The following is a 115,343-nucleotide window of genomic DNA, read 5'->3' as shown; positions in this document are numbered from 1 at the left end:
CAGGGCATTAACCAAAATAACGATAAATATGGCGATTGCTTCCAACGGGTTTTTAAAATATAGCGATGCAAATGCAGCCACAAACAGCAGGTAAACGATAGGACTGTTAAACTGTTCAAAAAACATCTGCCAGATACTTTTGACCTTTTGGCTGATGTTAATGTTGAGCCCAAATTGGACTGAACGTAACGAAGCCTCATTATCACTGATCCCCTGTTGGCCATCTGTTCCAAAGGCATTGAAAAGTTCACCAAGGCTTAAAGCCGGGACCGATGTGTTATTGGCGGCCAGGTTGTTGTTCATATTTATTGTATAATTTTCAATACCAGAATTGGTATGCGATACCATGTTCAGCAAAAATACCCTAACTATTGTGGTTAGAAATGATCGTCCCGACCTTGATTGATGATGCTCATCACTAGCGGTTGACCATTTTCCATTTTGAATGACGACCTTCCGGGTGTTGATATTCTTTGATAGAAGAAAAACAAAACAATCCCCTTTGGCGATCGTTCTACTAATGCAGCTAAAATATTTAGCTGTTAATCAATAAATTATGGAAAATTCCGTATTGCTAAGGGCAATTATTGACAATGCAATAGACGGACTGATCACTATTGATGACCGGGGCATTGTAGAATCGATAAACCCCTCTGCATGCCGTCTTTTCAATTATGATCCTGAAGAAGTAATCGGACGGAATATATCCATGCTGATGCCTGAGCCAGATAGATCTTATCATGACCATTATCTTTTTAATTATAAAAAAACGGGCGAAGCAAATATCATTGGGATTGGCCGAGAACTGATAGGCATGAAGAAAAACGGAAGTTACTTTCCATTTCGGCTGGGCGTAAGTGAGGTTAAGTATTCAGGCAGGATAATTTATGCTGGTTTCATTCATGATCTGACCAGAGAAAAAGAGGCAGAAGGAAAATTGCAAGACTATGCGGCACAACTTGAGGTTCAAGTGGAAGAGCGAACGCATTCGCTAAGAATGACTGTAGATGCATTGAAACGTACTCAGGTAGACCTGAACCTGTCGCTTAACAAGGAAAAAGAACTTGGACAGTTGAAGAGCAGATTTGTATCCATCGCTTCTCATGAGTTCAGGACGCCACTGAGCCTCGTTCAGCTATCTGCTTCCTTAATCGAACGTTATACCGAAATACTTGATCAAAAGAACATCGGAAAGCATGTGGGTAAAATCAAGGATGCTGTACTTAATATTACTGCGATTTTAAATGATTTTTTATCTCTGGAAAAATTAGACAGCGGTATGGTCAAGCCATCCCTGAATCACTTTAACTTATCAGAGATGGCAGAAGAAATTACCGGCGAGATGCAGGTTGTTTTACAGGGAAAGCAAAAGATTATCTTTAAACACAGGGGTACTATCCAAAAGATAACACTCGATCAAAATCTATTAAAAAATTGTATCATCATATTAATAGACAACGCCATTAAATATTCAGGAGCTGATAGTCAGATTCAGTTTTATACCAAGATTAATGAGCATAATTGTACCATCAGAATCTGTGATGATGGGATTGGTATTCCTGAAAGCGATCACAAACACCTCTTCGATGCTTTTTTTCGTGCCCACAATACCGGCAATATATCGGGCACCGGGCTTGGATTGAGTATACTTTCCAGATATACAGGATTGATGAATGGGCATGTCAGTTTTAAAAGCAGAGTTAACAAGGGAACCTTATTTACATTGACCTTCCCACAAAAAAATAACCATGAGCAAAAAAGTATTGATTATTGAAGATCATGGTGAGATCCGTACAAACCTGGTTGAAATTCTAGAAATGGCCCGTTATACGGTATATCAGGCTGAGAACGGTAAACTTGGTGTTGAACTGGCCATCAGCCATGTTCCAGATATCATCCTTTGTGATATCATGATGCCAGAGCTCGATGGATATGGTGTGTTGTACATGCTCAACAGGCATGAGCAGACAGCAGGAATTCCATTTATTTTTCTGACTGCAAAGGCCGAACATACAGATCTTCGGAAAGGAATGGAACTGGGCGCAGATGATTATTTGGTCAAACCCTTTGATGATATGGAATTACTAAATGCCATTGATATCCGTTTAAGAAAGAAAGCTGCAAACGATCTTTCCCACCGGAGCAAAGCTGAGGCATTCAAAGTATTGGTTGAGAAAACAGACGGTCTTGCAGAATTCAATAAAATAATTGAAGAAAAAAAAAGCAGGGATTTCAAAAAGAACCAGGTAATTTATTACGAGCAGGATCATGGAAAAGGGCTCTATCTGATAACACGTGGAAGAGTTAAAACCATAAAACTGGCAAAAGATGGCAGGGAGCTAATGACAGGAATTTATGGTCAGGGCGACTATCTGGGGATTAATTCGGTATTAAGTGATAGTTGTTATGCAGATACTGCCACAGCACTTGAAGATAGTAGTGTGTGTTTAATTCCACTAGATCAGATGGAAACCATACTTAATTTATATCCGGAGGTAGCCAGAAAATTTATCCATTTGCTTTCCAGAGATAATAGAGCAAAAGAAGAACAGCTGTTGGAACTGGCTTATCATTCAGTGAGAAAAAAAATGGCCGGTACATTGCTCCGACTATATGAGCAGGCAAAGGTAAATGATAATTTAATCAATATCACCAGGGAAGACCTTGCCGCTATGGCCTGCATAGCAACGGAAACGGTGAGCCGCACCTTATCAGATTTTAAGGATGAGCTGCTCATTGCTAGAAACGGAACAAAGATTACGCTACTGAATCATGATGGACTTGCTAAAATGAAAAATTAAAGTCTATAATATTAAAATACCATAGCTATTATAAAAAAGCACTCCTTTATAACTTCCTGATAACATCAAGGGAATTTAAGTAGCCTCAATGATTCGATTATTCCGCAAAGGAATAACCTTTAGTCCTAAAATCCTTTTACATGGATATAGTACCTTCACTTTAAAGCAAAACCCGTGTCAGACCCGTTCCATCAGGCGTAGAAAAATAAGGACAAAGCATATTTTAGTCAACTGACCGCCAAATCTGTCAGCTTCGCCATGATTGAAAACTGTTTAATATTTTTTTTTCATAAGTTTAAACAATGGATAAAAATGAGCGACGAATTTCCTGGTATAGTTCGCTGTTAATCGCCTTATTGGTAAATACACCGAAGCTACTGGCTTTACGCGAAAAGGGAATTTTGGCGCAATACTGGCATTTTAATCCTTTGGAACTGCTATATCAGTTTTTATTCAATCTGCTCTTCTGTGGACTAATATTTCAATTAAACCTGAATCCATCTTCAAGGCTTAGTATTTATCGTGAAAAAAATAAAATTAGTCTGTATGTCATTTTAAATGCATTAATATTCTTTTTTGCTGTCTTTGTAGGAGGCGTGCTTCAAAACAAATTATTTTTTACGCCACAATTGCCGAAGGTTTACCTAGCGGGCAACTTCGTGCGATTATTCTTGAGTAGTATCTTAACTGGTATTCTGATTAAAATTGTCCTGCTTGTCCGTTCCTCTAAAAATAAGGAAGTAGAAAACGAGCAGCTCAAAATGGCCTACATGCAAACAGAACTGGAGCTTTTGAAAGAACAGATGAACCCACATTTTTTATTCAATTCTTTAAGTAGCCTCTCAGGTGTAATAAGGGAAAACCCTGCCTTGGCACAAAAATATGTCCGCGATTTATCTACCGTTTTTCGCTACGCTTTAAATCGTTCCAAAAATAATCTGGTAACACTTAGTGATGAATTAACGATGCTCAAGGCATTCGCCCGGCTCATTACCATGCGTTTGGAAAATGCCTTTAAAATGGAAATTAATATTCCCGCCGAAGTGCTGAATTATAAATTACCCCATTTGACTTTACAGCCTTTATTAGAAAATGCGGTGAAACACAACGCAGCAACCCTAACAAAGCCCTTAAATGTAAAGTTGTATATGGATGATGACCTCCTGGTTCTGCGCAATAACCTCAACGAAATTCCAACACCCGAAAGCAGCAACGGAATGGGACTTGCAAACCTGAACGAACGTTTTAAGATTATGGTGAAACAAGAAATCGAAATAAGCAAAAGCCAAAACGGATTTCTGGTAAAAATCCCTTTAAAAGCATGAAAACCATCCGTACTGTTGTTGTAGAAGATGAGGCCGTTACCTCAAGGAACCTCATTCACTTATTGGGAGAAATAGCGCATGATATTGATATTGTTTCAGTATTAAGTACAGTTGAAGAAGCAACTACCTGGTTTGCCGGCAATGAAAACATGTACGATTTAATTTTTATGGATATCAGGCTCGCCGATGGATTGTCTTTTGATATTTTCAAACGAATCGCCATCGATAAACCTGTAATTTTTGTAACCGCATATAACGATTACGCCATCACGGCTTTCAGAAACAATGGTATCGATTACATCTTAAAACCTTTTGACGAGGAAGAAATTGCCAATGCTGTTAACAAATACAAAAGATGGATGGGTAGTGCTACACCTCATGTTTTGCCTGTATTTGCAGATTTGGCTGCACAAATTGGCAACCTTTCAAAATCTTACAAAAAATCTTTCCTTATTCATTACCGTGATAAACTGATACCTGTTGAAACGGCTAAAATTTCATGGTTTTATACCGCTAATGAAATCGTTTACGCCAGAACAAACGACGACAGGCAATTTGTAATGGACTTTACCATGGAACAGCTGGAACAACAGCTTGAGCCAGATACTTTTTTCCGGGCAAACCGCCAGTTTCTGATCAACCGCCAGGCTATAACCGAAGTTGAATTTTATTTCAATGGAAGATTGTTGGTTAAAGTAAAACCAATAGCAGAAATGCAAATCCTGATCAGCAAAGCCCGTGTGCCTGAGTTTAAAAAATGGATGAACACTTAAATCGTTTCACCCCTTTGTTTTTCAGCTTCACCTGTTTTTAGGCCACATCCAAATTCATTTTTATTCAACTTTATCCTGTCTTAACAAGGCAGCATTTAGTTTAGATAAAAATGAAAAATCACATCGGTCCATATCGCATTTACATCCTATTATTCCTTTTTGTGTTAATTCTTGCCGAAATCATCTGGAGCTGGAAGAAAGAAAAAGGCACTTATGATGTTAAGGAAACTTTTTCCAACCTCGCTATTTTTGCAGGTTTTCAGTTTTCAAAATTCATATTTGCAGGTTATCAATTAACTATTCTGGGTTTCTTTGCAAATCTTATACCCGTTAAATTGCCGCACAATGCCTGGGTTTTCGGTTTAACATTTATCACTGCAGATTTTATCTATTATTGGTTTCATCGCTTTTCACACATCTGGAAACCGCTTTGGGCATTTCATTTGGTCCACCATTCGGCCATGCACATGAATTTAACGGCAGCCTACCGCCTTAACTGGTTTTCAGCAATTGTTAGTCCCTTGTTTTTTATCCCGGCTGCATTATTTGGTTTACCTACCGATTTTATTGTGATTTCTTATGCGCTTAACCTTACTTACCAATTTTTTCTACACACTGAAGCAGTTGGAAAATTAGGCCTGGTTGAGCACGTAATGGATACACCGTCATCGCACCGGGTTCACCATGGAAGCAACCCGATTTACATCGATAAAAACTTTGGTGGTGTCTTAATTATCTGGGATAAGCTATTTGGCACCTATCAACCGGAAACGGAAAAAGTACGGTATGGCCTGACTACCGGTTTTTTAAGTTATAATCCCTTCCGCCTGGTGGCTCAAGGCTTTATCAACTGGTTTAAGCCAAGAAGTTCAACTCCCGGTAATAACAGTTCAACCCCGAATCTTTCTGTTTCAACCAAAAAGCAGAAACATGCATTAAATTAATCCGTCTATTTAATAAAAAACACATGATGAAAAAGTTCATTTTAATTATCAGTATCGCGTTCTGGGCTGCACTGCCCGCAAATGCCCAAAGCAGAATAGTTGTAAGAACACCTGCTAAAAGAATCATTGTACATACCCGCCCAGTGAATGTCAGGCCTGTTGCAAGCGTTGTAGCGGTAAAACCCGCACCAATTGTAGTGGTAAAACCTACGTTGAGAAGAAGGGCAGTTGTTGTTCATCACTAATCTTAAGCAATTTTCATATTTTTAAATCAGTAGAAATCAAATCATGAAAACCCCTAAAATCACAAATTTGTTTGTTGCTTTATTGGCCTTATCAGTTTCCGGTTTAACCTCGGCGTTTGCTCAAAATAAAGCAAATGATTTAAAGAATAAAACGCCCGAAGAGCGGGCTAAATTTCAAACTGAAATGATGAAGAGTAAGCTCAACCTAACCGCCGAACAGCAAACTAAAATTGAAGTTATAAACTTAAACTATGCTAAAAAGTTCGAACCGGTTATAAAAAGCACCGATAGTAAAATAACACGCTTTAAACAAGCCATGTCTTTACAGAAGGCGAAGGATGAGGAGCTGAAAAAGGTATTTACAGCCAGCCAATATCAGCAATACGAAAAGTTTCAAGAGGCATTAAAAAGCACACTAAAAGATAAAATGTAATATGAAACCATCATGATTTTTCAAACCACACATTGGTATGAAAAAATCTGATAGCTTCATCACAATTAAAACAAATTTATACAGATGAAAAATTTACTCAGACTTTGCTTTTTACTATTGATTTTATCAGCTTGTGATAAAGGAGGCGATTCGCCATCAACAGAACCTATAGATGATGATTTAGATGGGCCAATTTCTCGACCTGCATCTGGATATGGAGCTGATGGCATTTACAAGGTTGCAGAGATCAATTTTGCAAACCCAACCTATTCCGGAACCAATGTAACTATTTTCTATCCTGCCGGGATTACCTCACCCAAAGGAACTATTTTCTATTCACATCCTTATGGCGGGGAAGATAAAAATTATGCAAGGGGCCTTTTCGAGTTCATTGCAAAAAAAGGTTTTGTAGTGGTTTTTGTGCCCTATCCAACAACCGGAGTTAGTATAGATGATAGATATAATACACTCTGGACAGGCTTTTTAAAGGCAGCAACAGACTATCCGAATCTCATCGACAAGACCCGCGTTGGCTTTATGGGGCATTCTTTTGGTGGAGGTGCTTCAATTGCCCTTGCTTATAAAGCGTTCACCGATTATGGCTGGGGGCAAAATGCCCGTTTCCTTTTCACCGTGGCACCCTGGTACAGTTATCAGATTACCAATACACAACTTCAGAATTTTCCTGCCAATACAAAAATGATTGCCCAGGTTTATGATGAAGATATTATTAACGACCACCGTTTAGCGATAGATATCTTTAAAAACATCAGCATCTCTACGGCAGAAAAAGATTTCATCTACATAAAATCGGCCACAATTGCAGGTTACACTTACCACACGGAACACACCATGCCAAACACAAGAACAGCGTATGATGCTTATGATTATTATGCCATTTACCGCCTGCTCGATACCATGATGGATTATAGTTTTAATGGCAATGAAGCGGCAAAAAGTGTGGCTTTAGGAAATGGTTCAACAGCACAAATAACCATGCCTGGATATAAAAATGAAGTTTTGCCACCGTTAGAAGTAAGCGATAATCCGGTGCCTAAATATGCACAAAGCCGATATGAATTTCAGTGCGGCAGTACAGTTAACCCCAGAATTGGAAATTGTAATTAAAAATATGAAGAAGTTGATTTTTAGTATCCTGATTTTATTTTGTTGCGGAAATTTAAACGCACAGAACTTCTCTAAAGTCGATACCTGGCTACAGGAACACGCCGATGTAATGGGCGGCAGAGTTTACCTCATACTCTATAAAGACGGGAAAATTGTGTATAGCAAAGGCGTGAGCGAGCTTTCTGCAAAACAGAAAATGGCGGGTAAAATCTTCACCAGGAGACAAGGCAAAACTGCCGATTTCAGCGATTACACCGCTACAACCAGACAGCAGATTGCCAGTTGTAGTAAATGGCTTGGTGCTGCTTTGATTATGACTTTTGTTGATGAAGGTAGCCTGAAACTTAGCGATACGGTTGGCAAATATCTTCCGGTTTTATCGAAATCGGGCAAAGGAAACATTACAATAAGTCAATGTTTGTCGCATATGACAGCCATAAAGGCGCCTGATTTAAAGGAGAGTTTAAGCGAAATGCGACAAACCAATAGCATGGATGAGGCCATCCAAACGATTGCTGCTTTGCCTATGGAGGGCGAACCTGGAAAGGTTTTTCGGTACAGCAATACCGGATTGCAAATCGCCGGAGCAGTGATTGAAAAAATCAGTGGCAAAAGCTTCGAAACCTTGTTTGCCGAAAGAATTGCCAAGCCTTTAGATATGAAAAATACCGATTTCGGGAAAGGTAAAGTTGCATTGCCTGCCGGTGGGGCGAGCAGTACACCAAACGATTACATGAATTTTCTTACTATGATTATAAATAAAGGCATTTTTAACGGCAAGAGAATTCTATCAGAAAATAGCGTAAACCAAATGCAAATTAACCGGGTAACTGGCGAAGTTAAAAAAGTATACGCACCCACCGAAGCAGGAAATTTTGGCTATGGCTACGGTGAATGGGTGATGGAAAATAGTATAAACAATAAACCCAGTAACGCTGTTACCAGTCCTGGCTTATTTGGCAGTTATCCCTGGATTGATAACCAAAAGAAAACGGCTGGCTTTTTAATGGCCTTTTACCTTAACAATAAAGGAAGACACGAATACTATGTTGAGTTAAAGAAGTTAGTTGATGAGGCCTTGAAGTAAAGGCAATGCCAAGTAATTCCACAATTAGAAGTTATTATTAATGCTTCTTCTTACTGCTGTACTACCCTTTGACGTTATTCGTTAAAACTTTTTCAAAATCTACAACTGCCTCACAATGCCCGTAAAGTTACGACATATTAAAGTTTGATAAATTCACTAAATCTCTTAATCGTTTGTATAACCTTGCCTGCTTGCTCATCCGGGAAGTGGAGACGATAACTCTTAAAAGATTAATGCCTACATTGATCTGTTAAAAAAACTGGTCTAGAAAAGATTCCCATATCCAGTTTTCTCCTCTTGATCTACGTATAATTATATAAAACATAAAGAAAATTGTATAAAGCTAATTGCAGGTCTTTATATAGATTTGTTATATAAAAATTAACCTTGAGTGCTTTAAAATGTGGGTCCCGCTAACCTACATTGCTCAGTACCGGCTGAACATAAATATATCCGGCTTTGCAGGACTAAGAACCCGGCGGGGACGGACTGGTGACTTGAATAAAATTGAATAACATTGCTATCCTCCGGTATTAATTTTAAATCCTAAAAAATCAAAAACATGGAACATCGCTATAGAATAAGCGGAATGAGCTGTCAGGGCTGCAGGGCAAAAGTTGAAAATGCACTAAACTCGATTGATGGCATTTCTGCAAAGGTATCCCTGGAGTCGGCTGAAGCCGTTATTAGCATGGAAAAACATGTCCCAACCGAGAAATTGCAAAAGACACTATCTGCGGCGGGAAATTACAGTATTGAGATGGGATCTCATGAAAAAGAGGTTTTAAAAGCACCCGGGCAAATAAATAGTGCTCATTATGAATCAGAACACCAACATCATTCGCCAGCTAAAAAAAACGATATAAACCAAGGAGGAGAAGTATTCTATTGTCCGATGCATTGCGAGGGCGAAAAGACTTATGCAAGAGCGGGGCATTGCCCTGTATGCGGAATGGACCTGGTGAAACAGCCTGAAAAGAACCGATCGTTACAGTTTACCTGTCCTATGCATCCCGAAGTTATCAGGAATGAACCGGGAGCGTGCCCAATCTGTGGGATGGATCTGGTTCCTACCGGAGCAGTTCTGGAAGAAGAAGATAAAACTTATGATTCGCTGCTCGGAAAGTTTAAGATTGCAGCAGCATTTACTATACCCATTTTTGTCATCGCAATGACGGAAATGATTCCCAATAACCCACTGTTTGATTTGCTGGAACTTAAATACTGGAACTGGATCCAGTTTGGATTATCCATTCCTGTAGTTTTCTATGCTACCTGGATGTTCTTTCAGCGCGCCTGGATATCGGTGATAACCTGGAAACTGAATATGTTTACCCTTATAGGAATAGGTGCGGGAGTAGCCTGGCTTTTCAGCCTGGTTGCACTGATTTTCCCCGGTATTTTTCCTGCCCAGTTTAAAACGCACCACGGGACGGTCTTTGTTTATTTTGAAGCGGCAACGGTTATCCTGACATTGGTACTGCTCGGACAACTTTTAGAGGCGAGGGCGCATGGGAAAACCAATAGTGCCATCAAGGAGCTATTGAAACTAGCCCCAAACACCGCTACAAAAGTGGTTGGGGATAAGGAAGTGTCGGTACCCATTGAAGACATCCAGAAAGGAGATTTTCTAAGGGTAAAGCCCGGAGAAAGTATTCCGGTAGACGGCAGCATTGAGATTGGAGAAGCGGTAATTGATGAATCGATGATTTCAGGAGAACCAGTTCCTGTGGAGAAAAAAACAGGCGAAAAGGTAACTTCGGGAACAATCAACGGAAATAAGACTTTTGTAATGGTAGCTGAAAAGGTAGGCTCGGAGACCCTCTTATCTCAGATCATCGAAATGGTAAATTCTGCCAGCCGCTCTAAAGCACCCATCCAAAAGATGGCCGATAAGATCTCCGGGTATTTCGTGCCGGTTGTGGTGCTCATATCCATTATAACATTTTTATTATGGGCATTATACGGTCCCGATCCGGCGTATGTTTATGCCTTTGTAAATGCAATAGCGGTATTGATTATTGCATGTCCATGCGCCCTGGGTCTTGCAACACCAATGTCTGTAATGGTGGGTATTGGCAAGGGTGCTCATTCGGGTATCCTGATAAAGAATGCCGAATCGCTGGAGAAAATGAATACGATTGAGGTAGTTGTGATTGACAAAACCGGAACGGTAACAGAAGGTAAACCTTCGGTCGAAAAAGTGGTTAGCGTAAATTCAAGCTTTACCGGAATGGATATTCTAGAAAGAATTGTGGCTTTGAACAGTAGCAGTGAACATCCGCTGGCACAGGCAACTTTACGCTATGGCGAAGAAAACAAAATAGAAGTTAAGCCCCTAACAAGCTTTGAGGCAATCACGGGAATGGGCGTAACAGGCAATTTGGGATCGGAAATACTGGCTTTAGGCAACCAGAAATTAATGGAGCAGGTTAAAGCGGTAATCAATCCTGAATTAAAAGAACAGGTTAAGGCTGCTCAAAAAGAGGGCAAAACGGTGTCTTATCTGTCTATAGGAGAAAAAGCAGTCGGGTATATTGTGATTTCTGATCAGATTAAGCCTTCGAGTGCATCTGCTATACAAAAACTCCAGAGGGAGGGTATAAAGGTTATGATGCTTACCGGCGATAATGACGACACAGCTAAAGCAGTTAGCAAAACGCTGAAATTAGACGGCTATAAAGCCCAGATGCTTCCTGAAGATAAATTAAAGGAAATAAAAAGACTCCAGGCTGAAGGCAAAAAGGTGGCGATGGCAGGAGATGGCATTAACGACGCTCCCGCACTTTCCCAGGCTGATATCGGCATAGCCATGGGAACAGGAACCGATGTGGCCATACAAAGCGCAGGGATCACGCTTGTAAAAGGAGATTTAAACGGGATCGCAAAAGCAAGGTTATTGAGCCACAAAGTGATGGCAAACATCAAGGGCAATCTCTTTTTTGCACTTGGATACAATATTGTGGGCATCCCGGTTGCTGCCGGCCTGCTCTATCCTTTTTTCGGGGTCCTGCTCTCACCAATGATCGCAGCGCTTGCTATGAGTTTGAGTTCCGTTTCCGTTATCCTCAATTCCCTGCGCCTCAGGAATGCAAATATCGATTGATTTTTTAGCAACGGGTAAACTGGACGATAACTTTCTTACCAGACGGAAAATAGGCTGGAGATGCTTAGGTTATTTATAATTAGCCATTAGGCCATAACCAAATGGGGGATCGATATTTTTGGGAGACTTGGGATGACGGAAAAACAGCAACAATATATTCGGGTATTGTTGGAGAACCAGGCCAGCAAAATAAAATTACAGGTGGGCTTTTTTTCAAATTTCCGTAAAAAAGTGCAAAAGGAAATTGATGCTAAACTAAAAGAAGGCTATGCCGAATTGGTGATGATGAAATGGCTTTTTTGGAAGTTGAATATATTATCGACGGCTTCGGAACAGATGAAGACCTTGATAAACGCCATAGACTGGAAAATCACTTAAACGAACTTTTAGGTTGGACTGGACTTGGATATGTTGATGGTGGTAGTATTGGAAGCGGAACAATGGAAGCAGGCTGTATAGTTGTGGACTTTGACATCGCAAAAAAATAATCGAGGAAAATTTGAAGAACACAGAATTTGGAGACTATTCGCGAATATTTAAAATGAGTGACGAATAGTCGTGATCATATTAAAGGTTCTCCCTTCTAGCGCATTCTTAGTTCCCTTATCTAAACAATAGCTAGAATGTGCTTTCATTAATTTAACCCTATTACACCTAAATGTATTTAACAAACAATATATTTAGACTTATAAATGGACGGCATAACTTATATTGAAAATTTTATTGACAATCCCAGTCAATTATTTAACCTATTAACATCCACGGTAAAATGGGACGAACGAATGACTGCTCGTAAAACAGCGAGTTTCGGTAAGGCTTATAATTATTCTCAAATCGAATATCCTTACCAGGCGTTTTTGCCAGAACTTGAGGTCATCAATAAAAAATTGAAAACTGTAATTGGTTTCGAACCTAACAACTGTTTAATTAATTATTATTTAGATGGAAAAGCTAAAATGGGCTACCATTCAGATCAAACCGATATCTTAGTTACTGGTACTGGCATTGCGATTGTTTCTATCGGAGAAACAAGAACTTTAAAATTCAGGAGCATCGAAAATCCAGATTTGTTTATAAATTACGAACTAACCTCAGGTAGTTTGGTATATATGACACAAGAAATTCAAACTCTTTGGCAACATTCGATACCCAAATCTGACACTGAAAATGGTAGAATCAGCCTAACTTTTAGGCAAATATTATAGCAAGGAATACATGCAAAACAGTAAGAAATTTAAACTATGTCCTGATCAGATCAAAGATCTCATCCCACATATGGGCGGATGCCTAGCTACTGACAAAATCACAGTAGAGGGGCTACCAGTTAAATTCATGTATAGGCAGAAACCAGATTTCGAACATGATACTGGGTGGATTTTTCTATCTGGTACAGAAACACAAGCATACCTTGATGATCATACCAACACCATGATTTACGAAGTAAATACCATCGCTAACTATGATAATGCAATCATTCCTTATCTTAGCTTACCAATCGGAACCGATTTAGAACGAGTGGATGAAACAGGCACATTCATCTCCTGCTAAAGCAAGCATGTCGCGTGTGCAAATTTCGCAATGCTAAGCGTGTTACTAAATCAATCAGAATATCTAATAACCGTACTTGCCCATATTTAGATTATCTGCTATTTTGCAAAAAAGTTTTCCAATGAAGACAACCGAGGCTCAAAAGAAAAAATATTTCAAAAATGTCAATGATAATATCCGTAAAGATGGTTATCATACCACTGCTATATTAGAAGCCGAAAATGCTACACCTTTTGCTTATTCAACAGGAATTTATGAGAATTTCAAAATCCCGGAGTTGTTCATTTCGGGTCTTGGTCCAAACCTTTCTGGCCAATTAATTAAAAGTTATGCAGATCAATATAAGTTTGGGAATGTTCCGCTAAATAATAGAATTACAGACTTAACGGAAAGATTTCCGGTATACTTTATAAAGGTTACCAATGAAAGTTTATCTGATTATGTGTTATCTTCAATCAGGCACTATGAGGACAAAAAATATGAGTATTTACAAGTCGTATTTCCCGACTTAAATGGAAATTTCCCAAATGAGCCAAACTATGATTATGACCAGAAAATTGTTGGAGAATTCGAACCAACATAAAAGTAGAAAGAAACAGGCACATTCATCGACTATGAAGAATAGATAATATCAAAAATATCCCCTATAAAAAAAATAGAATTAAAAGGAAATCAAAATTAGCATGCTTAAACTGTACAAATTAATAAATAATAAGCTTCATTATTGGGAGACTTGGGATGACGGAAAAACAGCAACAATACATTCGGGTATTGTTGGAGAACCTGGCGAGCAAAATAAAGTTACAGGTGGGCTTTTTTCAAATTTCCGTAAAAAAGTGCAAAAGGAAATTAGTGCTAAACTAAAAGAAGGCTATGCCGAATTTGATGATGATGAAATGGCTTTCTTGGAAGTTGAATATATTATCGACGGCTTCGGAACAGATGAAGACCTTGATAAACGCCATAGACTTGAAAATCACTTAAACGAACTTTTAGGTTGGACTGGAATTGGATATGTTGATGGTGGTAGTATTGGAAGCGGAACAATGGAAGCAGGCTGTATAGTTGTGGACTTTGACATCGCAAAAAAAATAATCGAGGAAAATTTGAAGAACACAGAATTTGGAGACTATTCGCGAATATTTAAAATGGGTGACGAATAGTTGTGATCACATTAACACACACACCTACTAACTCTACACTGAGCAGATCCGAATTGAGGGACAAATGTTTTTTCGTTTTCGACTATAGAAAGGTCTTCGACAAGCTCAGACTGACAACGCCACCGTACTTAACTTAATGACAATAGTCTTAGTACAACTACCTAACAACGACCAGAATGTGCTATTGTTAAATCCATACCTTAAGAATTTAGCGCAGTAGGTGCCATGCCGAACTTCTTTTTGAAAGAATGTGAGAAGTGTGACAGGCTTTCGAAGCCAAGATCCAGATAAATGGCAGAAGGTTTTTGATGTTTGCTTTCGATGAGGTGTTTGGCTTCCGTCAGCCTTTTATCCTGAAGCCAATGACGGGGTGGAACACCGAATGTTTTCAGGAAATCGCGTTTAAAACCAGCCAGGCTGCGACCAGTAAGCTGCGCGAATTTTTCGATAGGCACATTAAAATGATAGTTGCTCAGCATAAACTTTTCCAGGTCTATTTTATGCGGTTCTGAAAAGTCGAACAAAAAGTTACGCAGTGCCGGCAGGGCAAGTAGTAGTAATTTAATGCCTTCTTTCACTTTCAAAATGCCCATTTCGTCGGTCATGGTGGCGCCCGAGCTTCGGGCATAGGGAATAATCGATTGAAAATACCCTTTCAGGAATTCGTTTGATGGAATCAGGATATTTGGCGGGCCAATATATTTTTGGTCTGCTGTTAACTTTTCTTCCAATACGATCTTGCGCAAAAGATCTTCCTGCAGGGATATGACTATGGTTTCATAGTTTCCTCCAGGCAGCGGTGTTTTGGTGAGCGTACCCAGCTGGTTTTTGCCAATCAGCAGTACTTCGCCTCCCGTCATCGAAATACTTTGCCCAGCAGTTTCTAAAGTGAACTGGCCCGAAACCTGTAGTACCAGCGTATGGTGGTTCCAGAAACACACTTTCTCTTTCCGCTGGGCAGAGAGATATGAGTAAAAGATTACGCCCGGAAGGATTTCTGCTGGACTGGTCATTTATCGTTGTAAGTAAGTACCGCCACGTATGGCACCTATTGCAAAAGTAGTATTTAAAGTATTCATTTCCTGCGGCGTAAATACAATATCCATTGCTTTAAGATTTTCGGGCAAACGCGATCTGCGGCTCATACTCACTAAAGGCATAATATGATCGCCCTGCTCCTTTACCCAGGCAATGGCCAGCTGCGTAGGTGTACAGCCCTTATGCTGGGCCATTTGTTTCAGTACTTCTACTTTTTCGAGGTTGTGTACCAAGTTTTCGCCCTGAAAGCGGGAGAAATGGCTATGGTAATCGTTTTCTGCAAGCGGCGCTTTCATTTCACCGGTTAATAAACCTTCTGCGGTATTGGCAAAGGCCACTACAGCAATGCCCAGTTCTTTTGCTGTTGGCAACAGTTCGCTTTCGATCTGACGGTCGGCCAGTGAATAGCCGATTTCGAGCGCACTGATAAGGTGAGTATTGTTTGCTTGGCGAAGCTGATCAGCCGTAATTTCAGACACGCCAATGTAACGCACCTTACCTTCTTTAATCAGGTCGGCAACCGTTCCGATGATGTCTGCTACCGGCACGCTATCGTCCATTCGGCAGGGCTGATAGAGGTCGATGGTTTCGATACCCAAACGTGTTAAAGAGTAATTGATAAAATTTTTGATCGCAATGGGCCGCAGATCTAATCCAAGCCACTGGCCGTTATGAAAAATGGCACCGAATTTTACGCTGATAAAAGCGTCATCGCGCCTGTCTTTAATCGCTTTGCCAATTAACATTTCATTATGACCGGCACCATAGAAGTCGCCTGTGTTTAAAAAGTTAATGCCACGATCTAATGCTTCCTGAATGGTGGCTATACTCTCTGTTTCGCTCGGTGTAGCACCACCCCAAACAGAAGACATACGCATACAGCCTAAACCAAGTTTAGATACGAAGGGGCCATTTTGACCCAACTGAATTTTTGTAATGTTGTTCATGAAACAAAGATCAGCATTCGAAACACCGAAGGCTTTCTTCTACGGCTCAAATATTTTGTCTGTACGGCTCAATGGGATTGAGTTATTTATAATCCGGGTAGTCTTAATGAGTGATGTATATTTATAAGTTAGTTGTAACTTTACGGAGACCTACAAAAATGATACTACCTTCTGACAAGGAATACACGCAAACCAAAAGAATAATTCTTGGGACCGAAAAAATGAAACCCGAGTTTGTTCCACTTGCTGAATGGATTGACAAAACTTTTGAAGTAAAGACGATTAATATCATTTATGACATAGCTTACGACAAAAAACCACGATTGCAAATTTGCTTTGAGTTTGAGGGAGAAAAGGATAAGTTTTTAACTCACGATATTTCATATTTCAACAAAGAAAAACAGAAGCTAATTGCTGAAAAATTTAAAGAGACCATTGATCAACAAGGTTTGGGAAAATCGGTCAACACTTTACAGTCTTTTTTAAAACCCACACAAAACGGGATATATGTCACAGACAACATTTTTGTAATTTATGGTGCATTTGAACCTGTGGCCAAACTAGAAGCCTCATACAAAATAACGGAAGAACAAACCCAAAGTTTTATAACTTCATTTAACAATGAAGACATTTGGACAATATCGATTGGTTTTACAATTCCCACAGTCTTTATGTTTACGGACGAAAAGGTGAAAGAATATGATAACCCTGAATTTAAAAAATTTTTGGCAGACAAATATTTTGACTTTATAAAACCGCTTGACGAATTCAACTATTTTAGACGAGAAGATATTCAAGTATATTTAGACAGTAAAGAAAATTTTGACAATAACTATCAGAGCAATTGGTATTACTATTACAAATAAAAACGCTGGCTGTTTGAATCAAAAAACTATTCGGCAAATAAGGTTGAAAGCAGCAATATGAGCAGACTAAAAAAACATAGGGGACTTAGACGTTATTATAAAAACCTTAGGGTAAAAAACAACAATTGGTCTGGATTGAACTTCTACGACCCTGAACATGCCTGGTTTGATTTATGGCATACACATTTTGACTGGCGTGGTTATGGCAATAATAGTTTTAAAAAACGCAAGCCTCATCTCGACAAACTATTAAGACATTTTGATCTACTCGAAGAAAAAGCAAAGTCTTTGCAAACTGATTATCAAATATGGGCAACGTTGATCGATTTCGACAGTTATCACGATGCCTTATTTTTACACACGCCTAATCCAAACCATAGCAATTTTCCCTGGACAATGAAAGATCTTTCCAAAACAACTACTTTATCGAACAAGGAATTAAACTATTACATTGATGCCCTGCCAGGCTATGAAAAACGATATGGACAAGCAGATGAGGCCTTTTGTGTGCTTTTCAAGAAAAATCTTGGCATCCCCGTAGTACCCATCTAATTATGTAATTTATAAATTAACGCTAATTTACGGATAGCTACACCCAACTAACGCTGCCGAAAATCACTAGGTGTACACTTGTATTTATCGCGAAAGCTTTTGGTAAAATTGGCCAAATCGTTATAGCCACAATTAAAAGCAATGTCTTTAATCCTTTCGTTCGAAATTAACAGCAGTTCGGCCGCTTTTTCGAGCCTTTTGGTTTTGATATAATTGGCTGGTGTATCGTTGTAATGTCTGGCAAATTCGCGTTTAAAAGAAGATAAACTCAAATTATTAAGTTGTGCCAGGGCTTCGATACTGAGTTGTTCAAACAGGTTGGCCTCAATAATCTGCTTAAACGTATAGGTGGTAGGCGAAAAAAGCTGTGCAAATATGGTTTGTATGGCCCGGGCATTAGCGGTTTGGGCCAGCAGCAGGATAATTTCTTTTAACTTTAAAACCAGTATATCTTCGTTAACCAGTGCCGGATGCTGAAAATAAAACAGCAAGCCTTCGATATATTTTTCGATTAAAAAATTGTTGCTTAAAATTTCGACACTTTTGTTCGAAACCAGCTGATCGGGTGCCTGAAGAATGACCGGCATCTCCCGATCGTAGATCCGCTTTAAAATATCGGGATGAAAATTAACGACCATAATTTCGTTAATCCCCCCTTCATTTAAGTTACTAATGGTTTTGCTTGCTTGTATACAATTTAAAAACAAAGCATGTTTATGCGGTATATTTACCCGGTCTTCATCGCGGTGATATTGCATTTCGCCCTGTAACATGTACAAAAAGCAGGCATTATCGGTAATGGGAAAATCGAAGGTAAAAGGTGCCTTTATCCTGATGTTTTGGATAATGGATTTACCAAACAAATCGTATTTTTTATGGTCAATGATCATATTTAAAAAACCTTCAGCTATAAAAATAGAAAAACTAATGCATGGTTTGGCTTTTCTTCTCCCCTTGCATTAGCTTATCCGGTGTAGCATATCCTTTATCCGAAAACCACAAAGCTTTACTTTACCGTACTTTAAGTGCATTGCGTTGTTTAATGTACTGGTAGATGGCACCGCCAATAAATGCGATTAAGAGCACCAGTAATGTTTGGGCAATGATAGGATCGGTAGGGTTTTTGGCCAGTGGATGCCCCAGCGGAACCCGGGTAAAGGTTTCGTTCACAGTAGGAATGAGCGACAGAAAGAAGCTGAAAGAGAGCAAAAAATTCTCTATATACCGGGCCTTATTATTGGCACTTCGTTTTACCGAAAGCCAAAAAGCCACCACCACCAAAATAAAAATGAATACCGAAAAAATATGCCCGGCATTAAAGCCTCCATGTTTGGAGATTCCCAATGCAGTTAAAGCCGTAACAGCAGTGGTATAAAAGTATATTTTACCACTAAGCTGCGTTAAATCAATTTTGCCAAAGCGTACAAATGAAATGATTGCCGCTACAATGGCCACGATACCAATGATGGTATGAAAAATTCCTAAACCTGATAGTCCCATAGTCTTTTTTGTTGAGTATGTAATTGTTTTACAAAAATGGCTATAGCAAGGTTAAGGGGTTTTGTTTATTCGTTCAATTAATTGGTAATCCCGTTCAAAAATGACCAGACATGTTGTTACCAGCCTAAAGTAACGGACAGTCTTGTGCTTTGGTTATGGCAGGTATGACATTATTAGAAGATTGGGTTAAGTGCCTTTTCCTGCAATTGAACAAGAACAAGTTTGAATAACCAAAAAGGCAGCAAAAAATAAGCTGAAAGTTTTATTTTTGAAGATTCTCCTTAAGCACCCTAAAGATGGATAATTTTCAAGCGCTGTTCGATTATGTACAAAAACTTTCTGGCAAAACGCTTTCAGCGGAAGATAAGCAAATATTTATCGCACATTTCAAACCTAAAAAAATCCGTAAGCGACAATACTTTTTACAGGAAGGGGATGTATGTAAATATACCGGATTTATTGTGAAAGGCGCTGCCAAGACGTTTACGGTAGATGAAAAAGGGCATGAACATATACTAAAATTAAGTATTGAAAACTGGTGGTTAGCCGATTTTGAAAGTTTTTACAAGTTGACACCAAGCCGCTTTAACATAGAAGCGCTGGAAGATATGGAGATCTTACAAATAACCCATAACCTGGTAGAAGAATTCATAAAGCCTATTCCTGCCTTTTCAGCGATGCAGAACGTGCTGAGCCAAAACAACACCATTGCTACCCAGAAAAGGATGCAGTCTTCTATCAGTCAAACCGGAGAAGAGCGGTTTCAAGAACTCGTTAACGATTATCCTCACTTTATACAGCGGTTCCCGCAAAATTTAATTGCTTCCTACCTGGGTTTAACACCGGAAACCTTAAGCCGGATCAGAAAGAACTCCTCAAAATAGATTGATCTTTGTTAAGCTTATTTAATGACTTTTGATAAGATGCAGTTCGTTGCGCAGGTGCATCTTTGGATCAACATTAAATTTAAGATCATGAGTAAATTAAAAAACAAAGTAGCCGTAATTACAGGTGGCAATAGCGGTATTGGATTTGGTATTGCCGAAGCATTTAAAAGTGAAGGCGCTACCGGAGCTATTGTAGGTAGAAATCACCTAACTTTAGAACTTTCTGCTGCTCAACTGGGCAGTGATTTTATAGCCATCAACGCAGATGTAACTAACCTTGCTGATTTAGAACGGGTTTTTAAAGATACAACCGAAAAATTCGGTAAAATAGATGTACTGGTAGCTAACGCCGGTGCCGGAACAACCGGAACAGTGGCAGACGTAAGCGAGGCGGAATATAACAAAACCATGGACCTTAACCTGAAAAGCGTTTATTTCACTGTACAAAAAGCGTTACCTTATATGAATGATGGCGGGGCTATAATTCTTATCGGATCAAATGCCGCACATCGGGCATACCCATCATTTGGGCTTTATGGCGCAGCAAAGGCTGCAGTGATCTTTTTAGCGAAAAGTTTTTCAAACGACCTGCTCACCAGAAAAATCAGGGTAAATGTAATAACACCGGGTACTACGGACACACCTGCATTTGATAAGTTCGTTCCTGCTGAACAAATCGAAGCAGTGAAAACGCAATTTGCAAGCGTGATGCCGATAGGCAGGATCGGGCAGCCATCAGACATTGGTAAAACTGCTGTTTTCCTTGCTTCTGAAGATTCTTCGTTTTTGCTTGGCGCTGAACTTCTTGTTGATGGTGGCATGACCTACTTAGCTAAGTAATTTCTAATCTACTGGTATGAGTTCAAACTCGTACCAGTGATTACCGGTTGGTAAGGAGCCTGCAGCAAAATATCGGGGATATTCAACTGGCTTTCCTTTCATGGCCACTTGGAGTTGATCCATGGATATTGCAGTACTACATTTAGTAGAATGCAACAATTTTCTTATCTAAAACATTAAATTTCCATTTGAATAGAAAACACATTAAAGTGGCGCTTTTTTACCGGCAATCTATAACATGACCGTAGGCACCCGTATTTCTTGGTGATATAAAGGGAATACCCAAATCTGCCGACCTCAAGATAAGTAAGGCACCCATAAAGAACATAAACCAGGGAATAAGCTTATTGGTGTTGAAGCGGATGTATTTTTTCAGAAAGATCCCGCCTAACGAAATCATGAGCATCAGTGGCGTGGTACCCAATCCAAAAAGAAGCATAAAAGTACCACCAGATTTAATACTACCGGTATTTAAAGCAGTTGCGAGTGCCAGATAAACCATTCCGCAGGGAATGATGCCATTAAGCATTCCGGCAAACAATCCCCAAAATGGCAAATTGAATACTTTTCCCATTAATCTGCTTAGCGGATGGAGCACCCATGACTGGAACTTAGAAAACCTATTTCTATAAGTAGCATTAAACTGTAGTGCTGTGAATAAAATCAGTATAGAACCGATTGAGATACTCAGCATTTTCTGATCGCTAAAAATGCGGATACTGCTTCCTAAAGTACCGACCAACAATCCTAATGCAGTGTACACGGCAATTCTGCCAAATTGGTACAACAAGAGCTGTAATCCATTTTGAAAGAAATCCTGCTTTCTGAATGGCATACCCAGCATGATCGGTCCGCACATTACGGCGCAATGAACGCTTCCAAAAAGCCCCATCAAAAATGCCAATGGTAAAAAATCCATCATAGGGTGATGTTATTTTTAAACAGATAATCTTTTCCTGAAACCTGCCACTGGAGGTTTAAAAACCACATTCCCTTGGGCATTTTAGTTTTATCAACCAGAATAAGATTCGCCGTTCCTGTGGTCTGTCCCTTTAACTTAACATCATCGTTGCTATTGGCAGGCCGCATTAAAACAAGATCGTATTTTGCACTATCCTTTACCTGAATGATAATCTGAGTTTTTGTAATGGTAATTTTGGGTTTAGCGTCATCATTGAGTACATTCTGTTTGGCATTGTATTCTGCATTATAATTAATCCCCTTTTCGTAATAATTTTCTTCGATCAACGCATCCCGTCCGTGTACATGGAACATATAAACTACCATCCCCACAATAAACATCATGAATGCAATCATTCCCAACACTATTTTTGTTCCCCAGTTCATATCTCTTTTTTAAATTTTGAATGCGTGATTATCCACAAGCAGATATCATTTTCGCTTCTTCAATCACGCTCTCATTCAATCCTCAATTCCTTCCGGTTGCGCAAAAAAACTTGTAGTCGCTGTGCTTAAAACTTTGCCATTGGCAATAATCTCGAAAACAGTTTCGGTTTTATATTTTTTAATGGCATTATTTTTCCTGATCAGAAAGAAAGTAAGGTGCACTGAACCTTCTTTTGGCAAAACATCAGCTTTTTGGATAAAATCAATTTCATCACCATCATTTTGCGACCTAAATCTGAATTTTACTGCTTTATTGGTTTTGTTGATCAGCTCTGCATTATAAAGATTGCTCGTTTTATCTGCTCCCCTGCTTTGGTATAAAGTACCACTTGCTCTTAATACCGTGGTCTGGATATCTTCTCTTTTATAGATCAGTGACGAAAAAACCATCATTACCACAAAGAGTACCGCAGCATAACCGTAAGATTTTAATCCAATTTTATAGGGTTTACGTTCCTTAATAAAATCCTGATTGAAGAAACCGATCAGATTTTTGGGCCTGTTTATTTTAAGCATTACCTCGTTGCAAGAATCGATACAGGCAGTACAGTTTACACATTCGAGCTGTGTACCTTCGCGGATATCGATACCTGTGGGGCAAACCTGCACGCAAAGCCCACAATCAATACAATCTCCCGTTTTTAAAGCTGCGTCCTGTTTTTGAAGATGGCCCCGCGGCTCGCCCCTGGTAAAATCGTAGGCTACCACCAGACTTTGATTATCTAACAGCACACCTTGCAGCCTGCCGTACGGACAGATTACCGTACACACCACTTCGCGTACATAGGTAAAAACCCCATAGAATATAAATGTAAATAGCCAGATGGATACAAAGCCCGATACATGGCCAGCAATTGGTTCGGTTATAATTTTATACAGTACGGCCGACCCAATCATATAAGCCAGGAAGGTATTTGCAATGGCAAAAGAAATCATCAGAAAAATAAAATGTTTACTTACTTTTTTGAATATTTTCTCCGCGGTCCAACCTGCTTCGTCTAATTTCTTTTGTTTATTGGCATCGCCTTCAATCCAGTATTCAATTCTACGGAAAACCATTTCCATAAAAATTGTCTGCGGACAGGCCCATCCGCACCATAGCCTGCCCAACACTACTGTAAAGCATACGATGAACATAATAAAAATGAGCATTGCAAGGGCAAACAGGTAAAAATCCTGCGGGGTAAAAATCAATCCAAAGAATACAAATTTTCTTTCTATAAAGTTGAGCAGTACCAGTTGCTCACCGTTAAGCTTTAAAAATGGACAGGCAAACAAAAATAAAAGCAGCACATAACTTACCCATTTCCGGTAGGTATATAACCTGCCTGATGGCTGTTTAGGATAGATAAAATTTCTGCCCCCGCCTTTATTTTCTTTTTTATTTTTTGGTAACATTAGCCTGGTTCACACTGTCGGTTGGTGTTTTCATCTCATTGTCTTTTAAATCTTTCGCTTCGTATTGCTCACCCTGCGGTGCTTTGGCTCCTGCAGGATTACTTCCTTTTAGCGATAGGATAAAATTGGCAACGGCACTGATCTGTTTTGGATTTAAGTTTTTCTCCCAGCTGATCATTCCTTTCTCGGGCACTCCATATTTGATGGTTTTAAAAACATTGTTTATGCCTCCGCCATGCAACCAATACTCGTCGGTTAAATTTGGCCCGATAATGCCCTGGCCTTTATCGCCATGGCATACCACACAGTTTGTAGTAAAAACTGTTCTTCCTTCTTCCAGCACGGTTGGTGTATTATCAAATTTAACCGAATTCTCATCAATGGTATTGGCCGATTTTTCGAGGTAGGCTGCTTTTTCTATCTTCGCTTTGGCCATTTCATTTTCGTATTCTTTATCCTGCAGGTCTCCATAACCACCAATGTGGTAATAAAAAAGATATGCCGCAGCAAAAATCATTGTACCAAAAAAAAGGAAGTTAAACCAGGCCGGAACAGGGTTGTTCAGTTCTTTTATACCATCGTAAGCATGATCGATTACCAGATCCTTTTCCTCTTCAATTGGCCTTAAACTTAAAAGTTTTGTCCAGATTGAAGGTTTAACAGGCTGTTGCTTTAACCAGGTATCGTAATCCAAAACCGGCTCTTTTACCGGCTTGGTGTATGGTGTAGGATTTAACTGTTCCTGGTACATTACCTTGAATGCATTTAACAGGGTTACTGAGACAAAAAGCAGCACAACTGCAAAAACCAGGAGGATGATAATCAGTATTTCCGATTGGTTTAGCCCCAAGCCTGCCTGAGCAGGTGTTACGGTTTCTGCGGCTTTCTCATCCGCAGCAAAGGCTGTAATCGAGATAAACAGGAATAATAACAATAGTTTAATCTTCTTCATATGCAATAGGTTGATTGTCTTGAATGGGAAGCTGGCTCATTACTTCGATATGTTTTTTATTTAGTTTGAGCAGGTAAATACCCACGATTACAAAAAACACCATGAACATGAGCAGAGAGGTGATGAGGTATAATTCGCCACCGGCTAAATCTTTGATCTGGTTGAACATATTTTATTGATTTGAAGGAATGGTTTCTTTATTTGCTTTGATATCGGTACCCAAACGTTGCAGGTAAGCAATAATGGCTACTATTTCCCTGTCGCTTTTAACCTTAATGTTATTCTGTTTTAGGTCGAGTGTAATCTTTTCTGCCTGAACTTTTAAATCATCATTAGCACGTTTATCATAACCATCGGGATAAGGAACGCCCAATGTTTGCATGGCCCTGATCTTGCTTGCTGTGGTTGTAATGTCCAGCTTTTGCTCAATCAGCCATGCATATGGAGGCATAATGCTTCCTGGCGACATTGAAGTAGGATCAACCAGGTGATTGTAATGCCAGGCATCAGAATATTTCCCGCCTATGCGATGAAGATCAGGCCCTGTTCGTTTACTCCCCCATAAAAACGGGTGATCGTAGACAAATTCTCCTGCTTTACTATATTCTCCATATCGTTCAGTTTCTGAACGGAAAGGCCGTACCGTTTGCGAATGGCAGTTTACACAGCCTTCTCTGATATACAGATCTCTCCCCTGAAGTTCGAGCGCTGAATAAGGTTTTACACTGGCAATTGTTGGAACATTAGATTGAATGGTAAAAGTGGGCATCATTTCTACCATGCCCCCAATTAGGATGATAATGAGTGATAACACCATAAATTTCATTGGCTTACGTTCCAGAACCCTATGCCAGGCTTTATCGGCTGAAGCGGTTTCGATGATAACTTTGCTTAATGGCATGGCTTCTGCCGGTTCATTGGCAAGCAACTTAGCTCCTAACATGGTTTTGGCCAGGTTATAAGTCATTGCGATAACGCCGGTTAAATACAGTGCACCACCAATTGAACGCAAAACATGCATCGGGATAATCTGCAGTGTGGTGGCTAAGAAATTCGGGTACTTTAATAAACCTTCGGGCGTAAATTCTTTCCACATCAGCCCTTGTGTGAAACCAGCCCAATACATCGGCACGGCATAAAAGAGTATACCCAGAGTACCGATCCAGAAATGGAAACCAGCTAGTTTTTTAGAGTATAGTTCTGTTTTGTAAATGCGTGGAATTAACCAGTACAGTACACCGAAGGTTAAAAAGCCATTCCAGCCCAACGCGCCTACGTGTACGTGTGCTACAATCCAATCGGTAAAGTGGGCTACACCGTTAATCTGCTTTAATGATAATAACGGACCTTCGAAGGTGGCCATACCATAAGCAGTAAGGGCAACCACCATAAATTTAAGGGTTACATCTTCCCTTACTTTATCCCAGGCGCCACGCAAGGTTAACAGTCCGTTGATCATACCGCCCCAGCTTGGTGCAATTAGCATGATCGAAAATGCAACGCCCAATGATTGTGCCCAACCAGGCAATGAAGTATATAATAAATGGTGCGGGCCGGCCCATATGTAAATAAAAATGAGCGACCAAAAATGCAGGATACTTAATTTATAAGAGTAAACGGGTCTTCCTGCCATCTTTGGCAAGAAATAATACATCATGCCCAGATAAGGCGTAGTTAGAAAAAATGCCACCGCGTTATGCCCGTACCACCATTGTACCAATGCATCCTGAACGCCGGCATACACGTAATAACTTTTCATGAAAGAAATAGGCAGCTCAAAAGAGTTTACAATGTGCAATACCGCTATGGTAACAAATGTGGCAATGTAAAACCAGATGGCCACATATAAATGGCGTTCTCTCCTTTTGAAAATGGTACCGAACATGTTTACGCCAAAAACCACCCATATGATGGTGATGGCAATATCAATCGGCCATTCGAGCTCTGCATACTCATGTGAGGTTGTAAAGCCCAGAGGAAGTGTGATCACTGCGGATAGAATGATCAGCTGCCAGCCCCAGAAGTGGATTTTGCTCAGCACATCGCTAAACATCCGTGCTTTTAACAAGCGCTGAAGGGAATAATAAACACCCATAAAAATGGCATTGCCCACAAAGGCGAAAATTACGGCATTGGTGTGCAGCGGCCTGATCCGGCCAAATGTAGTGTACTGGCTGCCCATGTTCATTGCGGGTTTGAAGAGCTGCATGGCTACAAGCAGGCCAACAGTCATCCCGATTATTCCCCAAACCAAGGTGGCAATACCAAAGTTCCTGACAATCTTGTTATCGTAAGTAAATTTTTCTAACTGCATAATAGAAACAGAATTTTGTATGTTTTGTACACCAAAGGTATTCTCCAGTGGACAGACAAAGGATGATGGTGCTTAGCTAGAAAAGTGATCTTCTTCACTTTTTTCAGCAACAACCTCATCATCGAAGAGCATGCGGATACCTGGAGTATGTACATCATCATTCTGACCGGTTTTATAGGCCCAGAAAAACGCCGCCAAAAAAATAAGTGCCATTAAAACGCTGCAGCCAACCAAAAAGTAAAGGATGTTCATATCAGTTTATTTTTACGGGCAAACCATCTGGTTGCCATAGTGGTAAAGGAGATAATGGTAACCGTACTAATCGGCATTAACACCGCGGCCACCAGCGGATAAAGTGTGCCCTGCACGGCAAAATAAATACCGATACAATTATATGCGATGGCTATTGCGAAACTTATTTTAATAATCTTCAACCCATCTTTACTTAACCGGATAAAATCTGGCAGGAAGTTTAAGGCGCTGCCTTTGAGAATGGCATCACAGCCAGGCGTAAAATTATTGATGTTATCCGTTAATGCGATTCCAAAATCACTTTGTTTTAGGGCTCCGGCATCGTTTAACCCATCGCCCAGCATCATTACTTTATTTCCACCCTGCTGAAGCTTTAAAACTGCATCGAGCTTTTGGTGAGGGCTTTGGCGAAACCTGATCGTTGTTTTTTCGGTGAATATCGTATCCAAAATCCAACGATCTTTATCGGTATCGCCTGATAAAACCAGCAGCTTCAATCTCGAAAGTTTTAAAATCAACTGCGCTAATCCTGAGCGCCACTGCTGTTTGATATCAAAACACCCTTTATAAACATGGTCGATCACAATATGCACGCCGCTTTCGCGAGCAGATTTTACTTCCATGGGCAGCATAGAAAGATGTCCGGCATAAATGCTGTGGTTATTTATTTTAGCGGTCAAACCTTTTCCTACCACCTCTTTATAATCGCTGAGTGAATAAAACCGATCAACATTCAGAGCTTTTAAGATATGCCTGCTCAAAGGATGGATAGAATTTCGCAAGAGAGAGCCAACAATAACCTTCTCCTCCGCGGATATCGTTCCGCTAAAACCTATCTCTGCATTTTCATTGCTGGTTAGGGTACCTGTTTTATCGAAAATCAGGGTATCGCATTTGGCAAGTTCTTCAACGGCATCTGTATTTTTTACATAAAATCCCTTCTTATCAAAAACCGATAAAATTGCAGATAGTGTAAATGGGGTACTTAAAGCCAATACGCAGGGACAGGCCACAATAATTACGGCGGTAAATGCCGACCATGCTTTGTGGCTATCGTTCTGAAGCAACCAATACCCGGTAGCGGCAAATGCAATCAGGAAAACCCCCAGACTAAAGTATTTGGCTACGGTATCGTTAAAGTTTTGTTTTTCGTTATTGTTTTTATAATTATCGTTGTTCCATAAACCGGTTAAATAACTTTGTGAAACAGGTTTGATCACTTCAAGTTCTATGGCCTCACTGGTCTGCCTGCCACCTGCATAAATAATTTCGCCCAGAACTTTATGTACAGGGTCTGATTCGCCGGTAACAAAACTCATATCCATCCAGGCCTCACCTTTCATTAGAATCGCATCTGCAGGAACCAGCTCACCATTCCTGATCCACAGCCGGTCGCCGATCTTGATTTCGTTTATAGATACTGGCTTTTCTTTACCGTTTTGCAGGGTAGTTACGGCAATTGGAAAATAGGAACGGTAATCGCGATCAAAAGAAATGTGATGATAGGTGCGCTGTTTAAGCCATTTACCCATTAAAAGCAAAAATACCAATCCTGTTAAGGTATCGGCAAAACCTGGGCCTGTACTGAAAAGAATTTCGAAGGCAGTGCGCAAGAAAAGCACCGCAATAATTAATGCTAAAGGGGTATCGAGGTTAATATGCCTGTGTTTAAGACTTGTTATTGCTGAGGTAAAATAATCACGGCCACAATAAAAAGCAGCAGGAATAGCGAACGTAAGGTTTAGCCAGCCAAAAAGCGATTGAAATTGTTTCTCGAAACCTGATAAACCAAAATATTCCGGAAAGCTAAAGAGCATAACATTGCCCATTAAAAATCCGGCAACGGCTATTTTTAACACCAAAGCTTTATCTACCGAACTGCTGTGTTCCTGTACTACATCCTGCAGACTGATCAAAGGTTCGTAGCCAATCTGGTTTAAGGTTTCTACCAGATGCCTCAACGAAATTTCGTCGTGATTGAAACTTATGGTAATCTGTTTTTTAAGAAAATCGATCCGTGAGCTGAATATAGCGGGGTTGATTTTATAGAGGTGTTCTAGCAACCAGATGCATGAACTGCAGTGAATGGCCGGAATGTAAAATGTAATGATGCTCGAGCTTTCATGTTTATAATCGAGCAGCTGATCGATAATTTTTGGCTCATCGAGATATTCTAAATGACTTTCATTTTTAAATTGCCTGCCTGGGTTATTATTGTACACATAATAATTGCATAAATTATTCTCTGAAAGGATCTTGAAAACGGCCATACAGCCCGCGCAGCAAAAATCTTTATCTCCTACCTGATATTTTACCTTGGGCAGATCTTCACCACAATGATAGCAAACTGCCTGTGTTGCGGTTTTATTTTGATCTTCCATTTTTAACCTGTATTTAAATTGATGAACTGAACAATTGGGTTTTGGGCTGTTTAAGCCATAGTTTCTCGTCGAAAGCCATACACACGTTTCTTAAAAAAGATCGCCCTTTGGTGGTAATCCTGATTTCTTTTTCGGTTACCCAGATCAGCTTATCACGTAATAAGGGCAACAGCCTACCATATACTTGTTCTGGAATACCTTCGTTGTACATTGTATTTTCCTTGCACATGATGTTAAGGATATGTTTTCTTACCTCAAGATCTTCTCCTGTAAGGAAATGGCCCTTTTCTACGGGGAGTATACCTTGTTCAATTTTATCGAGATAATCTTCTACCGTTTTTGGGTTTTGTGCAAAAGCTGTCCAGCTATCGCTAATAGAAGATACACCAAGGCCGATAAGTAAATGGGTATGTTTATTGGTGTAGCCCATAAAATTGCGGTGCAGCTTCTTTTCAGTCATTGCCTGGAACAAAGAATCACTGTTCAGGGCAAAATGATCCATCCCCACATCTTTATATCCTGCGGCATCAAGCAATTGCCTGCCCAATTGGTAAAGCGCAAATTTTTCGTCGCCCAGGGGAAGATCTTTTTCAGTATAATGTCTTTGGCCTGGCTTTAACCAGGGCACATGGGCATAACTGTAAAAAGCAATGCGGTCTGGCTTCATATCGATCACAGCTCCTATGGTATCTGCTAAGCCCTGAATTGTTTGACCCGGAAGACCATAAATCAAATCAAAATTAACAGAGGTGTAACCGATTTCCCTTGCTTTCGCAGTAACTACAGCTACCTGTTGGGACGTTTGAAAGCGGTTGATCAGGAACTGCACTTTAGGATCGAAATCCTGGATTCCCAGGCTTAATCTTTTAAAACCAAGACTGTACAGCATGGTTAAGTGTTCACTAGTGGTATTGGCTGGATGTGCCTCAAAAGAAAATTCTGCATCAGGAACCAAAGTTGAGTTTTCCAGAATGCCATTGATCAATAACTCCAGGTTCTCGGCGCTAAAAAAAGTTGGTGTTCCACCACCAAGGTGCAGTTCTTTTAATTTGGGTTTCTCCCTCAAAACATCTACATACATTCTCCATTCTGTAAGTACAGCGTTCACATATGGTACTTCTATACTGTGTTTTTTTGTAATTCGGGTATTGCAGCCGCAATAGGTGCATAGGCTTTCGCAAAATGGAAGGTGAATATACAGACTGATCCCTTCATCTTTATGGCTTTCATAGGTAATGGCTACGTTGGCTAGCCAACCATTTGCATTGAAATTTTCGTTATCCCAGTAAGGAACAGTTGGATAACTGGTATACCTTGGTGCGGCAACATTGTATTTTTTAAGTAATGCAGCAGTTTCCATTATTTCAGCGCTTTTACGGTAGCACATTCGTTTTGACAGCAGCACGCGCTACCTACACATTTACCCACAGCCCATTGATCGAGGTTTTTGATCACCTGTTCCATCCGCTGTTTAGCGTCGGCATCGCCGGATGCTAAAGGAACGTTTGCCACTTTGATCCCGGCAGAACCGGCAGCTTTTAAATCAAGATGGTCTGTTTGGAATGATGAGGTTGCGATGTATTTTATACCCAGGGCTTTTAGTCCCAGAATCATCGCCTCGCTTAGTTCATCGTTGTTAAAAACCAGCAGGGCTTCCTTTCCGGTAGCAAATGAAAGCGTATCAATAGTTAAACTATTGGCAATTATGGTAATGTCGTGTTTTTTATAATTGGCCAGTACCAACCATTCCTTTTCATCGGGTTTGATGTTGTAAGCTATAGCTTTCATATACAGAGTTTATGAGTACAAAACTATAGTGGAAGTAAACCGCAACAGGTGAGGATGCTTAGAGAAAAAAATGATTTTTATTACATTTCTTGATTTGGCGTTTAGCGGCAATTAAGCGATTTAAACAACCAACAAATAAATCACCTAATGCGATTGCTTTACCGATAATCGCCACAGGCTGGCGTACACTTCCAGTCGCCCAATGAAGAATAAGACTATTAACTAATTACCAATGGACCAATGATCAATAAATTAATTACATTTCTTCACACAAACGTTTGTGTTTATCCAAAAAAAGCTCAAAAACAAAGCTATAAAACACTAATAATCAAATCGTTTAGAACAGCATTTAACAAAAATGATTTGTTTAACCCATATTAAGACTACATACAACTACAAACTTCACAAAAGCTGTATTACCTATAAAATGATGTCTTTTTCCCTTGCAAAATATTGCTGTATTGAGCAAACGTTTGCGCTGAGAATCTTAATTTTTATCAATTGTTAGTCGTTAACTTCAATTCTGGTTAGTGCAAAATATTCCTTGTTTTTTATTGCACTAATGTGTTTGGGTTGGATTAGCGGCCGTGCGTGACAATTATAAAACCGACAGTTGAAAATGGGGCTGGGTTAAGCAAAAAACCATCTGCATTATAGATTGGTAAAATGTGTGCAACTTAATTATAAACAACCATATACTAACCAAAATGAAAAAAACAAGTTCACTTGCCACAGGCCTGCTCTTATTGCTAAGCCTGTATTCGTGTAAAAAAACAGAAACCCCAGCGGAAACAGAGACATCAAAAATTAAAAACGCCATTGCAGTTACCGAAAGTTTGGGCGGTTCGTCCCTAAACGTCGGTTTAGGTGGTAATGCCTATACCGCTGGCACAGGTGGCTTAATTAATGATACTGGTTTACATAATTGGACATCAGCCAGCACGATTACCAGTGTATGGTTCCGTCTAGGACTTACCGGGAGTTTAACTGTAGCGGTAAAAGGCACCGTACCTTCAGGAAGCAGTAACATTAAGGTAACAATTAACGGCACTGTATTTAATAAAACCATTACCGGTACCACTGCCACCACAACTACCATTGGTACCGTAAATATTACAGCTGCTGGCTATGTACGGGTAGATATACAAGGAGTGAGTAAAACAGGTAGTTACTATGGCGACATTTCCGATCTGGTGATTAGCGGGCCTGCTGTGGCTTCAAATGTGCAATATGCCAATACCGTAGCTGATTATTATTGGTCGAGAAGAGGCCCATCGTGCCATTTAAATTACACCGTACCATCGGGCACAGAATGGTTTTACAGTGAGCTGAATGTGCCCAGCGGGCAAGACAAAATCGGTTCTTATTTCATGGCCGATGGTTTTAGCGGGGGTTACTTTGGCATGCAAGTTAACTCAGCTACAGAAAGAAGGGTTTTATTTTCGGTATGGGATCCATCAACCGGCAGCACTACTTTGGTAAGGAAGGGAACTGATATAACCTCTAATGGGTTCGGCGGCGAAGGCACGGGCGGACAATCTTATCTCTTATTTAACTGGGTAGCGGGTACTTCCTATAAATTCTTATTGCGGGGCAAACCCGATGGTGCCGGCGGATCGGATTATACGGCCTGGTTTTATGCACCCGAAAATGGTACCTGGAAGATCATAGCACAATGGAAACGTCCAAATACAACTGCATATTTAACAGGAATGTATTCGTTTATTGAGAACTTTAACCCAGACCAGGGCTACCTGCAAAGAAGTTGTAACTACGGCAATCAATGGTATAAAACTAGTAGCGGCAGTTGGACAGAGGTTACCAATGCCAGTTTTAGCTACGATGCCACTGCATCAGCTGAGCAACGTATGGATTACCAGGGTGGCGTTACAGGCAATAACTTTTATCTGAAAAATGGAGGTTTTTTTGCCTCTTATACGGCTTACGGAACAGCTTTGAACAGAAGCGCTACCGGCATAGCCCCAAGTGTTAATTTAACCACTTTACCATAAAAACAATCCTATCCCGGGAAAAAGAAGTATTACCCGGGATAGGATTAGTTTGAAAGTTGGCAGTGCGGAATCGATTAAGCACATTGCTGATCGAAATAGCTTGCTGCGACTCCTTTAAGTCCAGCCCCACAATTACCAGTTAACTAATGATCGCACTACTGTTTAATATTTCTGAGTTTTTCGATCGAGCGGATATTTATGGCATTGCCTGTTTTATCAATCAGCTTTTCATCTTTAAAATCAGCAAGCATTCTGCTTACGGTTTCACTGGCAGTACCTACCAGCGCAGCAAGGTCATCGCGCGAAATTCTGATGGTACAGCTATCTTCAACACCGTCTCCAAATTTAGCGGCTACTTGCAGCAATGCTTCAGCTACACGTTTTCGTACCGATGAATAGGCCAATTGAAGCATTTGCTTTCCTTTATCGCGCACATTTCCAGACAGTAAAGCAATAAAAGTTTTGGATACGGCCTGATGGTTGAGCAGGTACTCCATAAAATCGGCTTTGGGGATCTGGATAATGTCTGATTCAATTAAGGTTGCTGCATTGTCTGTGTATACCTCGCCATTACACAAACTTTCATATCCAAAAAAATCGCCATCATGATACAAGCTCGACGAAAGTTCCCTGCCATCCTTAAAACGTTTGTACGTTTTTACCTGCCCCTTAACTACATAATAAAGATGGGTCGGTTCATCCCCTTCTACATAAATAATCTGTTTGTTGGCAATTGGCCTTGATTTACCCTTTTTACGGAGCTCGTCCATCACCGCTTCGCTATTGCCTGATGCTGCATTAAAGCCAGCTGATTGCTGTTTCTTTTTAAACCTGCTTTCTATGGCCTTAAAAAGTTCTATATCATCAAACGGTTTGGTGAGGTAATCATCTGCCCCCATTTCCATGCCTTTTCGCATGTCTGCCCGCTCAGTTTTTGCAGTAATGAAAATAAAAGGAATATTTGCCGTTTTCTGGTTTTTGTTCAGCAGGTACAAAACCCCATACCCGTCCAGTTCTGGCATCATGATATCACAGAGGATCACATCAGGCAAATGATTCAAAGCCATTTCTACACCTAACTTACCATGTTTCGCGGTAAAAGTTTCATAACCGGCCAGATCCAGCACTTCAGCAGTACTTTCCCTTATGTCGTCATTATCTTCAATAATCAAAACTTTCTTGTTCATGGAGGTTGAGTGTTTAATTGTAAATTATTTACCGAGCGCAAAGCTAAGCGTAAAAACCGTACCTGAATTTTGTTCGCTCTGACAGGCTACGGTGCCATTCATCAGACCTACATATCTTTTTACAATGTTCAGGCCTAAACCTGTGCCAGGGATATCGCCCGTATTGTGTGCCCTGAAAAATGGTTCGAACAGGTTGTGCTGGTCGACTTTTGGAATCCCTATACCATTATCTTTCACCTCTAAAATAAGTTCATCATCTTTTAAAATGGAATTGAACTGGATTAAAGTGTCTGCGCCAGAGTATTTTATCGAATTAGAAATCAGATTGATCACACAGTTTTTCAACAGATTTGGATCGAGGTAAACTTCGGCAGTTGTACCTGTATGTTCGTAAATAATATGCTGGTTCTGTTTGGTCATCATCTGCATTTCTTCCGCTATTTCTTCAGCAAAGCTGATGATATTGAAAGACTGGGCTGATGCTTCTACTTTTCCGGCCTCGAGTTTTTCAAGCGAGAGGAAATCGTTCAGGATAGTGGTAAGGTTATTAATCGAATTTTTGATTTTCAGCGTGTGTTTTTCTACGCTGGCCACATCATGTTTGGAGGTATATTTATCTATTAGAGAAGCCGATAACTGAATAGAGCTGAGTGGTGTTCTAAATTCATGCGAGGCCATAGAAACAAACCTTGTTTTGAGCTGATTAAGCTCCTTCTCTTTCTGAAAAAGCGCCTGCATATTTTCTTTGGCCATTTCGAGTTCGGATACCAGTTTAACCAGATCGTGTGTACGTTCTTTTATTTTAACCTCTAGTTTTTCGGTGTAACTTCTGATCTGCTCTTCATTGGCTTTTTCTTTACTCAGATCGTGGATAAAACCGGTATAAATTTTACGGTCGCTAAATTTTATTTCGCTTACCCCTAACCTGAAGGGGAAAACCGAGCCGTCTTTTCGTTTACCAGAAACTTCTCTTCCGGTTCCGATAATGTGTTTCTGCCCGGTATGTTCATATCTGGATAAGTAGCCATCATGGCGCGAATGATCGGGTTCTGGCATCAAAACCGATACATTTTTGCCTACCAGCTCTTCCCTTCCATAACCAAAAAGCTCAAGTGCAGCCGGGTTTAAATGTTCTATGAGTCCCTTATCATCTATGGTAATAATCCCATCAATGGCATTTTCAATAATTGCATCCAAAAATTTTGACCTATCCATGTAACACATCAGTATATCCTTGTAAATATAGAAAAGTTATTCCCGATCTTTTTTCTCTTATTCAACAATCAATCCGTCCAGTTTGTCTTTCGACTTTGCCAACTGCTCATATAATCCTTTTAATTCTCCAGATGCATGGTCTGCAACTTCGGCAAAAAGCTTTTTATAATAATTAATCCCCTCGGCCAGCTGGAGTTTGAATGCGTTTAACTGTTTGCTCTTTTTATCGCTAAAATGTTGAAGCTGCTGTTTAATATCATCCTGAAGATAATCGATATAGAGGTTAAGTTCTTTGATAAAAACATGTGGCCTTTCCACTTGCGCCAGCAGGTTAATTTTTCCGTAAATATGGCCAACCATTTCATCGAAAGAATATACGTCAGAAAAATAGGCCAGATTTGGCCCTGGGCAAATGGCTACTGCGGTGCTTTCTTTTGGTTTAGCCATGTCATGTTTCAAATAGGTGGCGGCGCACAAGCCCTCACAAAGGCAAACCTTTTCGGTGATCTGGTTAAACTGTTTTTGGTATTCATCTGCTGACAGGCCAGCGGTTTTGAGGCTTTTGATTTTTAAGTGCTGATATTCGCGGGATGCCGTACAGATGGCTTGCTCGGTAAATTCGGTATTGTTGCAAAGGTATTTTTTGGTACACGGGCTTCCTGGCCTGCCCTTTTCAATTCTTTCAGCCCGTTGTTTTTCTATACTGCTGTTTTTAAAATTATTAAACTGAATACCCAGCGGAGAGGCTCCACTTAGATAAAAATCGCTTTCTGTTGAGCTGGCCAACTGCGCCAATGTTTCGGCATCTACATTAGTTACTTCTGGTACCAATAGGAATGGGCTTCCCCAACCTGTGGCATCGAGATTGTAATATTGAAGGAGGAAATCGTGTTCTGCAGCCGTACCAATCCCCCCCTGAACACTAATCCGCTGTTTGGGCTGTTTTTCTGTTCGGATTCCCTTTTGCACCAATGCATATTGGTACATTTTAAAAAGCTCGGCAAGCATATCGTTTTTTTTGAGCTTAAATTCTTCCAAAATCGGCCCCAGTAAATACCCTTCTGTTGCAAATGCATGGCCACCACAGTTTAAGCCCGACTCTATCCTGAATTCTGAAACCCATAACCCCTTTTTCGCCAAAAATTTAGCCTGGATCAGTGCCGACCTGAAATCGCTTACTTTTAAGATGATTTTCTTTTTCAGCTTGCCATTTTCATCTGGAAAAAAGTCTTCAAAATTTTCCATGTAGCTGTATAATTTCGGGTTCATGCCAGCAGAGAGTACAACAGAGGCGTTTAGTTTACTTTCGGCAAAACCACGGAGTGCGGATAATGCATCGGTATTGGTATCGCCCGAATATTTGCCATCCACATAATTCATTTTATCTACCTTGGCCATGATGTTCACATCAATAGCCCCTACCCGCATCGCATTTTTTAAAAGTGCCTGGAAGGTCTGCTTGGTTTCACCTTCAGGATATTGCAACATCAGGTCATAACCATGCTTTAATTTAGCCGTATCGGGCAGTAGCTCAAAATAACGGCAAATGTCATTACCCGTGGCAAAATCCTGTTGTTTTAGGGATTTAAAATCGTTGGTTATGGTTTCCGACAAAAAGTTGAGGTAGGCCGTGATGCGTTTACTCCTGCTATCGGTTTCACCTTTGGGAATTGCTTCGAAATGAATCTGGCGGTTTTTTGAATGAAAAGCACGCATGCGCTCAATCAGTTCGTCATCAACAATAGATAGCACGGATGAAATACCGTATCTGGCAACTTTTAATGGCGTATCAATAGAATAGCCGAGGCCCAATACAGGGATATGGAATGAATGTGGCATGGTGTTTCGTTATGTAATCTGAGGTTGCATCATAAAGATAGATTTGTCATCCTGTCGAAGGACCTGCTTAAATACCCTTTAAGGTGTTTCGACAGGCTCAACATGACAGCATCTGAGGTGAAATCGCCTTTATGATACACCCACAATGGTTTCGACAGCAAAACTATTATAGTTGAACTGATCTGGAGATGATGCCTGTCAAAACAAAAAGTGAGGGAGATCACTTTTTAACGATTTATAATATGCCTTTTGGAAAGTTTGGGGTATATTTTGCTAAAACCGCTTATTCAATACTATCGTTTATCTCGAATCGACCTGTTTTAAGATGAAAGATAATTTTGAACACGATAATATCTTCATCATAAGTATCTTTCTTGCCAGTTCCATGCGATGGTTGCTCTGAAGGCGTATTGGTTAAAGGCATCATTCGGTGGATAATCCCCTGAAGTGCCCTTTGTTTTTCTGCAGCATCGATGATTTCTTCAAATTTGCCCCAGCACACCACACTCTTCCAGTTAAAGGTATCGCGGATCTGATCGGTTTGAAAGCAAACCTGAGGATTACTTTTCATCATCCTGATTTTTTGCCCTGGAGCAGAATGCGCGTAGACTGTGCCACTGCTGTACACATAATTGATGGGCACAATGTAACTTATCCCATGTGCATAGCAGGCCAAACGGCCAATATATTGTTCTTTAAGGAGCTTTTCTATGTCCTCTTCTTTTAATATCCCTAACATCTTCTTATTTTATTATTAAACATTGATCGATAAACACCTAATCACCAGAAATATCCAGAACAATCCGCCCCTCAATCTCACCCTTTTTCATCTGTCCGAATACTTCATTGATGTCTTCCAGTTTTGCTGATTTAACCTGCGCCCTTACCTTTCCATCTACCGCAAATTCGATGGCTTCCTGCATATCCTTTCTTGTGCCTACAATAGACCCCCTGATTGTTATTCTGTTCAATACGGTATCGAATATGGGAAGGGCAAAACTGCCCGGAGGTAGTCCGTTTAGCGATAAAGTACCTTTTCTGCGTAATGCCGAAAGCCCTTGACTAAAAGCAACAGGTGTTACTGCCGTAACCAATACGCCGTGCATACCACCGGTTTGTTTTTTAAGAAATTCACCCGGGTCATGCTCTAGTGCATTAACAACAATGTCTGCCCCCAGTTTTCTGGCCATTTCCAATTTATCGTTTGAGATATCAATCGCGGCAACCTGAAAGCCCATTGCCTTTGCATACTGAACCCCAAGATGGCCGAGCCCGCCAATACCTGATATGGCTACCCACTCACCTGCTTTGGCATCAGTTTCTTTTAAACCTTTGTATACGGTAACCCCGGCACAGATAATGGGCGCCATTTCTGCAAAATTTACATGCGAAGGGAAATGGGCAACGTATCTCGAATCGGCAATTACATACTCTGCAAAACCTCCATCAACACTATAGCCTCCATTCTGCTGCTCATAGCATAACGTTTCCCAGCCTGTTAAGCAAAACTCGCAACAGCCACAGGCACTGTATAACCATGGTACGCCAACTACATCGCCTTCTTTAACACTTTTAACATCATGTCCCATTGCAGCTACCAAGCCAATGGCTTCGTGGCCTGGCACCAATGGCATTTTTGATTTTACCGGCCAGTCTCCATTACAGGCATGCAAATCGGTGTGGCATACCCCACATGAAATTACCTTAACCAAAATCTCATATTGATTGAGCGGTCTAACCGGAAGTTCTTCTATAGCCAGTGGCCCTCCATATTCATGGATAACCGCGGCTTTCATTGTTTTAGGATACATATATTCTGTTTTACAATAGATTATAATAATTGAATTTTATCTGGTGATGACTACTACATGGGAATGTTATGTGATGGCGGTAAAACCAAAAGCGGGATCTGAATATGATCTGACATGTTTAGGGTATAGCTACCTTTAAGTAACTGATGAAAAAAACTATGTTTTCGGTGCACCATGGTCAGCATATCGATCTGTCCGTTTTCTACAATCCAGTTCAAGCCATCTTGAACCCGTTCACTGTTTACATGCCTGTGGTAGATATTTCTATAGTTAACCCGATCGGCAACCCGGTTTAAAAAATTTTCGGTTTCTTGTTTGTAAAGCGCTGGATCTGATTTTGAATTACCGGTATGTGTAATGAGTATATCGGCATTAAAAGGTTTTGCAAATTCGGCAAGTGTACATAAAACCGGGATATCGCTATGGCTAAAATCTGTGGCAAAAGCAATTTTTTTAGGTTTCTTAAACTTATATCCCGCAGGTATAAGCAAAACAGGTATTTCCTGTTCGATAATTTTTCTGGCAACACTGCCCATAAGTGTTTTGGTTAACTTATCTGCACGGTTTAGTCCGGCCACAACGAGGTTCATTTTACACTCAGCAAAATATTTACTGATCTCTTGTTCAACCTCGCCACGAACAGATCTCCCAAACACTTCTGCTTTAAAACCAAGCTCATGATGCGCCTTTTTATATTTTTCTTCAACTTTTTCAACCAGTTTGCTTAAGGCCTTTTTAGCATCATCTTCTATCAGCTTATATTCTTCAAGCGGCCATACCAGAGATGCGGCAGCAGGAGAAAATTCAGGAACCTGAAAAACATTTAACAGTTCTACCCTGGCACCAATACCATGGGCCAGATCAGTTGCATAATCGGCTGCGTTCTCTGCAGTTGCAGAGAAATCAACAGGTACCAGGATTTTTTTCATATTGTGCGCTGTTTAATTAAGCATAAAGTTTGTAAAAACCCGATGTTAAAAATATGAACGGCATCAGTTATTAAAATGATTCTTCCGGCGTTACCATTTAAGTGGCCGATCATTATTATGATATGCTAAAGAAATATTTAGACTAATTATCATTACCACAAAAAATGATTAAATCAGTATGCTTTCCGTAATTTCAATGTTTTAAAATTATCCGTTATACAAGATGAGTGTCCATATAGGCTTAATGATCTGGAAGGAAATGAAGCAGAAAGATATCTCTGTTTCAGACATTGCTGCCGCTCTTGAGATCAGCAAAACAAAGGCACAGGAAATGCTGAATACCGCAACGATCGATATTCTTACTTTGGTCCGCGTGAGTGAAATCCTGAACTACAATTTTTTCAGCTATTACGAAAATGGGAAGGTTTTCTCTAAGATAGAGTTACAGGAAAAAAACCGGCTAACAGCAGAAGTTGACCGCTTGAAGGCTTTGCTCAATGAAAAGAACAAAGCCCTTGAACTTCAGGAAAGGTTAAATAAGATTCAGCTCAGTACGATTTCACTGCTGGAAAAAGGACAGTTTAGATAAACACAATGCACTAAGACACCTGAATTACCCTGCGCGTTCTATTTTTAAAAAGAAAGCCACAACCAGTTGATCTTTAGCCTGGATGAGCCTGCCTATTTTTCTTGGAGGGATCAGATGAAAATCAGAAAAATTAATGGCCTGTTGCCCTATCAGCTCGATAGTATCTCGTTTAACATTTATCTGATAACAGATTTCGAATCTTTTTACTACCCCTGATAGTGTGATCTCCACATCGCCCTTAACAAAACTATTCTGACCTTCGGAAGGGATTTCTTTTAAGGACAGGAATTTGATCCTTAGCACCGGAAACCTGTTCTCCTGCAGTGTATTTAGTAGTTGTTTAGTCATCATCGCACTACTACAATCAAAATTTTTCACCTCCAGATTTAAGGTTCCTGAAAGCGCAATATGGTCTGCTTTATCCTTCGAAACCAGAACGGTATCGGTTTTGGGAAACCGCAGGATTACACAGGAAAAGCGGTTTATATTGGTTGATCCATTAACCGTTAGCATACTGTTTTCACTCACTACCCATCTTGAGGTATTTTTGGTTTTCACAGCAGGCCTCAAGCCGGCCAACAGCAAAAAAAGGATCGTTAACAGTGGCTTCATCATGATTTTTAAAGGCCGGAACAAAATTACTCCAGCCAAATTGTCAATTGGCTAAAACCCCACAACAGCCTGGATTACATAACCTTTAAATTTTCCTCCGCTCCGGAAATCTGCAGTTGGGAAATCTTTATATTTCTGGCTCACGTACTCGCCTTTTAACAATATGTTTCTGGTCATAAACCATCCCGCAGCAATAGCAATGCGGTCTATTTTTACATCATTATTATAAGTTATTGCAGGTGTTGTTCCGGCAGCTGGCACATTAGCCATTGCGGCGGTAACCACATTGTATTTTGCACCGATAAAGAAATTCTCTGTCTTGCCGAACCTGAAAACGCCATCTATTGCCATTTGCTCAGCTCCTCTGCTGCCTTCCTCTGTTTTTGATCTTCCCTTTGCGTTTTCATAAGTTGCAAACAGTTCTAGCCCCTGAAATTTTATAAATGCGTTTAGCTGAAGAGCATTGACTTTTTTGGTAAAACCAGGATTAAACCGTCCGGAGAAGGCATTGGTGGTATTTACTGCGCCAACTTTTTCCAGTACCATAAAATAGTTCGAGCCGGTACGGTCGCCGCCATATAAGGTCTGTCCGCCAGAACTGTTATTGCTATAATAAGAGGCTGCAAAACGCACCCTCAAATCGCTGTTCAATTGTTTATCAAAACCGCCTTTTACATAAACGGCTGGTGATTTGTTCACATTTGCATCTTGGGGAGTCGCGATCAGGCTATCGATATTACCTTTAATCATTCCATTGGAAACGCCGATTAAACCAAACAGTGCATTTTTTCTCACCAAAACTTCTCCGCCTATTTCGGTTGTAAATCCATCCATGATGTAATTTTCAATAAACGGGTTATAAATCGTTTGCCCGCCATCCGATCTGCGGAAATGCTGATCGCCATAGTTGATCTCCATGTGTCCGATTTTGATGGTTGTTACCGACATAATATCGTCCCACAGTTTGCCCTCAAACGGCAGCTTATCAAACTGGATATATCCACCCTTCACCCAGGTTTCGTTGTGGTGGCGGGAGGAAAGATAGCTCGTCAGATTAAGCCTGATCCCATCTGAGAGTTGTACATCCATGAACAGATTGGCATTGGCAGTATTAAAACCCGGGGTTATTTTATATAGTCCGCCCGATGTGTTTTCATGTTTCAGCCCTTGAAAAGACTGGGTAAACCCCGCACCAAAACGGACTTTTATTTTATCAAACACGGCATTGCTATCTTTGGGTGCTTCAAAAACATTAATACCGGATTTATCGTAAGGCCTGAGATTGGAAACCTGTGCCTGTACGCCAAAACTATACAAACTCGCAATTACTACCGTTAGGGCAGCAACTAGTGTAAATTTATTTTTCATGATTTTATCTTAGTGATGAACTGTTATTTTGCCACTGATGCCTTAACATAGTCGAACTCGAACCGGACAACGAGGTTGTTACCCACTTTCATTGCGCCAAGCATAAAACTTGGTGGTTCAATACCATAGTCGGTCAGCATTAATTGTTCGCTGCCATGGCAACTGATGGAACCATCTGCATTTACCAAAGCCATTACCGTCATTGAAAGGCTTTGTGTTTTCCCGGCAATGGTCAGGATTCCTGTGGCCTGAATCGAATACCTTTTTGCCTGTACCATGGTAACTGTTGCAAAAGTGAGCTGATAGCTTATCTTAGGAAACTCGGTTGCGTTAAGCGTTTTATAGGTACGGCCATCCATCGCAGATTTACCGCTTTTGAGGCTCTTTGCCGCCAGAGTAAATTTTAGGGCCGTTACATCTGTCATTTCACCACGGGCATTGAAGTTAAATGTACCTGTGCTTTCGAACTGTTTGGATGTCATCGACCAATCGTGAACATTGGATGTGCCCATTACCTTAACTGAATTGCTTGCTGTTTGCGAAAGCTGATATGTTGTTTGCGCCACTGTTACCAGCGGTGAGAGCATAAACAATAGGATAATAGGTCTGATTTTTTTCTGGAATATGTTAAATGTTTTCATAGCAGGGTTATTGGATTAAACTGTTGGTCAAACCTACCCTGTTCTGCGTCAAATTTTGTGAGGCGCACCAGATTGAAAACTGATAGTCATCACTTTTCACCACATCAACATTCTGAAAACCAATAATATAATTCTAAAAAGGACTTATCGGCTAAAGTTCAGCTGATTCCGCTCCAAACTGTGCCCTCAACTATTTGCCTTCCGGTACTAAGGGCATCATAAAGATTGACCAAAATATATCCAATCAGGCCGCGAGAGGCCCAATGTCATTAAGTTAAGCGCCGAGATTGTCAGTCTGTCCGAAGGACTCCTGTGGAGAGCGTAGTCGAAGACTTCTTGAGATGATAAATCGCAAATAAATGCCCTTCGACTACGCTCAGGATGATATCTTTTTGGGATTTATCCTATAAAAACTGATGACTTTAATATCAAAACAACCCTAAAAACTGCTACTATCTTATTAAAGATTATGTTAGATTTTTTGCAGACAAACATTTTTCATTGACATACCTCAACAAGGATGATTACGAAAAAGAAACCGTAGCTGTAAACGAATCTTATTTTAAAACACTGAAACCGGGTATTGGCGCTGAAGGTATTTGGATAAACGCGGACAGTTCAATTACCCTGGGGATAAAAAAATTTCCGGGCAATGAATATAAGGCTATCGTACTTAGTGCAAGGATAGTATGCTCCACAGGGGACTTGTTTATTTTACGCTAAAACAGCACCAGAAAGGCTATCTGCTAAATCAGTACAATGTATTTAACAGTATAGATTTTTATGTCCAGCAAAGGGGCGGCCTGTTGCAGCTGTGGAATTTTTCATTTTTTGGAAGGGTTTTCCCAAATGAAATGACTGCAAAAGAAAAAAAGGAGTTAGGTACATGGAAAAACAGCAACAATGGCCTCGATTATTCTCGGTTGGACGAGGAAACCAGTTATATCAAAATCCCGACCTTCTTTAATAACGACAGTAAGATCGAGAAATTAGTAGCAGCAAATGATAAAGCTATCAGGAATAGTAAGTACCTGATCATAGATCTGCGTGGAAACGGAGGGGGTAATTCCGGCTGGAGCTTTCTCTTACCCTACGTTATGACCAACCCGATCAAACAGGACAGCCCCCTACTTCGCATTTCACATGACAATGTCCGGCTCAAAAGATCAGAGCTTGAGTATTTCGTCAAAAATCCAGTACCTATAGATCTAAAAAAATACTATACTGATCAATATGTAGCTAATCTCAAAAAAATCTACGAAGAACTCACATCTGCCAAGGACACCTTTTATCAGATCCCTGGATTAACGATCCCCCTTGATTCTGTTCTTGGCAGCCCTGCTAAAGTTGCACTAATTACCGATGAACTTTGCGGTAGCTCTACAGAATACTTTTCCATTTAATGAAACAAAGCAAAAAGACAACACGGTTCGGTAGCAATAGTGTAGGCATGATGGATTACGAAGGCCCAATATCACCAACACCGCTTCCGTGCAAAATGCTGATACTCATGATGCCGGTTTCAAAATCGAGCTGGACTGATAAGAAGCCTATTGATGCAACCGGGTTCAGTCCTGATGTTAAGCTAAACATACCAGGCGATCAGTGGGTTGAATACATTATCAAAGACCTCAAAAGGAAAAACTGAATTAAGATGAGTTAACCCTTTTTCACAATTTTCTTTAGGGAGGTTTTAAGCTTTATGCGAATTCCCCACTAGTAACCCTTCTTTCCTGAAGTCATTTTTTTTGAAGGGCATGGTACAGAATAACTACCACTCCATAAATTGGATTAAGCCCAAACCAATAAAAGGCATAAAATTGGCTCCAGGATTTGCGGCCCATAAGATATCCCTGTTCAAGATTCTACCATTACTGCCAACAAGAATATAATTAAGAAACATATAAGTTGTGTTCCTGAATTTTTGCCGTCAAAACCGTATCTTCGGCATGTTTTTGATAGGACAATAGTACGCCTATATATAAGCAAATGGTCATTTCCACATTAGAAACATAAACCCATGTCTGAAATAAATTATCCTGTACCATATAATGAATCCGAAAGGCTTTTAAGGTTGTCTGATCTCGATATTGATTACGGAAGCCTGTCTGAAAGTTTTAAAGACCTCACCCATCTGGCCGCGAAAGTAGCCGGTACAGAAATCTCATTAGTTAACCTCATCGACGCCTATACCCAGTGGACGATAGGTAGACATGGCCTTGATTTACAGCAGATGACCAGGGAAGAGTCTGTTTGCCAATACACGATTACACAAAACGATCAGTTCGAGGTACCTGATCTTTCGGCAGATGACCGCTTTAATAAAAATTTCTATGTTGGTGCTCCGCTGTCCCTTCGCTATTATTTTGGTGTACCACTTAAGGATAACGACGGATTAAACATCGGCGCCCTTTGTGTGCTGGATACCGGATTGAAAACATTGAGCCCGGAAAAGATTGAGCTATTGAAGATCATTGCTGCGGAAATCATGAACAGGATAAAAACCTATCAGACCATGGAGTTGCTGCAAAATAATTTAAAAGATCTTAAGGAATCGACCAAAAAAGTTGCTCATGATATTCGCGGACCCATTGCAGGGATAATAGGTTTATCAGAAATTATTACTGAACAAGGAAAAAGTGCCAATTTAGATCAGGTAATTGAGTTTATCAAATTAATTCATAGTGGAAGTAAATCAATTTTAGATCTTGCCGACGAAATACTTTCTGATAATGATGAAGTGAAAGGTCCAGGTGTTAATGAATTTGACCTCAGCAGTTTCCGCACCAAGCTTCAGGAGCTTTACGAACCGCAGGCAACCTGTAAAAAGATCAATCTGAATATCAATATTAACCCAGACAAAAAAAATATTGTTTTTTCGAAAAACAAGCTGCTGCAGATTAATGGGAACCTGATTTCCAATGCGGTAAAATTTACTCCCAGCGGGGGTACAATAACCGTAGACCTTGACGTAGTGGTGAAACCGGAAGCAAATATTTTACGGATCGTGGTTGCCGACAGTGGCGTCGGAATTATGGAAGACGAAATTGTACAAATCTTAACAGGAGGTATTGGCACAAAACAAGGCACCGGAGGTGAAAAAGGTTACGGATTTGGCTTATCGCTGGTAAAACACCTAATTGACAAACTAAATGGTGAAATGCTCATCACCTCTGAAAAAGGACAGGGAACAGTCTTCCGTATTGAACTCCCTCAACGCCATTCATAATTTTTTGTCTGCTAAAAATCTAGTTTTTGCTATCATGAAGCCCAAATTTTATTTATTGCTATTATCAGCCCTGGTATTCTCCAAATTCTTGCAAGCACAGGAAGGTAATGCAGACGAGCTCTTTACCCAGGCAAGAACTGCAGCCTTCGAATCAAAAGACTATTCTAAGGCCATTGCGCTCAGTAAAAAGGCTTTGGCTAAAAGTCCGGACTATGCAGATATCAGGATTTTTTTAGGCAGGGTTTATACCTGGAGCAAGCAACCTGATAGTGCCCGGCAAGCTTTCGACCTGGTTTTGGCCAAACAACCCGATAACAAAGATGCACATCTTGCTAATGCGACCCTCGAATTTTGGGAAGACAATAATGAACAAGCCCTGCTTAACGTAAATAAAGGTCTCACTTTCCATCCTGCAGACGATGAGCTGCTGCTATTGAAAGCTAAAATACTTAACAGCTTAAAAAAATGGCCTGAAGCAAATGCAACTATTGAAGAGGTATTGAAACGATCGCCTAACCTGACCGAGGCACGCACACTTGCCGCAAGAGTAAGAGAAAATTCTTCCAAAAACAAGATAGGACTCAATTACGACTTTGTTTACTTCGATAAACAATTCGATGATCCATGGCACATTGTGAGTATAGACTATAGCAGGCAAACCAAATTGGGCTCGGTTACCGGAAGGATAAACTATGCAAACCGTTTTAACCGCAATGGCCTTCAGTTCGAGGTAGACGCATATCCGCGTATATCAAACACTTTCCAGGCCTATATCAGTGGCGGGTACTCTAACGACGTAGGCGTGTTTCCTCACTACCGTGCAGGCTTTTCATTGTATGCAAACCTACCGGCAAGTTTTGAAGCAGAAGCCGGATTTCGCTATTTAACCTTTGGCGAATCAACCTGGAGCTATACCGCATCAGTAGGGAAATACTACAAAAGCTTTTGGTTTAATTTACGGACTTTTTTAACCCCTTCCAACGATCAGGTTTCTCAATCTTTCGCCTTAACCACCCGGTACTATTTTGGTGGTGCCGATGATTATTTTAGCCTTCGCCTGGGCACTGGTTTATCGCCAGATGATCCCCAGAATAATGTTTTAATTGGAAACACGGCTTACAAGCTGCGATCAAATAACATCACGCTCGGTTACCGGAAAGCATTTAAATCGCTTAATATCCTCATCGTTAACCTCGGGTTAGAGAACCAGGAATACAGGCCCGACACCAAAGGCAATCAACTTGATCTTGGGATTGGCTACATAAGACGTTTCTAATGAAAAGGAAGGTAAAAAAACTATGGATTGTACTGGCTGCTGCTGCCGGCATTCCATTAACAATGTGGCTCTGCTGGTATTTAAGCCCAAAAACCAAAATGGTTGCTGCCATAATCGATAAAACAGTTCTTACACCTGCAGGCCAGGAACACATCTCCTTCTTATGGATATTAAATCATGAGAAACTAACAAAAACAGCCAGTAAGTTTTATAAAATCGACCACGATTATTTTGGTTTTTTCCCTTTGGAGGGAGAAAAATTTCGCCTGAAGGGATTGGAGCGGTTTAACAATGATCAGCTACAGCAATTAAGTGAGGATATTAACCTGGTTTATTTTACTGATACCTACGGCATTTATCGAAACGAATGGTATACCCAAAAGAATAACAACGAACGCTCCGGAATGGTTTATGGTGGGATGAGTAGCCAGGATATTGAGTTATTAAAGCAGATGAAGCAGAAAAAGAAACTCATTATCACAGAATTTAACAGCATAGGAAGCCCTACAAGCCAAGAAACCAGAAAGCAGTTTGAGGATATGTTCGCGATGCACTGGACCGGCTGGACAGGCCGCTTTTTTGAAAGCCTTGATACGACAAGAAATAAGGAACTGCCGCGATGGCTCATTAATAATTATAAACGGGCAAATAACAACAACTGGCCGTTTAAAAAGTCGGGCATTGCTTTGGTTAGCGATCAGGACAGGGTCATCATCCTGGAGGATGGCCGCGACTTAAAAGACCCGATGCCACATATTATCAGTGGTGAATACGGACAAAAGGTACTGGGCTTGCCTGAAGAGATTAAATATGCATTCTGGTTTGACGTTATTCAGCCAAACAGGGCGATTAATACCCAGGTTGCCAGCTTTCGGATGAATGTTAACCAAAAGGGGCAGGCGCTTTTGAAGGCAAATGGGCTAAGTGCTGTTTTCCCTGCCGTGTTGATGCACAAAGAAACCGATTATCGCTTCTATTACTTCTCCGGAGATTTCTGCGACAACCCGGTAAGCCTGTCTTCCTCTTATTTCAAAGGGATTGGTGCATTCAAATGGCTATTCTACGACACCAGTAACCCGATGGAACGATCGAGCTTCTTTTGGAATTTTTATCGCCCAATGATGACCACCATCCTTGATCAGGAACGCGAGTACAATAAAAAATAGCTATTTCTTCGTCGGCCGATATTTTAAAATTACCGATGGCGGCAGCACCCTGGCCTTTGAACCCAAACCTGCATTTTTCCGCTTAAAACTCTCGAAGGCATTTTTTATGCGTTCGTAACTCACCTCATCTCTTACTAACTCCTCTTGCATATTGTCGCCTATTTGATAAAGCGATGTGCCGTTGAGGTGATAGGAGCCCTGGATAAAATCGACCATCTCGGTTTTGGTCTGTATCAGTGGGTAACTGTGCACGTTCCTGAATGAGCGGGCAGTATCAAGTCCCGATCCGAGCCAGCTTACAGCGCCGGGTAAGTCTATACCATAGCCTGACTGAAGATATGCTAGCAGACTTGGCGTTATATCAAAATGTGTAGATATGGATGCGAATTGTGCACTACGCTTTAACAGCGGCGAATAAATAATTAAAGGCACATGATAGCGATCGATCTTGTTACTCATGGGGATCTCTGGCATCCGGTGATCTCCGGTAATTACAAAAATGGTGTTGGTGTAGTCTTCTCTTTTCTTATAATTGTTAAAAAAGCTCCTCAAAGCATCGTCGGCATATAAAATAGTGCCATACTGGTTTTTGTAATTACGATAATTATCTTTCTTAGCTTCGTCGAATCCCAGGTCCGTCATTCGCTGTTCAAACCTGGAATTATATTTTTTCTGTTCATTAATCAGGAAAGGATTGTGCGTGGAGACCGTTAAAATTACGTTCAGTTCTGCAGGTTTGGCGGCTTTTGAAGGCCTGTTTGCCAGATAATATCTATATAGCTCCTGATCTCCATATCCCCATGAAAATCCGTTTTCTGCCGGCAGCTTAGCGTAGCCTGCAGAAAAGGACTTGAGGTCTCTGATTTCATCAACGCTGTTCTTTTGAAGAAATAGGTTCATATTATCGAAGCTTGCATCTCCTCCATAATAGAATGATGTTTTATAGCCATTAAATTTCAACAAACTGAACAAAGAAAGATGATCTGGCATTTGCCGCCCCTGTTCAAGAAAACCATTTTTACAGAAAGGCAAAGATCCTACTAAAGACGGGAGAACTGCAAACGTGCGACCACCAGCACTTAAAAAGTTTTTCCAGTAAAGGCCTTTATTGGCTAATGAATCGATAAAAGGAGTGAAATTTCCCAGATAGGCACCTTCATTGGTAAACGCCCGGCCCAAGCCCTCAACGATGATGATCACCAGATTTGGTTTACCGTTGGCTTTATTGAAAAATGGTGTCAGAACATCACGATCATTCGCTTTCCTATAAAATGGGTATTCCGAGCCACCAAGGTAGCTGAAAGTTGTGGGCGCAATACTACCGTCGCCATAATCTCCAATGTAGGCATCAGCATAAATATCCACATCCTCATCCCCGGGATAAAAGTGAGTATAAGAACTGCTAAAAAAGTAATCGGCCTTGTTCAGCGCGAGGTTATTGACAAAAAGGTTTTCAAAGTTTTTTTTGAAAAGATGCGCTTCGCCACTGGTCATTAGATAAAAAACAGACAGTATAGGTAAAGACCAGGCCAGCCATAACGGAACCTTGATATGGTTTGGCAATCGCTTAAGTGCAACGACCAGGAGTGCAATTACGAATAAAAAACTTAAAATTAAAGGTATGCTTACGGTACCGGATGCGCCAACAGTTTGCTTGATATCCGCAAAAGAGTAACCATAAAAATCTGCTCCCAAAGGCACCAGGGCGGTAGCGAAATACTGGCAGAGCACCAGTTGAATGAAGATGGTAATGGCAACAAATACTTTAAAACTAACTTTAGCCAGTTTAGGATGTATAAAAAACAGCGGAACAAATAGAATAAATTCAAAAATCAGCCATTTTAGCCAAAAGCTCAGATCTGCCAGCCATGACCACAGCATAAAACTAAATAGCTTAGCCGGGAATTGATGAATTAATCCATTAACCACAACTTCTACAACTCTGATTACAATTAAAGTAATAAGCCAAACGAGGGCGATTTGCAGAAAAACTATGGCTGCTGATTTAAAACGGCTGATCATTATTAAACTTTTTCTTTTGTAAATCCCTTCCTGGTCATTTCACCCCAGGAATTCTTTTTCCTCAACAGATCGATATTGCCTTTGATAGCCGACCATACCACAAACGGATGGAAGATTAATGGCTCCAAAAATGCAGTAAGAATTAAAAGCAGAAGATTTCTGTTCGTTTTGTATTGGTTATAAGTGAGCACCTCCATCAATATTGCAAAAACTGAGTATAAAAATCCGAAGCTGAATATAAAAAGCAATAAGCCCAGAAAGAAAGACCACTGGATCAATCCGAAGCCGGCAAAGACAATAAAGGCGATAAATCCGAAAAATTCTACAAGAGGGGCTAAAAATTCAAAGAAAAACCAATATGGATAGCTAATCATACCTAAAAGCCTGTATTTGGGATTAAAGAACATGACTTTATGCATCTGCAGGGTCTCAATTGTGCCCCGGGTCCAGCGATTTCGCTGTCGCCCCAGTATTTTAAAGGTCGATGGCGCCTCTGTCCAGCAAAGCGGATCGGGGATAAAGCTCACTTTGTGCGCAATCCCCTTTTCTTCCATGTACCGTCTCATTCTTACGACCAATTCCATATCCTCACCTACTGTTTTGTGATTATATCCACCGCACTTGACTACGATCTCTTTATCGAATGCGCCAAAAGCACCCGATATGAGCAGCAAGCCATTTAAGCGGCTCCAGGCCATCCGACCCAGTAAAAAGGCCCGAATATATTCCAGCGTTTGAACACGTGGCAAGAACTGCCTGGGAAGCCTAACTTTGAGCAAACGCCCGTTTTCCACAATGCAGCTATTGGCAATACGAATCACTCCCCCCGTAGCAATCACCCGCTTTTTCGTGTTTTCCAAAAATGGCTTGGCCAGTTTCAGAATAGCGTCCTGCTCTAAAATACAATCAACATCGATGCAAACAATATAATCGTTGCTTGAAACATTTATACCAACATTTAGGGCATCTGCCTTCCCGCCATTCTGCTTATCAACAACGATTAACTTTCTGTAAACTATTTTTCTGCTTCTGTAAACGCCTCTTACTTCTTTGGTTTCAATCTGGCCGTTAACAAAAAAGTCGGCCTTATAAAGATCATAAACTTCAATCAGCTTTGATAACGAATCATCTTTACTTCCATCGTTAATAATAATTACTTCCAGGTTGGTGTAATTAATAGACAACAAAGACCGCACATTCTCGATAATGTTTGCCCCCTCATTATACGCTGGTGCTAATATACTGATACTTGGCGCCTGCCTGGAACCTGCCAGCACACCATAATCTGTAAAACTATTTTTACGCAGATAGTTACGGATCTCTCCGATCGAAAATGCCGCAATAAATATGTAGCACGACAGCAGCAGCAGTGAATAGGTTAATAACCCATAAGTAAAAAAATCTATTAAAAACGATTGCCAGCTCACCATTTAATCTCGCTTTTTAGTTGAGGAATCATGTCGTTTAAGGGGTAAGTTTTCGATCTGGGATCGTTAAGCAGACACTCCAGGCCATTAGCATTGCCGTTAACAAGCGCGCGTGCAACCGCAAATTTCATTTCGTGCTGCTCGGCTTCCAGGTAACCTAGCAGTATTGAAACATTTTGCACATCCCCAATCACTGCAATCGCATTCATGATAGCGATCTGATTTTTGTAGGTTTCTGCCTCGAACCTGCTCAGCAATTTTTCTGATGTATTTTCTGTATATATTTCGGTTAATGTTGAAATCGCCTGCCTTCGTACACTGGCATCATCATGATCCAGGCAACTTACAATGTGCTCATAAAGCTCATATCGATGATAATTCCGGACCAATTTAAGGGCAAATATAACAACACTCGGATTGCTGGAGTTTAGCCATTTGTCGATCCCCGTTAACTCGGCTTGTGGCACTGTAGACAATTCTTTTAAAAGCCTGATCTGCTGCCACTCTGTGATCTGATACGAGATGATATCAAGAAAACGAAGTCCTTCGAACCCAAAAAGATTCAGTACAGCAATCTGTGCCTCAATCCGAACCAGATCATTTTTATTATTGGTATAACGGTATATCCTCGTAAGATGCTCTTTAAGGCCCATTGTTCCAATCTGCTGAATTGCATAAGCCCGCACATGCCATTTTCTGCTTTCCAGTAGTCGGAGTGCCTTTTTATCCAAGCCAAGCTGAATGTATAAATGACGCAGGTTTTCGCCATACCGTCCAGACATGTTACGTTTTGCTGCAATAATTTTTTTCACAAATTGCTTACAGAATCTCTTGTTCTTTAGGTTGGCTTTTAACCGTGGAGTTACTGGAATTAAAGCCAGTTGCCCGGTCTTGTTCTCATGAAAAAATATAGCTTTACGAAGTAACAGATCTATCATCATGTCCCACTTAACATATTCCCTTCTCCAGATTTTCCTGACAAATAAATAAAAAGAAAGAAATGTGATCAGGCAGATCGCCAGCGCGAAGAAAAATGACAGCAGTACTTCAAAAAAAATCATCTCTGATTAACTACTGCAAACCGCTTTATCCGCACAGAAAGTTCGTTAGGACTAAAGGGCTTCGTTAAGTAATCGTCCGCACCTAAACGAAAAGCTTCAAGTACGATATCCTCCTGTCCCATTCCGGAAAGGATGATGATGGGTGTTTGGCTATTTTCTTTTACAGCAGCTACGATTTCCAGGCCCGAAAGGTAAGGCATCATCACATCGGAAATAATCAGGTCAGGTTGGTATTCCTCTATTTTCTGCAACGCGTCTCGCCCGTCACGCGCCAGGATCACCTCATGGCCGTCTTTTTTTAAACGGAATTCGACTGTTCTGAGCATTAACTCATCGTCCTCAGCAATTAATACCCTCATATTTAAAGTTATTGGATGTCTCTTGCAAAGTTAATACATTTCAATCGATAATTAAACAATGCGAATGCAATCCGTAATCGTTATCAAAGAAATACACAATGCCCAAACACTTGATAAATAGTACTGAATTGAGCACTTCAAAGCAGAAAGTGCGTGCAAACCACTTTCCATGCAGCAGGCGAAAGTTCATAATTTTGGAGAAAGGAACCCCGCACTTTTAGCACACAACTACAAGTTTTAAACTACAACTAAAAAGCATAAAGATTGATGGAGGAGGTTTCAAGCTTTATGCGAATTCTCCACAAGTAACCCTTCTTTCCTGAAATCATTTTTTGGGAGGTATGGTAAAGCATAACTGCCACTCCATAAATTGGATTAAGCCCAAACCAATAAATGGCATAAAATTGGCTCCAGGATTTGCAGCCCTTAATAAAATTGAATGTCACACCGTACCTATTTATACAATATCGATACCCCGTCATTTGCAGAAGATTCAGATAAGATGATGATGGAATGGGGTTACGAAATGCCGCTTATACTTCAGCCATTATTAGTAGAAGGAGGCTTCGTTTCTGGCAACAATTACAACAATCATATTGAATTTAATGATTCCGGATTGTTCTATTATGCCAACCCAGGAATTGAAAACCTGAAACGGTTTTATAAATTTCTCGAAGACCAGCATTGTCTGATCACAGATATAGAAAAGTTTAAAGATGCCCGCGACAATCTTTTCAATTATCTGGATAAGCTTACAGGCAGTTACTTTCACCTGGATATGTGGGACGTTTTAAATATGGAGGATTCGCCTCACGCCGAACAGGCAAAGCTTTGGCTCGCGAACATTACCCATAACAATAAGATAATTACCAAAGCGATGGACGCAGGAGATATCAGCCTGCTGAATTATAAAGATTTTAATGATGTTAATGCTGGTTTTACCTCTTTCCCCGACCTATTGAATTACGAAGGCTACAACTACGGCTGGTCTTGTATCTGGACAGTTGTAGAAGAAGACCTTACGAATGAAATATTTGAAGAAAATAAACTTTGGGGACTAAAGGATGAGGATAGCCGTATCTTACTAGCCCCCCAGTTTGATGAATTTTACAGCTTTGGGCCACAGGACCTGGCGGTGGTATCAAAAAACGGCAAATACGGATATGTGGATACTGCTGGAAAAATAGCAATTCCATTGATTTGGGAGGATGCTTTCGATTTTGAGTATTCAGGTGTTGCCGTAGTTACAGCGCAACAAAAATCAGGATTGATCAATTCAAAAGGCGAGCAAATCACCCAACTTGTTTATGACGAACTGGAAACTATTGGGGATGGGAATAGCTTCAATGCAAAAAAAGAATCTCTTTGGGGTGTCATCGATGCCTCAGGCCAGGTGGTTATTGGCTTTGAGCATCAGGATATAATTAATGCCGGATACGGTTTTTATTACACTAATGTTAGTAGACAGAAAAATCAAAAGATCTACAATGAGTTTTTTAAGTACCTTGGTGAATTTCCAATTGATTCTATAGAAAACCTCGATAATGGATTGTTAATGATTAAGCCCCATAAAGGTCTTAGTACGGGGCTATTATACAAAAAAGATGGAACCTTGCTGGATAGCGGGTTTGAAAAAATAAACAGACAAACAAATTTCAACGATCTGCTGATTATTCAAAAAAACAAGAAACATGGTGTCATCAGCAGAAAAAATGAATGTTATGTACTTCCTTGCCAATATGATGTAATTTTGGATATCCGTGCCAGAATTAAGGATGAGATAAGTGATATCGCATTGGTCCATCAGGGGGATAAAAAGGGCATTTATGACGGTAATCCGAAAAACCCATCATGGTTAATCCCTCTTAATGACTACCAGCAGATCCTGTGGCTTTATGAAACCGTTTTTACGCTGCAAAAAAATCAGTTGTGGTGCATTTCCAATGTTGCAAACAATAATATTAGCGGTTTCGAATTTGACCTTGTTGTACAGAAACCCAATGAAGATGGGTTTGCTTACGCATTTAAAGACGATAACGTTTATTCCGTAAGCGATACAGCAATTACCGCTACCCCTAAATCAGTTGCGCAGGTGCATGCCAACGAGGATTACGCTTATTATTTTGAACATGAAAGCAGGAAGAGACTTTTGGCCTACGGAAAAGGGCTAAGCAAAAATGATGAACAGATAACAGACGAACTGGACTCTGCTTACAATCTTTATATCAAGGCTATCGAAGCTTATAACGTTAAGGATTATGCAAAATCAATATATTATGATACCATTGCATCTGAAAAAGGTTATGCCCTCTCCATGAATAATCTTGCACATATTTACTATAACATTGAAGGGTTTATTGATGATGACAAAGCCTTTTATTGGTTCCATGAAAGTGCAATTGCCAATGAAGAGAATGCCATGAACGGACTGGGCATGTGCTATAAGTATGGAGTTGGCACACCAGTGGATATAGAAAAGGCATTATTCTGGCTAAACAAAGCAGCTGATGCTCAACTGGCAACAGCCAATAACAACCTTGGCGACATCTATTCCGAAGGTCTATTAGTTCCTTTCAATCCGGATAAGGCGCTTCAATATTATCAAACTGCTGCCGAACTCGGTGAACCTAAAAACAACTGGCTGGGCTACCTTTATGATTTAAAAGGTGACCATGAAAAGGCACTGAAGTATTATCAGCTGGGTGCTGAGGAAGGCATTGATATTTCGGCCTATAATCTTGGCATTTTTCACTTAAATGGATTGGGGATCAGCAAAAATGTGAATAAGGCAATAGAGAACTTTAAGCTTTCATTAGATCGCGGGTATCATCAGGCAAATATAGATCTTGCCTTAATTTACAGGAATGAAGCAGGCTTTAAGGATGAGCAAAAGGTACAACAACATCTTGATGCGGCCAAAACAGAAGGTTTGGAAATACCCGAAGACTTACTAATCAAAAAAAAGGCTGATTTGACTTTTAAGGTGTAGGAGATGTATTTCAATCCTGGTTATCAATTTCGGGATTTTCGATTCTAAGTTAAATAACACATCATCAGCAAATGAGCTTATACCCTACTCCACGCAAACTGATGATCTGTATTTCAGGTTCACTTTTTAAGAGCTTTCGCAGATGTGCCATAAAAACATCCATACTACGCCCATTGTAAAAACTGTCTTCTCCCCATATTTTGATTAGTGCATCCTCACGTTCCAAAATGTTATTGCGGTTTTTCAGTAATAATTCAAGCAGAATAGCTTCTTTATAAGAAAGTGAATATTCACCTGCAGAAGTTTTTAGTTTTTGGGCTACAGGATCGAGTTCACAGTTCCTGAATCGGTATTTTCTATCGATATCGTTTTCCTCATTGTTCGCAGATCCAAACCGTTTTAAAAGTGATTCCATCCGCACCAGCAGCTCATCAATACTAAAAGGTTTTTTAAGATAGTCGTTTCCACCGCTTTTAAATCCCATCACCACATCTTCGGAAAGGGCTTTTGCACTTAAAAAGATGATCGGCATATTGGGATCTGATTTTCTGATTTCGGCCGCCAGCGTATAACCATCCTTTTGAGGCATCATGATGTCGAGTACACAGATATCAGGCTTTTCTGCTACAAATTGCGCCCAGGCAAGCGCTCCATCTAAAGCCAGCTTTACCTCGTAACCACTGCTGGTTAAGCCATCGAGCACAATGCGCGCCAAAAAAGGCTCATCTTCTGCATATAAAACCTTAGTTTTCTTCATACGATGGCAAAATGATCATAAAATTACTTCCTTTCCCTATTTTGCTCTGCAGCGCAACACGCCCGCCGTGGAGTTCTACTACCTGTTTTACATAATGAAGCCCCAGGCCGGATCCTTTCACATTGTGGATATTATCCTGGCTAAAAATCCTGAAAAAACGCTCAAAAACCTGTTGCTGATAAATTTCTTTAATCCCCGGCCCATCATCCTTAAAGCTGATGGTTAACTCACCATCGGCAATGCTGCAGGAGACCTCAATTTTGGATTGCGCCGGTGAATATTTCAATGCATTATCAATCAGGTTATAACATACATTAGCAATATGCATCGCATCACCTTTGATAAAATAAGGCTCATCAGAAGGTACAACTATAAGCTGCGAATTCTTCTCCCGCACCTGAATATCCATCGAAAGAATCACCTGTTTGAGTACTGATTGGATTTCGAAGAGGGTAAATTGCAAATTTGTTTTTCCAAGATCCATTTGTTCCTGCTTAAGCACCTTTTCGATCATCGCTTGTAAACGCTGTAATTCGTGACGGCTTATATTGATGTAATTCTGCAACTTTTCGGGCTCATCAATCAAATGATATTTACTGATCGATTCAAGGGCCACAGCAATCGTCGAGATTGGTGTTTGGAGTTCATGCGTCATGTTACTGGTAAAGCTCATTCTCGCCTGGGCATAAAGCTGTTGATTTTTCATCAGCCTGATGAGCAGGTAGAACGCGGCTGCTGTAAGCGCCAGCATCAGGAACGACGAAATGAGGTAATACCTCATCTGATAAATGATCAGCCAGGTAATACTGGGCACCACCAGCTGATACTGGTTCTGAAACTTTAGGTTATAGGTATATTTCCCACTGGCGAAAGCAGATGCATCTTTAGCAACTGCTTTCCCTTTCACCAACTGCCCACTGGAATAGTCGTAAAGGACATAGTGCCTATCGATAGCTACACCCAGGCCATTGAGCCGATGGTTCACTAAACTATCCATCACCTTCAGGTCCCGCTGATCTTCCAGCGAAACTTCGCGTTGCGATTTGCCATCGATAACGGAAGTTGATTTATGAACGGTTTGCTTTTTAGGATTGTTCGGGAACGACATTTTCATTTCTACCACCGAGCTATCATTGGTAATGCCATAATGGAACCGACTGCGCAGGTTATCCACTTTTAAATCATCAAAAGCATGCCTGAGCACCAGCCATTCCGGTGAGAGGAAAAACTGCTGAAAACGGGTGCTTTTTTCGTGCCCCTTCACGATGCTCTGATAGCTTATCTGCCTCGAAGCATCGCTAACAATAGATTCGAGTACTGTAGTAACCGATTTCTTTTGCGCCAGATACAACTGCCGTATCCATGCACATTGCAGGCACAGGCTAATGATCAGTGTGATAACCGCCAGCGGAAGAACATATCTGGAGCGAAGCCATTTCATTCCCCTAAATTGAACAATTCATTTTATCTATAGAAGTCTGGGCCGAAGATTTAACCATATTTAACCGAGATTAACTTTGCTTTACATGCAAAGCATCTAGTTTTGAAACATGAAAAAGTTACCCCTACTCCTTCTTTTATGCTTCCCCCTGATCACTTTAGCACAATTACGTAAAGGTTTGGTAACCGATAAAACCGGTGAACCAATTGATGGGGCAACCATCAGCTTGCAGCGTAGAGACTCGACCCTAGCCATTCAGACTTCAAAAAACGGCTTGTTCAGTTTCCCACAGCTTTTTAAAGGCGGTTTCACTTTAAAGGCTAATGCTGTTGGATATAAAAATACGGTTCGAGCATTGGATCTTCCGATGGATTCAGTTGTGATCGTGATGATCAGCGACGATAAAACCCTGGAGCAGGTAACGGTATCTGCTTCAAAACCACTTATTGTGAGAAAAATCGACAGGGTGATATTCAATGTCGAAAATAGCATTGTAGCAAGTGGTGCAACCGTTTGGGATGCATTGGGCAAAGCACCGGGTGTGCAGACGCGTTTTGACGGCGGGGTAACGGCGAACAATAAAGGTGTGGTGATTTATATGGATGATAAACCCATCAGGTTATCGGGCGAAGATCTGGCTGCATATCTCCGGAGCCTTCCTTCGGATAATATTGCCAAAATAGAAATTATTGCCAATCCAACGGCCAGGTATGATGCCCAGGGCGGTGCAGTAATCAATATTATCTCTAAAAAACCAAAAGGAGATGGCTTTAACGTGGTGCTTTCCGGCGGTTATACCCAATCAACCTATAGCAGCTATAACCCAAGTATGGTGTTCAATTATCGGAAAGACAAATTGAATGTATATGGCAGTTATGGCTACAGCAGGCGTAAAAAGGACCATAAAGAAAGTGAGTACATTATTTTCGATTCGCCGGGAAACTATGCAGACTGGAAGAATGATAAATCGGGCATACGTTCGGGAAAAGCCAATAGTTATAAAATCGGCGCAGACTACAACCTGACCGACAAACAGGTAATTGGTATTTTGGTAAATGGCTACAACGGTGCGAACAGCAGACCGAATAGTACATTAACTACTATTGTTAACAACCACTCGGCACTGCCAGATTCTATTCTTCATACCCAGAACGTTTCTAATGGAAAAGCCTATCAATATAGTTTCAATCTCAACTACAAGATCAAATTAGATACCAACGGCCGGAATATTAATGTAGATTTAGATTATGTACCTTATCAGAACAAAAACAGCCAGCAGGTAGATACTTATGGCACATTGGGTAATGGGAATCTGCTTCCCGACAATTACCACATCTTTACCCCATCTGACCAGAACATCGATATCTACTCGGGAAAGCTGGATTATACGGATAAGTTCTGGAAGAAATGGACATTTGAATCAGGCCTGAAATACAGCAGTATCCGTACACGCAATAGTTTTGATTTTTATAACAATCCGGCCACCGGTCCAGAATTGGTATCTAACCGCAGCGACCGTTTTGAATATGCAGAAAATATATCGGCTATTTATGCCAGTATTAGCGGAGATGCTGGCAAATGGAGCTTTGAGGGTGGTTTACGGGGTGAATATACCCGAACAAATGGAAAATCGCTGGTATTAAATACCAATAACCAGAACAACTATTTTAAGCTTTTCCCAACGCTTTTTGTGGCGTATAAAATGAATAAAGACAACGAAATAAACCTCGTGTATAATTCAAGGATCAACAGACCCGAATACTGGAGGTTAAACCCTTTTAAATCTTATACCAGCCCTTACACTTACCTGGAAGGCAACCCTGCACTGCAACCTGCTTTTATTTACAATGGCGAACTGGGCTATACCTATAAGCAGCAATATAACATTTCATTCTATCTCAGGCGGACGGTTGATTATTTTAGCAATATCTCGGTACAGGATAATAACTCAAAACTCTTTTATGATACCCAAAGAAACCTTGATTTGAGTCAGGAAATGGGCTTCTCGGCTTCCTTTCCCATCAAGCCAGCTTCATGGTGGGAAATCAATAATTATGCACAGGGTTCCTATCGCCAGGAAAGGTCGGGATATTTACAGGCCCGTTATGATTATCATGTTTGGGGTGTTTACCTAAGCACTAATCATGCTTTTACATTGAACAAAACACAGGGATTGAAAGCAGAAATCAGCGCATGGTACTCTTCTCCTACTATACAGGGCATTTATAAACTTGCACAGCTTTATGATGTAAGCGCAGGTGTAAGCAAGAGCTTGTTTAAGGGCAAAGGCACTTTAAGGTTGGCTGTAAACGATATGTTTTATGGAAATGCCTACCGCATTGATGTTGATTACGAAAATCAACATAATGGTTTTTACGAGAAGAACGATACACGCAGTGCTACTTTAAGCTTCTCGTACCGGTTGGGCGGTAATCCAACAGCTGCCAGGAAAAGAACTTCGGCCAGTGAGGAGGAAAAGAAACGCACGCAGTAAATGGTAATAATCAACCCGTAGCCCAAATCCGCTTTAAAATCTCTTTAGCTAAGCCCTTAGTTTGACCTTTTCGCCTGTTTTTACTGCTTCATAGATGGCATCAATAATTTTAAGATCTTTTAAGCCTTCCTCACCGTTTACAGGAATTACTGGTTTCTTATCTTCAAAAATAATAGTTGCCATTTCATCCATCTGTACAGTTTGATGCGTAGTTATGGGCTGCGTGAGTTCACCCTGATGTGTTCTACCCTTGATTGGCCCATAACCCGTAGAAGGTTGCATTTCTGCAAATCCTTTGTCGCCACTCATAAAAAATCTATCCAGATAATTGATGTTATAACTAGACAAACAGGAGGCTACGGCACCGCTCGGGAAACCCAATTGAAATTGTATGGTTTCATCTACACCTTCTTTAAACTTTACAGGGTCAGTCTTGGTTTCCTGAGCAGTTACCCAGATCGGTTCTTCGCCTACCATATACCTGGCTCCGTTAATTGCATAGATTCCAATATCCATCATTGATCCCCCGCCTGCGAGCGCTTTGTTTAATCGCCATTGCGCAGGATCGCCTGCTTTAAAACCACATTGCCCCTGGAAAAACCTGATTTTGCCGAATTCGCCCGCATTTCTCATTCGGATTACCTCCAGTGTACGGGGTTCAAAATGCATCCTGTAGCCAACCAGTAACTTTACATTTGCTTTTTTACAAGCATCAAGCATCTCTTGTCCTTCTTTTGCATTCAATGCCATCGGTTTCTCGCATATGGCATGTTTTCCGGCTTTTGCTACCCGGATAACCTGACTATGGTGCAGTGCATTTGGCGTAATCACATAAATTGCATCTATATCCGGATTATTTTTTACCTGATCGAAATTGTCGTAGTTGTAACAATTCTTTTCAGGAATGTTGTACTTTGTTTGCCATTCTTTAATTTTTGAAGGCGTACCGCTAATTACACCTACCAGCTTCGCCTTGGTACAGGCTTTCATCGCTTCTGCTACCCGGGTGCCATATCCACCTAAACCCATGATAGCTACTCTGAGCACCCTACCTTCGTAAGGCTGTTCAATTTGGCCGGGAACGTTCGCAAATGCCGATATCGATCCCAATTTTAGCATCAATGCCGATGCACCCAATTTTTGTAGAAAATCTCTTCTGGTATTCATATTTTTCCTGTAGCTATGCCCCTATTCAGCAAAAATTTAAGCAATATGTGCAATTACCCATTTTTTTTACCGCTTAATTAACTGATTTACTTCATGATACCTAACACCGAGCTGTTACATTTAGTTTTCACGATTTGCTAATTAGTAAGTTCAATAAGGATACAGACAAACGGTTTCATCTGGCAGATTATTAATTCAGTGCCTGATAAACCAGCACTTTATATTTGTCGCTGAGTTCACTGTGTTTAAAGGGCCACTGCTGGAGGAATAAAAGGCCTGAAAGTTTTTCTTTTGGATCGGCCCAGTACGAGGTTGCGAAAAAACCTCCCCAGGAAATACTTCCTTCAGATAAGCCTAATTTGCCACTCCCCTTAGCCGTTGTAAGCTGAAAACCAATTCCGAACTTATCATCACCCAATGAAATATCCCCGATCTGGTTCCTGGTCATCAGATCAACAGTATGCCTTGCCAGCAGTTGCTTACCTTGATAATTCCCTTTATTGATAAACAGTTGCAGGAAAGCAGCATAATCAGTTATGGTAGATACCAATCCGGCCCCACCTGCGAAATAACCATTATTATTCACCGGGTAATTTATCGAACTACCCGGAAATGTACCATCAACCCATTTAACGGGCTTACGGGTCTTCGCATCTTCGGTATATGCAGTAACCAATCTACTCCTTTTGGTTTCAGGCAGATGAAAATAGGTATCGTTCATCCCCAGGGGAGCAAATATCCTTTCGGCAAAGAACCTGTCTAAGGTCATACCAGATGCTATTTCCACCAGCCTTCCCAGAACATCAATACTTAAACTATAGTTAAAACGTTCGCCAGGGTTATATTCCAGCGGCAAAGTACCCAGTTTATTCACAGCATCAGCCAAAAGCTGCTGATGGTCCGAAAATCCAGCCTGTATGCCAGCTTTGGCATAAATGGCCTGCATTTTGGCCGAACCGATCTGTGCATAACCTAATCCGGAAGTGTGCGTAAGCAGATCCCTGATGGTAATTTCGCGTTTAGCAGGCAGGGTGGTATAACTACTGTCCTTTTCGTTAAACTTATCGAGCACTTTGGGCCTGGCAAATGAGGGAATATATTTAGATACCGGATCATCAAGCAGAAATTTTCCCTCCTCCCACAACATCATCACCGCCGTGCTGGTAATGGCTTTGGTTTGGGATGCAATCCGGAATATGGCATCTTTATGCATTGGCCTGCCTTTTTCTTTATCGTCCATACCAAATGCTTTAAAATAGGCTGGCTTCCCATCTTTCATTACCAGGCATACTGCCCCCACAATCCAGTTGCTATCGATATAACTTTGAACCACACGGTCTATCCGGGCTAAACGCTCAGGATGAAAGGCACCGGAATGGACAGTTTGCTGTGCATGCAGAGACAAACACATGGTGGTAATGGAGAGGAACAGGAATAAACGTTTCATAAGACCGATATTGTTAATATCAAATATAGCTAACTAATTAAAACTTGTACGAAGCAGTTAAGTAATAGGCCCTTGGTGGGTTGGAAATGGTAAAATAAGGTGTATTATTGGCCACCGCAGCATCAAACTGTGCCTTGTTAAAGCTTCCTGCCCCGCTTAATTGTGTTAACAGGTTTCCGGGCCGGGCCCAGCTCATTACCTGATAATTATTGAACAGGTTATTGATGTTTGCGCTCAAAGTTATTTTACGTGTGAGGTTGTACCCTGCGCCGATATCAAAATTGGAGAAGGAAGGCAGGTAAAAAACGTTAGGAGCATTGGCCTGTCTTTTGCCAAGATAAGACCAGGTGAGAAAAAGATAGAGTTTATCATTGTGATAAGTGGGTGTAATGCGTGATATGATCCTAGCATTATTATCTGTTTCGTTACCGGAATAAGATATTTTGGTGTCGTCTGCTATTCCAGGACCATTGGCTACCCAATATTCTGCCTCCACAATTTTGGAACGCTGAAAGGTTGCAACAGCCCTCAGGCTTAAGGTTTTGGTCAGGTTATAATCGCCTTCTATCTCTATCCCAAAGGTGCGGTACTTGCTATACAGGGAGGGCGTGGTATAAAGTGTTGCGTCTGCGTTGGTAAAAATCGAACCGTTTGGCACTCCGCTTAACATGCTGTAAAAAGGCGTAATAAATAAATCGAGGTCTTTCCTCCGGGCTTTCAGGCCAAGTTCTACCTGTTCGGTGGTACGTACTTCGGGATTTAGCAAGGCCACTGTTTCGGGTCTATTGGCAGCAAAATATACATCCATATCCGGCGATTTTTTACCTCTTGAGTAACGGGTGTACACGGCTGTATTGTCATCGAACTTATAATTGAGCGCGCCTGAAAAAGAGAAAGTATTTAATCTTTTTTCAAATTCTACCGAGCTGATACGATCGAGCGTATTGTTATTGAAGAATGTTTTCGGATCATTATCTGTTCCGCCCTGCAAGCCGGTCTTAAAGTATGTGCGCTGGTTATGCGCCTCTACTTTGGCCGTTTCGTACCTTCCTCCCCAATCAAAGGTCAGTTTATCGGTCAGGCTCCAGGTTTGGCTGAAGAAAAAAGCATATTGTGCCTGCGTTACGTTAAAATCAAGAAAGCCGCCTGTGTCGCCGTTAGCCTGTGCAATTCCTTCAGCATTGGTCACCTGATGTACGCCGGTGGTGCCCCCTAAGGTACTGCCCGTAAAAGTAAGATTTACGAGTTTGGGCCGGTTTTCGATGGTACCCAAGGCAACTCCATTGATTCCGGAGAAGCGGTGGGCCTTCGATCTTCCATAGTACATCCCTGCATTAAAGCTCATATTCTTAAGCTTTTTATTAACGGCAAACTGGTTGATAACCTCATTCACCTGGTTCTCATAACTGCCCAATACAGAAAAATAAAGGGAATGCGGGCTTACGCCCTGTCCTGGCAATACATCTTTAACGATCGTGTATGCCGGCAGACCGCCCGGTCCGGGTGCTGCATTGATGCTCATCAGCTCAGTTCCGGTTCTGGCATCTTTGAACGAATAGTTTCCAAATCCAAGTCCGGTCATCCCTGAAAGCAGAAAATAACTGCTAAAATCGGTACCACTCATAATTGAGCCGTTTGTGGTATTGTAATTGATATCATTCCGGGAGTAGCGGAAAGCATTGCTGAGCGACCAGCCTTTGCCCAACTGCTGTTCCCACAAGGCTCCTATCGATTTATATTTGCTTTCTACCACATTAGCCGGATTTAACGAGATATCGCCCCCTCCGATATACCGTGGGGAGGTAAAATCAAATTTAGGCATCAGGATCGTTGAAAATATATCGAATCCTTCACTTGGTTTTGGGTCTGAGAAACTGTTGGTAGGCAGTAACTGGGCATATCCGTTTTTATCATGAAGGTATTTACCGATTATTTTTAAGGAACCGGTTTTATATTTCTTTAAAAGGTTTGCCTTAATCTGTCCACCCTTATTAATGGGATAGCCCGGGTAGCGGCCAGTTTGATCATAGCGGTAAAAACCACCGATATTGTAAAACCAGTTATCTTTGATCGGCCCGCCCAGATCAAGATCAACGCGCGCGAGCGGATTGCCGCCATCACTTCCCTGAAAGCCATATTTGGTTCTGAGTTCGCCCTCAAAGTTATTACCTCCGGTTTTAGAAACATAATTAAAGATTCCACCGGGCGCATTGGCCGCTGTAACAGATGCCGTTCCGCCCCGTACGGCTTCCAAACGGGCCAGGGTTGCATCTGGCCTGAGGAAAAAATCTGGTCCATAACTGAAATAGGTAATATTGGTTACCGGGATTCCATCTTCCTGCATCGAAACATATTCATAGCCAAAACTGCCGTCTTGCGAGCCTGCGGTGATGCCACGTGAGGCAACACTGTTCCTGATCTCACCATTTGATGAATTGACGAACACGCCTGGTGCATTTTTTAAAAGGTCGGCAGCACTTGCCGGTACAGTGCGTTCAATCTGTGCACTGTTTAAAGTGGTGATTGCAACCGAAGCATCGATACGTTTTCGCTTATCGAACATTCCGGTAACCACCACTTCATCCATAGTATTCACCGCTGTGGTCATCCTGATCACCGCTTTAGCGTCGGCTAACAAAGCTATTTCCCGGGTGATGAAACCCAAAAAAGAAACGGTTGCAGTTTCCTTTTGGGCACTGATATTGGTAAAAACAAATTCACCGTTCTGGTCGGTAGTCGTGCTTCGTCCGGTTATTTTCAGTTTAATACTTGCACCGGGAACAGCATTTCCCTGCTCGTCGGTAACTTTACCTGAAAAAGTATTGGTTTGAGCGTTGCATATACCAGCAAACAGCAACATGGCCAAAAGCATAAAAAGCTTTCCATAATTTAAATTGTTGTGTAATTTTCTTTTCATAACCGATAGTTTATATTATTGGTTCAGTAGTTTTTTTGCCATGTAGTAGAGTTCTGTATTTGCCCGTTCAGGAACAAAGCCATGAGGGTATCCGGCGTAATTATGCAGTTCTGTAAATATTCCCGCATCGATAAGTCTTTGCGCATATAAGAGTGCACCATCCCTCAAAGGATCGACACCACAGGTTAAAATATAGGTTGGCGGCAGGCCTTTTAAATTTTGGGTCAGCCCGGGCAGTGCATGTTCAGGAACATTTTTATACTGTTTTTCGCCAAGATAATATTTTAGGTAGCGGGTCATGTCGGCCCCCTTAACACCAGGAATATTCCATAACTCCACTACCGATACATGGGTTGTATCCATATCTGCTGGAGGAAAAACCAGCAGTTGGGCCTTTATTTTCGGGCCTTTTTCTGCCCTGGCCTTAAGTACAATGCTTCCTGCAACTGCTGCTCCGGCGCTTCCGCCGCCCACACCAACTTTAGCGGTGTCTATCCCATAAGTTTTTGCATTGGAAATACCCCAGAGCAAGGTTGAATAACCATCGTTCACCCCGGCCGGAAATACATGTTCGGGGGCAAGCCTGTAATCGACCGATATGACCACTACCTGAGAACGGATACTCATCGTAGCGCAGGCCTGGTGATCACTGGTAAGATTTCCTGCTATAAAACCACCGCCGTGAAACCAAACCAGCAATGGAATATTACCGTTGGCGTACTTTGGCCGATAAACCCGTATGGGCACCAGCGGATCGCCTTTTTCCAGTCCTGGGATATTCAGGTCGGAAATTTCTACACTGTCTGCGTTTTTAAGCTTAGGCGTTGGACGTGCCTTATCCGCTTTTCTTGCATTGGCAATAAAGGTACTATCAAGTTTTGAAACCGGTCCGAAGGCGAGTAATTTGATTTCCGGCGATAAGCGGGTACTTACCTCTGCTGCAGTAAGTGGCCTCACTGTGTTTTTCTGTTTTTTTGTCTGCTGTGCGAAAACGGCCGTACATGCCATTAGCATGACCAGGGACAATGTGCTTAATCTGTTCATATTTTATCTTTTTTGTCCGTATTTTTTGAGCCATGCAGCAGCTGCCTGGTATAATTTTAGTTTTTCCTGCGGTTTTTTATCCAGATCATGTGCCAGGCCTTCCACTTCAATAAATTTCACAGGAACGTGCATACGCTGAAGTTTTTGGGCCAGCTGCTGCGACTGGATAACCTTTACCACCGGATCGATGGTTCCATGCGCAATGAAAGTAGGGATGTTTTTAACATGGGTATAAGGACTGGCCAACGAAAAACTTGGCGGTATATGGCTAACACCTGTAAAGCGGTCGCCAGTAACTTTTTCTACTAATCCTATCAGTCCTGCCTTTACACAATAATTCAGTGTAGCGGTATCGGTAAAGTTATTGGGGCCACTGAAATCTACTATGGCATTTATTTTTCTTTGTGTGGTATACCCAAACAAAAGTGCCAGATGCGCCCCCGAGCTAAAACCTGCAGTACTAAAACCATCCGCACGGGTATTCCATTGACCGGCATGGTCTGCGCAATACTTTACCGCGCGGTCTACATCCTCCATTATCTGTTTATAATGAACAGTAGAGTCATTAGCATACCTATGGTTAATATTAACTGACGCAATACCTTGGCTAAGCAGGTACTGCTGAAAATCCCTGACATATTCCTTACCGGCCTGCACCCATGCACCGCCATGGATCAGAATCACAAAAGGAGTTTTGGGTGCCCGGCCTGGTGGAAGGTAAACATCCATGAGGTTACGTTCAAAACCTCCATATTTTACATCCTTGAGCTTTACGGTATCTTGCTGTGCCATGGCATCCATTGATCCCAGCAGAAAGAAAATAAACACTTTTATCAAAATGGTCTTTTTCATCATTATAAATTATTTTTCAGTTCTTTTTTAAGTAGTTTTCCGGTAGCAGTTAAAGGTAATACCGCTCTGAATTCGACATAGCGGGGACACTTATAAGAGGCCAGCATCGCCCTGCACCAGTCGATAATCTCTCTTTCAGCAACCTGCTGGTTTTCTTTTAATACAATGAATGCTTTTACCTCTTCACCAAGTTTATCATCCGGCACGCCCACAACAGCAGCAAGCGAGACTGCCGGATGCTTCATCATCACCTCTTCTACTTCTCTTGGATAAATATTCATCCCACCTCTGATGATCATATCTTTTAGTCTGTCAACAATGAAATAAAAGCCATCGTCATCTTTTATGGCAATATCACCAGAATGCAGCCAACCGTTGCGCAGTACTTCCTGGGTTTCATCCGGCCTGCGGAAATAGCCTTTCATCACATTATGCCCTTTGTAGATCAGCTCTCCTTTTTCACCGTTTGCAACCTCTTGACCTTCCTGATCGATTATTTTTACGCAGACACCCCAAACCGGGGTCCCGATAGATCCGGGTTTGCGCCCGATCTTTGGATCGTTGAAGGTGACTACCGGGGAGCCTTCGCTCATCCCATATCCTTCCTGCACCTGAACACTGAACCTTTGCTCAAAACCCTCAAGTACAGCCAGTGGCAGAGAAGCTCCGCCAGAAATGCAGATCCGCAAAGCATTCCCCACCTGCTGGTCAGTGATTTCGGGATGGATATAGCTGGCCATTACCCAGTACATTGTGGGCACGCCTGCAAAGATGCTTACCTGATGTTTATTGATATTTTCGATAACATCTTTCGCATCAAACCGAGGTAAGAGGATACCATGAGCTGCCCTGTAAAGGCCCGCATTCATCAACACCGTCATACCGAATACATGGAATAACGGAAGAACAATCAATTGGACATCAGTTTGGGAAAGGGAAAACAATTCAGCCGAGAGAACGGCATTGCAATAAAGATTGATATGGGTAAGTTCTGCGCCTTTTGGCCTTCCTGTAGTTCCAGATGTATAAATAATCACAGCCGTATCTTCTGCATCAGTAACGCAGCTATCAAAGGCTTCATCTTCTCCGGCCATCAGCTCAGCTAACGTATAACTTCTTTTCCCGGCAGGCTTGTCAGCACCGATCAAAACAAAATCCCTGCATCCAGGTACCTCACCAAAAGCATTCCAGCCTAATTTCCCAACTGGCATTTCTGGAGTTCCTTCAAAACAAAAATAAAACGCTGCCTGGGAGTCTTGAAGGTGGTATTTTATTTCATCAGACTTAAGGAGGATATTCAATGGAACCATTACAGCACCTGTTTTTAGCACTGCATAATAAATAACGGGAAACCAGATGCAGTTTGGGCAAGTCATGGCCACCTTTTCACCTTCGCGGATGCCTAATTTTTTAAGTGCATTGGCCAGCTGGTTGGCCATAACATTTACCTGGTGAAAAGTAAAATCAGTGCTGCCGGAGCTGAAAGCCAGACGGGTTCCGAATCTTGAGGCACTATCCTCCAAAAGCACAGACAAATTCAGCATAAAAATAGTTGGTTAGCGGCAAGTTTTGCTTGCTGATATGAAACTAATTATTATGCATGCATTATAAAAATCGAAACGGGAATTAATTCAGTCGAAACGGGAATTTCTATATTTTACCGTAATAACGTTTGAAAAGCATTTCGAAATACCTGATGTTGGTATAGCCCAAACTCCTTGCAGCTTCGGCAAGATCAACATGGTTTTCGGCAACCAACAGGTTTGCCATCTGGATTTTTTGTTGAATAATATATTGACGGATCGGGAGTCCGTATACTTTTTTAAAATCCCTTTTAAGATCACACTCATTCAGTCCAACCCAACGGCTCAGCTGCAAAACGCTTATTTCTGTGTCCATGTTAGACATGATCCGGGTATGTGCTTCCCTTATACTGTCCAGACGTCTTTGGGTAAAGCCATCGCTATCAGCAGGTTCTATTTCCTTCTGACTTAAATGGCGGATCAGGTAATATATAAATTCCGTCAGCTTGGCGTCCAGAAGCATGGTATTGGAAAAGTCACGGGCGGAAATTTCAAAGAGCTGTTTAATGAGCTGTTTGACTTGAGGATGATGTGCACAGCTTTGAAACCGTCTGCTTAACTCCGTTATACCTCCTGTAAAGTATGCCTCCGGGATAAAAAACCGTATTCCATCAACACGGGTAATTTCCCAGCCAAATTTCTTAGCGCCTTCCAGCGCAGCGGAATGTAAGAGCTGGTCTTCATTGCTGATCCGAAAATCGATCAATCCGCGCTGTCCGACCGGGTCGGGAGAATAAAATTGTGTAGGTTCATTAAAATCCCAGATGCCACGAAAAAAATGGATATCGTTTTTGATAAAAACCTGAACAAATCCCGTCCCCATATGCTCTGGAAGGATAATGCTCTTGGACGACCAGGTATCCCTTGAGGAAAAACCGTACTTCGTGGTCAGTTCCTGTAGATATTTCGTTGGGTCAGCGTAGGGCAATAACAACTGCATGCTAGTATATTTGGTCTACTGCAAGTTACGATTTTTCTTATCAAAACAGAACGGGAAAGCGGTCTGATATTCGCATATCACTGTTGTATTGTTAATGCGATAACACCTTATTGATTTAAGACATATGTGTTGTTTCCGCGGAAAGCGCACAGATACTTTCCAAACAAGGGATATAAATTGATATGCGGCCTAAAGAGAAGACCACATATCAATCATGAATTTATCATCAATTGCAAATAGAACTAGCGGGTGCCATCGCAAACACCCCTAAAATAGCCAACAGATTCAGCTATTCCTGCCAGAGGATCTTTCATATCTTTTTCGTATTCTAAACTACAACAGCCCTGGTAATTCACCTTTCTCAGCATTTTTACGAATGCAGGAATATCAATTACGCCACGACCGAGTTCGCAAGTGGTACCTTCATTTGCCGCTACCGTTACATTCTTTAAATGCATATCAAAAATCCTTTTCGAGAATTTCAGAAGGTCTGCAACCGAATCCCGTCCATCTCTTTTGTTATGCCCCATATCAAAGCATATACCAACACGGTGATCTAGATTTTTAATGAGGTTGTAGATGCTTTCTGCATTTGGATATAGTTTATCTTGCGGGCCATGATTATGAATGGCATAACGAATATTATATTCCTTTGTCTTTTGGGCAACATATTCCAGATCAGCATGAGCCGGAATTCCGATCAACAGATCTACACCAACCCTTTTTGCATAATCAAATGCATTGTCGATCTCTTCTTTATTTTTGGTGTATATAGGCCCTACTGCATATCCTGTTACGTTATTATCCTTAAGTTTAGCATGAAAGGCAGCAATTTCTTCTGCAGTACTTTTAAAAGGCAAATGAAAGTCTTTAATACAAAGGTAATGTACATCAACCCTTTTCATCATTTTAAGTGATTCATCGAGGTTAAAGTTAAGAAAGCTATAACCGGCAATCGCTAATTTAAAAGGGTCTTTCCCGGCGGCACTACGTTTAGCAGGCACCGCAAAAACTGAAGGGATGTTTGTCAGTGTTGCTGCAGCTAGCCCCAATATTCCTGTTTGTAAAAAATTTCTTCTTGTAGTCATCTTAATTTTATCTGGCAACTAAAGTTAATATTTAAATTGGTGCAGTTCAAAAGTGCAAACAGATCTTTTAAAAATGAACTGTTATCCATGGCATCAATATTCTACCAGCATAAAGCTTAAACATCTAATGTTCCTCACCTTCTTCTTCGGCATTCTTAACCTTGCTTAACAGATCGTAAGCACCCTTTATCACCACCTTCACGTCATTGATCTGCTCAGCGAAAGAAACCTGGGTGTAACCATTCTCGGCAACACCTGTTTTTACTTCCATCATCCTGTACCGGTAAGTGTTACTGCCCTTATCAGCAGGTTGATCTATAAACACGAATTTTTTGCCTTCAAATTCTACAATTGCCGCATCGGGTAGTGCTTCAACCTTGTTCATACCGCTTTCTACATAAGCCTTAAGGTACATGCCCGGAAGCAATTGTGTATCCTCCTTATCCAGGTGGCAGTGAATTTGCACGGTACGCTCTTTACTAATTTCCCTGCCGATGAGATAAACCGTAGCCATGCGTTCCTTTTCCTCATTGGCCAGTACAAAGCGAACTTTCTGCCCTAGCTTTAGCTTGGGTACATCTTTTTCAAATACAGTAAGTTCTGCATGCAGGTGCTCGGTATCGGCTATTTTGAACAATACATCGGTGGTGCTGGCAAAGGCACCTATATTGGTATTAACCTGCGTAACATAGCCCGCCATTGGTGTATAGAGGTTAAAGGTTTTCTGGATCTGTCCTTTTTCCAGTTCCGCAAAACTGATGTTCATAATGGAAAGTTTTGACCGTTGCCCCAACAATCTTGCGCTCACACTCTGGTATTCGCTCCTTGCTTTCTGCAATGCTTTTTTGGAATTTACATTTTCCTTTGCCAGTTCTTCCTGGCGGTCGAGCTCCTGCTTTAAAAACTGCAGCTGGCTTTTATAGTCCAGGTAGTCTTGTTGCATCTGAATGAATTCAGGATTCTGCATTACAGCTACGAGCGCTCCTTTGGCTACGCGTTTTCCCTGCAACATAGTGGTGCTTTTTACAATCCCTTCCAGCGGCGTGGAAATAGACACCAGGCTTTGTGGCGGAAGGTCGAGCATGCCGTTTACTTTCGTTGTTCCGCTTAATTCCTTCAGCTCAATATCTCCCAGCGTAATTTCTGATAGCTTGTGCTGTTCTGGGGTAAGGGTTACGATATCACTCTCTTCGTGAACGGGCTCTTTTTCAGGTTCCTTTTCTTTATTGGAGCTGCTACAGCCAGCCAAATAAAATGGAAAGGATAGCAGGATAACATATTTATATATGGATCTCATGGGATTTATGCTTAAAATGATTTGTTGTTACCGGTTAAAAATTCAATCTGGTTGATGCTCTGGCTTAACTGGAACAGGGCCATCAGGCGCCCTTCGTAAATACCATTCGCCTGTTTAAGGTTCAACAAGTATTCGGAATAGCCTATTTCTCCGTTCTGGTAGGCAATGCGGCTGTTTTTTAATATCAGCGCCGCATTGCTTAGGGCCGAAGTAATAAAATAGTCGTAACGTTTCCTGTTTTTCAGGTATTCGCCCAGGGCCTGTTGATACTGGCCCGTTAGTTTTCGCTGCTGGAGTTCCAGATCGTTCGATGCAATATCTTTGTTAATGGATGCGGCCTTTGCCTTCGCCGAATAGGCCCGGTAAAATAACGGAACGGAAAGCCCCACCTGAAAGCCCTGAAAACGTTTGTCGCGGCCAAAGAAGACATCACTGCCGTTAACGTTTTGAAAACCGGTTAGCGACTGGTTGAAATAGCCAAGGGTAAAATCGGGTAGTGCTTTGGCAAGTTCTACCTTCCGCTGTTTTTCGGCAATTACGATCTGTTGCCTAAAATAGGCAATGGCTGGATTTTCATTTAGGAGAGTGGTATCTCCGATCGAAATCTCGGGCGTTTCTCTTAAAAACTTGTCGGCGATTAGGGGTAGCCCGCCCTTGCCAAGAAGTGTAGCCAGCTGCGTTTTGTAAATTTCGATATCCGACCGGTCTTGATCGAGCAGGTTCTGTACATCCTTGAGTTGTGTTTCAGCGGCCACCTTTTCTAGCAGGTTGCCCTCGCCCGTTTTGTACTTTAGCGAAGCTGATTTTACAAAACCCTTATAGATGCTGTCTTGCTCGAGCAGCAGTTTTTCCTTCGAATAGAGGTACTGAAGATTGGTGTAAACCGTCTTCACCTGAAAAATGAGTTCATTTTTACTTGAAGCGACCTGAAGCTGGCCTGACTTGATACGTTCATCCCCTAATGCCGCATTTGCAGCAAAAAGTGTTGGAAAGGGAATGCTTTGCGAAACGGTAAAGTTGTTGTCGTTTTTAACCAGGCTGTTATACTGTCCGTAAAGCATAGATACTTCAGTTTTGGGCATTTCGAAGGCACTTTTCCTAAGCGCCTGCTGCAGCCCTACACCAAGGTTAGCCCCGCTAATCGCCCTGTTGTTTTCCAGTGCCAAAGATACCGCCTGTTCGAGGGTTAACGCAGTTTGGGCCTTAGCAGGCTGCAATCCAAACAAGGCAATAAACATAATGATTATACCTGCTACGGGAGCAATTCTTACTTTTTTCCCGCCCATTTTTTCTACCCAGATATAAAGCACCGGAAGCACCAAAAGGGTCAACAGTGTTGCAGAGATCAGTCCACCAATAACAACTGTTGCCAATGGCCGCTGCACTTCAGCACCGCTGCCACCCGAGATGGCCATTGGAAGAAAGCCCAGAGAGGCTACAAGTGCCGTCATAATCACCGGGCGAAGCCTAACCGAAGTTCCTGTTCTGATGATTTCGAGAATATCGTTCATTCCTTCTTTTTTTAATCTGTTAAATTCACTGATAAGCACAATACCATTCAGTACCGCTACACCAAAAAGCGCAATAAAGCCGATACCTGCGGAGATACTAAATGGCATACCCCGTGCCCATAGTGCGAATATGCCACCAATGGCCGACAAGGGAATTGCGGTAAAAATTAAAAGCGCATGTTTAATCGATGAAAAAGTGAGATAAAGCAACAGTAAAATGAGTAATAGTGCCAGTGGTACGGCAATACCCAATCTTTTGGTGGCCGCCTGCAGGTTCTCAAAAGTGCCGCCAAAGGTTGGATAATATCCTGGTAAAAACTTAACCTCTGTATCTATCTTCTGCTGGATTTCCTTTACAATACTTTCCACATCTCTTCCCCTCACATTAAAGCCAACCGTAATCCGCCGCTTTGCATCATCGCGCTGGATCTGGTTTGGTCCTTCCCTGTACTCGATATCAGCCAGTTGTTCCAGCGGGATCTGGTTGCCGTTGGGTGCAGTGACGAACAGATTCTTCACATCTTCCAGCGACTGCCTGTTTTCTTTTTCCAGGCGGACAACCATATCGAACCGCTTTTCACCCTCGAATACAAGACCAGCCACTTCCCCGGCAAATCCCGAGCGGATAGCCGTATTCACATCCTCGATGTTCAGTCCGAACTGCGCGATTTTTTCCCGGTGAAATTTAATGATGACCTGCGGAAGTCCTGAAGCCTGTTCCACATAAATATCCTCAGCGCCTTCTATTTTTCTGGCTATAGTACCGATCTTAGCTGCGTAGGCACTTAATTTCGAAAAATCCTCACCATAGATCTTGATGACCACATCCTGCCTTGCGCCTGTCATGAGTTCATTAAAGCGCATCTGGATGGGCTGTTGGAAGCCGAAAGTAACTCCAGGGATATACTGTTCAAGCTTGGCCTGCATCTTTCCCGCAAGCTCGTCTCTCGTCGAAGCATTTGTCCAGTCGCCCTTATCCTTTAAAATAATGATCAGATCACAGGCTTCTACCGGCATGGGGTCGGTTGGAATCTCACTAGAGCCAATCTTTCCGATTACTTCTTTTACCTCAGGGAAATTTGCTTTTAATACCTTCGCAGCCCGTGTAGCTGCCTCAATGGTCTGAGAAAGGCTGCTTCCGGTGAGCACTCGAGTCTCTACGGCAAAGTCGCCCTCCTCTAGCGTAGGAATAAATTCGGCGCCCAGGTAATTGAAAATAATAAGGCAAATGGCAAATAACCCTATTGCAATGCCCACAACGGCCACCCTTGCCCGAAGTGCAAAATTGAGCATTGGGGTATACACCCTTTGAAAAAAAGACATGATCTTGTCTGAGATATTTCGCTTGGTACTGATGGTTTTATTTAGAAACAGTGCACTCATCATCGGCACATAAGTTAACGACAAGATAAAGGCGCCAAGGATAGCAAAAGCTACTGTTTGAGCCATTGGCCTGAACATCTTACCTTCTATACCAACCAGTGCCAGAATCGGCAGGTAAACGATGAGGATAATGATTTCGCCGAAAGCGGCGCTGTTACGGATCTTGGAAGCAGATTCAAAAATCTCTGCATCCATCTCCTGCTGACTTAACCTGTTTTTGTTTTTTCGGATGCCCAGATGGTGGAGAGATGCCTCTACAATGATTACCGCTCCGTCTACAATTAGCCCAAAGTCTATAGCGCCAAGGCTCATCAGGTTTCCGCTGACGCCAAAAAGATTCATCAGGCATATGGCAAAAAGCATGGCAAGTGGAATAACCGAGGCCACAATCAGTCCGGCACGGAAATTCCCCAAAAGCAGTACCAGTACAAAGATCACAATCAATGCGCCTTCTGCCAAGTTTTTGGTTACCGTACCAATGGCACTGTCAACCAACTTTGTTCGGTCGAGGAATGGTTCGATCACCACGCCCTCTGGAAGATTCTTTGCAATCTGATCCATCCGGGTTTTTACGTTTGCGATAACCTTGGAAGAGTTGGCGCCCTTTAGCATCATTACTACTGCCCCTACTACCTCGCCCTGATCGTTTCTGGTCATGGCACCATACCTGGTGGCCGCACCGATCCTTACCTCAGCTACATTTCGGATCAGCACGGGAATGCTGTTCTCATTGGTCCGTACAACGATGTTCTCAATGTCTTCTATACTGTTGATGAGTCCCTCGCTCCTGATAAAATAGGCATTGGGCTTCTTATCGATGTAAGATCCGCCGGTATTCTGGTTGTTTTTTTCAAGCGCCTTAAAAATGTCGCTGATGGATATATCCATACTTCTGAGCTTATCTGGATTGAGGGCAATTTCGTACTGTTTGAGGTATCCTCCAAAGCTGCTTACATCTGCTATGCCCTCTACGCCCAGGAGCTGGCGGCGAACAATCCAGTCCTGAATGGTGCGAAGCTCGGTGGCATCATACTTTTTTTCATATCCTTTTTTGGGATGGATAACGTACTGGTAAATCTCTCCCAGTCCGGTTGTTAATGGTGCAACCTCGGGTGTGCCGATCCCTTTCGGAATGGCTCTTTCTACTTCGGCCAGCCTTTCGCTCACCTGTTGGCGGGCCCAGTAAATCTCTACATTTTCCTTAAACACCACTGTCACAACTGAAAGGCCGAACCTGCTAAAGGAACGGATTTCTTCTATTCCGGGAATAGTGGCCATGGTCTGTTCTACAGGGTAGGTTACAAAGCGCTCAATATCTTCTGCACCGTTACTTGGTGAGGAAGTAATAATCTGTACCTGATTATTGGTAATATCGGGAAGGGCATCTATTGGCAGCTGCCTAAGGGAATATATGCCCCAGGCAATCAGCGCCAGTATCATAATTCCCACCAGCAGTTTTTGCCTGATGGAGAATTGTATTATTCTGTTCAACATTATCGTTTAAATCAAAAATCAATAAATAGCAAGGTATTGTTGCACCTCATGATGCAAAATTGTGCTTGTAAAAAAGCATGCTTTTCATGGACAGCGCCATGAGATAAAAAATTGATTAAACGAGTTTAGGCGGTTGCCAAATATCTAAGGGTTGTTTTTTCAATGCCGAGCACTGGAAAACCGGGTATGGTTTCCGGAATACAGGAACAATCAGATCTGTTAACTTTTCGGTGGGAAAGTGTTGCCCCACCGAGCAGCAGGCACAGCTACAGAATGGTGGACAGGATTCTCCATGCATATGTTCAGCTTTTGATTGATCGCTGTGCACAGTGCTTTCAGTGTGTGACTTGGAAACCATATCTTCTTTGTCCTGGCAAGGCATTAGGCCCAGAAGGATCAGATAAAGAGAAAAAAGGAATACAAAGTTTTTCACTAAGGGCAAATGTAATGATTAATGTTTTTAATTCATAAAGCCCGTTTTTATTTTAAATCCTGTTCTGTTCTACTTGTCTAGCTATTAATTGATGACCATTCCCAATGAAAATTAATATCTTGTAGAACTAAATTAACAATCATGCTTTATCTGTATGGAAAGATTTGAAGAAATACTAATAAAATATAATTTTAGCAAAAGGACCAACAAACCAAAGACCACTTTTGAGGAATCTGAAAAAATAATAAACTTCAAACTTCCTAACGATTATAAAACTTTTGCTTTAAATTATTCGAGACTTGAAGGATTTATTGGGGAGCAATATGTTAGACTTTGGGACTTCGACGAAGTGATTGAAATGAATACCGACTATAAAATTTTCGAGCATTTACCAAACACATTAGCAATTGGAGGAAATGGTGGTGGAGAGTACATTGCAATAGAACAATTAAATGATAATAGTTTAAGAATTGTATTATCTCCCTTCCTAATCGAGAAAGAAGCGCATATTGAAATAGGAATTTCCTTTACCGATTTTTTAGAACGTTTAGAAAACCGAAAAGAGTGGTTTGAATAATTAAAACCACATATCACTAACAAACCGACCTAACTTTAGAAAGGAGAATTAGACTATAATGCCAATGATCATACTTACATTTAAAGATTGGGTTTTAAGAGTTGATCATGAAAGCACGAAATCAACCTATGCTGCCGTTGAAAATGGTAGTGCGGAGGATTGTAATTGTAATGACTGCCTGAATTATATTCAGAACAGAGATAACATATTCCCAGAACAGGTTAAGCATTTATTCAATCAACTTGGTGTAGATTACCACAAAGAAAGTGAGGTTTGGCGAATGTGTAAAGAAAACGACGGTACACACCGCTATAGTATAATATTTCATTTTAAAGGAAACTTTGAAGGCACTGATTGTTTAATCTCACTTAATGGCTCACAAGCGATTAAACTAAATCCTATAACAGATTCTTTTAAAATCGGGTTCACCAAGGGCGATGATCTAACCTACTTTAAAGATAAAAATGATTTGATTCAGATTGAAATTGAAATCATGGCGCCTTGGGTTATCGATAGAATGTTAGAAAACGAGTGGTAGTTTCTTATCTCAATGAATGAGTGCTCAAGTCCTGTTGTTATCCATACACTAGTCCTTGCAAGACTTCGCACTCCTAAACCAATCGTATTAAAAACCTTCCTATAAGCAACATTTCAATCCTTTTAGCCCGGCTTAATGTATTACGTATCATTGTAGATGCAAAGTTATGCGATAAAGAATGTTGGTTATTTTTACGGTTTGCGATTTTACAAGCCCTTACATGAGTACTAACCTAAATAATGAACTGGTCACCAAGCCACATTACCCTATATTAGATGGCCTTCGCGGTGTGGCCGCTATAATCGTTGTCACCTTTCACTTAACCGAGCCCTTAGGAACCGGGCACCTCGATATCCTGGTTAACCATGGTTATCTGGCTGTAGACTTTTTCTTTTTATTATCGGGTTTTGTAATGGGCTACGCTTATGACGACCGATGGAACAAAATGAGTGTAGGCAGTTTTTTCAAACGCCGCATTTTACGTTTGCAACCTATGGTGATTTTGGGGATGACCCTTGGTGCTATCGGATTCTATTTTACAGATTCTACCATATGGCCACTCATCCATACCATTCCGCTCTGGAAGATGCTGCTGGTACTACTTATTGGCTACACCATCCTGCCAATACCACTATCGCTTGATATACGTGGCTGGCAAGAAATGCATCCCATGAATAGTGTGGGCTGGTCGTTGTTCTTTGAATACATTGCCAATATTTTATATGCAGTGTGGATCAGGAAGTTTTCCAAAACGGCGTTAACTATCTTGGTGATTATTGCGGCTATCGCATTGGCAGAGCTGGCCATTACAAACGGCGACGTGAGCGGCGGCTGGACACTGAATGTAGAACAGGTACGTATTGGATTTACCCGTACCCTATACCCTTTCTTTGCAGGTTTGTTACTTTCGCGTATTGCTAAGCCCACCCAAATTAAAAATGCCTTTTTATGGTGCAGCCTTTTAGTGGCGCTAGTACTTTATATGCCACGAATTGGCGGTGCTGAGCATCTTTGGATGAACGGGATTTATGAATCTGTCTGCATTATCATCGTGTTTCCGCTTATCGTGTATATTGGCGCTAGTGGCGTGCTGCAAACGCCAAGAGAGCACAGGATATGCAAATTTTTAGGCGATATATCCTATCCGCTTTACCTGGTACATTATCCACTGGTTTATTTTTATGTGGCCTGGATCAGCAACCATAAAGGTACAACAATTGTGGAGGCCTGGCCATATGCGGTACTTATTTTAGTTGGCGGGATTGCATTGGCCTATGCCAACTTAAAATGGTACGACGAGCCAGTACGTAAATGGTTGCGGAAAAAGCTTGCCTAAGATTGGGCTGGCTTAAAAGAGGCCGTATCATAAATATAGAATTGCCATTCTGAGGATTAATTTTGTTAAAAATTAATATAGATGACAGCGTTTTTTTTGTAGTGATAGGCTGTGAAGAATCGTCATCCGATAGCTATCGGATGCGAGAAGGCTTTTTCAGCAGACGAAGCAATCTTACAACGATTGCTACCAGCGCGCGCATTAAGATTGCTTCGTTCCTCACAATGACGATATTTCTATTGGATGTGTCATTGATAGCCTATCGAAGGGCCTGTTTAAATGCCCCCGTAAAGCGTTTCGACAAGCTCTCCGTAGGAGTCCTTTGGACAACGTGACAAGTTGTAATTCCATTCCAACTTGTGACACAGACTCTTCTTTTGGTCTATATTACTTTAAAAACTCATTTAGGTAAGCCGATATGGTTTTCGTCTGCATCATTAAGCTCACATGCCCCTGGCCGGGAACAATGGCCAAATGAGATTTTGGCATCGCCCCCATATCGGCAAATTTGTCACCGCCCAATAATTGGTAGGTTTTACTCAGCTCTACTTTATCCAGACCATCATTATCTCCTGCAATGATTAACACAGGGGAGGTAATTTTCGCAATATTGGTGTCACCCATATCGAATGTTGTCCCGGTGAAAACAATCATCTGCTCTATAAATTTTGTCCATTTTGTTTTGTCAGGCGCTACAGCATCATATGCCGTTTTCATAGGCGTATTTGCAAACATTTCAGGTTTCATATTTTTAAATGCACCTGCTATTTCAGGTCTCCAGCCAGTACTTTTATAAGTTGAAGAAATGATTACTAATTTTTTTACGCGTTTAGGACTTTGTATAGCCAACTTGTAAGCTATAGAGCCACCCATGCTATACCCTACAACATCGGCACTGTCTACTTTTAAATGTTTCATTACACCTTCCACATCACTGGCCAGGGTAGCCTGATCTAATTTCCGGTCTGAAAAGGGTGTATGCCCATGTCCCTGCAACTCGACGGCGATTACTTTCCTGGTTTTCGATAATTCAGGTATTAATTGCCCCCAGTTTGTTTCGATGGTCATAAATGCACCATGCAGTAACACCAGCGGTTTACCTTCACCGTATACTTCGTAATAAACTTTAAGGCCATTAATAGGTGCATAACCACTCTCGGCAGGTTTAAGCTGTTGCCCTTTTGATTGAGGTGCGACAAACATGATGATGGCGAAGAATAGTACTGATTTAAGCATATTACCGGTTTGGAATAAATTTTTCATAACGCTATTGAAATTTAGGTTGAACAATATTAACGATACAAATATGCAGTTCATTCGGGGTTTTAACGCGACGTAAAAACGACAACTTCGGTGGCGAATTGCGACATTGTAGATATGAAGGTTAATGCAATATGCTTAGAAAATTTATTGTCTAAAAATCAATTAATGACATGAGGACTTTTAGTGCATTTTAAGCCGTGTGGAATTGTCATTGCTATGACGACCTTTCTTTTGGAATCTGTCAATAGTTAGCTTGTCGAAGGACTTAGTTAAATAACCATTTGATTAAGCTCATCGAAAGATGGCCTTTTTTTATTAAACCTGATTTACCGCTTTTAGTAGTTGCGTCTATCGCGTATATTTGAATATTACCCACAAGGCAATTACGCTCAAAACCAGGCAAAATGATACAAAAAGAATTAACGGAACTAACAGATGAAGAATTGTTGCAAGAAGCAAAAAAGAAGAAATCAGCTGCTCTAACCAATGCAGTATTAATTGGCTTTCTGGCTGGTGTTATATTTTTCAGCGTGATGAGAAACAGTTTAGGATTTTTGACACTCATTCCTTTATTTTTCATCTATAAACTGGTAAATAATTCGAAATATGATAACAAAGAATTAGAAAACCTTTTGAAAGGAAGAGGGTTGAAATAAGAAGTGGTGGCTGATGATCAGATAACGGTGAATGAGCTTAACCAATGGATTAAAAAGTAAAAATATACAGCAAAATCTAATAAGCATGGGATCCAATATCAAGATTATTAATAAAAATGAGGGCGAATATTTAGGCATAGCAGGAGGTAATTACAGGATTATCATTTCTGGTGAGCAAACCAGTGGCAACTATGCGGTTATTGAAATGACTGTTCCCCCAGGGGGTGGCCCACCACCGCACGCTCATCCCGATATACAAGAAATGTTCCATGTATTGGAGGGTGAAGTAGAGTTTAAAACAGAAAATGGTAAACAAATCGTTTCAAAAGATGGCTTTGTAAATATTCCCCTTGGAGGAGCCATTCATTGCTTTAAGAATACTTCCGAAAAACCCGCTCGCTTGCTTTGTACGGTAGTACCCGCCGGACTGGAAAATCTGTTTCAGGAAATAGGTACACCTGTTCTTCCTGGGCAAACGCTTCCCATTCCTGAACTAACAGAAGAGCGGAAAGCGTTTTTAAAAGAGATGGATTTGAAATACAATCAGCAAACCTACCCCATCGGCTTTTTGGACTAGTATTCATAATTAATAGTGGCTACCACTATTGTCTAAAAAACTGTAATAGAAGGTTGGTACTCTTTGTCCATCTCCCGTAATTCTAACCAATTATCCATTAAATCAATATTCAGGAAAACCTCTGCATAATCCTCGCCGGTTCTGCCCTCAAAGAATATCCCAAAATCAAAGGTTAAGATTTCCACATCTAACACATAGCTATTTTCAGCGCTGTACTTCTCCTTTTTGAACAACTGGCAATTTCTGATGAATCATAGATTGACTTTGTCTGTTTAATTAGCAACCTATTGCACTCATTTTACAGCAACAGCACCTTGATGTAAAATACAATTCACAACAACCTCTTTTTATTTTGTTCATTATATTCATTAACCCCCTCAACCTCAAAACTATCAGCATTATAAATTAAATTGGGTTTGTATAATAAGTTTGAGCATTGCCGATTGTTTTTACTATTCAGATCCCTGCATGAATATAAGTCAGAGTCCTCCAAAGCATTTTTACACCCTCGATGCCATTAGAGGCCTTGCGGCCATAGTAGTTATTCTATATCACTGGCAATTCTTTTATTACGCAAACGATATCTGGGTAAAGGGTGGCTTTGAGAAAACGGCACTTCCGTTCTATCCTTACTTATCGGCCATCTATAATGACGGTGTAATTGCGGTCGATTTGTTCTTTCTCCTTTCGGGATTCATTTTTTTCTGGTTGTATGCCAGGCGGATTGCTACTCGGAAAATGAACTTCAGTAAATTTATGGTCTTCCGGATGAGCAGGCTCTACCCCATCCACCTGATTACTTTATTATCGATGGCAGCATTCCAATGGCTTATGCTCAAAAATGCAGGTCACTACTTTATTATTCAGTACAACGACAGTTACCACTTCATATTGAATCTCCTTTTTATGCAAAGTTGGGGAATTGAGAAAGGTGCATCTTTTAACGGACCATCATGGTCGGTTTCTGTAGAAGTATTCCTTTATTTAGCATTCTTCGTAATCTGCTACCTGAAACTACAAAATAAAAAATGGCTGTTATTCTTCCTTATGCCTGTGGGAATATTTTTACAATATTATTTTACCCTCATCGGAAAAGGCATGTACTCTTTCTTTTTAGGCGCATTGGTTTATTACCTCTATGTTTGGATGCTTAAAGAAAACAGGACAAAAAAATACCTGTCGCCCCTGATCGTTTTCACCGGTTTACTTTGGGTTTTACTCTTTGCCGAATATTATTTTGGATTCCTTAGAGGTATATTTATAAAGCAGTATCTACATACATTCCCCCACAAAACCCTCGACTCGGCAGAAACAGCTTTTGGCCTGGGCAAGAACTTTGTTTTCAGAACCCTAGTGTCACCTTGCACCATCCTCGTCCTAACACTGTGGGAAACCAGCAAAGGTACGATCAACAAGAAATGGGCATTGCTCGGTAATTGCAGCTATGCCATGTACTTAATCCATTTTTCGCTACAGATCGCCTTCGTACTCATAGTTGATGCTTTTCATATCAACCGCCTGGTACTCCGTTCACCAATTACTTTACTGATTTTTTTCCTGATCCTGTTGCCACTGAGCCTAATGATCTACTATTATTTCGAGTTGCCTGCCCAGGAAAAAATCAGGGAAAGATTCTATAAAATAGAAAAACCAAAACTAAGCATAGCTGAGGTTGAAGTAAAAACATAATAAAGTTCTGTGGTTGGGAGCCGATTCTCAACTCAGATAGCGTGTAGTGAATGGCTGGCGGTAGAATTCATGCATTCACAAGCATTTTTATACAATACTGTATTGATAAATTAATTACTAGATATGAAATTAAAATTTAGCTTACCACTGATCCTGGCCTTGCTAATCGTTATGGGATGTGTAAACACCCGGAAACTCACTTACTTTAATGACATTGCGGTGGCTACGGGGACAGATTCTCTTCACCGTATGCAACAGCTCAAGATACAGCCTGGTGATATCCTGCAAATCACCATCACCACGCTTGACAAAGAAGTTTCACAAATGTTTAATCCCAATGTAGCTGCTTCGGGCCCAGCCTCCGGTAGTGGCATAGAACAGGGATACCTGGTAGACAGTGTGGGCATTATAACCTTACCAGTGATCGGAAAAATAAACGTAAAGAATAAAACAACCACAGCCATTAACGACCTGGTATCGCAGGAACTGGATAAAACAGTGCGTAGCACTTACGTATCTACACGGCTGGTAAATTTCAGGGTATCAGTTCTGGGTGATGTGGCTCATCCAGGTTCCTTCCGTATAGGAGCAGAAAGAGCTTCTATACTGGATGTACTGAGCATGGCTGGCGACCTGAACATCACTGCCAAACGGGACGACATTATGATCATCCGCGAAATCAATGGAATCAAAAAGTATACATCAGTAAACCTGAACGATAGCAAAACACTCTCCTCTGATTATTATTATCTCCGTAATAATGATGTGATTTATGTTAAGCCGGGGCCCGACCGCAAGTTTGCCACATCTAAAACAGTACAGCTTCTGCCTGCCATCATAGGCGTGATATCATTGATTACCACGATTGTCATTTTAAACAAGTGATCGCCTTATGAATCAGGAAAAAACAACAAATAATAAAAATTCGGTAATAGATCTGAACGATCTCTTTCAGAAGATGCTATTTCACTGGCCCCTTTACCTTTTGGTACTGTTGGCTATGGTGGCAGGCGGTATGCTTTACATGAAATACAAGAAACCGATCTACATGTCGAGCGCTAAACTATACCTTAAGGATGAAAAAAAAGGCGGCGGGGAAGAAATGGATGCACTCAAATCACTCTCCCTTTTCAACAGCGGTAAAAATATTGAAAATGAAATGGAGGTGCTGAAATCTCCCATCCTGGTAGAAAAAGTGATCGCAGCCAATGGCTTTAACATCCGGTATTATATAAAAGGAACGGTAAAAAATGAAGAAATATATGGTCGTCCACCGCTTACCATCCGCGTACTAAGCGACAGTTCAAAAGTAGGCTCCTACGTTTTTGATGTTACGCGCGAAAACAACCTGCTGAAAATAAAACAGGTAAACACTACTGCCGATACCTCCAGGCAATTAACCGTCAAACCCGGTGAAGCATTTACCGTAGCGAAGGATAAATTCGTGATCAGCTACGCTCCAAAGGCTAACGCCGATCTGGCAAATACGTTCCAGATCAAGGTAGACTCGGTTGCAGAATGTGCTTATGACAAAATAGAAGAAATAGGCGCTACGCTTGTGAACCGTGATGCTACCGTAATACTGGTTAGCTACAGCGACCCGGTGCCCGAAAGGACCGCCAATTTCCTCAATGCCCTGCTCGACGCCTATAACGAATACACCCTTGACGACAAGAACAGAACTGCCTTTAAAACCATTCATTTTCTGGGGGTGCGGATCGATTCATTAAAAGAAGAACTGGGGCTGCTTGAAAAACAGGAAGAAAATTTCAAGATCCAGAGGGGCATCACCGATATTGATGCCAGCTCTAAACTGGCACTGGAACAGGTAAAAGAAGCAGATATCCGGCTCAGTGAAGCCAATATGCAACTTTCAGTTCTTGATCAGGTGGAAAGATACGTCAACAATCCTTCCAGCAATTACCCCTTTGCACCCGTGCTAGGTAATATTGATCAGACATTAACTTCTATGATCAACCGCTATGAGGAAGCACTTAAAGAAAGGAAACGTTTGTCGCTCTCCCTCAAACCTACCAGCGAAATCCTGAAGAATGTGGAATCGCAGATTGCCGATACCCGGAAAACCATCAGCGATTATATCTCCGGATACAGACGGAACGCGGGCGTGGTACAAAAAGAAACTCAGCGTAAAGTAGACCAGATACAGGGAAAAATAGCCAATATACCTACCTATGCAAAAGAATACATCAACATCAAAAGGCAACAGGGCGTAAAGGAAAGTCTATATCTCTACCTGTTAAAAAAGAAGGAAGAAGCGTCAGTTGCCTACGCCAGCAATGTGGTAGACAATAAAGTAATTGCTCCCGCCTTTGTACCCGAAAAACCCATTTCTCCCAAAAAAGCCATTGTATTTATCGGCTTTATCGCCGCCGGACTGGTACTTGCCAGTGCCTATATTTATTTTAAATATTTCTTGAACCCTAGGGTACTCAATAAAAAAGAAATCGAACAGGTATTCGATCTCCCTATGATCGCCGAAATTTATCAGCAAGATGGCAAGCCACACGACATGTCACTCCAGAACAGGTCAATACTGGTAGAACAGGCATTCAACATGCGTACAAATCTAAAATTTCTGCTTACGGGAGTTATCGGTACGCCTACTATCCTGCTCACTTCAAGTGTTTCGGGTGAGGGGAAAACATTCCTGTCGGCCCATCTTGGAAATTCATTAACGGTGGGTGATAAAAAAGTGGTACTGGTTGAACTCGATCTCAGGAACCCCAAGCTTTCACAGTTCTTCGGGCTGGATCATAATGTTGGTGTAACCAATTATATCATCGGCAATAAAAACCTGGAAGAGATCATTAAAAAAGTACCGGGCACAGAAGAACTTTACCTCGTTTCTTCAGGGGCTATTCCACCCAACCCAATTGAGCTGATTGAAGGAGAGCGCATGGCAGACCTGCTGAACCAGTTGAAGGGCCGCTTCGACTACGTAATCATTGATATGTCGCCTATCGGTATCGTATCCGATGCTAAAAGCATTTCAAGCCTTATAGACTGTGCCCTGTTTGTTGTACGGTACAATTTCACCCTGAAATCTAAATTATCGGCAGTATCGGAAAATCTGGTGAAAGGGTTCTTCAAAAAAATAGGGATCATCTTTAACGGCATAGAACAGGATACCTTCCACTCGTATTATGATCAATATTCATACGCAGAAAATAAACAACATAAAAGTACATGGTCATCATTAGTTAAAAAAATAAAACAGCGCATTGTATAAATTATTTGAAAATAGCGGTTGGCTTCTGATTGATAAGCTCAGTAAACTTTTTCCGGGCATTATCATTATGGCACTTATTGGCCGGCACCTGGGCCCTGAAGAATTCGGGATATGGAACTATGCGCTTGCACTTACCACTATTATAGGAAGCGTGGCCATTCTTGGAATGGACAGGCTCGCTGTAAAAGAAATCATTAATAATGAGCAAAGGCAGGGAACTATTGTGGCAACTGTTATTTTAATGAGGATCTGCGCCAGCATGATCTGTATGACCATCAGCATAGGCATTGTGCTATTTGCCCGGAAACATCAGCAGCTTTATTTATACTGCACCATTTTTTCTGCATTGATGATTATTCTGCAATCTTTTGATGTACTGGATTATTTCTACCAGGCAAAAAACAAGGTAAAAAGCGTAATCATCCCAAAGGTGGCTGTATTTATTACTTTCTGCATAGTAAAGCTCATCATTATATTTCTTGGCGGCACCCTTATAACATTTCTATGGGCATCGGTTATCGAATTGCTCCTCACCTACCTCATCATCATAATGGTATTTGGTTACCGTAATGCCACAGATTTTACCTTTCGGATCGACTGGTCGCTGGCCAAAACACTGCTGGCACAAAGCTGGCCACTGATCCTCTCAAACCTGCTGGTAGTATTGTTTATGAAGATAGACCTGGTATTGTTGGATGTGCTATCTAACCCTGCCGAACTGGGCAGGTACGTAGGTGCCGCACGGATCTCTGAATTATGGTATGCCATTCCTACGGTGATATCTGTAGCCATACTACCGGGTCTCATACAAAAGAAAAAGATCAGCCAAAACGCTTACCTGCTGACATTGGAAAAATGGCTCCGGTTATCATTCTGGCTAAGCGCCACTATTGCTACTCTGGTTACACTAACTGCGCACCTGATTATTCCATTCCTTTACGGCTACGGTTATGTGGCTGCTTCCTGGATGCTAATGATCCATATTTGGGCAGGTATTCCCGTTTTCTTGTGCATCGTTTTAGTACAATATCTTTTCGTGGAAGGAGAATACAAAATCTACCTATACGCCAACCTGTATGGCCTGATCGTTAACGTAGCCATTAACTTCTTTTTGATACCCGCTTATGGCGGTACTGGCGCGGCCATTGCCACGGTAGCTGCTTACTTTACTGTATATGGCGTGCTGCTTTTGCTCGACAAGAGCGGTCAGGGGGCTCTGCTTACAAAAAAAATGTTCAACCCTATACTGGCGCTTTCAGACATCAAACAGTTACACAATAGCCTGAGAATTTTTACCGGCAAACTATTCACTAAAAACGTTATATCAAATGAGCAGCATTAAAAGTATAGCATCAAAAATAGTTACCACGCTATTTCCCCGGCTTAGTTACGGTGTGCGTGCTTACAGCTCAGAAGGAGAAGACCTCATCTTAAAAAGGATTTTTGATAAAAAACAGCATGGTGTTTACATAGATGTGGGTGCACATCATCCTTTTAGGGTATCCAATACCTACCTATTTTACAAACAGAACTGGACCGGTATTAACATAGACCCTATGCCAGGCTCAATGGCGGTGTTTAACAGGCATCGGCCCAAAGATATTAACCTGGAAATGGGTGTATCTGAAGCAAAACAGCAACTCACCTATTTCATATTTAACGAGCCTGCATTAAATACTTTCTCTCCAGAAAAAGTAAAAGAATATTCACAGGCAGCCAACTATCGGGTAATCGCTGAAAAGAAGATCGAAACCTGGCCATTGGCAGATATCCTGGACAAATATCTGGCAAAAGATGTGGCCATCGACTTTCTCACCATTGATGCTGAAGGCCTTGATCTGGAAGTACTGCGATCTAACAACTGGGATAAATACCGCCCGGAATATGTACTGGCAGAATCGCCCCCTTTCGAGGTATTCCAGCCAGACCGCAGCGAATTATGCCAGTTTATGCAACAGATAGGCTATAGCCTGTTTGCCAAAACCTATTACACTTACTTTTTTAAAAATATGCACACATAATATGTCTGGAAGCAAGTTATACGTACAATATGGCAGCGGCCCTTTTTCAGCACCAGATGGCTGGAGAAACTACGATGCATCGCCCACCCTCAGGATCCAGCGGATTCCCCTGATCGGGAAATTGCTCACGCCGGCCATGCATGTATCTTTCCACCCCGGTGTTTTACTAGGCGATATATTAAAAGGCCTTCCAGGCATACAGGATAACTCTTGCGATGGCATTTACTGTTCGCATGTACTTGAGCACCTGGCCTATAACGACTGCGTGCTGGCAATCAGGAATAGTTTTCGGATGCTGAAGCCCGGAGGTTACTTCAGGTGCGTACTGCCCGACCTGGCCGGCGCTGCCAAAAGGTACCTCGAACAGCTCTCAAACAACGATCCGAAGGCCAATACAGCTTTTATGGAAGAAACACTGCTGGGAAAAGAAGAAAGGATAAGGGGATTGAAACAGTTGATACAGCTGGCCCTGGGTAACCGCGAACACCTGTACATGTGGGACCATCTTTCCTTAAGACATCAGTTGGCCATCGCAGGATTTAAAAACATCAGGAACTGTTCGTTTAACGATAGCCCGGATCCCATGTTTAAACTGGTAGAAGAAGAAATTAGATTTAATAACGCCGTTGCATTGGAGGCAACCAAATAATGTTAAACACACCGATCTTACTTCTGGTATTTAACCGCCCCGAACAGGCACTGCTGGTATTGGGGCAGATCAGACTGCAGCAACCAGAACGGCTATTTATTGCCGCTGATGGTCCCCGTGCAGATCAACCCGGAGAAGCTACACTGTGCGAAACCACCAGAACAACGATCTTAAATGCTATAGACTGGCACTGCAAAGTAGAAACACTATTTCGCGCCGATAACCTGGGCTGCGGTAAAGCGGTAAGCACCGCCATCGACTGGTTTTTTAACCGTGTAGAAGAAGGTATTGTACTCGAAGATGATTGTTTGCCGGATCCAACCTTCTTCTCGTTCTGTACAGCGATGCTGGACAAATATAGGTTGAACGAGAACATTATGCATATTAATGGTGGCAATTACCAGGCGGGTACACTACGGGGCAACGCTTCCTACTATTTTTCGGCTTATGCCCACGTTTGGGGATGGGCGAGCTGGCGACGTGCCTGGCAGTATTACGACTTCACCCTTCTGCGCTACAGGGATGCTTCCAGGCAGGGCCTCAACAGCTTCATGCAATCGGAATTGCGATCCATATACAAGGCCCAAACAGACACCTGGGATATCCAGTGGTTTATGAGTGTGTGGTTTAATAAAGGATTGGTAATCACGCCCAATATCAGTCTCGTTAAAAACATCGGTTATGGCAAAAATGCTACCCATACCCATTCTGTTCCAAAGTGGTTTAACAAAATACAATATGGTAAAATAGTAGACATAAAGCACCCCGATAATAATAATATAGATGAGGAAGCTGACAGGTATAGCCTCAAAACGCTATATAGCCCCGGAAGATTTTATATGGCGATCAAAAAAATAGTGCAAAACAATACGTGGTTGTTCAATCAGTGCAAACGTATTTATAGAATGGTAAATTAATATGGAAAACGGATATAGTAGTCTTCAGAGCAGTAATTTATTCGTGGAATGTTTCAGGGAAAGCATGCCTCTGGTTATTGCGGTAATACTGCTGTACCTGTACTATAACAAGCGGATCTCTATTATCGATACGCTGCTTTATGCCTTTGCAACAGAAGCCTATACCATGCTTTTAATCGGGCCTACCTTTACGGCTACTTTTTTTGTTGGCATCTACATCTTCGTTGAACAGGTTCATCAGTTATTTACCGGCAGGCAATACATCAGAAAGGAATATCTCTTTCTACTGATATTACCCCTACTATCGAGTATTGTGGTATTTCTGATCACACAATTCTACAAAGATCCTTTTAATTATCCTGGCGGAAGGCTATACGCTTTTTATACCAAGCCCATCTATTTTTACCTCAAAACCTATCTGCCTTTGTTTGCCATTGGCGCCAAGATCGTGCAGGAAAGGGGGCAGCTTTCATTTGAAAAATTTGCGGGCAGCATGAAAAAAATTGCGGTTATATCTTGTATTATAGCTGCTATTCAGATTGCCGTACAGCTTATTTTCCAGAATGTAGAACTTAGTGAGCTTTTAGGTTTACAAAGCCGTTATCTGATAATGGAGATCAATGGCCCGCTGGGTGTGCGGGTACAGGCCTTGTTCGCAGAGCCCAAAATATTCAGCGCTTTTCTTTCTTTAGCCATTCCCTTTTTTCTGAGAGACCGGAACTACAAGGCGGCTACGGTAATGTTTGTTGTGGGTATACTCACCTCCTCGCAAACCTTTTGGGTAAATATCATGGCTGGCGGTCTTCTTTTCTTTGCTCTGCCCAAGCTGATGTCGGTAAGATGGAAAATCATTAGTACCCTGGGCATGATCGTTGGTATTTTCCTCGCGATTGCCGCCTCTAAGGAATACTTTATGAAGCAGTACCTGGCTAACCGCAACCATCCCATATACCGGCTGCTACTTGAAAGGTCTACTTACCGCTATAATAACGAAATCTGGCGCAAGAACAATATTATTCTCGGGATTCCGCTACAGCGGGATATGGAACTGCCGGTTGTAGATTTTCTGAGGGATGAACCCTATCTGTTCATATCTGGTTATGGCGCTGGTAACAGTACGTTCATTCCTCCGCGTTATTTTTTCGGGCAGATGAGTTATCAAAACCGGGTGGAAGGTATTGGCGGGCAGAACCTAAATATGCGCTGGTTCTTTATTCTTGCAGAATTTGGGGCCGTTTCCCTGTTCTTCTTTTTCCTGATACTAACCCGAACGGCTCAGGAGACTCCACCCTTTCAACGTAGTTATCTGGCATATTTGGCCGTTTGTTTCTTTTTTAGCCAGATCGATCTATTTCTGATCATAGTGGCATTACTCTGCGCCTATAACGAATCAATAAACGAAAATGAACATGAACAAAGTACGTAGTATACTCTGGGGAATTCGATTCCGGCTGTCTTTATTGTTCCATTTCCTTTTCAATAAAAAGGTAAGGAGCAGAACAACATGGCATGAAATGATGTACCACCTGTTTTCGCCGCGCATGTATACAGTAGCCAATGGGAAAGCCACACTGATAAATAAAGATAAAAAGTACCGCTATTACCGGATAAAGGGCTATGAGGATTTATTCGTTTATCCTGCATCCGCACCGTTTTACAGTTTTGCGATGATTATGACGGAAGCAAGGCCACAACACTGGCATTACTACGAGATTCCGCAAACAGCCATAGCGCCCGGTGATGTGGTGGTTGATTGTGGCAGTGCAGAGGGCTTCTTTGCCTTCAGGCACCAATACACTGCCGGCCGCATTTATGCAATGGAACCCTTGCCATTGTTCATAGATTCCCTGCAGGAGCTTTTCCATCAAAAAAACAATGTGGCAATACTCCCCGTAGCAGCAGGTGATACCTGCCAGAAGGCATATATCAACATTACCTCCGATAACACCATACTGAATGGCACGATTGGGCAACGCAGTGAAAACGGAGAGGCCATTGAAGTAGATGTGGTTACCATCGACAGTCTCTTTGCTGAAAAGGGGATCAAGATAGATTACCTGAAGGCGGATATTGAAGGATTTGAAGAAAATATGATCAGGGGTGCTTTAGAAACCATAAGGGAAAGCAAACCGAAAATAGCGATCACCACCTATCATAAAGGACAGGATTATGAAAAACTGATCACATTGATCAAAAACGTGGTACCGGAATACAATTATCTCGTAAAGGGGATTCACTACCTATCGGGCAACCCGATAATGTTACACATGTGGATATAAAAACAATTTAGATGCAGGTATTTTTCGATAATATAGTATTTTCCATTCAGAAAGCCGGCGGGGTATCTGCTTACTGGTACGAGCTGCTGTCTGGTATGTGCAACAGCGAGCTTTCAATCCGCTTCTTAAACGCACAGCCGCAGTCAGACAATATCTTTGAAAAGAAAATAGATTATAATCGTTTCAACTGCATACGCGAGAGCAGGATCCCCCTTAAATACCTTCGTTACCTGCCGGTGCGTTATCCTCTTCCCACCGCTGCTATTTTTCACGGAGGATACCTACGTGTATCCCCTCAAAAAAACATCCTGAATATCCTTACCGTGCACGATTTTGCGCATGAACGGAAGTTGGCCTCAAAGTTCCCACGGGGACTGGCAAATATCCTGCAAAAAGCATATGGCATCCGGCGCGCCGATGGCATTATATGTATCTCAGACAGCACCCGCCAAGAGTTGCTTCACTTTTTCCCTGGTATTAACCCAGCGAAGATAAAAGTGATTCATCATGGTATTGGCAATTTCTATCCGATCAGCAAACAGCAACCGGTTACTTGTTCACTTGATATCGACTTCAAGGAAAAATTCGTCCTCTATGTAGGCGCACGCAGGAATTATAAGAATTTTTTTATGGCAGTAAAAACAATGGAACTGCTTCCTCCTTCTTTCAAACTGGTAGTGATAGGCGGCGAGCCCTGGAATAAAAAAGAAATAAATACGATGAAAGAAAAAATACCAGGACGCTATCATATTTTCCAGACAATAAGCCAGTCCGATCTGAATATATTATATAATCACGCTTTCTGCCTCCTTTATACCTCGGCTTACGAAGGTTTCGGATTTCCTCCCGGAGAAGCCATGAAAGCTGGTTGCCCTGTAGTAACTACCAATATGACATCCATGCCTGAAGTGGTAGGCAAAGCCGGGCTAATGGCCAACAGGCCAGATCCATTGTTATTTGCAGAAAAGATCAGCGCGCTGGAAAATGACACATTTAAACAACAGCTGATTGCACGCGGCCTAAAACAGGTACAACAATTTACATGGGACAAAAGTGTACAAGAAACAATTAATTTTTATAAAGACTGCTGGAACCTCAAATTTTCGACATGAATATGCTTTTCAAAATAACAGATGCCGTAAAAGTATTCCTGGCCTCGGGTAGGAGCCTCAGGTCGCTATCAGAAAAAGGTGCTTCCGTTGCTTCTACGCTGATACTCCACAACTGCAGGCATTACATCCCGGTATTAGGTACTATTATAGATGCAGGCGCTAATCAAGGTCAGTTTGCAATAGCTGCAAGCCACTTCTATCCTGGGGCGCATATATATTCCTTTGAGCCCCTTCCCGAAGTATATCCTGTTTTACAACACAATACGCGCAGGTTAAACGGCATTACCACTTACAACATGGCCTTGGGCAACTCAACCGGAACGCTAGAATTTTACAGCAATGCTTACTCTCATGCCAGCTCTGCCCTAAACGTATCTGCACTGCAAAAAAATATGCTCCCTAAAACAGCCACCTCCCATAGGATAGAAATACCAGTACAACGATTGGATGATTTGCACCACAAGGTAATCTTTACCTCACCGGTATTACTGAAAATGGATGTACAGGGATTTGAAAAGGAAGTATTGAAAGGTGCAATGACCAGTTTGCTGCAAATTGACTACCTGTTATTTGAAACCTCTTTTGTTCAGATGTATGATGGTGAACCGCTGTTTGATGAAATGCATGATTTTGTAAAAGAACTGGGATTTGAATTCATTGCTCCTGTAGGCTTCCTTCAATCTGAGAAATTACAAATCCTACAAATGGATCTTTTATATAAAAGGAAAAACATATGAAAATTGTAGTTAACGATCACTCAGGCCACGCCTTCACCCTTCAGCTTAGTAAGCAGTTCGCACAAAGCGGGCATCAGGTATTGCATGCTTATTCAGTTTCCTTCCAATCGCCCAAAGGAAACTTTGAAGACCTTCACCATTCAGGATCTGGCCTAAGCGTACTGCCCATTACCATTAAAGGTAAATTCGAAAAATATTCTCTTTTAAAAAGACGGAAGCAGGAAATTGAATACGCTCAGCAGCTCATCGCTACACTGAAAACATTTCAGCCTAACGTGGTGGTAAGCAGTACAACCCCATTATTTGTGCAGCAACACTTACAAGAATACTGCATCAGGAAGGGAATCAAATTTGTATATTGGTGCCAGGATATCTATTCGATTGCCATTCAGCAGATTGCAAAAGAACGACTGGGTTTTATGGGCTTCCCACTGTGGTACTACTTCAAAAAACTGGAAGCTGGGCTGCTAAGAAAAAGCACACATGTGATCAGTATTACACCGGCCTTTAATGATCTCTTTCAAAAATGGAAGATTGATCCGAAGCGGGTAACCTACATTCCCAATTGGGCACCTCTTCCTGAAATAACACTTAAAGGCAAGAACAATGAATGGGCTAACCGGCACCAGGTGGCTGATAAAATTTGTGTAGTTTACTCGGGTACACTTGGATTAAAACATAATCCATCCATACTATCTGCCGCTGCCCAATATTTCCGCAAGCATAAAGAAGTGCTTTTTATTATCATCTCCGAAGGTTTAGGGGCAGATTTCCTGCAAAAAGAAAAAGAGAAAAAGCAGCTGGATAATCTCCTGTTACTTCCCTTTCAGGATTTTCAAGACATGAGCCTAGTATTCGGCACCGCAGATATCCTGCTGGCCATACTAGAAAATGATGCTAGCACCTACTCAGTCCCTTCGAAAGTACTCGCTTACCTATGCGCAGAAAAACCAATAGTACTGGCAATGCCTCCAGATAACCTGAGCGCTGCTATTGTAGTAGACAATAAGGCTGGTTATTGTATTGCACCTGATAATGTACAAGGCTTTTTCCAGCAGATTGAAAAACTGGTAGCCGACCCTGTGCTTCGACAGGAAATGGGCTTTAATGGCCGTGCATATGCAGAAAAAAATTTCGACATCACACATATTGAAAGTCGATTTATGGAAGTGTTCAACACCATCCTAAACTAATTAAGAATAAGCTGTTCCCGTTCATAATCCTCTAATCGCACATGACATGAAAACTGGCACCCCTATTAATTTCTTACTAAGACTCCTGATAGATTATCTTGTATTGCTACTTGCCTTTTTATGCACATACCATTATATTTTTGGTCTGAAAAACGTATTCTTTTCCCTATTTAACCTGTTACTGTTAAGTATAAGTATTACCGCATGGACCATCATCGGGATGTCGGTGCATTTGTACGAGGAATTTAGAACAAGGTCGTTCGCTTACGAATTTATAGCTATTCTCAAAACCACCTTACTTCATACCTGTTTCTTCACATTCCTGTTCTTCTATTGTTTTAAGTACTACCCATATCCCAGAACATTTACTTTATTTCATGCGTTTTTAATTTTTACGGGCATTACGGTGATTAAATTCTTTGTAAAACAGTCGTTGCTTCGGTTGAGATCAAACGGTTATAATATAAAAAATGTACTTATAGTAGGCACAGGCGATACCGGTATGAAATTCTATAACACCATTACATCCAACGACCATTTCGGGTACAGGTGTGTTGGATTTATAGATGAGCAAACCAATCCCCATCTCAACGGGCAGTACCTGGGTAAAATATCTGATCTCCCCAGAATCCTGGAAGATTATGAAATTGACGATGTTATTGTAGCCCTACCGGAAACGCAGAATACGGAGATGGAAAAAATTATTATTGCTAGTGAAAAAGAAGCCAAGCGGGTAAGGATCATCGCAGATTGCCATCGTTTCTGTACTTCTACTGCCAGCATGAATTTATTCGGCACATTTCCGCTTTTAACGATCCGTACCTCTCCATTGGACGATCCTGCAAAACAAAGGTTCAAACGCATTTTTGAACTTTGCCTCACCACCATACTTTTCATTACTGTATTCTGGTGGCTGTTTCCCTTCATTGGCCTGCTCATCAAACTTTCTTCCCCTGGTCCCGTCCTTTTTAAACAGGAGCGGCAGGGCTTAAACAACAAAAAAATAACCTGTTACAAGTTCCGCTCGATGATAAGCAACAGCGCTACCATAAACGCAAACGGACAATACCTTCAGGCCACACTGAACGACTCAAGGGTTACCCCGATAGGAAGGTTCCTCCGGAAAACAAATCTCGATGAGCTTCCACAATTTTTCAATGTATTATTGGGAGATATGGCACTGGTAGGACCACGCCCTCATCCCATTCCTTTACACCAGGAATCAAAAAACACCATACAAAATTACATGCTGAGGCATGTAGTAAAGCCAGGAATTACAGGCTGGGCGCAAGTGAACGGCTACAGGGGTGAAACCAAGATTGAAGGCCAGATGCAGAAACGTGTTGACTTTGATCTGTGGTATATTGAAAATTATAGTATATGGCTAGATTGCCAGATCATTTTCCAGACACTGATGAATATGATCAAAGGAGATAAAAACGCTTATTAGTTATGAAGCTGCTTCAGCGCGACAATATTCTGAAAAGAAAATATTTCATAGTTCGTGCTGTTGTACGGGCCCAGCGCTTTCAGTCCATCAGGCAACATCCGATAAAAATCGTATCCGGGTAATACATCCACAATGTCCTTGAAAAAGGTTCTGGAGATGATATTCATCTCATTGAACTCCAACTGTATAACTTCCGCCATTCCGCTGGCGATGGTTTGCCTGGCTCCTTTTAGCACACTGAGCTCATGACCTTCTGTATCGATCTTTAATAATGCGATCTTCGAAATATCATGTTTCGCTACAAATTCATCAATGGTGGTAAGGGCAATAGCCACTTCCTCGGCTTTCCCCTTATGAAGATGTTCTATCACACCTTTATACATGCTGGCATGTTCTGATCCGCTATCACCCTGATAGTCATAAATAGCAGCCATACTATGTGTTTCCCCTGCTCCCTCTGGCACCGCTGTGAAATTGTACGCCATTGCAACCTCACTTAGTTTATTGAATGCTACTGGATGTGGCTCAAAAGCAAAGATTGGTTGGGTAACTCCATTCTTTCTCAGCATCACCGAATAGTTACCTATATTGGCACCAATGTCTAGAATCGCCCCAGAATCAAACTTTCCGAGAGCTTTCAAAAACTTAATAAATGCTTTCTCGCCAGACACGGTGTCGTTCTCATAATTCCTGAGACCCAATCCGAACAAACTCAGCTTATACAAAAAAAGATTCGCGGGATAAAAAATCCGCCGTGCAAACAAGAGTACATATACTCTTTTAACAGACTTTCCCAGGGCATTCATACTTTAAATGTTATCATCAGGCTACAATACTATAAACACTAATGTACTCATATTTTATACTGTAAATGTATTCACTTTATTCACTCATATTAAATTCGATTAATTTGAAGTGGTGGGTTAATTACCCGTATCAGACAGTTAAAACAATGGCAGGAAAAAAATTCGCACAAGCAGCGATAAGATCTAAAGAAAGCCCCAATCGGCCCTCCCCTGGATGAAATGATTAGTTATATAATGCATGCGTCGGATTAATTTCTCCCACATTCTTTACATTGAAGGTTTAAGGATTACGTAATAGTACATTTAAAGTCGGGAAAAATTACAACCCTACAGACCATAAAAGGCATGGAAGAACTATTACCCGCGGTTAATTTTGGTTTTTAAAAGAGATGGATTTGAAATACAATCAGCAAACCTACCCCCTGGATTTTTTGGGATAGTAAATTCATGACTTGATTAATAAAAAAAGAACAACTGGCACAGTTATCGCTCAATCATGATTATGAAACAGATATATTTTATTGTAGCGTTATCGGTAATGCTGCTTACCAGTGCTTGTTATAGTACCAGAACTGCCGGTAATAGCGGAAAAGTTCCACCAGGGCAGGCTAAAAAAGGAACAGGTTCAAAATCAGCCAGACCTTTTGCTCCGGGGCAACAAAAAAGAAATTAAAAAAGAAAACCCTCCAAATTTGGAGGGTTTCTTTCTTTATTACACAAACAACTAATGTTTTCCCTTACCGTTTCCATGGCCTTTGCCATTTCCGTTTCCTTTATTAAAATGCGGTGAGGGTTTTCCTTTATCGCCTTTATAAACTTTGGCATTACCCTTAGCCGGCGAATATTTTTGTCCTTTGCTTTTTCCTATTACCGATTGACCATGGTTGCCTTTAAATTTGGCATATTTTACTTTGTGGGTTTCGAAATAACGGTAAGGTTGACGTGAGTTAATCACCACCTTGTAGCCATTATATAAATCATACCCGCTATATCTTGGCGGTAAGGATGTGGTAAAAACCCAGCCTCCTGCACCCATATAAATAAACTGTTTTTTAGGTACATAATAATAGCTCTCGATATCGGGCAGGTAGTAATAATCTACATAATCATAGCCAACCGGGCCCCAGGCAGGCTGCGCCCCAATGTTTATATTTACACTTACCTGGGCCTGAGATTTGAAAGTAAGGCCGCCGCTTACCACGAGTAACAACAGCAATAATAGCTTTTTCATCGTTTTAAATTTAGATATGAATAATGGAGTTTTACTGTTTTAAAGTTACCGTGCCCAACGATGTGTTTTGACCTAAAGCCACTTTAACAGCAGCAATGGTACTATCTCTGTAACCCACAACCGGCGCAAATTTAACCGAGTAGGTACCTGAAGATAAGCCACCCACTGTAAATTTACCCGTTAAAGGATCTGCAACAGTACCCACGGTATCTGTACCTGCAATAACCAATACTTCAGGATGGCTGGCCAATGGCAAAACAGTTCCCGAAATTAACCCGGTAGTTGCCGATGCTATTCCACGTACCACTGGTTTTAATAAATATTTTCCGTTTCCGGTGCTTACGATCGATTTCGCCGCATCAAAGTCTAATAGCAGTGTATAAGCAGCACCTTCAACCAATTCAGGATTAGCTGTTAATTTCACCTTCCAACCAGATGTTTGTGCACTTGGTGTTTTAAGTTCCTGCTGAACACCATTTACTACAATAGTATTTCCAGTTTCGTTAAGTACCAGTCTGATTTCGGTAATTTCACCTGAAGGCATTTCGCCCGACGCAACCAAAATATCAGGATTACTGGTACCGATCCTAAAATCAAGGATATCGAATATGCCTGCACTAGCTGCAAATACATAAGGTTTATCGCCCGATACCAGTACAATCTCTTTTACACTTAAATTAATCTTATCGAAGTTACCCGGGGCATCGGTCATTTTAATCTGAACTTTAGTTGTTCCCTGGCTTGATTCATTTTTTTTACATCCATAAAAGGCAATCGTCCCGATTACGGCGAAGATGGCTAAAATGGTATTTACAAAATTTGTTTTCATGACTGTAGATTTTATTTAAAGTTTTACGCTTCAAAATTGAGGGCCGAAGATGAAAGCAACATGAAATTTAAAATTTATTTTTTTCATCTTAATTTCATGTTGCCAACCTACTTTTGAAATGTGAGCGCACCATGTATGGTGGTTTTTAGGTAGGGTTTACCTCTTAGGGGGTAAACTTTTTTTATATTTACAAAAATGATCCGATTCACCGTTATTCTTTGCCTGGCAATTGCCCCCTTATCGGGTGTTTTTGCCGTACAGCAAGATGCTATCGCTTTAACTGTTCCAAAGCCACAGGAAGAACAAGCGGTTAAAAAACAGAATAAAGAAAAAAAAGATCAAAAACCTGAAAATCAAAAACCTGAACCACTTCAAATCAAAGAAGTACCAAAAGCCAAAAGACAGGTAAAGCCCATGGCAGTAAAGCCTAATGTAAAGGTGAAACCCATTAAGATTATTAAACCAAAGATTAAAAGGCCGTAAAGGATAATATATGCGCATCCGTCTCTTAATTTTCTTCTCATTTTTGGTCATATCGAATGTAAAGGCGCAGCAGGATTCGACAAAAGCTACGCTTACACTTGCGGCCATGTATAATAGTAACATTAATTATTACGGACAGGTTACTCCTGAAAAATATCCGTATGTACTCTTTAATGCTACCTTACGGTTTCCAAGCGGTTTATATTTTTCGGGCGGTGGTTATAAGCTCTTAAACTATGGCTCAACCATTTCGGAAACAGATTTGGGCGTAGGTTACGATTATGATTTTAACGAAAAATTTACCGCCGGACTAGCCTATACCCACTCTTTTTTTCCTGCTAATTCTCCTTTGCTCCAGGCATCCAACAACAATAACATCAATGCATCGGCCGCCTACCAATGGCCTTGGTTTAAAACAGATCTTAGTCTGGATTTGGCTTTCGGAAAGCAAACCGATGGATTTATCAGTTTTGGAAATTCAAAAGAAATCGAACTGGGAACAGTGTTCAATGAAAAGAATCTTATTTCAATTACGCCAGCCGTAGAGATTACTGCAGGTACCACCCACTTTTACGAAACCTATATCATTGAAAAAAACAAAAGGCAGAATTCGAATGGGAATGGAAAGGGGAAAAGTGATACCGCCCCCGGAATCGTTAACGGGAGTACCACTGAGGTAGTTGAAAATACGGTCAATCAGTTTAAACTCTTGTCTTACAATTTTAAGTTACCTTTAAACTGGAGTAATGGAAATTTCCTTGCCGAAGCCAGTTATCAATTCTCCATACTTGGAAACAGAAAAGAAGAAAATGTAAAACACCAGCAGTCTTTCTTTGGTTTAGCAGTTTACTACCAATTTTAATCCTCATGAAGGTACTGATCATAGAAGATGAAAAAACGCTTGCCTTTGAAATGGAAAAGTTTCTTAAAAAGGCTTTCTTCTTGTGCGATCTGGCCCATAGCTTTAAACAGGGCGTTAATAAACTGGAGATGAACCAATATGATTACGTACTGATTGATTTAGGTTTGCCCGATGGCGATGGATTTGAGCTGCTCAGCAAGGCAAAAAAAAGCAATCCTGATGCCGCTTACATTATTCTTACCGCCAGAGGTAAATTAGAAGACCGGGTGGCAGGCTTAGATATGGGCGCAGACGATTATTTAGCGAAGCCTTTTTTTTTACCCGAACTCCAGTCGCGGATGCAGGCTATTGCCAGGCGAAAATTTAAAGTTGACGAGGCGTTAATTCCGCTCGGAAACTTTAACATCGATCTGCAAAAACGCTTCATATTTTTTGAGGAGGAGCAGATTGAACTTTCGCGCAAAGAATTTGATCTTTTAAGCTACCTTTTACTCCATAAAAACAGGGTGCTTACCCGGATGCAATTGAGTGAACATATTTGGGGCAACTTTGTTGATGATGATTACGACTCGAACTACATTGATGCGCACATTAAAAATATCAGGAAGAAATTAAATGTTTACGCTCCTACTGAATGGCTGGAAACAGTTAGAGGCGTTGGTTATAGAATTAAGAAGTAATTTGAAACTATCTACTAAACTTACTTTATTTATTACGGGATCTAAACTTGCCATTGTAGGTCTGTTTATCCTATTGCTTCCTTTTCTGATCGGGCAGATTGCTTCTAACTACACCAACTTTTCGCTGAGAAACCAGCAGAAAAAAGTACTCCAAAACATCAATAAAAAGGGAATAGATTATTACTTTGAAGGGGATAACAGTTATGGCAGCTATACCATGCTGAAAGATGAATACATTGCACTTGAAACCGTAGCACAAACACTGAAATTAGATACCATACGCGATACCAAACGTATTGTAGAACAAGACACCATTGCTTATCGGGTACTGAGTTTTACTTTTCAAAAAAACCAAAAAAACTACCTCTTAGAAATCGGTAAAACCACCGCCAGCATTAACCTTTACAATGATGCACTCCAACGTTTTGCTTTATACGTGCTTATCATTCTTATAGCCCTAAGTATTATTATAGATTTGATTTTTACCCGGCAGTTAATTAAACCCCTTGGTCAGATTATTAAATTAAGGCTGACCAACAGTAGGTTTCCTTTTAAAAAGAAACACGGCCATATTAACACCAGCACGCAAGACTTTAAATACCTCGATCATTCGCTTATTTCGTTAATGGACCAGATTAATGAGGCTTTTGAAAAGGAGCGGGAATTTACGGCCAATGCCTCGCATGAGTTTATGACGCCCATTAGTATATTACAAAACAAGATGGAAAACCTGCTTACTGAAGAATCGGCATCAGAAGCGGTACAGGAACATATTGTTGATATGATGAAAACATTGGAGCGGTTAAAGAAAATATCGCGTTCGCTCCTACTCATTTCGAGAATAGAAAATGAGCAATTCTCCAAACAGGAAGAGATAGAACCGCAAACACTCTTTAATGAAATAGTAGAAGAAATAGGTCATAGGCTTGAAGAGAAAAACATTCAGATCGACATCAAGCTTAGCCATAACAAGCGTTTAAGCCATATCAATCATGATCTCTTGTTTCAGCTCTTTTATAATTTAATTAACAATGCCATTAAGTTTAATAAAGAAAATGGGCGTATACAGGTTTCTGATCTGCTTGAAAAAGGTTATTACACCATTCAGGTTAGCGATAGTGGCCAGGGTATTAAAGCAGAAGATATACCACATGTATTTGATCGTTTTAAAAAAACCGGTCATGCCGAAAATGCGGGCTATGGGCTAGGACTTGCCATTGTAAAAAGCATTGCGAATTACCTTAACTTAAAGATTCAGGTGAATTCAATCCATGGGGATGGGGCAAGTTTTAAAGTTATTTTCGAAACAGAGCAACGCATGAGCAAATCTATAACCTAGTGCTGGAAGCTTGGCTATAAATTTTTCATAAGAAGTGTCCTTTTTTTACATCCAATATCCTCGAATATGCCGCCATTCAAAATGCATCATCAAGAATTCGAACCTCCACAGGAACTGCATGATACGATAAAGTGTTTTTGGTACAACAGGAGGGCATCTGGAGCAGAATTATCGAGCTTTGAAGTTGTACCTGATGGTTACGTAGAGATCATTTTTCACTTTGGAAGCGGCTGTAGCATTTCTTCCGGTGGGGAATTGCAGCCATTACCCTCACCATTTATGATGGGGCTACTTAATCAGCCTGCTATTTTTTACACGAAAAATCGTTTCGAGATCATTGGGATCAGGTGCTTTCCGTGGACTGTATTCGATTTGCTCGGTCTTCCATCCAACAAACATGGATTGCACCTATTCGAACACCCCATGGCCAAGCTTCAATCCAAGCTGAATACATTTATTCTTGCAGGCAGAATAGATGAAGCGGTGGCAGCAGTAAAGCAGTATTTCTTACAGATAAGAGCCCAGGTTACTCCTAACAGTATGTTGTTCAAAGCCGGGATTGCCATGCAGGAAGCAAAAGGTACCATACCGGTGAGGGAGGTGGCGGCGGCGGCACACGTAACGGTGCGCACATTGGAAAGGAACTTTAAACGATCTTCGGGCCATACGGTTAAAGATGTATCAGGCCTGATGCGTTTTGAGCAGGTACGCAACCGATTGTGGCATGATCCGAATGCCAACCTGACCAGTTTGGCACATGAATTTGGTTATACCGATCAACCTCACCTCAGCAAGGAATTTAAACGTTACAGTGGCACCAGCCCTGCAGCATTCGCCCGGAAAGCAAAAAAAGGCAAACAAGGTTTAAGCAACGACCTGCTTAATCTCTCATCCTAAACCCAACGGAGAATTGTCGTGTTTATACAAGCCTAATATCTGGATATTCCAGAATTTTGTGTTTTAATCATACGATATGACCACAACACTTAAAAATAAAAAAAACAAACACACTCACACAATTTACGATGTTATTATTTCTGGCGCTGGCCCGGTCGGTTTGTTCCTGGCCTGCGAACTGGCTTTAGCCAAATGTTCTGTACTGATACTCGAAAAAGCAGTGGATGCTCACTCCACTTTAAAACAACTTCCCTTTGGCATTCGTGGCTTATCGGCACCAACAATTGAAGCGCTTTATCGCCGTGGTTTGCTGCAAGAACTTGAAATACATAAACACCTTAAAAACCCTCACCAAAATGCCTTGCAGGGGCCACGACGCCAGTCAGGACATTTCGCTGGCATTCCATTTCACGATGGCGATATCGATACCACACAATGGAAATACCGCCTGCCAGGATCTACCACCACTAGCTTAATTACTGAAATGGAGGAACTGGAAACTGTACTTTCGCGGCGTGCAGCAACCTTGGGCGTTGAAATTAAACGTGGTTTTGCCGTTACGGGCTTCCATCAACATAACGGAGGTGTAACGGTACAGGCAGGCGGGCAATCTTCAGAATGTAAATGGCTTGTGGGATGCGATGGAAGCCGAAGTGTGGTACGCAAAATGGGCGGTTTCGAATTTGCCGGAACTGAGCCTGAATTTACGGGTTACTCAGCTAAGGTAGACATCTTCAATCCAGAACTGCTTAAACCAGGTCGAAACGTAACGCCAACAGGCATGTACATGCAATCGCAGCCAGGTTACCTGGCCATACAGGATTTTGATGGAGGAGCATTTCACGGTTCGGCAAAGCCAGTTACACGCGAACACCTGCAAGAGGTACTGCGCCGTGTTTCAAACACCGAGGTTACCATCAGTACGCTCCATATTGCAAGCACCTGGACCGACCGCGCAAGGCAAGCCACAAGCTACCGCAACGGCCGTATACTTTTAGCTGGTGATGCGGCACACATTCACGCACCTTTAGGCGGCCAGGGGCTTAACCTGGGTTTGGGCGATGCCATGAACCTGGGCTGGAAACTCGCGGCCACCATCCAAGGAAAAGCTCCTGAAGGTTTATTAGATAGTTATGGCACAGAGCGACATCCAATTGGCGCACAGGTACTCGATTGGTCGCGCGCGCAGGCAGCAATTATGAAACCCGAACCCAATGCCCGCGCATTACACGCCATTATTACTGATCTTATCAATACCACTGATGGTGCCACCTATTTTGCAGGTAGGGTTTGGGGCGTTTCTACTCAAATTAATCTAAATGGCATGCATCCGCTGGTTGGTTGCAGTGTTCCTAACTTTGAATTTGAAAATGGGACAAAAATTGGTGAACTGATGCAGGATGGCCGAGGAATACTACTTGATTTTGACCACAATACTTCAATCCAAAAGTTGGTTAGTGAATACAGCCAAATCGATTATATTTCGGCAACTGCGAAAGAACAATTGGGGTTATGTGCTGCATTGATCCGCCCTGATGGAATTGTGGCCTGGACTACTGATAATGTGGTAGACATTACCGAACTACAAAAAGCAATGGCTAAGTGGTTTTTATAAAAAATCAGAATTTTGGTTAATATAAAAAGAGGGCGATCATAAGTTCTAAATCTCATCTATACTGTCACGTTGAGCCTGTCTAAACGCCTTGCAAAACATTTACGCAAGTCCTTCGACAGGCTCAGGATGACAATTATATTTATAATACAGCCTTATTTTTTTGGCAATATCTCAACAGTTTATTCCATTTTAAGCCAGGTATATCCTTCTGCCCTGATCTGGATTTTAAGTTGAATTTTATGTGCCGCATCTACCACATGGTTTGTTTTCTTTCCTGTTTCATCGGTTACAACAACATTATGGCTTATGCCTGCATAATACAAAGGAACTGATATTACCCTTTCTATATCCTGGTCCAAAGGATTATATACCATTAACAAGCCCTTTGTTTTCAAGCTAGGGTTTACATGCAAAATACCATCCCAATCTCTGCCGTCGGCCCTGCGTAGGTGGATAATGTCGCTATTGAGAATATCGCGATGTTGTTTGTACCAATTGATTACGCTTTTTACAGTTTCTTTGGTGGCTTCTGTATCATACAAACGAGGGCCACGGTAACAGGCCTGTACCCCTGCCCCATAATATTGCATCATCAATTGTTTATAGTCTTTAAGATGATCGGCAAGTGGCTCAAGCACAGCTTCTGCCCCTCCTCCCTGATAAGCCGTAAGTGGCACAAACCCCCAGCCCATACTTGGTGTTTTCTCCCAGGTACCATCAAAAATATTCTGTCGGTTCAAAATCATCTGATTAGCCCTTGGCAACGAAAAATTCACTTCACGATAGCCTATTGCAATTTTATTGGTACCATCTAAAAAGTACCAGTCAGGCGCATTGATGTAAACGCCCCGTTCACTTAGCCAGTGGTAAAGTTCCTTTTGCATTTCCATCTGTGTCCATTGGCTATCGGCCAGTCCTTTGTGCCCCGCATGCGCGGTTGAGGCACATACATCGCCAGGGTAAGGACCGTCGTTTTCCCAGATATCGAATCCTGTTTTCTGAAAAAAGTATTTGATTTTATCTCGATAACTCAAGCCCCATTTACTGCCAAAACATGGTGCATTACCAAAAAAAGCACCTCCAGGTTTTCCAGTCAACGGACTGATCACATCATCTTCATCACTAATTCTTCTCGAACTAAAAAGCGAATAACCGCCAATCTTTATATTTTTAGCATGGGCATATTCGGCAAGGCCTTTCCATTTCCGGATATTTGATGCGGTAGAATCTTCCATGTTCAGGTGGCTTCCAAAACTTAAAATCAGCGCTTCGTATCCAGTTGCTGCACATTGATCAATGGCGTTCTTTACCTGTTGACCGTTCTTGCTCACCAGGTGCATAAAGATTGGATTTTGAGTTGTCCACGGTGCAATAATCCGGTACATGTTACGAATGGCTAAACCCCGCCTTTCCCTATCATAACTATCCATTAAAAGCTCGTTAGTCCGGATAGAGCTGAATACTTCTCCTGCAGCCAGTTCAATATTAACGCCTTTATCTGGGTATACTTCCAATAAACAAGGAGTGGTTTTATCGTAATTCACCTGCGAGGTATAAAGGCTATCGGCCTTCCAATGTGTGCTCTGATCGCTTAAGCTATACTTCATGGCATTGTTAAAGGCAAAATTACTTTCAATATAAATACCATGTGGTGTTTTCATTTTATCGGTACTGCCCACAACAGCGCTTTCTTCTTCTACTACGCCCAACACCTCATTTACCACCTGATCAATCTCGATTGGAGCATTCGTTTTATTCTCTACCGTTACCCATTTGGTTATCAATGGAAGTCCATTGTACAATGCATAATTTACCTTAACCAAAACATTACTTAGTTTAGCATCGGAGCTTTTATAGGTAAATGTTAGTGTTTTTCCTGTTGGATTTTTCTTGTTGGCCGTCCACATCGAGCCTGGTTTCCATTTGATAAACTGTGGCAATGCAGTAATCTCATAACCCTGGAACTGAAAATCCCTTTCATTCGCTTTCAAATTAGCCAGCACACCAGTGGTAATGTAGGCATTTTCTGTCTGGCCATATAAACCGCCAATATTGTATTTTTTGCCGTTAATGCTCACCTGAGCCTCTGGTTTAATTGACCGGAGCAACTGCTCACCGGTAGTCAGATTGCGAAGATCAGTACAGGCCACATTTGGCGATAAACGAAACACCCGTTTAAGCAGGCCATTACTTAAAATAAGATCTTTTTGATCTGCACTTTTAAAAACAGCTGCAGGGTGGTCTTCTGCATGAACAAGCCAATCTACAGTACTCAAATTATCCTGGGCGCTTTTCCAAACTGGGATTTGCTGGGCTAAGGCTTCGGCAAATCCATAATTTAAAACCACCGCAAACAGCAATACAATTGCTTTATAAAGTAAATAAAGGTTACCTGCAGGCAATTTGGTTGGTTTTAGGGCGATTGCCCTTTTCAGCCCCATTAATTTCAGCATATTCTTTAATATCAGTCATGCTAAAATATAGAAATTATGGAGATTTTACGAACGTTTAATGTTTCATCAGCACATCGATTAAAACGCCCAAAAACACTAACGCAAGGCCAAATGTTAACATCCCCAAGCTATAGGCAATAATTGCTTTTAAATAGTTCGCCACCTTTTTCCCGTTAAAAAACTGTGCTATTGCCCATGTAGTATAGACTGCCCCAGTAATAGCCGAAGCTTTCATGAAACTGATTTTACTAAGTCCTTCGGCAATGGCAAAAACAGAAATAATTAACATGCCGATCCCCATTACAAAACACAGCAGGATTAATATTTCGAAGAAGTTGTAGCTGTATTTTCTAAAAAACAGTTTTAACCACAAGGAAATGCAAACACCCATTAAAATATTGGCATAACCATAATGCCCCTGTACCCAATCGAAAATTAAACCGACGCTTGTTTTTTTTACCTCGGTAAATTCAACATAACCTTCTTCAATACGAAAGAAATGACTAATTATCGTATAAATTAACGAGCTAACGATGATAAATATAACCGGTTTTACCAACCGGCTCCGGTTCTCGGTAATAAATGTTCTGATATTTTGCCCAGGCCTGATCAGCAGTTCTTTTACCGTAAAGAATATTCCTTTTTCGAAATGTAGAATATGTTGTATTTCGTGTAATATATAGTGTGCATCTACTCTTTTAACATGTACCGGCTGACCGCAATGGCTGCAAAAGTTGTCGTTTACAACATGGCTGCAGTTTCTGCAACTTATTAGATCAGGATGCATACAACTTATTGATTAACATTTGGTGCATTACGTAATCTGATCTCGTCATTTACCGATTTTAAGGACGTGTAGATTGGCAACCAGGTAATGGGCAACACCATTGCTGGGATGAATAACACTAGTTTCGCCTTAAGAAAAAACAAGGTTAAAACAATAAACGCTCCTAATATCATAAATCCAATTAAGGCACCCTTTAACTTCGACCTGGTTTTGTTTAATTCTGCCAAGCTTAATTCAGACCATTTTTTCATCGTTCAAAATCTTTTCTGTAAAAGTGGGCACAAAAATATTTTCAACGACTACACTTTAGTGTAAATTTGCTATTAAGCCATCCCGTAAATGAAAAATAACATTACCTCCACTCTGCTGACCAAAAATAAGGTTGAAAAAATATCAACCGAAGACCTTCTTCAGCAGCATGATTACATGGAAGCTATAAAAGCTTTTTCGCGCTTGACCTACGAAAGCGTATATGTGATCGATTACGAAAAAATGGCGTTTGAGTATGTTTCAGAAAACCCCTTGTTTTTATGTGGTTATTCGCCCGAAGAGGTATTGGGTTTAGGCTATGAATTTTATTTTAAAAATGTTCCGGAAAAGGATCTCGTATTATTGAGTCTGATTAACGAAGCGGGATTTGATTTCTTCGCAAAATTGCCTGATGGAGAAAAAAAACAATATAGCATTACTTACGATTTTCATCTCATTAACAAGGAAGGTAAACCTACGCTGATTAACCATAAACTTACTCCCTTATTTTTAACTGGCGAAGGAAAGATGTGGAAAGCGATGTGCATTGTCTCCATCTCGCATCATCAGCAGGCCGGTAACATCTATATTTACAAACATGGTACTGATGATCTGTGGCAGTTAAACATTGTAAGTAAAATCTGGCAGAAATCAGAGAAACCAAAACTCAGCAAGAGGGAAATCGAAATATTGCAACTGCATGCACAGGGTTTAACCATTAGCCAAATTGCCGAAAAAATATTTGTCGCTCCTGATACCGTAAAATATTACAGGCGACGGATTTTTGAACGGTTGGAAGTAAGTAATATGGTTGAGGCACTTTCACGTGCGGTTAATAGTAAGGTGATTTAGTCTCATCCATTTTTACAATATTTTGGCCGGGAATCACCGTCCCGACCAAGACCTGGCTTTATTGGCGATCGTTTTAAGCGTTCAACCCACCATCGATTGTTAAAAACGAGCCCGTGATGTATCTGGCTTCTTCACTTGCAATAAAGCTTACAAATGATGCAATATCTTCTACCGTACCATAATCTGGCAAAGCCATACGGGTTCTTAAGAAATCAGCTAATGGTGCATCTGCAGGATTCATATCGGTATTGATTGGTCCCGGCTGAATCAGGTTTACCGTAATTTTTCGGGCACCAAGATCGCGTGCCAAACCTCGTGTAAAACCCTGAAGTGCCGATTTGCTCATGGTATACAAAGTAGTTTCGGGACCAACCGCGTTATCGCCCATATTGCTGCCAATGGTAATAATCCGGCCACCTTCGGGCATGCCTTTTACCGCAGCCAAAGCGGCCACAAAAACTGCTTGTACATTAACGGCCATAATTTCGTTATAATCCTCAAGGGTATGCTCTTCAAAGGCTTTGCCAATGTAAATACCTGCATTATTGATCAGGATATCAATGTGACCAAAATCTGCAATTGTTTTAGCCACAGCACCAGTTACTTCAGCTGGTATTGTACTGCTTGCTTTTAATGCCACGGCAAGCCCACCGGCAGCTTCAACCTCAGCCACTACCGCCAAAGCTTTTTCGGCTGAATGGGCATAAGTAAATACTACTATTGCACCTTCAGCAGCCAATCTTTTTACAATCGCTGCACCTATGCCCCGGCTTCCTCCAGTTACCAACGCAATTTTATCTGTTAATTTTTTCATGTGTATTTTTAATTTTTCTGCTAAAGTAAAAGAGATACTTTACATTTGCAGGTAAGCAGCAAATTGTTAGGTACTAACAAAAAAGTAAGAAATGAGAAAAGAAACATCAACCAATGCTTTGAACGAAAAAATGATGATCGACAGCTGTGGCATGTCTTCATCGCTGGCCGTAATCGGCGGAAGGTGGAAACCCGCCATATTGTGTCGCCTTTCTTATGGCACTATGCGTTATGGTGAGCTTAAAAAAGACATCATTGGCATATCAGAACGGATGTTGGTGGCGCAATTAAGAGAACTGGAGAAAGACCAGATTATTACCCGCGTTGTTTTTCCGGAAGTACCGCCAAGGGTAGAATACCGCCTAACCGATTTGGGCCGTACCATGAAACCAATGCTGGATGCAATGTCTAACTGGGGCAATATGTACCGTGAACACATTAATCAAATGCAAGATTTGACAGCTACAGTAGTGCTGGATAAGTAAATGGAACTTGATGAAACTGTGGTCTCTTTAAAACTGCAAACTTTATGACCTTTAAAGGTTAGTCTGCTTACCATATTCAAAAAAATAAACAGAAATTTTAATAAAAAACAATATGCTGTTTTTCGACTGACAAACAGCTGTCATAGGCCAGTCTTATTTTTGTTCTATTAAATAATATAACAAGATGTCAGCAACTATGATTACTAAAAGCGAATTACTACAGCATTGGTTAGGCCACAGAAAACTAACCAGAAAAACCATTGAAAAATTTCCCGAAAAAGATTTGTTCGAATTTTCGGTTGGTGGAATGAGGCCTTTTTCTTCATTAATTAAAGAGTTGTTATCGATTAATGTCCCTGGTTTAAAAGAAATGGTCACCAGAGAAACAGCTCCCTTTAGTCATGATCTCCCGCTTAATAGTAAAGAAGAGATCCTAACAAAATGGGATGAGGATACGCCAAAAATTGTGGAGTACTTTAACCAGATCTCCGAAGATCAGCTTCACGAAACCATTAAATTATTCGGGCAGTACGAGTTTTCGATCATTAGCCACCTTTTGTATTTCATTGATAACGAAATACACCACCGCGGGCAAGGCTTTGTATATTTAAGGGCATTAGGTATTGAGCCTCCATTTTTCTGGGACCGTTATTAAAAAAATCAAGAGACTGTATCATAAAGGCTATTTCACCTCAGATGCTGTCATGTTGTCCAAAGGACTCCTACGGAGAGCCTGTCGAAACACCTTATGAAGTATTTAAATAAGTCCTTCAACAGGCTCAGGATGACAATTCCATATTTATGATATAGCCTCTTTGTTTTTTATTCTCTTCAAACCAGATTCCATTATTTCAACCAGTTCATTATTCAAATGGGCTGGTTCTATAATTTCCGCCACATCAACAAATTTAACAAACCAGCGCACAAAAGAAACTTCAGAAAGGGAACAGTCGAAATACATGACCACAAAATCATCCGAAATTTCTTCACCTGTAAATCCGAAAATCTGTCGCTCCCAATATAGAAAATGGGCATACTTCCGGTCTACCCTAATTTCGACTTTCATCATATTTTCAGATAGACTTTTATCCCTGAATTCGTTAATTGGCGGATGAGTAATGGTGAAGTTTTCCTGGAGCACTAAAACTTTTTTAATCCTGTCCAATCTAAAATTACGGTAATCTTTTCTTAAATGGCAATAGGCTAAAAGATACCAAAGACTGTGTTCGTAGAATACACCGATTGGCTCTACAGATCTGCCAACCGTATGAATATCGCCGCTTTTAAGGTAATCGATATGGGTTATCTTTTTCCTTAAGGTGCTGTTAAGTAAAACATCGATAATGTTGGGCAGGTAATCATTCGATTTAAGGTCGTTTTTAAGATGTATGGTATCTTCTAAATGCAGGAAATCTCTTTTTTGATTCACCTGAAAAGAGCTTTTTATTTTGATAAGTGCTGCC

The 115,343-nt window shown here is 41.2% G+C and carries 107 protein-coding genes (2 of these 107 cut by a window edge); 56 read left to right on the top strand and 51 right to left on the bottom strand.

Going from position 1 to position 115,343, the window contains the following annotated elements; translation table 11 throughout:
* Positions 1-303 carry the beginning of a cation-translocating P-type ATPase gene (locus ACN9MR_RS00795; RefSeq protein ID WP_426327743.1) on the bottom strand. It extends 2,388 nt beyond the left edge of the window, so only the first 303 of its 2,691 coding nucleotides appear in the window; it begins with the start codon at positions 301-303; its stop codon lies off the left edge, out of view.
* A 253-nt stretch (positions 304-556) separates the two neighbouring features.
* On the opposite strand from ACN9MR_RS00795, the gene ACN9MR_RS00790 reads away from it, so the two are divergent.
* From ACN9MR_RS00790 to ACN9MR_RS00720, 15 genes are all read left to right on the top strand, one after another.
* Positions 557-1,774: a PAS domain-containing sensor histidine kinase gene (locus tag ACN9MR_RS00790; protein WP_426327742.1), complete on the top strand. Its 1,218-nt coding sequence runs from the start codon at positions 557-559 to the stop codon at positions 1,772-1,774.
* The gene (locus tag ACN9MR_RS00785) at positions 1,749-2,801 is read left to right on the top strand and encodes a response regulator (protein ID WP_426327741.1); all 1,053 of its coding nucleotides are present in this window, start codon (positions 1,749-1,751) and stop codon (positions 2,799-2,801) included. Before ACN9MR_RS00790 ends, ACN9MR_RS00785 begins: the two co-directional genes overlap by 26 nt.
* Before the next feature lie 302 nt (positions 2,802-3,103).
* Positions 3,104-4,126, top strand: a complete 1,023-nt coding sequence (locus ACN9MR_RS00780; RefSeq protein WP_426327740.1) for a sensor histidine kinase — start codon at positions 3,104-3,106, stop codon at positions 4,124-4,126.
* Positions 4,123-4,899 (top strand): LytR/AlgR family response regulator transcription factor, encoded by a 777-nt coding sequence (locus tag ACN9MR_RS00775; protein ID WP_426327739.1) that lies wholly within the window; start codon positions 4,123-4,125, stop codon positions 4,897-4,899. The genes ACN9MR_RS00780 and ACN9MR_RS00775 overlap by 4 nt, the downstream gene beginning before the upstream one ends.
* A gap of 110 nt (positions 4,900-5,009) precedes the next feature.
* The gene (locus ACN9MR_RS00770) at positions 5,010-5,843 is read left to right on the top strand and encodes a sterol desaturase family protein (protein ID WP_426327738.1); all 834 of its coding nucleotides are present in this window, start codon (positions 5,010-5,012) and stop codon (positions 5,841-5,843) included.
* A gap of 23 nt (positions 5,844-5,866) precedes the next feature.
* Positions 5,867-6,088 (top strand): hypothetical protein, encoded by a 222-nt coding sequence (locus tag ACN9MR_RS00765; protein WP_426327737.1) that lies wholly within the window; start codon positions 5,867-5,869, stop codon positions 6,086-6,088.
* Positions 6,089-6,131: 43 nt separating this feature from the next.
* Positions 6,132-6,521 (top strand): hypothetical protein, encoded by a 390-nt coding sequence (locus tag ACN9MR_RS00760; protein WP_426327736.1) that lies wholly within the window; start codon positions 6,132-6,134, stop codon positions 6,519-6,521.
* Between the two features lie 84 nt (positions 6,522-6,605).
* On the top strand, positions 6,606-7,649 hold the full coding sequence (locus tag ACN9MR_RS00755) for an alpha/beta hydrolase (RefSeq protein WP_426327735.1): 1,044 nt from the start codon (positions 6,606-6,608) through the stop codon (positions 7,647-7,649).
* A complete protein-coding gene (locus ACN9MR_RS00750; RefSeq protein WP_426327734.1) occupies positions 7,582-8,736 on the top strand; it encodes a serine hydrolase domain-containing protein in 1,155 nt (384 codons plus the stop codon). The genes ACN9MR_RS00755 and ACN9MR_RS00750 overlap by 68 nt, the downstream gene beginning before the upstream one ends.
* Before the next feature lie 562 nt (positions 8,737-9,298).
* Positions 9,299-11,842 carry a heavy metal translocating P-type ATPase gene (locus tag ACN9MR_RS00745; protein WP_426327733.1) on the top strand — a complete coding sequence of 848 codons (2,544 nt, stop codon included), beginning with the start codon at positions 9,299-9,301 and terminating at the stop codon, positions 11,840-11,842.
* A 132-nt stretch (positions 11,843-11,974) separates the two neighbouring features.
* Complete coding sequence (locus tag ACN9MR_RS00740; protein ID WP_426327732.1) at positions 11,975-12,220, top strand: hypothetical protein; 246 nt, start codon at positions 11,975-11,977, stop codon at positions 12,218-12,220.
* A gap of 314 nt (positions 12,221-12,534) precedes the next feature.
* Positions 12,535-13,047 carry an alpha-ketoglutarate-dependent dioxygenase AlkB gene (locus tag ACN9MR_RS00735; RefSeq protein ID WP_426327731.1) on the top strand — a complete coding sequence of 171 codons (513 nt, stop codon included), beginning with the start codon at positions 12,535-12,537 and terminating at the stop codon, positions 13,045-13,047.
* Positions 13,048-13,057: 10 nt separating this feature from the next.
* On the top strand, positions 13,058-13,390 hold the full coding sequence (locus ACN9MR_RS00730; RefSeq protein WP_426327730.1) for a DUF2185 domain-containing protein: 333 nt from the start codon (positions 13,058-13,060) through the stop codon (positions 13,388-13,390).
* Between the two features lie 121 nt (positions 13,391-13,511).
* Positions 13,512-13,973: a DUF4262 domain-containing protein gene (locus ACN9MR_RS00725; RefSeq protein ID WP_426327729.1), complete on the top strand. Its 462-nt coding sequence runs from the start codon at positions 13,512-13,514 to the stop codon at positions 13,971-13,973.
* Positions 13,974-14,073: 100 nt separating this feature from the next.
* Positions 14,074-14,553, top strand: coding sequence for a hypothetical protein (locus tag ACN9MR_RS00720; protein ID WP_426327728.1), 480 nt, complete (start codon positions 14,074-14,076; stop codon positions 14,551-14,553).
* Positions 14,554-14,753: 200 nt separating this feature from the next.
* On the opposite strand, the gene ACN9MR_RS00715 is transcribed toward ACN9MR_RS00720, so the two are convergent.
* Both ACN9MR_RS00715 and ACN9MR_RS00710 read right to left on the bottom strand, forming a co-directional pair.
* Complete coding sequence (locus tag ACN9MR_RS00715) at positions 14,754-15,566, bottom strand: helix-turn-helix domain-containing protein (protein WP_426327727.1); 813 nt, start codon at positions 15,564-15,566, stop codon at positions 14,754-14,756.
* On the bottom strand, positions 15,567-16,538 hold the full coding sequence (locus ACN9MR_RS00710; protein ID WP_426327726.1) for an aldo/keto reductase: 972 nt from the start codon (positions 16,536-16,538) through the stop codon (positions 15,567-15,569). It lies immediately after the preceding gene.
* A gap of 158 nt (positions 16,539-16,696) precedes the next feature.
* Between ACN9MR_RS00710 and ACN9MR_RS00705 the strand changes: the two genes are divergently transcribed.
* Complete coding sequence (locus ACN9MR_RS00705) at positions 16,697-17,404, top strand: hypothetical protein (RefSeq protein WP_426327725.1); 708 nt, start codon at positions 16,697-16,699, stop codon at positions 17,402-17,404.
* A 57-nt stretch (positions 17,405-17,461) separates the two neighbouring features.
* Positions 17,462-17,956 carry a hypothetical protein gene (locus ACN9MR_RS00700; protein WP_426327724.1) on the top strand — a complete coding sequence of 165 codons (495 nt, stop codon included), beginning with the start codon at positions 17,462-17,464 and terminating at the stop codon, positions 17,954-17,956.
* Between the two features lie 47 nt (positions 17,957-18,003).
* On the opposite strand, the gene ACN9MR_RS00695 is transcribed toward ACN9MR_RS00700, so the two are convergent.
* The gene (locus ACN9MR_RS00695) at positions 18,004-18,846 is read right to left on the bottom strand and encodes a helix-turn-helix domain-containing protein (RefSeq protein ID WP_426327722.1); all 843 of its coding nucleotides are present in this window, start codon (positions 18,844-18,846) and stop codon (positions 18,004-18,006) included.
* A gap of 121 nt (positions 18,847-18,967) precedes the next feature.
* Positions 18,968-19,456 (bottom strand): hypothetical protein, encoded by a 489-nt coding sequence (locus ACN9MR_RS00690; protein WP_426327721.1) that lies wholly within the window; start codon positions 19,454-19,456, stop codon positions 18,968-18,970.
* A 296-nt stretch (positions 19,457-19,752) separates the two neighbouring features.
* Here ACN9MR_RS00690 and ACN9MR_RS00685 point away from each other — a divergent pair, with 296 nt between their 5' ends.
* Together ACN9MR_RS00685 and ACN9MR_RS00680 are read left to right on the top strand one after the other, a co-directional pair.
* Complete coding sequence (locus ACN9MR_RS00685) at positions 19,753-20,340, top strand: Crp/Fnr family transcriptional regulator (RefSeq protein WP_426327720.1); 588 nt, start codon at positions 19,753-19,755, stop codon at positions 20,338-20,340.
* A gap of 90 nt (positions 20,341-20,430) precedes the next feature.
* Positions 20,431-21,183 (top strand): SDR family NAD(P)-dependent oxidoreductase, encoded by a 753-nt coding sequence (locus ACN9MR_RS00680; protein ID WP_426327719.1) that lies wholly within the window; start codon positions 20,431-20,433, stop codon positions 21,181-21,183.
* 220 nt (positions 21,184-21,403) lie between these two features.
* On the opposite strand, the gene ACN9MR_RS00675 is transcribed toward ACN9MR_RS00680, so the two are convergent.
* The 10 genes from ACN9MR_RS00675 to ACN9MR_RS00630 form a co-directional block, all read right to left on the bottom strand.
* Positions 21,404-22,105, bottom strand: a complete 702-nt coding sequence (locus tag ACN9MR_RS00675; RefSeq protein ID WP_426327718.1) for a sulfite exporter TauE/SafE family protein — start codon at positions 22,103-22,105, stop codon at positions 21,404-21,406.
* The gene (locus ACN9MR_RS00670; RefSeq protein WP_426327717.1) at positions 22,102-22,530 is read right to left on the bottom strand and encodes a FixH family protein; all 429 of its coding nucleotides are present in this window, start codon (positions 22,528-22,530) and stop codon (positions 22,102-22,104) included. The genes ACN9MR_RS00675 and ACN9MR_RS00670 overlap by 4 nt, the downstream gene beginning before the upstream one ends.
* Positions 22,531-22,605: 75 nt before the next feature.
* Positions 22,606-23,988: a cytochrome c oxidase accessory protein CcoG gene (gene ccoG, locus ACN9MR_RS00665; RefSeq protein ID WP_426327716.1), complete on the bottom strand. Its 1,383-nt coding sequence runs from the start codon at positions 23,986-23,988 to the stop codon at positions 22,606-22,608.
* On the bottom strand, positions 23,972-24,940 hold the full coding sequence (locus ACN9MR_RS00660; RefSeq protein ID WP_426327715.1) for a cbb3-type cytochrome c oxidase N-terminal domain-containing protein: 969 nt from the start codon (positions 24,938-24,940) through the stop codon (positions 23,972-23,974). The genes ccoG and ACN9MR_RS00660 overlap by 17 nt, the downstream gene beginning before the upstream one ends.
* Positions 24,927-25,109, bottom strand: a complete 183-nt coding sequence (locus ACN9MR_RS00655) for a hypothetical protein (RefSeq protein ID WP_167293061.1) — start codon at positions 25,107-25,109, stop codon at positions 24,927-24,929. The genes ACN9MR_RS00660 and ACN9MR_RS00655 overlap by 14 nt, the downstream gene beginning before the upstream one ends.
* A 3-nt stretch (positions 25,110-25,112) precedes the next feature.
* Positions 25,113-27,254, bottom strand: coding sequence for a cytochrome-c oxidase, cbb3-type subunit I (ccoN, locus tag ACN9MR_RS00650; protein ID WP_426327714.1), 2,142 nt, complete (start codon positions 27,252-27,254; stop codon positions 25,113-25,115).
* Between the two features lie 72 nt (positions 27,255-27,326).
* A complete protein-coding gene (gene ccoS, locus ACN9MR_RS00645; protein ID WP_029278967.1) occupies positions 27,327-27,506 on the bottom strand; it encodes a cbb3-type cytochrome oxidase assembly protein CcoS in 180 nt (59 codons plus the stop codon).
* On the bottom strand, positions 27,503-29,887 hold the full coding sequence (locus ACN9MR_RS00640; protein ID WP_426327712.1) for a heavy metal translocating P-type ATPase: 2,385 nt from the start codon (positions 29,885-29,887) through the stop codon (positions 27,503-27,505). Before ACN9MR_RS00640 ends, ccoS begins: the two co-directional genes overlap by 4 nt.
* Before the next feature lie 13 nt (positions 29,888-29,900).
* Entirely contained in the window at positions 29,901-31,247 is a 1,347-nt protein-coding gene (gene hemN / locus ACN9MR_RS00635) for an oxygen-independent coproporphyrinogen III oxidase (RefSeq protein WP_426327711.1), read from the bottom strand.
* Positions 31,247-31,675: a lactate dehydrogenase gene (locus tag ACN9MR_RS00630; protein WP_426327710.1), complete on the bottom strand. Its 429-nt coding sequence runs from the start codon at positions 31,673-31,675 to the stop codon at positions 31,247-31,249. Before ACN9MR_RS00630 ends, hemN begins: the two co-directional genes overlap by 1 nt.
* Before the next feature lie 707 nt (positions 31,676-32,382).
* Here ACN9MR_RS00630 and ACN9MR_RS00625 point away from each other — a divergent pair.
* Positions 32,383-33,687: a DUF3472 domain-containing protein gene (locus ACN9MR_RS00625; protein WP_426327708.1), complete on the top strand. Its 1,305-nt coding sequence runs from the start codon at positions 32,383-32,385 to the stop codon at positions 33,685-33,687.
* A 155-nt stretch (positions 33,688-33,842) separates the two neighbouring features.
* Here the strand turns inward: ACN9MR_RS00625 and ACN9MR_RS00620 are convergent, their stop codons facing one another.
* From ACN9MR_RS00620 to ACN9MR_RS00595, 6 genes are all read right to left on the bottom strand, one after another.
* Positions 33,843-34,874: a response regulator gene (locus ACN9MR_RS00620; protein WP_426327707.1), complete on the bottom strand. Its 1,032-nt coding sequence runs from the start codon at positions 34,872-34,874 to the stop codon at positions 33,843-33,845.
* Positions 34,875-34,898: 24 nt separating this feature from the next.
* Positions 34,899-36,089, bottom strand: coding sequence for a PAS domain-containing sensor histidine kinase (locus ACN9MR_RS00615; RefSeq protein ID WP_057930574.1), 1,191 nt, complete (start codon positions 36,087-36,089; stop codon positions 34,899-34,901).
* A 57-nt stretch (positions 36,090-36,146) separates the two neighbouring features.
* Positions 36,147-37,928 carry a hypothetical protein gene (locus tag ACN9MR_RS00610; RefSeq protein ID WP_426327706.1) on the bottom strand — a complete coding sequence of 594 codons (1,782 nt, stop codon included), beginning with the start codon at positions 37,926-37,928 and terminating at the stop codon, positions 36,147-36,149.
* Between the two features lie 283 nt (positions 37,929-38,211).
* Positions 38,212-38,667: a pyridoxamine 5'-phosphate oxidase family protein gene (locus ACN9MR_RS00605; RefSeq protein WP_426327704.1), complete on the bottom strand. Its 456-nt coding sequence runs from the start codon at positions 38,665-38,667 to the stop codon at positions 38,212-38,214.
* Between the two features lie 37 nt (positions 38,668-38,704).
* A complete protein-coding gene (adhP, locus tag ACN9MR_RS00600; protein WP_426327703.1) occupies positions 38,705-39,739 on the bottom strand; it encodes an alcohol dehydrogenase AdhP in 1,035 nt (344 codons plus the stop codon).
* A 53-nt stretch (positions 39,740-39,792) separates the two neighbouring features.
* On the bottom strand, positions 39,793-40,668 hold the full coding sequence (locus tag ACN9MR_RS00595) for a universal stress protein (protein WP_426327702.1): 876 nt from the start codon (positions 40,666-40,668) through the stop codon (positions 39,793-39,795).
* 223 nt (positions 40,669-40,891) lie between these two features.
* Here ACN9MR_RS00595 and ACN9MR_RS00590 point away from each other — a divergent pair, with 223 nt between their 5' ends.
* Positions 40,892-41,257, top strand: a complete 366-nt coding sequence (locus ACN9MR_RS00590) for a helix-turn-helix domain-containing protein (RefSeq protein ID WP_426327701.1) — start codon at positions 40,892-40,894, stop codon at positions 41,255-41,257.
* Positions 41,258-41,281: 24 nt separating this feature from the next.
* On the opposite strand, the gene ACN9MR_RS00585 is transcribed toward ACN9MR_RS00590, so the two are convergent.
* The 3 genes from ACN9MR_RS00585 to ACN9MR_RS00575 are packed head-to-tail and all read right to left on the bottom strand — an operon-like array spanning position 41,282 to position 43,878.
* Positions 41,282-41,872 carry a YceI family protein gene (locus tag ACN9MR_RS00585; protein WP_426327700.1) on the bottom strand — a complete coding sequence of 197 codons (591 nt, stop codon included), beginning with the start codon at positions 41,870-41,872 and terminating at the stop codon, positions 41,282-41,284.
* Positions 41,873-41,920: 48 nt separating this feature from the next.
* Entirely contained in the window at positions 41,921-43,237 is a 1,317-nt protein-coding gene (locus ACN9MR_RS00580; RefSeq protein ID WP_426327699.1) for a hypothetical protein, read from the bottom strand.
* 23 nt (positions 43,238-43,260) lie between these two features.
* On the bottom strand, positions 43,261-43,878 hold the full coding sequence (locus ACN9MR_RS00575; RefSeq protein WP_426327697.1) for a YceI family protein: 618 nt from the start codon (positions 43,876-43,878) through the stop codon (positions 43,261-43,263).
* Between the two features lie 689 nt (positions 43,879-44,567).
* Here ACN9MR_RS00575 and ACN9MR_RS00570 point away from each other — a divergent pair.
* The 5 genes from ACN9MR_RS00570 to ACN9MR_RS00550 all read left to right on the top strand — a co-directional run bounded on the left by ACN9MR_RS00570 (position 44,568) and on the right by ACN9MR_RS00550 (position 49,549).
* Entirely contained in the window at positions 44,568-45,281 is a 714-nt protein-coding gene (locus ACN9MR_RS00570) for a S41 family peptidase (RefSeq protein WP_426327696.1), read from the top strand.
* Complete coding sequence (locus tag ACN9MR_RS00565) at positions 45,281-45,526, top strand: hypothetical protein (RefSeq protein ID WP_426327695.1); 246 nt, start codon at positions 45,281-45,283, stop codon at positions 45,524-45,526. Before ACN9MR_RS00570 ends, ACN9MR_RS00565 begins: the two co-directional genes overlap by 1 nt.
* Positions 45,527-45,898: 372 nt before the next feature.
* Positions 45,899-47,107 carry a GAF domain-containing sensor histidine kinase gene (locus ACN9MR_RS00560; RefSeq protein WP_426327694.1) on the top strand — a complete coding sequence of 403 codons (1,209 nt, stop codon included), beginning with the start codon at positions 45,899-45,901 and terminating at the stop codon, positions 47,105-47,107.
* A 34-nt stretch (positions 47,108-47,141) separates the two neighbouring features.
* Positions 47,142-48,383 carry a YaiO family outer membrane beta-barrel protein gene (locus ACN9MR_RS00555; RefSeq protein WP_426327692.1) on the top strand — a complete coding sequence of 414 codons (1,242 nt, stop codon included), beginning with the start codon at positions 47,142-47,144 and terminating at the stop codon, positions 48,381-48,383.
* Complete coding sequence (locus tag ACN9MR_RS00550) at positions 48,383-49,549, top strand: hypothetical protein (RefSeq protein WP_426327691.1); 1,167 nt, start codon at positions 48,383-48,385, stop codon at positions 49,547-49,549. Before ACN9MR_RS00555 ends, ACN9MR_RS00550 begins: the two co-directional genes overlap by 1 nt.
* Here the strand turns inward: ACN9MR_RS00550 and ACN9MR_RS00545 are convergent, their stop codons facing one another.
* Genes ACN9MR_RS00545 through ACN9MR_RS00530 form a run of 4 tightly spaced genes read right to left on the bottom strand, consistent with a single transcriptional unit; the run spans position 49,550 to position 54,418 of the window.
* Positions 49,550-51,571 carry an LTA synthase family protein gene (locus tag ACN9MR_RS00545; RefSeq protein ID WP_426327690.1) on the bottom strand — a complete coding sequence of 674 codons (2,022 nt, stop codon included), beginning with the start codon at positions 51,569-51,571 and terminating at the stop codon, positions 49,550-49,552.
* Positions 51,572-51,573: 2 nt separating this feature from the next.
* Positions 51,574-53,001 (bottom strand): glycosyltransferase, encoded by a 1,428-nt coding sequence (locus tag ACN9MR_RS00540; protein WP_426327689.1) that lies wholly within the window; start codon positions 52,999-53,001, stop codon positions 51,574-51,576.
* A complete protein-coding gene (locus ACN9MR_RS00535; RefSeq protein WP_426327688.1) occupies positions 52,995-54,059 on the bottom strand; it encodes a HEAT repeat domain-containing protein in 1,065 nt (354 codons plus the stop codon). Before ACN9MR_RS00535 ends, ACN9MR_RS00540 begins: the two co-directional genes overlap by 7 nt.
* Positions 54,056-54,418, bottom strand: a complete 363-nt coding sequence (locus ACN9MR_RS00530) for a response regulator transcription factor (protein ID WP_057930589.1) — start codon at positions 54,416-54,418, stop codon at positions 54,056-54,058. Before ACN9MR_RS00530 ends, ACN9MR_RS00535 begins: the two co-directional genes overlap by 4 nt.
* A gap of 439 nt (positions 54,419-54,857) precedes the next feature.
* On the opposite strand from ACN9MR_RS00530, the gene ACN9MR_RS00525 reads away from it, so the two are divergent.
* Complete coding sequence (locus ACN9MR_RS00525; RefSeq protein ID WP_426327687.1) at positions 54,858-57,407, top strand: SEL1-like repeat protein; 2,550 nt, start codon at positions 54,858-54,860, stop codon at positions 57,405-57,407.
* A gap of 64 nt (positions 57,408-57,471) precedes the next feature.
* Here the strand turns inward: ACN9MR_RS00525 and ACN9MR_RS00520 are convergent, their stop codons facing one another.
* Together ACN9MR_RS00520 and ACN9MR_RS00515 are read right to left on the bottom strand one after the other, a co-directional pair.
* Positions 57,472-58,164, bottom strand: coding sequence for a response regulator transcription factor (locus ACN9MR_RS00520; protein ID WP_426327686.1), 693 nt, complete (start codon positions 58,162-58,164; stop codon positions 57,472-57,474).
* Positions 58,151-59,605, bottom strand: coding sequence for a sensor histidine kinase (locus ACN9MR_RS00515; RefSeq protein WP_426327685.1), 1,455 nt, complete (start codon positions 59,603-59,605; stop codon positions 58,151-58,153). Before ACN9MR_RS00515 ends, ACN9MR_RS00520 begins: the two co-directional genes overlap by 14 nt.
* 109 nt (positions 59,606-59,714) lie before the next feature.
* Here ACN9MR_RS00515 and ACN9MR_RS00510 point away from each other — a divergent pair, with 109 nt between their 5' ends.
* The gene (locus tag ACN9MR_RS00510; RefSeq protein WP_426327684.1) at positions 59,715-62,099 is read left to right on the top strand and encodes an outer membrane beta-barrel protein; all 2,385 of its coding nucleotides are present in this window, start codon (positions 59,715-59,717) and stop codon (positions 62,097-62,099) included.
* 48 nt (positions 62,100-62,147) lie between these two features.
* On the opposite strand, the gene ACN9MR_RS00505 is transcribed toward ACN9MR_RS00510, so the two are convergent.
* The 11 genes from ACN9MR_RS00505 to ACN9MR_RS00455 all read right to left on the bottom strand — a co-directional run bounded on the left by ACN9MR_RS00505 (position 62,148) and on the right by ACN9MR_RS00455 (position 79,255).
* Entirely contained in the window at positions 62,148-63,266 is a 1,119-nt protein-coding gene (locus ACN9MR_RS00505) for a Gfo/Idh/MocA family protein (protein ID WP_426327683.1), read from the bottom strand.
* A gap of 190 nt (positions 63,267-63,456) precedes the next feature.
* Positions 63,457-64,713, bottom strand: a complete 1,257-nt coding sequence (locus ACN9MR_RS00500; protein WP_426327682.1) for a serine hydrolase domain-containing protein — start codon at positions 64,711-64,713, stop codon at positions 63,457-63,459.
* Positions 64,714-64,750: 37 nt separating this feature from the next.
* Positions 64,751-67,630, bottom strand: coding sequence for a TonB-dependent receptor (locus ACN9MR_RS00495; RefSeq protein ID WP_426327681.1), 2,880 nt, complete (start codon positions 67,628-67,630; stop codon positions 64,751-64,753).
* A 15-nt stretch (positions 67,631-67,645) separates the two neighbouring features.
* The gene (locus ACN9MR_RS00490; protein WP_426327680.1) at positions 67,646-68,674 is read right to left on the bottom strand and encodes an alpha/beta hydrolase; all 1,029 of its coding nucleotides are present in this window, start codon (positions 68,672-68,674) and stop codon (positions 67,646-67,648) included.
* Positions 68,675-68,677: 3 nt separating this feature from the next.
* On the bottom strand, positions 68,678-69,529 hold the full coding sequence (locus tag ACN9MR_RS00485) for an alpha/beta hydrolase fold domain-containing protein (protein ID WP_426327679.1): 852 nt from the start codon (positions 69,527-69,529) through the stop codon (positions 68,678-68,680).
* Entirely contained in the window at positions 69,529-71,070 is a 1,542-nt protein-coding gene (locus ACN9MR_RS00480; RefSeq protein WP_426327678.1) for a long-chain-fatty-acid--CoA ligase, read from the bottom strand. The genes ACN9MR_RS00485 and ACN9MR_RS00480 overlap by 1 nt, the downstream gene beginning before the upstream one ends.
* A 106-nt stretch (positions 71,071-71,176) precedes the next feature.
* Positions 71,177-72,049 (bottom strand): helix-turn-helix domain-containing protein, encoded by an 873-nt coding sequence (locus tag ACN9MR_RS00475; protein ID WP_426327677.1) that lies wholly within the window; start codon positions 72,047-72,049, stop codon positions 71,177-71,179.
* A 242-nt stretch (positions 72,050-72,291) separates the two neighbouring features.
* Positions 72,292-73,137 carry a sugar phosphate isomerase/epimerase family protein gene (locus ACN9MR_RS00470; RefSeq protein ID WP_426327676.1) on the bottom strand — a complete coding sequence of 282 codons (846 nt, stop codon included), beginning with the start codon at positions 73,135-73,137 and terminating at the stop codon, positions 72,292-72,294.
* A gap of 124 nt (positions 73,138-73,261) precedes the next feature.
* Positions 73,262-74,434, bottom strand: coding sequence for an efflux RND transporter periplasmic adaptor subunit (locus ACN9MR_RS00465; RefSeq protein WP_426327675.1), 1,173 nt, complete (start codon positions 74,432-74,434; stop codon positions 73,262-73,264).
* Between the two features lie 11 nt (positions 74,435-74,445).
* Positions 74,446-78,822, bottom strand: coding sequence for a CusA/CzcA family heavy metal efflux RND transporter (locus tag ACN9MR_RS00460; protein ID WP_426327674.1), 4,377 nt, complete (start codon positions 78,820-78,822; stop codon positions 74,446-74,448).
* Positions 78,823-78,937: 115 nt separating this feature from the next.
* Positions 78,938-79,255 (bottom strand): DUF6660 family protein, encoded by a 318-nt coding sequence (locus ACN9MR_RS00455; protein WP_371823070.1) that lies wholly within the window; start codon positions 79,253-79,255, stop codon positions 78,938-78,940.
* Between the two features lie 154 nt (positions 79,256-79,409).
* On the opposite strand from ACN9MR_RS00455, the gene ACN9MR_RS00450 reads away from it, so the two are divergent.
* The 3 genes from ACN9MR_RS00450 to ACN9MR_RS00440 all read left to right on the top strand — a co-directional run bounded on the left by ACN9MR_RS00450 (position 79,410) and on the right by ACN9MR_RS00440 (position 81,706).
* Entirely contained in the window at positions 79,410-79,832 is a 423-nt protein-coding gene (locus ACN9MR_RS00450) for an SMI1/KNR4 family protein (protein WP_426327673.1), read from the top strand.
* A gap of 64 nt (positions 79,833-79,896) precedes the next feature.
* On the top strand, positions 79,897-80,370 hold the full coding sequence (locus ACN9MR_RS00445) for a hypothetical protein (protein WP_426327672.1): 474 nt from the start codon (positions 79,897-79,899) through the stop codon (positions 80,368-80,370).
* Positions 80,371-80,590: 220 nt separating this feature from the next.
* Positions 80,591-81,706: an acyltransferase family protein gene (locus ACN9MR_RS00440; protein WP_426327671.1), complete on the top strand. Its 1,116-nt coding sequence runs from the start codon at positions 80,591-80,593 to the stop codon at positions 81,704-81,706.
* A gap of 387 nt (positions 81,707-82,093) precedes the next feature.
* Here the strand turns inward: ACN9MR_RS00440 and ACN9MR_RS00435 are convergent, their stop codons facing one another.
* On the bottom strand, positions 82,094-82,969 hold the full coding sequence (locus ACN9MR_RS00435) for an alpha/beta fold hydrolase (RefSeq protein WP_426327670.1): 876 nt from the start codon (positions 82,967-82,969) through the stop codon (positions 82,094-82,096).
* Between the two features lie 404 nt (positions 82,970-83,373).
* Here ACN9MR_RS00435 and ACN9MR_RS00430 point away from each other — a divergent pair, with 404 nt between their 5' ends.
* On the top strand, positions 83,374-83,625 hold the full coding sequence (locus ACN9MR_RS00430; RefSeq protein WP_426327669.1) for a hypothetical protein: 252 nt from the start codon (positions 83,374-83,376) through the stop codon (positions 83,623-83,625).
* Positions 83,626-83,710: 85 nt separating this feature from the next.
* Positions 83,711-84,202, top strand: coding sequence for a cupin domain-containing protein (locus tag ACN9MR_RS00425; RefSeq protein ID WP_426327668.1), 492 nt, complete (start codon positions 83,711-83,713; stop codon positions 84,200-84,202).
* Positions 84,203-84,234: 32 nt separating this feature from the next.
* On the opposite strand, the gene ACN9MR_RS00420 is transcribed toward ACN9MR_RS00425, so the two are convergent.
* A complete protein-coding gene (locus ACN9MR_RS00420; protein WP_426327667.1) occupies positions 84,235-84,435 on the bottom strand; it encodes a hypothetical protein in 201 nt (66 codons plus the stop codon).
* A 235-nt stretch (positions 84,436-84,670) separates the two neighbouring features.
* Between ACN9MR_RS00420 and ACN9MR_RS00415 the strand changes: the two genes are divergently transcribed.
* The 13 genes from ACN9MR_RS00415 (at position 84,671) to ACN9MR_RS00355 (ending at position 99,499) form a co-directional block, all read left to right on the top strand.
* Positions 84,671-85,891 carry an acyltransferase family protein gene (locus ACN9MR_RS00415; protein ID WP_426327666.1) on the top strand — a complete coding sequence of 407 codons (1,221 nt, stop codon included), beginning with the start codon at positions 84,671-84,673 and terminating at the stop codon, positions 85,889-85,891.
* A 123-nt stretch (positions 85,892-86,014) separates the two neighbouring features.
* Positions 86,015-86,776 (top strand): polysaccharide biosynthesis/export family protein, encoded by a 762-nt coding sequence (locus tag ACN9MR_RS00410; protein ID WP_426327665.1) that lies wholly within the window; start codon positions 86,015-86,017, stop codon positions 86,774-86,776.
* 7 nt (positions 86,777-86,783) lie between these two features.
* Entirely contained in the window at positions 86,784-89,141 is a 2,358-nt protein-coding gene (locus ACN9MR_RS00405; RefSeq protein ID WP_426327664.1) for a GumC family protein, read from the top strand.
* On the top strand, positions 89,134-90,483 hold the full coding sequence (locus tag ACN9MR_RS00400) for a flippase (protein WP_426327663.1): 1,350 nt from the start codon (positions 89,134-89,136) through the stop codon (positions 90,481-90,483). Before ACN9MR_RS00405 ends, ACN9MR_RS00400 begins: the two co-directional genes overlap by 8 nt.
* Complete coding sequence (locus ACN9MR_RS00395) at positions 90,470-91,162, top strand: FkbM family methyltransferase (protein ID WP_426327662.1); 693 nt, start codon at positions 90,470-90,472, stop codon at positions 91,160-91,162. The genes ACN9MR_RS00400 and ACN9MR_RS00395 overlap by 14 nt, the downstream gene beginning before the upstream one ends.
* A gap of 1 nt (position 91,163) precedes the next feature.
* Positions 91,164-91,811 carry a class I SAM-dependent methyltransferase gene (locus tag ACN9MR_RS00390; RefSeq protein WP_426327661.1) on the top strand — a complete coding sequence of 216 codons (648 nt, stop codon included), beginning with the start codon at positions 91,164-91,166 and terminating at the stop codon, positions 91,809-91,811.
* On the top strand, positions 91,811-92,728 hold the full coding sequence (locus ACN9MR_RS00385) for a nucleotide-diphospho-sugar transferase (RefSeq protein ID WP_426327660.1): 918 nt from the start codon (positions 91,811-91,813) through the stop codon (positions 92,726-92,728). Before ACN9MR_RS00390 ends, ACN9MR_RS00385 begins: the two co-directional genes overlap by 1 nt.
* Position 92,729: 1 nt before the next feature.
* Complete coding sequence (locus ACN9MR_RS00380) at positions 92,730-94,154, top strand: hypothetical protein (protein ID WP_426327659.1); 1,425 nt, start codon at positions 92,730-92,732, stop codon at positions 94,152-94,154.
* Positions 94,138-95,007, top strand: a complete 870-nt coding sequence (locus ACN9MR_RS00375) for an FkbM family methyltransferase (RefSeq protein WP_426327658.1) — start codon at positions 94,138-94,140, stop codon at positions 95,005-95,007. Before ACN9MR_RS00380 ends, ACN9MR_RS00375 begins: the two co-directional genes overlap by 17 nt.
* Positions 95,008-95,018: 11 nt before the next feature.
* Positions 95,019-96,119: a glycosyltransferase family 4 protein gene (locus ACN9MR_RS00370; RefSeq protein WP_426327657.1), complete on the top strand. Its 1,101-nt coding sequence runs from the start codon at positions 95,019-95,021 to the stop codon at positions 96,117-96,119.
* Complete coding sequence (locus ACN9MR_RS00365; protein ID WP_426327656.1) at positions 96,116-96,856, top strand: FkbM family methyltransferase; 741 nt, start codon at positions 96,116-96,118, stop codon at positions 96,854-96,856. Before ACN9MR_RS00370 ends, ACN9MR_RS00365 begins: the two co-directional genes overlap by 4 nt.
* Positions 96,853-98,049, top strand: coding sequence for a glycosyltransferase family 4 protein (locus ACN9MR_RS00360; protein ID WP_426327655.1), 1,197 nt, complete (start codon positions 96,853-96,855; stop codon positions 98,047-98,049). Before ACN9MR_RS00365 ends, ACN9MR_RS00360 begins: the two co-directional genes overlap by 4 nt.
* A 46-nt stretch (positions 98,050-98,095) precedes the next feature.
* Positions 98,096-99,499: an undecaprenyl-phosphate glucose phosphotransferase gene (locus ACN9MR_RS00355; RefSeq protein ID WP_426327654.1), complete on the top strand. Its 1,404-nt coding sequence runs from the start codon at positions 98,096-98,098 to the stop codon at positions 99,497-99,499.
* Here the strand turns inward: ACN9MR_RS00355 and ACN9MR_RS00350 are convergent.
* The gene (locus tag ACN9MR_RS00350) at positions 99,496-100,305 is read right to left on the bottom strand and encodes an FkbM family methyltransferase (RefSeq protein WP_426327653.1); all 810 of its coding nucleotides are present in this window, start codon (positions 100,303-100,305) and stop codon (positions 99,496-99,498) included. The two genes, ACN9MR_RS00355 and ACN9MR_RS00350, sit on opposite strands and share 4 nt — an antisense overlap.
* Before the next feature lie 502 nt (positions 100,306-100,807).
* Here ACN9MR_RS00350 and ACN9MR_RS00345 point away from each other — a divergent pair.
* On the top strand, positions 100,808-100,978 hold the full coding sequence (locus tag ACN9MR_RS00345) for a quinol oxidase subunit 4 (RefSeq protein ID WP_426327652.1): 171 nt from the start codon (positions 100,808-100,810) through the stop codon (positions 100,976-100,978).
* A 51-nt stretch (positions 100,979-101,029) separates the two neighbouring features.
* Here ACN9MR_RS00345 and ACN9MR_RS00340 read toward each other — a convergent pair whose 3' ends face one another.
* Together ACN9MR_RS00340 and ACN9MR_RS00335 are read right to left on the bottom strand one after the other, a co-directional pair.
* On the bottom strand, positions 101,030-101,536 hold the full coding sequence (locus ACN9MR_RS00340; protein WP_426327651.1) for a hypothetical protein: 507 nt from the start codon (positions 101,534-101,536) through the stop codon (positions 101,030-101,032).
* Positions 101,537-101,567: 31 nt separating this feature from the next.
* The gene (locus ACN9MR_RS00335) at positions 101,568-102,365 is read right to left on the bottom strand and encodes a DUF4382 domain-containing protein (protein WP_426327650.1); all 798 of its coding nucleotides are present in this window, start codon (positions 102,363-102,365) and stop codon (positions 101,568-101,570) included.
* A 195-nt stretch (positions 102,366-102,560) separates the two neighbouring features.
* Here ACN9MR_RS00335 and ACN9MR_RS00330 point away from each other — a divergent pair, with 195 nt between their 5' ends.
* From ACN9MR_RS00330 to ACN9MR_RS00305, 6 genes are all read left to right on the top strand, one after another.
* Positions 102,561-102,848, top strand: a complete 288-nt coding sequence (locus ACN9MR_RS00330; RefSeq protein WP_426327649.1) for a hypothetical protein — start codon at positions 102,561-102,563, stop codon at positions 102,846-102,848.
* 10 nt (positions 102,849-102,858) lie between these two features.
* Positions 102,859-103,710, top strand: coding sequence for a hypothetical protein (locus ACN9MR_RS00325; protein ID WP_426327648.1), 852 nt, complete (start codon positions 102,859-102,861; stop codon positions 103,708-103,710).
* Between the two features lie 5 nt (positions 103,711-103,715).
* Entirely contained in the window at positions 103,716-104,390 is a 675-nt protein-coding gene (locus ACN9MR_RS00320; protein WP_426327647.1) for a response regulator transcription factor, read from the top strand.
* A complete protein-coding gene (locus tag ACN9MR_RS00315) occupies positions 104,326-105,729 on the top strand; it encodes a sensor histidine kinase (RefSeq protein WP_426327646.1) in 1,404 nt (467 codons plus the stop codon). The genes ACN9MR_RS00320 and ACN9MR_RS00315 overlap by 65 nt, the downstream gene beginning before the upstream one ends.
* A gap of 66 nt (positions 105,730-105,795) precedes the next feature.
* Positions 105,796-106,626 (top strand): DUF6597 domain-containing transcriptional factor, encoded by an 831-nt coding sequence (locus ACN9MR_RS00310; RefSeq protein ID WP_426327645.1) that lies wholly within the window; start codon positions 105,796-105,798, stop codon positions 106,624-106,626.
* A gap of 76 nt (positions 106,627-106,702) precedes the next feature.
* A complete protein-coding gene (locus ACN9MR_RS00305) occupies positions 106,703-108,241 on the top strand; it encodes an FAD-dependent monooxygenase (RefSeq protein ID WP_426327644.1) in 1,539 nt (512 codons plus the stop codon).
* Between the two features lie 179 nt (positions 108,242-108,420).
* Here ACN9MR_RS00305 and ACN9MR_RS00300 read toward each other — a convergent pair whose 3' ends face one another.
* The 3 genes from ACN9MR_RS00300 to ACN9MR_RS00290 are packed head-to-tail and all read right to left on the bottom strand — an operon-like array spanning position 108,421 to position 111,732.
* Positions 108,421-110,694, bottom strand: a complete 2,274-nt coding sequence (locus tag ACN9MR_RS00300; protein WP_426327643.1) for an alpha-galactosidase — start codon at positions 110,692-110,694, stop codon at positions 108,421-108,423.
* A gap of 55 nt (positions 110,695-110,749) precedes the next feature.
* Entirely contained in the window at positions 110,750-111,481 is a 732-nt protein-coding gene (locus ACN9MR_RS00295; RefSeq protein ID WP_426327642.1) for a DUF3667 domain-containing protein, read from the bottom strand.
* Positions 111,482-111,486: 5 nt separating this feature from the next.
* A complete protein-coding gene (locus ACN9MR_RS00290) occupies positions 111,487-111,732 on the bottom strand; it encodes a hypothetical protein (RefSeq protein WP_426327641.1) in 246 nt (81 codons plus the stop codon).
* 88 nt (positions 111,733-111,820) lie between these two features.
* Here ACN9MR_RS00290 and ACN9MR_RS00285 point away from each other — a divergent pair, with 88 nt between their 5' ends.
* Positions 111,821-112,582, top strand: coding sequence for a response regulator transcription factor (locus tag ACN9MR_RS00285; RefSeq protein ID WP_426327640.1), 762 nt, complete (start codon positions 111,821-111,823; stop codon positions 112,580-112,582).
* Between the two features lie 73 nt (positions 112,583-112,655).
* On the opposite strand, the gene ACN9MR_RS00280 is transcribed toward ACN9MR_RS00285, so the two are convergent.
* Positions 112,656-113,396, bottom strand: coding sequence for an SDR family NAD(P)-dependent oxidoreductase (locus ACN9MR_RS00280; RefSeq protein WP_426327639.1), 741 nt, complete (start codon positions 113,394-113,396; stop codon positions 112,656-112,658).
* Positions 113,397-113,487: 91 nt separating this feature from the next.
* Here ACN9MR_RS00280 and ACN9MR_RS00275 point away from each other — a divergent pair, with 91 nt between their 5' ends.
* Both ACN9MR_RS00275 and ACN9MR_RS00270 read left to right on the top strand, forming a co-directional pair.
* The gene (locus ACN9MR_RS00275; RefSeq protein ID WP_426327638.1) at positions 113,488-113,880 is read left to right on the top strand and encodes a winged helix-turn-helix transcriptional regulator; all 393 of its coding nucleotides are present in this window, start codon (positions 113,488-113,490) and stop codon (positions 113,878-113,880) included.
* A 184-nt stretch (positions 113,881-114,064) separates the two neighbouring features.
* Positions 114,065-114,535, top strand: a complete 471-nt coding sequence (locus ACN9MR_RS00270) for a DinB family protein (RefSeq protein WP_426327637.1) — start codon at positions 114,065-114,067, stop codon at positions 114,533-114,535.
* Positions 114,536-114,679: 144 nt separating this feature from the next.
* Here the strand turns inward: ACN9MR_RS00270 and ACN9MR_RS00265 are convergent, their stop codons facing one another.
* Positions 114,680-115,343 carry the 3' portion of a helix-turn-helix transcriptional regulator gene (locus ACN9MR_RS00265; protein ID WP_426327636.1) on the bottom strand. 305 nt of this gene lie beyond the right edge of the window, so only the last 664 of its 969 coding nucleotides appear in the window; its start codon lies off the right edge, out of view; its stop codon occupies positions 114,680-114,682.

This window comes from Pedobacter sp. R-06, assembly GCF_049913135.1.
Taxonomy (GTDB): domain Bacteria; phylum Bacteroidota; class Bacteroidia; order Sphingobacteriales; family Sphingobacteriaceae; genus Pedobacter.
Note: the sequence above shows the minus strand (reverse complement) of the source record. Positions and strands in the feature narration are given on the sequence as shown.

Bases quoted from the DNA above. Each gene is read 5' to 3' on its own strand.
- ccoG (WP_426327716.1), bottom strand. From the start codon at position 23,988: ATGTTACCAAAAAATAAAAAAGAAAATAAAGGCGGGGGCAGAAATTTT.
- ACN9MR_RS00695 (WP_426327722.1), bottom strand. From the start codon at position 18,846: ATGATCATTGACCATAAAAAATACGATTTGTTTGGTAAATCCATTATC.
- ACN9MR_RS00575 (WP_426327697.1), bottom strand. From the start codon at position 43,878: ATGAAAACATTTAACATATTCCAGAAAAAAATCAGACCTATTATCCTA.
- ACN9MR_RS00335 (WP_426327650.1), bottom strand. From the start codon at position 102,365: ATGAAAACAAATTTTGTAAATACCATTTTAGCCATCTTCGCCGTAATC.
- ACN9MR_RS00290 (WP_426327641.1), bottom strand. From the start codon at position 111,732: ATGAAAAAATGGTCTGAATTAAGCTTGGCAGAATTAAACAAAACCAGG.
- ACN9MR_RS00675 (WP_426327718.1), bottom strand. From the start codon at position 22,105: ATGATGGATTTTTTACCATTGGCATTTTTGATGGGGCTTTTTGGAAGC.
- ACN9MR_RS00740 (WP_426327732.1), top strand. From the start codon at position 11,975: ATGACGGAAAAACAGCAACAATATATTCGGGTATTGTTGGAGAACCAG.
- ACN9MR_RS00565 (WP_426327695.1), top strand. From the start codon at position 45,281: ATGAAACAAAGCAAAAAGACAACACGGTTCGGTAGCAATAGTGTAGGC.
- ACN9MR_RS00705 (WP_426327725.1), top strand. From the start codon at position 16,697: ATGATACTACCTTCTGACAAGGAATACACGCAAACCAAAAGAATAATT.
- ACN9MR_RS00745 (WP_426327733.1), top strand. From the start codon at position 9,299: ATGGAACATCGCTATAGAATAAGCGGAATGAGCTGTCAGGGCTGCAGG.
- hemN (WP_426327711.1), bottom strand. From the start codon at position 31,247: ATGGAAACTGCTGCATTACTTAAAAAATACAATGTTGCCGCACCAAGG.
- ACN9MR_RS00585 (WP_426327700.1), bottom strand. From the start codon at position 41,872: ATGATGAAGCCACTGTTAACGATCCTTTTTTTGCTGTTGGCCGGCTTG.
- ACN9MR_RS00380 (WP_426327659.1), top strand. From the start codon at position 92,730: ATGGAAAACGGATATAGTAGTCTTCAGAGCAGTAATTTATTCGTGGAA.
- ACN9MR_RS00340 (WP_426327651.1), bottom strand. From the start codon at position 101,536: ATGAAAAAGCTATTATTGCTGTTGTTACTCGTGGTAAGCGGCGGCCTT.
- ACN9MR_RS00315 (WP_426327646.1), top strand. From the start codon at position 104,326: ATGTTTACGCTCCTACTGAATGGCTGGAAACAGTTAGAGGCGTTGGTT.
- ACN9MR_RS00435 (WP_426327670.1), bottom strand. From the start codon at position 82,969: ATGAAAAATTTATTCCAAACCGGTAATATGCTTAAATCAGTACTATTC.
- ACN9MR_RS00630 (WP_426327710.1), bottom strand. From the start codon at position 31,675: ATGAAAGCTATAGCTTACAACATCAAACCCGATGAAAAGGAATGGTTG.
- ACN9MR_RS00295 (WP_426327642.1), bottom strand. From the start codon at position 111,481: ATGCATCCTGATCTAATAAGTTGCAGAAACTGCAGCCATGTTGTAAAC.
- ACN9MR_RS00270 (WP_426327637.1), top strand. From the start codon at position 114,065: ATGTCAGCAACTATGATTACTAAAAGCGAATTACTACAGCATTGGTTA.
- ACN9MR_RS00730 (WP_426327730.1), top strand. From the start codon at position 13,058: ATGCAAAACAGTAAGAAATTTAAACTATGTCCTGATCAGATCAAAGAT.
- ACN9MR_RS00430 (WP_426327669.1), top strand. From the start codon at position 83,374: ATGATACAAAAAGAATTAACGGAACTAACAGATGAAGAATTGTTGCAA.
- ACN9MR_RS00310 (WP_426327645.1), top strand. From the start codon at position 105,796: ATGCCGCCATTCAAAATGCATCATCAAGAATTCGAACCTCCACAGGAA.
- ACN9MR_RS00330 (WP_426327649.1), top strand. From the start codon at position 102,561: ATGATCCGATTCACCGTTATTCTTTGCCTGGCAATTGCCCCCTTATCG.
- ACN9MR_RS00285 (WP_426327640.1), top strand. From the start codon at position 111,821: ATGAAAAATAACATTACCTCCACTCTGCTGACCAAAAATAAGGTTGAA.
- ACN9MR_RS00710 (WP_426327726.1), bottom strand. From the start codon at position 16,538: ATGAACAACATTACAAAAATTCAGTTGGGTCAAAATGGCCCCTTCGTA.
- adhP (WP_426327703.1), bottom strand. From the start codon at position 39,739: ATGTATCCTAAAACAATGAAAGCCGCGGTTATCCATGAATATGGAGGG.
- ACN9MR_RS00765 (WP_426327737.1), top strand. From the start codon at position 5,867: ATGATGAAAAAGTTCATTTTAATTATCAGTATCGCGTTCTGGGCTGCA.
- ACN9MR_RS00615 (WP_057930574.1), bottom strand. From the start codon at position 36,089: ATGGATAGGTCAAAATTTTTGGATGCAATTATTGAAAATGCCATTGAT.
- ACN9MR_RS00770 (WP_426327738.1), top strand. From the start codon at position 5,010: ATGAAAAATCACATCGGTCCATATCGCATTTACATCCTATTATTCCTT.
- ACN9MR_RS00735 (WP_426327731.1), top strand. From the start codon at position 12,535: ATGGACGGCATAACTTATATTGAAAATTTTATTGACAATCCCAGTCAA.
- ACN9MR_RS00415 (WP_426327666.1), top strand. From the start codon at position 84,671: ATGAATATAAGTCAGAGTCCTCCAAAGCATTTTTACACCCTCGATGCC.
- ACN9MR_RS00785 (WP_426327741.1), top strand. From the start codon at position 1,749: ATGAGCAAAAAAGTATTGATTATTGAAGATCATGGTGAGATCCGTACA.
- ACN9MR_RS00525 (WP_426327687.1), top strand. From the start codon at position 54,858: ATGTCACACCGTACCTATTTATACAATATCGATACCCCGTCATTTGCA.
- ACN9MR_RS00475 (WP_426327677.1), bottom strand. From the start codon at position 72,049: ATGCAGTTGTTATTGCCCTACGCTGACCCAACGAAATATCTACAGGAA.
- ACN9MR_RS00535 (WP_426327688.1), bottom strand. From the start codon at position 54,059: ATGATTTTTTTTGAAGTACTGCTGTCATTTTTCTTCGCGCTGGCGATC.
- ACN9MR_RS00500 (WP_426327682.1), bottom strand. From the start codon at position 64,713: ATGAAACGTTTATTCCTGTTCCTCTCCATTACCACCATGTGTTTGTCT.
- ACN9MR_RS00790 (WP_426327742.1), top strand. From the start codon at position 557: ATGGAAAATTCCGTATTGCTAAGGGCAATTATTGACAATGCAATAGAC.
- ACN9MR_RS00425 (WP_426327668.1), top strand. From the start codon at position 83,711: ATGGGATCCAATATCAAGATTATTAATAAAAATGAGGGCGAATATTTA.
- ACN9MR_RS00510 (WP_426327684.1), top strand. From the start codon at position 59,715: ATGAAAAAGTTACCCCTACTCCTTCTTTTATGCTTCCCCCTGATCACT.
- ACN9MR_RS00405 (WP_426327664.1), top strand. From the start codon at position 86,784: ATGAATCAGGAAAAAACAACAAATAATAAAAATTCGGTAATAGATCTG.
- ACN9MR_RS00670 (WP_426327717.1), bottom strand. From the start codon at position 22,530: ATGAACTGGGGAACAAAAATAGTGTTGGGAATGATTGCATTCATGATG.
- ACN9MR_RS00445 (WP_426327672.1), top strand. From the start codon at position 79,897: ATGATCATACTTACATTTAAAGATTGGGTTTTAAGAGTTGATCATGAA.
- ACN9MR_RS00640 (WP_426327712.1), bottom strand. From the start codon at position 29,887: ATGGAAGATCAAAATAAAACCGCAACACAGGCAGTTTGCTATCATTGT.
- ACN9MR_RS00520 (WP_426327686.1), bottom strand. From the start codon at position 58,164: ATGAAGAAAACTAAGGTTTTATATGCAGAAGATGAGCCTTTTTTGGCG.
- ACN9MR_RS00370 (WP_426327657.1), top strand. From the start codon at position 95,019: ATGCAGGTATTTTTCGATAATATAGTATTTTCCATTCAGAAAGCCGGC.
- ACN9MR_RS00720 (WP_426327728.1), top strand. From the start codon at position 14,074: ATGCTTAAACTGTACAAATTAATAAATAATAAGCTTCATTATTGGGAG.
- ccoN (WP_426327714.1), bottom strand. From the start codon at position 27,254: ATGCAGTTAGAAAAATTTACTTACGATAACAAGATTGTCAGGAACTTT.
- ACN9MR_RS00460 (WP_426327674.1), bottom strand. From the start codon at position 78,822: ATGTTGAACAGAATAATACAATTCTCCATCAGGCAAAAACTGCTGGTG.
- ACN9MR_RS00700 (WP_426327724.1), top strand. From the start codon at position 17,462: ATGAGCAGACTAAAAAAACATAGGGGACTTAGACGTTATTATAAAAAC.
- ACN9MR_RS00305 (WP_426327644.1), top strand. From the start codon at position 106,703: ATGACCACAACACTTAAAAATAAAAAAAACAAACACACTCACACAATT.
- ACN9MR_RS00580 (WP_426327699.1), bottom strand. From the start codon at position 43,237: ATGAAAAATAAATTTACACTAGTTGCTGCCCTAACGGTAGTAATTGCG.
- ACN9MR_RS00470 (WP_426327676.1), bottom strand. From the start codon at position 73,137: ATGACTACAAGAAGAAATTTTTTACAAACAGGAATATTGGGGCTAGCT.
- ACN9MR_RS00345 (WP_426327652.1), top strand. From the start codon at position 100,808: ATGAAACAGATATATTTTATTGTAGCGTTATCGGTAATGCTGCTTACC.
- ACN9MR_RS00570 (WP_426327696.1), top strand. From the start codon at position 44,568: ATGCTCCACAGGGGACTTGTTTATTTTACGCTAAAACAGCACCAGAAA.
- ACN9MR_RS00755 (WP_426327735.1), top strand. From the start codon at position 6,606: ATGAAAAATTTACTCAGACTTTGCTTTTTACTATTGATTTTATCAGCT.
- ACN9MR_RS00390 (WP_426327661.1), top strand. From the start codon at position 91,164: ATGTCTGGAAGCAAGTTATACGTACAATATGGCAGCGGCCCTTTTTCA.
- ACN9MR_RS00275 (WP_426327638.1), top strand. From the start codon at position 113,488: ATGAGAAAAGAAACATCAACCAATGCTTTGAACGAAAAAATGATGATC.
- ACN9MR_RS00760 (WP_426327736.1), top strand. From the start codon at position 6,132: ATGAAAACCCCTAAAATCACAAATTTGTTTGTTGCTTTATTGGCCTTA.
- ACN9MR_RS00385 (WP_426327660.1), top strand. From the start codon at position 91,811: ATGTTAAACACACCGATCTTACTTCTGGTATTTAACCGCCCCGAACAG.
- ACN9MR_RS00360 (WP_426327655.1), top strand. From the start codon at position 96,853: ATGAAAATTGTAGTTAACGATCACTCAGGCCACGCCTTCACCCTTCAG.
- ACN9MR_RS00685 (WP_426327720.1), top strand. From the start codon at position 19,753: ATGGATAATTTTCAAGCGCTGTTCGATTATGTACAAAAACTTTCTGGC.
- ACN9MR_RS00625 (WP_426327708.1), top strand. From the start codon at position 32,383: ATGAAAAAAACAAGTTCACTTGCCACAGGCCTGCTCTTATTGCTAAGC.
- ACN9MR_RS00540 (WP_426327689.1), bottom strand. From the start codon at position 53,001: ATGGTGAGCTGGCAATCGTTTTTAATAGATTTTTTTACTTATGGGTTA.
- ACN9MR_RS00590 (WP_426327701.1), top strand. From the start codon at position 40,892: ATGAGTGTCCATATAGGCTTAATGATCTGGAAGGAAATGAAGCAGAAA.
- ACN9MR_RS00480 (WP_426327678.1), bottom strand. From the start codon at position 71,070: ATGCTGAATTTGTCTGTGCTTTTGGAGGATAGTGCCTCAAGATTCGGA.
- ACN9MR_RS00550 (WP_426327691.1), top strand. From the start codon at position 48,383: ATGAAAAGGAAGGTAAAAAAACTATGGATTGTACTGGCTGCTGCTGCC.
- ACN9MR_RS00485 (WP_426327679.1), bottom strand. From the start codon at position 69,529: ATGATGAAAAAGACCATTTTGATAAAAGTGTTTATTTTCTTTCTGCTG.
- ACN9MR_RS00515 (WP_426327685.1), bottom strand. From the start codon at position 59,605: ATGAAATGGCTTCGCTCCAGATATGTTCTTCCGCTGGCGGTTATCACA.
- ACN9MR_RS00660 (WP_426327715.1), bottom strand. From the start codon at position 24,940: ATGAAGAAGATTAAACTATTGTTATTATTCCTGTTTATCTCGATTACA.
- ACN9MR_RS00545 (WP_426327690.1), bottom strand. From the start codon at position 51,571: ATGATCAGCCGTTTTAAATCAGCAGCCATAGTTTTTCTGCAAATCGCC.
- ACN9MR_RS00495 (WP_426327681.1), bottom strand. From the start codon at position 67,630: ATGAAAAGAAAATTACACAACAATTTAAATTATGGAAAGCTTTTTATG.
- ACN9MR_RS00355 (WP_426327654.1), top strand. From the start codon at position 98,096: ATGAAAACTGGCACCCCTATTAATTTCTTACTAAGACTCCTGATAGAT.
- ccoS (WP_029278967.1), bottom strand. From the start codon at position 27,506: ATGAACATCCTTTACTTTTTGGTTGGCTGCAGCGTTTTAATGGCACTT.
- ACN9MR_RS00410 (WP_426327665.1), top strand. From the start codon at position 86,015: ATGAAATTAAAATTTAGCTTACCACTGATCCTGGCCTTGCTAATCGTT.
- ACN9MR_RS00620 (WP_426327707.1), bottom strand. From the start codon at position 34,874: ATGAACAAGAAAGTTTTGATTATTGAAGATAATGACGACATAAGGGAA.
- ACN9MR_RS00350 (WP_426327653.1), bottom strand. From the start codon at position 100,305: ATGAATGCCCTGGGAAAGTCTGTTAAAAGAGTATATGTACTCTTGTTT.
- ACN9MR_RS00605 (WP_426327704.1), bottom strand. From the start codon at position 38,667: ATGTTAGGGATATTAAAAGAAGAGGACATAGAAAAGCTCCTTAAAGAA.
- ACN9MR_RS00320 (WP_426327647.1), top strand. From the start codon at position 103,716: ATGAAGGTACTGATCATAGAAGATGAAAAAACGCTTGCCTTTGAAATG.
- ACN9MR_RS00715 (WP_426327727.1), bottom strand. From the start codon at position 15,566: ATGACCAGTCCAGCAGAAATCCTTCCGGGCGTAATCTTTTACTCATAT.
- ACN9MR_RS00725 (WP_426327729.1), top strand. From the start codon at position 13,512: ATGAAGACAACCGAGGCTCAAAAGAAAAAATATTTCAAAAATGTCAAT.
- ACN9MR_RS00780 (WP_426327740.1), top strand. From the start codon at position 3,104: ATGGATAAAAATGAGCGACGAATTTCCTGGTATAGTTCGCTGTTAATC.
- ACN9MR_RS00300 (WP_426327643.1), bottom strand. From the start codon at position 110,694: ATGCTGAAATTAATGGGGCTGAAAAGGGCAATCGCCCTAAAACCAACC.
- ACN9MR_RS00365 (WP_426327656.1), top strand. From the start codon at position 96,116: ATGAATATGCTTTTCAAAATAACAGATGCCGTAAAAGTATTCCTGGCC.
- ACN9MR_RS00775 (WP_426327739.1), top strand. From the start codon at position 4,123: ATGAAAACCATCCGTACTGTTGTTGTAGAAGATGAGGCCGTTACCTCA.
- ACN9MR_RS00440 (WP_426327671.1), top strand. From the start codon at position 80,591: ATGAGTACTAACCTAAATAATGAACTGGTCACCAAGCCACATTACCCT.
- ACN9MR_RS00450 (WP_426327673.1), top strand. From the start codon at position 79,410: ATGGAAAGATTTGAAGAAATACTAATAAAATATAATTTTAGCAAAAGG.
- ACN9MR_RS00395 (WP_426327662.1), top strand. From the start codon at position 90,470: ATGAGCAGCATTAAAAGTATAGCATCAAAAATAGTTACCACGCTATTT.
- ACN9MR_RS00490 (WP_426327680.1), bottom strand. From the start codon at position 68,674: ATGAACAGATTAAGCACATTGTCCCTGGTCATGCTAATGGCATGTACG.
- ACN9MR_RS00680 (WP_426327719.1), top strand. From the start codon at position 20,431: ATGAGTAAATTAAAAAACAAAGTAGCCGTAATTACAGGTGGCAATAGC.
- ACN9MR_RS00560 (WP_426327694.1), top strand. From the start codon at position 45,899: ATGTCTGAAATAAATTATCCTGTACCATATAATGAATCCGAAAGGCTT.
- ACN9MR_RS00610 (WP_426327706.1), bottom strand. From the start codon at position 37,928: ATGCCACATTCATTCCATATCCCTGTATTGGGCCTCGGCTATTCTATT.
- ACN9MR_RS00375 (WP_426327658.1), top strand. From the start codon at position 94,138: ATGAACAAAGTACGTAGTATACTCTGGGGAATTCGATTCCGGCTGTCT.
- ACN9MR_RS00595 (WP_426327702.1), bottom strand. From the start codon at position 40,668: ATGAAAAAAATCCTGGTACCTGTTGATTTCTCTGCAACTGCAGAGAAC.
- ACN9MR_RS00655 (WP_167293061.1), bottom strand. From the start codon at position 25,109: ATGTTCAACCAGATCAAAGATTTAGCCGGTGGCGAATTATACCTCATC.
- ACN9MR_RS00750 (WP_426327734.1), top strand. From the start codon at position 7,582: ATGCACAAAGCCGATATGAATTTCAGTGCGGCAGTACAGTTAACCCCA.
- ACN9MR_RS00465 (WP_426327675.1), bottom strand. From the start codon at position 74,434: ATGAGATCCATATATAAATATGTTATCCTGCTATCCTTTCCATTTTAT.
- ACN9MR_RS00280 (WP_426327639.1), bottom strand. From the start codon at position 113,396: ATGAAAAAATTAACAGATAAAATTGCGTTGGTAACTGGAGGAAGCCGG.
- ACN9MR_RS00530 (WP_057930589.1), bottom strand. From the start codon at position 54,418: ATGAGGGTATTAATTGCTGAGGACGATGAGTTAATGCTCAGAACAGTC.
- ACN9MR_RS00690 (WP_426327721.1), bottom strand. From the start codon at position 19,456: ATGGGACTATCAGGTTTAGGAATTTTTCATACCATCATTGGTATCGTG.
- ACN9MR_RS00325 (WP_426327648.1), top strand. From the start codon at position 102,859: ATGCGCATCCGTCTCTTAATTTTCTTCTCATTTTTGGTCATATCGAAT.
- ACN9MR_RS00555 (WP_426327692.1), top strand. From the start codon at position 47,142: ATGAAGCCCAAATTTTATTTATTGCTATTATCAGCCCTGGTATTCTCC.
- ACN9MR_RS00505 (WP_426327683.1), bottom strand. From the start codon at position 63,266: ATGAATACCAGAAGAGATTTTCTACAAAAATTGGGTGCATCGGCATTG.